This window comes from Facklamia sp. P13055, assembly GCF_050409445.1.
Lineage (GTDB): Bacteria > Bacillota > Bacilli > Lactobacillales > Aerococcaceae > Facklamia.
On the sequence record NZ_JBNUPL010000002.1, the window covers coordinates 1 to 115,343 of the forward strand.

The following is a 115,343-nucleotide window of genomic DNA, read 5'->3' on the forward strand; positions in this document are numbered from 1 at the left end:
TACAATCTTACATAAGTGAGGTCTCTTTTTCTAGGGAGTCTCGGAGCTTACACAAAAAATTTTACGCTATATATTAAGCTTGATCTATAAATCTATTTATATGTTCATAAAGCCCATAAGTTTATCTCTCAAGGCTTTACTGAAATAAGATTTTGAGTTAACCATACAAAAAAAATATACCGAGAATTCCTCGGTATATTTTAGGTCGAATCGCATTTAAGTTATTATTTTAAATTGTTTACAATTAAATCAACATTATGACGACACATATCAATAAATGTATCTCCCTCTTGACCTTCAGGTGCTAATGAATCAGAGAAAAGTTCTTGACCTTCTCCACTAACAACTTTCACTTCAAAACCTTTAGAGGCACAAGCTTCTTTTAATTTTTCCATCCGTGCTGGATCGGTTGTTGATTCAGCAAAGATTGCTTTAATTTTATTTTCAACAATAAAATCAACAGTATCATCAATATCTTTATTAGAAACCTCAGAATCGGTTGTTACCCCTTGAGGAGCACGTACTGGAATATTATAAGCTCTTGAGAAATAATTGAAAGCATCATGTGGGGTAATTAAGAAGCGACTTTCTTCTGGAATTGAAGCAATTTTTTCCTCTAATTCTTTATCTAATTCTTTCAATTGCGTAATATACTTATCGGTATGCTCCATAATTTCAGCTTCATTGTCTGGTATTAACTCGATTAGGGCTTCAGAAGCTCTTTGAGTAGCTTGTTGATAGAGATTCAAATCAAACCAGAAATGAGGATCGACAGCCATTCCCCCATCATCGTCCATTACTCCGACCTCATTCGAATCAAAATTTTCTGAAACTGCCACACCAATTGGTTCTAATTGTTCAATCATTTTTCCTTCAAAATGCAAACCATGGTATAAAACAAGATCAGCTTCTTTTAATTTTTGCAAATCTTGAGGTCTTGGCTCATACAAATGCGGATCCTCCCCTGCTGGAATAATCATTTCAATGGTTACCAGATCTCCGGCTAAGTTCTTTACCATATCTCCTAAAAATGAGGTGGTTACAGTAACCATTGGTTTTTCTTCAGCTGCAACACTCGAAGCTAAACTAACGGATGACCCCATAAACAATGCCATTGCGAACAGAAACTTAATAAACTTTTTCATACTATATCTCCTTTTTAGGTTACCCTAATTATTTTTGTAAGGTAAGTATATAATAGTAATCATTACATGTCAACAGAATTTTAGACGAATCTAAACTAATTAAAGATTTTTCCTTATTTTTTTGATAAAGGATAATTAACTTTGTAAACTTTTACCAAAGATTCCTTATTTTATTCATTTATATCTTCAATATTAAAAGAACCCACGTCCTAGTAATGGACATGGATTCTTATGCGCAAACAGATTGGCGTTAGAGGACTGAATTAAAGATTATACCTTTCTTTAAGAGATTTTACTCTTACTTGACCTTTTGAAGTTAGTTGATAAGTAGCATTCAAATTATCATGAAAAACTTCGTCATTTTTTATTAAACGGTTTGCTACTTTTTCAATTTGCTCTTGGGGCCATTGTAAATGCTCTTTTATTGATTGGAAGCCAACTTCACTCAATTCATTGACTGTATTCCTATGATTTGCCAGATGCATAATAAATAATTCTTCTTTTAAGGTCCTTTTTTGTTGAATCTTACGGACCATTTGAGTAATGAATCCATTTTTATTAAACAAGAAAGTCAATCCAAACGTGATTCCTGCAATGGTGGCTGTCATACCAGAGAGTGAAACATTTAAGCCTAAGCCGATAAAATAACCCAAAACGGAGTTAAAAATTGCATAAAGACTGGCTATCAAAAGCATATGATTTAATTTTTTTACAATGAGATAGGCTGAAGCAGCTGGTGCGATTAAGAAGGAAATAACAAGAATGGCCCCCACCGCATCAAAAGCGACAACCGTTGTGATTGAAGTTAACAACATCAAACCATAAAAGAGCATAATCTGGGTAAACCCAGCCACTTGGGCAAATTGGGCATCAAAGGTTGTGATTTTCAATTCCTTATAGAAGAGTACAATAAACAAAATATTTATGAGTAACATAACACTCATTTGAACAGCTGATTTAGCAATCGAAATACCAAAGACATCCAAACGAGTTAAGGAAGCCATTCCCACATCCCCCATTAACACAGCATCCGTATCAAGATGGACGTTCCTCCCATATTTAGTAATTAAAATAACGGATAAGGCGAAAAAGAGCGGATAGACAACACCAACCGCATCATCATTTTTTATTAAGCCGGTATTGGATAAACTCTCGACGCCCCAGACAGTAAAAACGCCTATCAAAGCGGCGCCAATTATTAATAAGGGGGATGTTAAGTCATGAGCGATAAAATAAGCTAATACGATTCCTAATAATACGGTATGAGAAATGGCATCTCCTAACATCGAAAGATTTCTCAATAAAAGGAAACAGCCAATGATTGCACAAGCGATAGCTGTCAATACCAGAATGATCAGTGATTCATAGGTAATATCAAATAATAGTAAGATATTCTCAATCATTGAATGCTCCTCCTTTTTTTGGCATGAGTGTTTTTTGAACAATTCCCTTTTTACCAAAAAGCATCGAAAGTAATGCGATAATTGATAAGGTCAAAATAATAGTTGGACCCGTACTCATACCGTTATATTTGGTAGAGATATAAGTTCCAATCACGGCAGATATACCACCAAAGATCCCCGAAAGAATTAAAACGCGCTCAAAACGATGGGTCCATTGCATCGCTGCAATGGAAGGTACAATCAAAATTGAAGCAATTAGAATGGTTCCGACAAGTTTTAAGCCTACAGCAATTAAACTCATCGTCATGACCAGAATAATACTGTAAAGAATAACAGGTTTAATACCCACTGTTTTCGCATAAACTTCATCAAAGACAAACAACTTAATTTCTTTTTTAAAGAGAATTAATATAAAAATAGAGATAAGGGCCACAATTAAAATGATTTTTAAATCATTTTCCATAATATAAGAAGCTTGACCGAAAAGGTAATTTTTTAACCCTGCTTGAGAAGCTCCTTTAAAACGCGGATTGCCAGAAATATTGCTCTTTAATACCATACCAAAACCAAAGAAAGATGATAAAATGATGGCTAGAATTGCATCTAAATTAAGTTTGGAATGTTGGTCAATGATTTGAATTAAACCGTAAGCCACTCCCCCACTAATAACGGCTCCGATCATCATGGTCATGGTATCTTTGGAGAGCGTCAACATGAAGGCTAAAACAATCCCAGGATAAGTAGCATGCCCAATTGCATCGCCAATCAGAGATTGACTTTTAAATACACTCACAGCTCCTACTGCTCCTGAAGCAGAGGCTAAAAGAAAAGTAGAAAGTGCAATTAAAATAAAGGAATAACTAGTTAAAATATCCACTTTAAATTTCGCCTCCCCAAGTCATATTCGCTTTAACTAAATGTTCATGAACAAAGACTTCTTCAGTTGGTCCCGCCGCAATTAGACGTTTATTTAAAATAATCACATGGTCAAAATATTGTTTAATAGTGTTCAAATCATGATGAACAACAATCGACGTGTGCCCCTTTTGCTGGATTCGCTTGACAAAGTCGATAAAGATTCTTTCGGTCCGCTTGTCCACTCCTGCTAAGGGTTCATCCATAAAGTAGATCTCTGCTTCTTGAGCAATGGCTCGTGCAATAAATACACGCTGTCTTTGACCACCTGACAATTGAGAAATTTGGCGGTCTTTATACTCATAAATACCAATTTCTTTTAAGGCTTGATGAGCCTTTTCATAATCAATTTTACGTGGCCGTTTAATCCATCCTAAATGAACATATCTCCCCATTAAGACTACATCTTCTACAGTGGTTGGAAAATCCCAGTTGACTTCACTGGCTTGGGGAATATAGGCGACTTTATTTTTTATGGCATCAAAATGTGTTCCCAGTATAGATACTCTTCCTGAAAGGGGCTTTTCTAATTCTAGAATCCCTTTAATTAGAGTAGACTTACCAGCACCATTAGGTCCAATAATAGCTGTTCTTGATCCTTTCATAATTTTAACGTCAATATCCCAAAGAACAGGTTGTTCTTGATAGGCCATAGTTAAATCCTCAACTTCGACGATGGCATTTTTCATAATGTTTCCTCCTATTTAATTTAATAAAAATGATACCCAAAGATTTTCAGCAAAATATCTATTTTTTAAAAGATTACTCATTATTGAAAAGTTTTAACGAACCTTTTCCATCTATTTAGTTCTTTTTCTTTTTCTGATATCCCCTCCATTTTTTATCCTTAAACTCCGATGGCCTCTTTTAATTTTATTTTAAAGTGATTAAAATGATATTAGACTATTGATAAAAATTTTTTAGTTTAGTCTAATTCGACTTAATTTAGTATAGGTATATTTATGAAAATGTCAACAATAAGACACATCTAAAAATCACTTAATAAGCATAAAATCCACTCATTTTTGATGTGAACCCCTAAACACGAGCCACAATATTTATTGTAACTATGCGGCCTGTAGCCTATAGTCAATAAGTGAAAATCCGTTTATTCTTTTCTTTTTGCGTGGGTGTATTCCGATAATCATGCGACATTTGAATTCTCCTTTATTGATGATTGGTCACTTCAATATAATATGAATTCAGTGTCGTTTTTTACTTAGACGAATGAGTGTCAAGTTCATTATAAAATCCGCCCTATATTATCATCCTTAACACCCTAAATTTTTTAAAAGCCCAAAGAGGTTTTCCCTATTACATCTGGATTTAGACAGGAGAAACGCCTCGCTTTTCTAAGGTTTTCCAACAGTAAGATCAACCCCTTCAAAACCTTCTTTTTCATCATTTCTTTCCCATTGGCAATTAGGGATGGATTTTTGATTTTAAATTGTTCTGCCGATTAAAATCAATCATCCGTCCAAGGAATGATCGTCCAAATGATTGAGGATCGAAACCTGTCGAATCCATGTATAATTGTGAGCCATTCAATTATCCTTTCCTTTCTCATTTCCTATAAACCCATAATGATTAACGCCTTTTCATAACTTTAACCAAACTCTTATTAAAATCAAAGCGGTAGGGATTGTTTACTGAATTTGAAAACGTTATACTTTTCTAAGAACAACCATGAGGAGTGAAAGCATGAAGAAATTATTATTAATTAATACCGGTGGCACGATTGCCATGTCTGAAGACCAAACCAGTGGTAAGGTATCTCCCTCATCTGAAAACCCAATTATTACCCAATCTTCTTTCTTTAACCAATTCGCTGATATCACTGTGGAAGATTTAATGAATATTCCTTCACCGCATATGAACGAAGAATTGATGCTCAATCTTAGCAATTATATTCAATCGATATCGGATCAATATGATGGCATTGTTGTCACCCACGGAACAGATACTCTGGAAGAGACAGCCTATTTCTTAGAACTAACCCTTGATATCCCCATTCCAGTCGTTTTAACGGGAGCCATGCGCTCAAGTAACGAAATTGGATCTGACGGTTTAGCCAATCTCCGCTCTTCCATCTTTGTAGCCCGTGATGAGAAGTCCCGCGGCAAAGGGGTATTAGTGGTGATGAATGAAGAAATCCATACCGCTACTTATGTGACCAAAACCCATACCACTAATGTTGCAACCTTCCAGACACCTACCTTTGGACCGATTGGATTAATTTCTAAAAACCAGGTCATTTATTTCCAAGAATCACTGCACCGTGAATATTATAAAGTTAATTCAATTAGTAAAAAAGTTGTCTTAATTAAAACTTACGCCAGCATGGGGCCCGAACTCTTTCAAACAGTCCTAGATAATAATTTTGATGGCTTAGTTATTGAAGGATTAGGCGCTGGTAATATTCCACCCGAGACACTTCCACCCATTCAACAACTGTTAGAAAAAAACATTCCTATTGTGATGGTTTCTCGAGCCTTTAACGGAGTCACTGAAGATGTCTATGACTATGTAGGCGGTGGTAAACAATTGAAACAAATGGGGATCATATTTGCGCAAGGACTTTCTGGCGTAAAAGCACGACTTAAATTATCAGCGATTTTGAACGCGGAGATAGAAGGAGAAATTGCTTCAGCCTTCCATCTATAAGCTTAATACAAAGACGACCTCCCATTGATTAACGAATCAATGGGAGGTCTTAATTTATTGGCTTAAATCCTTAAGAGTCTGCCGTCACATCCTGATATTTTTCAGGATCCTTAGCTAGCTTGTGGGTCACATAGGTGCAAGTGGAAGTAATCTTTCTTCCTTCCCTCCGGGCTTTATCGACCATTGCATTGAACAACTCGCCAGCTAGCCCCCTACCCTGGTTGGTAGGGTGAGTAAAAGTATGAGTGACCCAGATTTTATCGCCTTCGGTTAATTCATAAACCATCTGTGCCAGTGTATTTTCTTGTTCATCTACTGCAACCAACCTTCTCGAATCATCCACGATTTTCATCGAAACCCTCTTTTCTAAACCTATTTTTTAACTGAAAGTCACTTAAAACTATTATAAACAAAATGTAAGCGTTTGTAATATTAAACGACTCAATTTAACCTACTTTTAATATAGGAGAAATATAAGTATTGCTCGCTCTTAAAAGAAGCTCTAGGATGTTGGTCAATAAATAATTAAGCGGTAAAATCAAAGGAAGTTCCCATTCCTTGTGCTAAGGCCCTTTGATAGACTTCGTGAGCGACAGCTACATCCGTGGCACCGATTCCAATTGGAATACAGATGATGCGCTGATTTTTTGGATCAATCTTTTCACTCGGACTCTCAGAAAGTTCAGCCAAAGTAGCTGTGATATCTTCTTCTAAAATTTGACCTGACTGATAGAGAGGTTTTAAGATTCCACGATTAAGAGCTTGACTGACGTGGTCGACCACAATAGCATCTGCTTGATGGATCAATTCGTATTCAATTTCTTGGTAGGATCCCATTGGGAAAACGATAGTTCCTTTTTGTACCCACTCTTCTTTTATTAAAGCAACCTTAGAAGGAGTTAGGGTAAAGACCGCGTCTACTTGACAAGCCTCTTGACCGTCTTCACAGATTTTAATGGCGCCTTGGACATATTTTTGCATATCCTCTTTAAACTCTTCGGCTGTATCGTGGTGGATATTCCAAACCCTTAATTCTACTATCTCAAAAACAGTTGAAATGGCATGAGTAACCTGTCTAGCTTGTTGACCAGCGCCGAAGATACCCATTTTAACCTTAGGCTTATTAAGCATATATTTTAAAGCTACAGCTGCTTGCGCTCCGGTTCGCATATTCGAAATCCGTGTCCCATCTAATACTGAAATAAAATTACCCATTCTAGCATCGACTAGCATGATCATCGCATTAATAAAGGGTAAACCCGCTTTAGCTCGTTCTCCTGCAAAACCTCCCACAAATTTTTGACCTGCTACTTTTAGAGAGCCTAAATAAGCTGGCATGGCGTTAAGAAAGGCTTCATGAAAAGGCCAGCCTCCCGTTTCCCCCATATCCAAAGTTACCTTACCTGGATTAACCACTTGACCAGCCGCAAATTCTTTAAAAACATTGTCAATAATTTCAACGGTATCTTCCATGGTAATTAAATGCTCAATTGTGGAATCATTGATCAGTAAACTTGATTGATCCATTAAATCACCCCTTTATGATTATTGTATCATGACACTTTTCTTTTTTCGATGCTTTGAATAAATGCTTTAATGCTAGCTTGAGTTTATTTGGTTTTCGCTTGATAAGCCATAGGTTCGTCCTTTCGTAATTAATTATTTAACAATTATTATACTTTACTCATAGTACTCGACCAATTGATTGACTCTCCTTGCCTTTTAAAGCAATAGGTTCTAAAATATAAAAAAGAAGGAGGGTGGTTGAATGCGTATTTTCTATAAGAAAGTTTTTAAATTAGCACGTTTAGCTGGGAAGATTCTTTTAGAATCCAATGCCGAGGAACACCGTGTTGAAGACACGACTTTGAGAATCCTTCAAACAACTGGCCTTGACTCCCCTTCTAGCTATTCCAACACCACCGGTCTTTTTTTATCGCTAACAGATACAGACTTGGCAGAATATAGTTTTTCTGGTATTGTCCGCATAAATCAGCGACAAAACAATATCCAACACATCGCTAAAGTAAATGATATTTCTAGATCCTATGTTTCTGGCGCAATATCTGTTGATCAAGCCTATGAAGCTATGAAAAATATCAAGGATGATAAGTATGGCTTTTTAATTAAATACATTAACCTAATCCTTATGGTCCTCTTCGTCATTCTCTTTGGCGGAACTAATATCGATATGTTGGTCGCTTTTCTAATTGCTTGTCTCATACTAGCTTTAGAATATTGGCGCAAAACAACTTTTCTCACTGACTTTTTCTTTAATATCTTATCCATCGCTCTAGGATCTTTAGCCGTAAAATGGATTGATGCTAGTTTCCCTTCAACCATTCATCCAGGCATTATTTTAGGAGCTATGATCATGCCAAATTATCCAGTAACTTCAACGACCAATGCCATGCGCGATATTCTTAAAGGGAACAATCTTGCTGGTATAATCAAGGGCATTGATGCAATAATGGTCATCATTTCTCTGACTATTGGGTATACCCTAGGAATTCTTCTTAGTCAAATACTCCTGCCCTTCCTAAGCTAAAAACCGATAGCCAAAAACTGATTTTTAATTGGATTTAAAAAGCATTAATTTAATTAGATAAAGCAATAAAATATGTCCCGGATAGGCCCAATAGTGAAAGGCTTGTTGAACCCTACCACGCTTACCATTATAAAAAAGAATAAATAGACTGCTTAGAAAGACAGTGGGCATGAAATACTCAAAAGCAAAGGCTGGCAGAACGGCTAGCGCCTCTCTTAATCGTTTACCATAAGCAAAATAAAAAATTAAAGCAGCTAATAAACCAAATAAGTCATAATCTGCCATAGTTAAATATGCTAAGCCAAAGCATAAGCCGACACTCACTAAACGCATCAACCAACGATCTTTAAAATAATCCAGACTTACAAAAAGCATTAAGGCAATCAATAATTCTATGAAAACATTTTGATGGCTCCAATAAAAGACTTGATCAGCAAAGGCTAAATCAAAAGGTATTTCCGATATCACTGCTAAAAACCCCAAACGCATAAAATAACGCTTCAAATTTTTAGTATGATGATAACCTTCTAATAATAGATAAAGATAGATTGGAAAAGCTAAGCGCCCAATATTTCGCATAATTTCATAAACGCTTACCATCTGGCTTAAGAATTCATAGCTGTAATCACTCTGATGTCTAAAGATGCCCATTTCGATCAGAACAACAGCTGTATGGTCAATGATCATAAAAATTAAAGCCAACCACTTTAAATGGCCAGCTGTTAAAAAGCCTTTAAAGTTCTTCATTTTATTGTCACCCACTCATCAAATTTATTTTTAAAATTATTCTTATTATATAGAGAAAACGCTTTTAAAACAATAAAAAAATAGACAGCTAGGGGCAATGATGCTATGCCTAGCTGTCTGTTTTCATTTATTTATCCGATTCTTTTTCTAATTTAAAGCTTTCTTCATTTTCTGAATTATTGGTAAGCTTACCGTCTAACTCGTCCTTAATAATTTGTTGATTCTTATTAAAGGACTCTTCAGTAATTTGATCATAATAGATGCCGTCTAACATAAAGCCTTCACCTTCAAATTGATTAAAGGTTAGCGTTGGACGCATATCTAAGTGTGAAATTACTAGCTTACCCAAATCAAACATATTGAGATTCATCCCCACATATTTGTTAATAGCCGTCGTCATATCTATTACTTCTTTAATACCTCTGCTTTTATTTAAAGCAGATTGGGCAATACCAACTACCACTTGACGTTGACGCTTTTGACGAGCATAGTCGCCACCAGAATTGTAGCGTTCTCTAACGTAAGCAAGCGCCATCTCACCATCTAAATGTAGTTCTTGACCTTCAGTAAAACTATAACCGCTGATTTCAAAAGAAGTTGGTGGAACAACATCAATTCCTCCTACAGAATCAACTACATCAGCTAAGCCTTTCATATCAACGGTAATATAGTATGGAATTTCAATATCTAACCAGTTTTCGACTGTTTCAACTGACAATTCTGGTCCCCCAAAGGCATAAGCGTGATTGATTTTATCCATTCCTCTATCAGGAATATCAACATAGGAGTCACGAGGAATAGAGGTAATGACAATATTTTCTTCCTTAGGATTTATCGTAGCAACCATCATAACATCTGAACGCCCAACTTCTGTTCGACCTAAATCGCCCGTATCAATCCCTAAAAGTAAGACTGAGAACGGCTTATTAATATCCATAGCATGGGTAGTCACAGTAGTTGTGAATAATGATGTCATGAATAAAGCAAAGACAGTAATATATTTAATTAGTTTTTTGGACATTGTTCCATCTTCCTTTCTATAATAGCATAGTTATTATAAGTTATTTACGAGGCGATTTCTAGAAATTCACAAAAAATACTAACTTATCACTAATCACTTTAAAAACTTTGAGGCTATTTAAGAATTGACATGGCTTGAGAATATCAGATAAAAGCCGTATGATAAAATGGATTACAAACAAAGGAGATTGTCTATGAAAGTTAGAAAAGCCGTCATCCCCGCAGCAGGGCTTGGAACTAGGTTTCTTCCTGCAACAAAGGCCATGCCTAAAGAAATGCTTCCTATCATTAATAAACCGACTATTCAGTTTATTGTGGAAGAAGCCCTTCAATCAGGTATCGAGGATATCTTAATTGTGACCGGACGGTCTAAGCGGCCCATTGAAGACCATTTTGATGCCAATGAGGAGTTAGAAGCCGTCTTAGAAGCTAAAGGTAAAGAAGAATTACTAACCACTGTCAAAGATCTTAATAAGATTAACCTCTTCTTTAAACGTCAATCTTATCCAAAGGGCCTGGGCCACGCTGTTTTACAAGCCAAGAATTTTGTAGGAGATGAACCTTTTGTCGTCATGTTAGGCGATGACTTAATGACCGATACGGTTCCCTTGACCAAACAATTAATCGATAATTATAAAGATACCCATGCCTCTACTCTAGCAGTCATGTCAATCCCACCTCAAGATACCTCCAAATACGGTGTCATTGATCCGGAGCGCCAATACAAAAAAGGTGTTTATAATGTGAGACGGTTTGTCGAAAAGCCAGCACCCGAAGTCGCACCGTCCAATTTGGCTATCATCGGCCGCTACCTATTAACACCAGAAATCTTTTCACTATTAGAAACACAAACAGCTGGGGCTGGTAACGAGATTCAATTAACTGATGCCATCGATCGCTTGAATAAAATCCAACGCGTCTTCGCCCTGGAGTTTAATGGACATCGTTATGATGTAGGAAATAAATTCGGTTATATGAAGAAAGTAATAGAATATGGTCTCAGTCTTCCGGATTTACGCGATGACTTAATTAAATTTATCAAGTCCACTGTTGACGAGCGCTTATAGGAGGTTATTATGACTAAGGTTCAAGTTAAAAAAGCTGTTATTCCAGCCGCTGGTCTAGGCACGCGCTTTTTGCCAGCCACCAAGGCAATTGCTAAAGAAATCTTACCTATTATCGATAAGCCGGCCATTCAATTCATTGTTGAAGAGGCTATTGCGGCTGGGATTGAAGATATTTTAATTATTACTGGTAAAGGAAAACAAGAAATAGAAGATCATTTTGATGCCAACTTTACCCTCGAACAAAATTTAAAAGCCAAAGGGAAGGAGAAACTCCTTAAACTAGCCACTGAAACATCTAACTTAAATATTCATTATACCAGACAACACCATCCAAGAGGACTGGGTGATGCAGTTCGTCACGCCAAGGCCTTTATCGGCAATGATCCCTTCTTACTACTCTTAGGAGATGATATTATAAGGGGAGAAAATCTTTCCAAACAGATTATTGATCTCTATGCGGAAAAAAGACAAACAGTAATTGCCGGCGTTCGTGTCGATCCTGATAAGACCAAAAATTATGGTATCTTAGCTATTGAAAAAACAGCTACCCCTCACGTCTTTCAAGTCCTCGATATGATAGAAAAACCACAAGATCAACCGTCTTCAAATATGGCTGCAGCGGGGCGTTATATCCTAGAACCGACAATCTTTTCCATCCTAGACCAACTTGAAGTTGGAGCAACAGGTGAAGTGGAATTGACTGACGCCTTAATTGAATTACAAAAAACGCATCCCCTATTAGCTTACGAATATCAAGGCGAATGGTTTGAAGTAGGAGATGCTAAAGGGATGCTCAAAGCTTCTATTATATTCGCCATCGATCATCCTGAAGTTAAAGAGGAATTTATCCCTTATCTTAAAAATTTAGCTGAAAAGTTTGCGAATGAATAGTTATAAAAGCAGTGTCAATTTATGACTCTGCTTTTTATTTTAGAAATTATAAAGGCTATGGAGGTCGATAATAAATAAGAAATTTCAGAAAACACAAATAAAAATAAATTTTTTTTCTAATATTCGTGTTTTTATATTGTATAATATTGCACCACTTAAATAATAATTTATGCCGTTTTATGTAAGCGAATAAAAAACGATTGTATCCCCTATGCTATCAATAAATAACTCCATAATTATTAAAAAACTTTAACAAGTTAACTTAAAGGTTAAACTGCTATAAAAGCCAAAGCACTACGATTTCTTTTGAAAGTCATAAAAATTATGCTATAGTGGATATAAGTGCTAAAATTTTACTTTTTTTCTTAGAAAAATAGTTTAACTGTTTAATAAGTGTAAAATCAGCATTAAAACTTATGAAAGAAGGAATCTGAATGGAAGATACACCGATTGTTCGTTTTCTCGGCCTATCTTTTAACTTCAACACCTTGATAGCCACCCTGGTCGTGGTAGCCATCATCACGGTGTTGTGCTTATTAGTTAGCCGCAGATTATCAGCCAATCATCCTTCCAAATTCCAAGTTTTGATGGAAATCATCATTGAATTTGTTGAAGGCATCTGTGACTCAACCCTCGGCCAGCACCAAAGTGTTTATGTCAATCTAGGGTTGACCTTTTTCTTGTTCGTTTTTGTGTCAAACTTAATCGGACTCCCCTTTTTAATTGTGACAGAGCATGAATCATTTTGGCGAAGCCCAACGGCTGATCCTATCGTAACCATTTCCCTAGCAATTATTGCTATTTTATCAGGTCACATTTTAGGGATTAAAAAGAATGGTTTAGGAGGTCACTTTAAAAACTTTTACGCTCGCCCAAACATTTTAAAATTACCTTTACAATTGGTTGAGGAAACAATCAATACAACCACCTTGGCCTTACGTTTGTTTGGTAATATTTTTGCCGGGGAAGTTTTAGTCGGACTGATTGCTAAATTCGCTATGGTCTTCATTCCATTTACTTGGGTAATTGCCATTCCCTTACAATTTGTCTGGCAAGGCTTCTCTGTCTTTATTGGTGCTATCCAAGCTTATATTTTTACCACTTTAACTATGGTTTATTTATCACACAAAATTAATCACTAATCCAAATACAAAGGAGATTTAAATATGACTGAATTAGCTGCTGCACTTGCTGTCGGAATCGCTGCCCTAGGTGCGTCAATTGGTAACGGAATGGTTATTTCTAAAACCATCGAATCCATTTCACGTCAACCCGAATTAGACTCACAATTAAGAGCTTTAATGTTCCTAGGTGTTGGTCTGATTGAGGCTGTTCCGATTATCGCTGTTGTTATTTCCTTTATCTTAATCTTTAGCTAACCATCAACTATTTAAGGAGTGTCAATATTGGACTTTACTATTATTCTGGGCGAAGCCCTTTTAACGCTTGCATCCTTTTTGATTTTACTCTTTGTCATCCATAAATTCGCATGGAAACCCTTCAACCAAATGCTAGAAACGCGTCAGAAGAAAATTACTGACGATTGGCAAGCGGCTGAAGAAGCTAAGAATAAGAACAAGGAAGCCCTATCACAAATTGATGCACAACTAAAATCAGCTCACTTAGAAGCTGAAAAAATTATTCGTCAAGCACAAATTGATGCCAATCATCTGCGCGACAAGATGATTGAAGAAACACGTCAAGAACAAAGCAAAATGCTGCAAATGACGCAAGAAGATTTAAAACTACAAAGACAAAACTTTGCCGAAAATATGCAAGAATCATTAGTCCATATGGCAGTTGCCATGGCAGGCAAGGTCATTCGTCGTGAAATTTCAGAAGATGACCACCGTCAAATGATTCAAGAATTTATCACTCGATTGGAGGAGCTCGATGAACAACGGTAGACTTCACAAACAAGAAGACTTAGCAGAGCTCGCCCTAAAATCAGGACGACAGGTCACCTATGAAGATGACCTGCTCTTCGAACTGCTAGACATTGAAATTAATGATGAAGAAGAAGGTCAAGAAATCTTAAAAGAGTTAACTGGAGAGCGACTCTTTTTATCTTCAGCGATCCCCTTAACCAAAGCAGAAAAGCTTAAAATTGCCCGTGAATTCATGCGCATTACTGGCTTTTCTATTCGTTCTTTTACCACTATTATTAACCCAGACTTAATTATTGGTGTCCGCTTACAAAGCGAACGCTTCTACTATGAGCTTTCTGGCGGACAGATCTTGCAAACTATGCAAAATGAAATTAATATTCCGGAAAGTGAAGAGGTGATTTCTTCATGAGCACAAACGAAAAGTTTACAAAAGATGTTTTAAAACAAATCCACGACTTTGAAATTGATAAGAAGTTAGAAGAAATCGGAACCGTTTCTTATGTCGGCGACGGTATCGCCTTTTCTGAAGGATTAGACAACGCCATGTATGGTGAGATGGTTGAGTTCAATGATGGAACCATCGGCATGGTACAAAACCTTGAAAACGACCAAGTCGGAGTAATTATTTTTGGCTCCTACCATCAAATCCATGAAGGCGATATTATTCGTCGAATGAACCACACCATGGAAGTTCCCGTTGGTAAGGCCCTGCTTGGACGAGTGGTAGACGCCTTGGGACGTCCCATAGATGATAAAGGACCTATTTTAACCAACAAAACACGACCCGTCGAACAAGAAGCTCCGGGCATCATGGAAAGACAGTCGGTTAAAAAGCCTTTGGAAACAGGTATTAAGGCCATTGACTCCCTAGTTCCCATCGGAAGAGGTCAAAGGGAATTAATTATTGGAGACCGTAAAACTGGTAAAACTTCACTCGCTATCGATGCCGTCTTAAATCAAAAAGGCAAAGATGTTATTTGTATCTATGTAGCGATTGGACAAAAGGAATCAACGGTAAAAAACATTGTCAATACTCTGACCAACCGTGGTGCAATGGATTACACTATTGTAATGACTGCTTCTGCTTCCAAGCCTGCTCCTCTTTTATACATCGCTCCCTATGCGGCAACTGCTATGGCTGAGGAGTTTATGTACGAAGGAAAGCACGTCTTAATTATATATGACGATTTATCCAAACAAGCAGCAGCTTATCGTGAAATGTCCCTCTTGCTCAAACGACCACCTGGGCGTGAAGCCTATCCTGGGGATATTTTTTATCTACACTCACGTCTTTTAGAACGTTCAGCTAAATTATCGGATGAATTAGGTGGTGGTTCGATCACTTCTTTACCGATTGTTGAAACGCAAGCAGGTGATATCTCAGCTTATATCCCAACCAACGTTATTTCCATTACAGACGGACAGATCTTCTTACAAAGTGATCTCTTCTTCTCTGGCGTTCGACCAGCCATTAATGCCGGACTATCGGTTTCACGGGTTGGGGGATCTGCGCAATTAAAAGCCATGAAACAAGTATCAGGAACCTTACGTTTAGACCTAGCTTCCTATCGCGAATTAGAAGCCTTTACTTCCTTTGGATCAGACATCGATGAAATGACTGCCCGCCAATTAAGACGTGGCGAGCGCATCGTGGAAGTTTTAAAGCAAGGCCTTCACAAACCTATGCGCTCTGGCGTTCAAATCATCGTCTTCTACGCTTTAGGTAATGGTTACTTTGATAAGGTATCCGTTAATTTAATTCACCAATTAGAAGAAGTAATTGCTAATGAATTTACTACCTATCATGCCGGGCTTTTACGACAATTAGAAGATAACCAACCCCTACCAACTGAAATCGAATTAAATGGTATTTTAGACAAAGTTGTTGATAATTTTATCCTTGTTCATTCTGAAGGATCTAAAACAGGAAGTGATAAGTAATGCCGTCTTTAAACGAAATCAAACGACATATTGCTTCTACTGAAAAAACAAAAAAAATAACTAATGCTATGCAGATGGTCTCAAGAAATAAAGTCAACCATTTATTGGATATGACTCAATCTTATCAAGTCTATATTGATCATTTAAGAGAAACCATAGTGCAACTGCACTATACCTTAAAAGTCACCCCTCCTAACTTTTCCAAACCAGAAATTCGCTCTTTAATCACTCCCCGGAAAGTGAACAAAATTGGTATTTTTCTTATCTCAACTGATAAGGGCTTAGCAGGTTCCTATAATGTTAACTTAATTAAGGGGCTGGATGAGTGGATTGAAGAACAAAACTTTGATGAAGAACAAGAATTAGTTTTTTATACCCTAGGACGGACAGGTGAAAGATATTGCCGCGAACGGGGCTACAAAATTGCTCGCTCTTACTATCCGCTGTCTGACCAGCCGGGCTTTCAAGAAGCTCACTACTTCATCAGACAACTACGTTCAGCCTATGTGGAGAAAGAATGTGATGAGCTTTATTTAGCTTACAATCACTATGGAGTAGGTTCCGGTACGAATTCAAAATTTGGAGTCGATAACTTATTACCGGTAGTTTCTTTAAACCGCCGTATGGAACTTGATCCATCTTTTGATAAAAAAGAATTAATTTCGGAAGTCTTTTTAATCGAGCCCTCAATGGAAGCAGTATTAGAAGGCTTAGTTCCTCAATATATCGAATCTTTTGTCTACGGTGCCCTCTTACAGGCCAAAACAGCTGAACATTTCTCACGTATGATTGCCATGCAATCGGCCACTGAAAATGCTAAAGAAATCATTGAAGACTTGCAGTTGCGCTATAATCGCGCCCGACAAGTTAAAGTAACCAATGAAATTATCGAAATTGTTGCAGGTGCTCAAGCCCAACATAAAGAAAGAAGGAAATAAGTATGCGAATCGGACATATCAAACAAGTAATCGGACCGGTCGTGGATGTTTCCTTTCCTTTAGAATACGGAACACCAGAAATCCATCATGCCCTGGTTGTAACCGACCTTGAGGAAGTAAATGAAACATCCGACTTAAAGACGATTCTCCAACACCGAAAAGTGGTACTCGAAGTCGCTATTGATATTGGGCATGACACCGTACGTACCATTGCCATGGAAGCAACCGAAGGTTTATCACGGGGCATGGCTGTTGTCGATTTAGGTGAAGCCATTAAAGTACCCGTAGGTGAAGCTACATTGGGACGCGTATTCAATGTTTTAGGAGATACAGTCGATAATGGACCTGAACTCTTCCCAGATGTAGTCAAACATTCCATTCATGCCGATGCGCCTGAATATAGCGAACTGGCTTCAAACTTCGAAATCTTAGAAACAGGAATAAAGGTCATTGACTTATTAGCTCCCTACCTCAAGGGTGGAAAAATTGGTCTTTTTGGAGGAGCCGGTGTCGGTAAGACGGTATTAATTCAAGAATTAATTCATAACATTACCCAAGAACACGGTGGCCTTTCGGTCTTCACTGGAGTTGGTGAAAGAACGCGTGAAGGAAACGACCTCGTCCATGAAATGCGCGACTCTGGTGTTTCTAAAAATACAGCCATGGTTTTTGGCCAAATGAATGAACCCCCTGGAGCTAGAATGCGGGTAGCTTTGTCTGGTTTAACCATGGCAGAGTATTTTCGTGATGTAAAGCATCAAGATGTCTTGCTCTTTATTGATAACATCTACCGTTTTACTCAAGCAGGTTCTGAAGTTTCGGCTTTACTTGGAAGGATGCCTTCAGCAGTAGGTTATCAACCTACCTTAGCTTCTGAAATGGGAGCCATGCAAGAGAGAATCACTTCCACCAAGGCAGGATCGATTACATCCATTCAAGCAGTATATGTACCAGCCGATGACTATACAGATCCAGCGCCAGCGACTACCTTCTCTCACTTAGATGCAACCACTAACTTAGAGCGTAAATTAACCGAGCAGGGTATCTACCCAGCAGTTGATCCACTCGCCTCCTCTTCTTCAGCCTTATCTGAAGATGTTGTTGGCGAACGACACTATCGGGTAGCTCGTGGCGTTCAACAAACTTTGCAAGGCTATCAAGACCTCAAAGATATCATCGCCATCTTGGGTGTAGATGAGTTGAGTGAAGTTGAAAAACTAACCGTTAAAAGAGCCCGACGTATTCAGCTCTTCCTATCACAAAACTTCCACGTAGCAGAAGCCTTTACTGGTATTCCAGGTTCATACGTAACCGTACAAGAAACAATTGACGGCTTCGAAGGTATTCTAAATGGTGATTACGATAATCTGCCTGAAGAAGCTTTCCGTAACGTAGGAAATATCGATCAAGCCATTGAAAAAGCTAAGAAAATGGGAGTGGATTTGGATGACGCAAACGCTTAAAAATCTACAAGTTCAGATTATCTCTCCTAATGGCGTAGTCTATACCAAACGTGCCCGCAAATGTCATGTGCAAACCATTGATGGTGGTATCACCATTCTACCCAATCATATTGCCATGATGACCGTCTTAGACATCTCAACTGTTATCGTAGCACCTCTAGTCGAAGGCAAACCGGATGACTATATCGCTATTAACGGTGGACTATTGGAAATTCGGGACAACGAACTTAATATTATTGCCAACATGGCCGTTCGAGCCCTAGATATTGATGACGCCCAGACTAAAATGGAGTTGTCCATGGCTGAAGATAAGCTGAAACAAGCAGAAATCAATCAAGATATTCGCGCTTATCATTCAGCTGAAATTGAATTACGAAAAGCACTCAACCAATTGGATGCTTTCAAACATCAACATAATCAATAAAAAGAAACCTTCCGTTTTCAAATTAACGGAAGGTTTTATAATTATCTTAATTATTGCCAAAAACGTCGCGACTATAGACTTTTTCTTTTACAGCTGCTAATTGATCTGCAAGGCGATTAGCAAGAATAATATCAGCCTTTTGACAAAAGACTTCAAAATCAGCTACAACTTCTTCGCCATCAAATTGCTTTTCTTCAAGTGTCGGTTCATAGATAATTATCTCTTTGCCTTCTGCTCGCAGCTGTTTAATAATATCAAGAATAGCAGATTGACGGAAATTATCCGAATTGGATTTCATGGTCAAGCGGTAAATGCCGATTACTTGCGCTTGATGTTTTAAAACTTGTGAAGCAATATGTTCTTTACGGGTTGCATTCGAATCCACAATCGCTTGAATTAAGTTGTTTGGAACGTCTTGATAATTAGCCAGCAATTGCTTGGTATCCTTAGGCAGGCAGTAGCCACCATACCCAAATGACGGATTATTGTAGTGATCACCAATTCTAGGGTCAAGCCCTACTCCTTGGATAATGTGCTGACTGTTTAAGCCACGTACTTCAGCATAGGTGTCCAATTCATTAAAATATGAAATCCTTAAAGCCAAATAAGTATTGGAGAAGAGTTTTACTGCTTCTGCTTCAGTTGAAGGCATGGTTAAGATAGCCACTTCTTCATCCAAGCAAGCCTCAGCAAATAATTCAGCTACTGTCTGACTATGAACAGATTCATTGCCGACAATAATACGAGAAGGATGCAAGTTGTCGTAAAGCGCCTTACCTTCTCTCAAAAATTCTGGTGAGAAGATAATATCCATACCATATTGTTGACGGATTTCCTCAGTATAGCCGACAGGAATGGTTGATTTAATCACAACTACTGCCTGAGGGGCATATTCTTTAACTTTATCGAGCGCCTCTTCGACAGCTGAAGTGTCAAAGTGATTATTAGCGTCATCATAATTAGTTGGCGTAGCAATAATCACTAATTCTGCTCCACTATAAGCATAGCTAGGATCATCGGTGGCTTCTAAATTTAAAGAATGATTGGCTAGGTAATCTTCCATTTCAGCGTCCACAATAGGTGCAATTTTTTGATTGATTAAATCGACCCTTTCTTTAACAATTTCCATCGCTTTCACTTCATTATATTGAGCCAAAAGAATCGCATTTGAAAGCCCGACATAACCCATTCCTGCAACTGTTATTTTCATGACGCCACCTTATCTTTCGTTATTTTAATTCTATTATACAAAAGTTCACTCTAAGTTAAAACTAAATATCCCGTGAAGATTCAAGCAAGTGTTTCACACAAGCTTCTGCTTGCTTATAGGTCAGCTTGGTATTATTGTTACCAAATTGAGTAGAGAAAATCCAATGACCTGTTAGATATAAATGCTCCAATCGGCCAAATCTTTGACTAAGAACTTGAGTATGCGGCCAATCAACAAGAATACCACCCAATGGATTTGCTTGGATAATTCCTTCTTGATACATTTGATTAATTAAAGGATCATGTTGAGCGGCTGTCTCTAAGTTTTGATCAAAGCCGGTTGCATTGATTAAATAGCCGCTTTGATAGCGTAAGCCTTTTTGAGTGACAACGGTAAATCCTTGGGCATTCACTTCCACAGCTTTCATACCAGAAACAATCCGAATACGTCCATCTTTCAAACCTTGTAAAATAAACGCAATACTTTCAGCCGGTGTTTGACTTCTAAAATGTTCGAAAAGTCCCATAAAATCTTTAAAGAAGCGTATGCGATCTTTGGATGATAAGGCCATATTCAAGGCTGGTAGAAAGGCAGTCAACTTGCGACCATATAATTGTAAGATACTTAATCGACGGTTTTGTTGGTGGATAGCCATTAAACCTTCCCCAATGGATCCTTGACTGTATCTTTCGACTAAAGATTTCCAATCTACCCCATTGGCTTCCATATCCTCTTCAAATTGATGAAATATAGCTTCTAAAGGGATTGTTTGACCATCAGATTGGGCCAACTGCTTATCAATCCAATCTGCATTTAAGTTAAAAACCAAGTCTTCGGCATAGCGTTCAAACTTCGGTGTCGAAAAGGGCTGGTCTAAAATATAAAAAGTCACCGGATGATCAATGGTAATTGGATAGTGATCTTGTAAATAACGCATAATATCAATCCCAGTTAATCCGGATCCAATGATTCCAATTCCTTTTTGATAGTCCAAATCACTTAGAAGCTGTTCAACTGGATAAGGATGGTGAATATAGCCTTCTTGTCCCAAAAGATTATAATAATCGGCATAAGGTGGATGACCTACTGTCATTAAGACAGAATCATAAGGTCCATATTGCTTACCTTGCGCGTCATATAGATAATAAGACTTGGGGGATTTAATTTTCAGTTGATGAATACGCTGATGAACTACATGAATGATTTCGTCTTCAAAGTATGGACTAAAATAATCTTGGATATACTCACCAAAAATAGGTCTGGGTGAAAAAATATCCCTGCGGGCATATTCGGGATAATGATCTTGTAACCACCTTAGATAGTGGTCAGCGTCTTGCCATTCAAAGCCTAAATCACCGACATAGGAGTTCATTAATAATTGGTTAGAATCAGGCTCATAAGGGGAGCCTACTCCCAATTGTTTACGGTCTTCAAAAACATCCACATGATTTATCAGACCTTGGTGATTTTCTTCAAGGATTGTTTTAACGGCAGCCGCTCCAGCAACCCCTGCTCCAATAATTGCTACTTTCATAATGACCTCCATTATCTTTTTCTCAACTTCCATTATAACGAATTTGAATTCGCTTTACACTAGGAGAAAAACAAATGAAAAAAGGCCTTATTAAAAGGCCTCGTTCTCTAGCTTGCCGTTTCAATTGTTAATTGAATTTCAGGATCAATTGTTTTCAGCATATCTGTTAGCAATTTTTCAATTTGGCTTTGTGAATAATTCTGTGCTTCCTTTAATAATCCCTTAGATAAAGCTTGCTTCTCCATTTCTTTTTTTAGGTCTGATTGAAGACTCACAACATCATCCACCTTAATTGGATTAAATAGCGAACCTTCTTCATCAATGATTTCGATTGAATCATCTTCTACTTCATGCGCTAAAATTTTCGCTTGTGGGACTTTAACCACTAGGTTTTCTTCATTAGAAATGACGTCAATCTTTCCTAACTCTACCCCTGTATGAATGATACCGGAATAGGTCATCATAAACTCTGATTCAGTAAAGGGAATTTCCCAAGACTTTATCGTTTTATGCTTTTCAAATTTTCCCATATTAGTGTAGTGATATTTCATAGTGGTTAATTCCTGTGAATCTTCTAAACGATTTTTGATTAATACTAATTCTTGATCCGTTACTTGATTAGGTATGGAGTGAACAAAATGATTGAATCCGTACCAACCTATCCAAGCTACAAAAAAAAGGATGCCTACTAGTAGAAAGAAATAATTCAAGAATGTTTTAAGCGCTTGTTTCATCTATTCACCTCTTTTAAAGTTTGCCTATTTACTATCATAGCATAATCCATTCAGATAGTATCCGTCTTAAGGTGGAGAGAGGAAAAAAATGAGACTAATTCCATTAATCCGTTAGCTGAACAATTTGATAACGATAATCCCCCAAGTTGAATATTGCTTTCTTACTTGGATCGACTAAACAACTAAGCGGCAGCGCTAATTGCTGACGAAATTGCTCCATTTCTGCTCGATTATAACCGGGGCAAAGGGTATTGTTATTAACTTCCCAATGTCCTTTAACAGCAGAAGCGGGTATGTTTAAATCTTTCATGAGTTTACGCGTGAGCCAGTCTCTAGCTTTGATTTGTTGAGGCGAATAGTCTTCTTTGGCATTAGCTTCTACGGATAGATGGACACAGAAATGATTACAATTGGCTACCCCCCAAGTCATGCGTTCTAGGTCATAATTTTGGTAAATTCGTCCTTGACTATCGATATAAAAGTGATAGCCTCCACGATCCCATCCACGTTGCTTATGCCAAAAGACCTCGTGGTCTGAAATGTGACGATTTAAAGACCGTTTCACACCTGTATAGTGCCAGACAATGGTTGTGATAGCATCAAGAGTCCTGTCTTTTGCTTGTCCACCTAGAGCTTCTGACCGACGATCAATAATAAGAGGCTCATCCAATTGCTTATTTAATTCCTCCACCCTATTCACTGCTAGATTATAGCTCGTAAGATCATAGCAGTTGATAATTTCAATTAACTTATCACCATAATGGGGGTCACTGGCATAAATGCCTGTTAAAGCCCTGGCCTCTTCAAAGGAATCCTTTGCTTCGATTGCCGCTTTATAGGCCACATGCTGACGGTAAGGAGTAGAAGTGAAGAAAATAGCGTGGTCTTCAACGCCTTCTTCCAGACTCTTATAGGCGCGAAACTGTGAAACCACCATCTGGCCATTTGCTTCCAGTGAAGGATGGTCGACTACCTTACCCTGCCAGGGAGCAGATGCTTTAATACCAAAACCATTATTAGACTTTAGATAAAGTGGAGATCTCCCGCCATTTGACTCTAAGACAAATTGTGCCATCCGGGTCGCAACCGATATCGGACTTTGATATTTCTGAAAAAGTGGTGCTAAGCTAGCCATTCTTTGACTCATCCAAGCCTCTTTTATCATATTAAGGCCCCCCAACCCTTAGGCGAGTTATCATTATGATGATAGTGATAAGAGGATATTTGTAAGATAGATCCTAAAAAGATAGTTAACAAATTAATCAGCCCCACCCATTGACCTCCTTGATTCAAGTGGTACAAGTCGGCCATTCCTTGTACAAAAACAGCCAAGGCTGGTAGAAAAATTAATACGAGCCATTTGCCTAAATCATAAAAACGATTAGATAACATTCTATCACCCTTTCTATTAATTTTATATCCATTGACGACTTTCTGCCGGCCACATAAAATAATCGTTTTGATCGACCTTTTGTTTAATCGTTTGTAGCTCTTGGTTAAACGCTTCTAGTTTGGCCTGCATCCAATCAATGCGTTCAATTAGATCATGCAAGGCAGTAATCAGGCCAATTAACTTAGAAATCAAGGTAATCACTGCAATAATCGCTCCAGCATAAGAACCCAAATCAATCAAATGCATGCACAACCTCCTTTTAGTAATAAGGAGCTGAGCAAACACTCAGCCCCTCTAAAATCATGCTTAACTAAGCTTCTTCATAGGCATAAACATCGGTAACATTACGCTCAACATAGCGAGCGGCAACCGGAGTCACATACATATCTAAGCCCTGATCATCTTTGAATAAATCACAGTCAACTAGAGCCTGCATCACAGCTTCGGCAGTTTCTTTAGTAACTGAATCAGCTGGTTGATTAATCGTAATCTTACGCGTTTTACCCGCCGCATCTAAGAAAATCAATTCTAATACCATACTATCTTTCATCTTGCTTTCCCCTTTCCATCATTAAATAAAATTATAAGCATAAACAGCTTGAGCGGTATCGGTTGGATTAATGGTTAATTGATCGATTTGATCTTTAACCAACTGCACTTGATTGGGAGTAACCCCCTCAATCAAGCCTTGAATAGAGACATTAAAAGTCTTCTCCGTTGTCGGATTCATACCTTTAAGCGCTAAACGCCCTGATTTGTATTCTTTACTTTCCATTTTTCATTCCTCCTAGGTATTTATGTAAGCCGTACGATCTTACACCTTATACACACAATCAGATCATCAAAAACGGCAAGAAAAAGACAAGTTTTTAGATTTTTCTTTAAAGAGAGGACCGAGCTTAGCTGCAATACGCTTTTTATCATTGCGGAGGGTGCGCTCAGAAATGTTGCAGAGCTGGCAGATTTCACGATTGCGCCATTTTCCTTGTAAAATTAAATTGAAAATCTTACGCTCTCGTTCTTTTAGATGGTCTTTAACAGTTTGTTCCAATAAAAAGATTGATTCTTTTGAGCATTCTTCTCTCAGCTCTTCGATAAGATCTGATAAAATAACAGGATCTGTCGGGGTCACTTGATAAGTGGATTGGCGCAAACGATTGAGTAGAAACCATTTTAAACCCTTACCCGCATAAGCGATAAATTGATAGCGATGATCGATACAATTTAAGGGATCGCCTTCAAACTTTTGATAAAGCCTTATCAACTCTAACCGCATCTCTTGAAGATGGTCTTGATAATCGTTATGGTGGGTAGACAATTGGTAATGATGGAGCCAGTGATGGATGAGGGGGTCAAACATAATAATGACATTAGTTAATTCTTCAGATGATTTTTTCATTAGTCTTCCTCCTTGAATTTTGACATGAAAAAAACGGGCCGAAAGCTAAGGAATATCCTTACAATCTAGCCCGTCTAGCGGTTCTGCTTAATTCTTATTTTTATTTTTATTTTTATTTTTATTTTTCTGAGTTACCTGCGCTTCTTGAATGGTTACACTATCGGATGGAAGAAATTGAATCTTGGTTTCAATTCCTTTGCTAACAATAACAACCGTTTTCTGTTTCAAATCGAGCTCACAGACTTTCTTGTTCCTCGAATTCCTTATTTCGAGCATCCGAATCCTCCTACTATATTCAATTGAGTCCATGTGATGACTCATAGTTTCTCATCACTTTATTCAAAACACAACTTATATGATAAATGGCTTATAACAAAACAAAATAGCAAATTAAAAGACAACTAAGCGATTCTTTTTCTTATAGCTATAGGTAGCAGGCTCCCCCTTCCTCAGATTTATTGTTAAATGTTGATCAACAATTTGAATTATACATATTTTTAAAGCCTTTGCAATACTCTTAAGTTTAAAATTTTTAATAATTGAAATTTTTATTTAAAAAAGGGCCTCTTTTCCTCACTCTAAGCCGATATCATACTCTTATTAAAATAAAAACATATATTTAAGATGATATAAGCAGAAGTGTGAAGAAAAGATAGTAGCTTTGACAATCGGTTGAAAGTTGACAAAATTTTAAAAAATTATAAAAAGTTGCTGACTAGAAAATAAAAGAGCCAATAGCTCGGATCGCTATCAGCTCTGAGGGGCAAGAGTCAAGATTTAGCGTTCAGCTTTACTCGCAACCAATACCATCATTATCTCGGTCTAAGTGTGGACCATATCCAGGTTGTCCACGATAGACGGGAGCGGCTCCTGCTTGACGGGCAATGGTACAGTTCGCATAATAAACATTTTGCTCTGGGGCTGGTTCTGGCTCTGTATTAGTGTCAACAGGTTCTTTTGACACTACTGGCGCTGAAACTTCTTCCGTTTGATTAATGTATGAATTATTAGATTCTTGCGTTGGATGGGATGGGTTATTTTTGCTCGGTAATTCAAATAAAGCATTTGCTTTTTGAGTATTATCGGCTTGAGAAACAACGACTTGACCCGTTTGTGTGTTTTTAATCACTTCAGGGAATTCGGCATTGGCTAGAAACTGATTGGAGTTATCCTCCCAAACATAATAACGATTTTTGGCAGCATAGTCTTGGGATTGAACAAGAACATCTAAGTATTCATTAGCATTTTCTGCTTCTTTTGTTTGGTCGAGTTGGATCACTGAGTAGCCTTCCGTTAAGAGAATTTCTTGCACTAATATGCCATCTAACCATAAGTTCGCCGCATAATCTTCTTTTTTAACCGATTCATCTTGGAAGTCTTCTTTTTCAACTTCAAATAATTCTAATTCGACCTTGTCAGCATCTTTCATCAATTCTTCTAAGCGCTCTTGAGCTTCTTGGGCATAGACTTCATCTTTTTCTTCTTCTGGTGAGAGGATATGCAGTAAGTTAAACGTCATAAGCTTATCCTTATCACTCTTTAAGCTGGCTTTCATGGTATTGGCCGAAAGAACCTTATATTTGTCCACTTCTTCAAAGTTTGATTGGTCTTCTCTTTCAGCAAAGACCACATAGCCTAACTCTTCCTCATTGACTTCTGCACTTACCCACGTATTAAAGAAAAGACCTGAAGTCAATAAGCCGACAGTGGCTGCTAGTAACCATTTTTTCATTGTATGCTCTCCCTTATAATTGATAGTTAATGTTAATAATTATAACATAAAAAAAGAGATATTTTCTATATCAAAAGCGAAGAATTACGATAAAATACTTTAAGACAGAAATTTAAATAAAACTATAGATGAAAGCCTTCCTATAAAACAAAATTTTATAAGAAGGCTTATCTAAAGTGATTTACGATATGTTGAAGGAGTTATGTGATTGAGTTCTTTAAACTTACGATAAAATACAGTTTCTGACTGAAAACCAACCGAATGAGATATTTCGCTAATTGACATATTAGATTCTTGCAATAGATCCTTTGCCCTATTAATTCGTTGAGATGTAAGATAGTTCATTATAGTTTGATTTGTATGATTTTTAAATAAGCGACAGAGATTGCTAGCTTTCATAAAATAACGATTGGCTAAATCAGTTAAATTTAAATCAACTTGATAATAGTTTTTATTCAAATATAGTATTAAATCGTCGACAATTTCATTTCCATAAAGATTCATATTAAATACCCGATTTACAGCTGCAACAAATTTTTTCCGATCAATCGGTTTTAATAAAATGTCTTTAGCATTTAATCGCAAAGCTTCTTGAGCATATTCGAATTCATTATAAGCAGTGATTACAATGTATTGGAATTCAGGATAAGTCTCCATAACTTCTAAACCTGAATGATAGGGCATACGAATATCAACGAAAATGAGATCAAAATTTGCATCTTCTAACAATTTCAATGCATGTCTACCATCGTATATATATGCATCCACACTCATAGGTAATTTTTCCATCTCGATAATTTTACTAATAATATGATATACAGATTCTTCATCATCAATTATTGCTACAGAAAGCATTACATTACCACTTCTTTCGGAAAGCGAATAGTCATTTGAGTAAATTCTGGATTGGATTGTAACGACATAGTAAAATTTTTTTGAAAATTATTATAGAATTTCTGATATACCAAAGATAATCCATTATCAGTACCTATCGCTAAATTAGAATTAATATTTCTTACGCCGTTCATATCTAGTGTATTTCCATTATTTTGCACGATTAATTCAATTTTTTCTTTATTTATTAAATGTATAACCAAATTAATAATTTTTCGTCCATCATAATTTATAAAACCATGTGAAAAAGCATTCTCTACAATAGGTTGTAAGCAGTTTATTGGAATTCCATTTTGTAAAACAGTATCATCAACTTCAATATTAAATTCAAAATTAGGATATCTTGATTTTTGAAGCTGAATATAAGCGTTTAAATACTCAAGTTCTTGACGAATTGAAATTAACATACCGGAATTATCTGATGTGTATCGTACCATATCAGCAAAGAGAACAATCAAATCATACAAACGGACATTGTCTTCTTTGATCGCTAAGTTAGCCATGTAATTTAAGGTGTTGAACATAAAATGGTTATTAATTTTTAAAGAAGAACTTTTTTCTTTTTCAAAATTTAATTGTTGAGCCATTGTTTTAATAATATTTCTCTTATTTTCTAACTGATGTATACTATCATTTAATTTCTTTTTTACAGAATGATGGATTGCGTAGCTTTCAATACTATCTATTAAACTGTTAAAAAAATTAAAGATACTCTTTTTTGTTGAGGTTGGCATTTCATCTATCAATAAACTTTCTGAATTAAAAATTATAATCCCCAGCACTTCATCATGAAAAAAAATCGGAAAAAGAAAATACTGCTTAAAAGTTGTTGATTGACCTGGCGATAAATTTATACTGTCTATTAATTGAAAAATAGAAGTTAAATCGTCGTATTTGATGGGTTTATTACTACAATATTTGATATCCTTAACACCATTGATAATACAATAATCTAATATAACTTGATCCTTCATTTCAATAATAATACTTTCAATAGCCTCACCTAATAAATCTTTCGAAATAGATGTGGATTGTTCTTTTGTATGATTAATATAGTTATTATTCGATAAACGAGGAATCGAAACCACCAAATCAACTAAAGGTTCATCCATATTATTAGTTGTCGAATGAATTGAATTATATGGAAATAATAGATAATCACCAGCTTTTAATTGAAAAGTTTGGTCATTTACTTGATAAGCGCCTTCTCCACTTATAACATAGATAAATTGTTCGTTTTCATAATGGATATGTGGTTTTTGATATGTATGTGGGTTGATTGAAGAAATACCAATATTGATATTATGGTGTAATCCATCCAGCCATTGTACTTTCCCCCAATAGAATTCTTCAATTTCCAATAAATCACCTACCCTCAACTTCTATTATGATTAACTAACTTTTAATTCTTGGCATTTTGCCAGAGTTCTGCACCTGAATGAATACCAACTGATCGAGGATCAAATGTTGGATTTTGAATACCTCTATTCAATTGTTCTGTATAGTCATTAAGGATTTTAACACCTTTGTGACCGATAAATATTAGAGCAATAATATTGGTCCAAGCCATTAAACCATTTCCAATATCAGCTAATGCCCATATTGTATCAGATACTACTAAAGTTCCGCCAAAAACTGCTCCTAAAAAAACAACTTTTAAGATAGTATAACCTGTCTTATTATCACCTATAATATAAGATAAACTACTCTCTGCATAAAGATAGAAAGCCGTTAAAGCAACAAATGCAAAAACTAAAATAGCTAAAGCTATAAATATATTACCAAAATTAGGAATAGGAACAACTGATTGAATAGCATTAGCTACAAAAGGATTACCATATTCTAACCCTTTGACCCCTTCAAAAACTATTTCTTTCTGGTCATTAATAACATTATAACTTCCTGTCATAAGAATCATAAAAGTAGTTGTTGTACAGACAAAAAGCGTTCCAATATATACACTCATACCACCTAAAAGTCCTTGTTGAGCGGGATGAGAAACTTGTGAAGTCGCAGAAGTGATTGCGGAAGTACCGATACCAATTTCATTCGCATGAACACCCCTTCTAATTCCCCATTGAAGAGCACTACCTAACATCGCTCCAAAGACTGCATCTTGACCAAATGCTGAACTAAAGATTAGACTTAACGTTTCACCCAATTTATCAATATTCATTATTATGACAATAATTGACATGATCACATATAACAAACCAGCTACTGGAGAAATTTTTTGACTTGTTCTTCCGATACGTTTTAAGCCTCCAAAAATCACAATGCCTAAAATTAATGTAAAAATAGTGGATAATAGTATAACTGGTAAGTTCATGGCCGAATGTAAACCTTGAACAATATAATAAGATTGTACGCCTGACATCAACACAGTTAATGAGACAGTAGTTATGATTGAATAGAGAATAGCAAAAACGCGACCTACTTTTCGGTTTGAAAACCCTTCAGCCATATAATTGGCAGGACCACTTTTATACTCATTATTAATGACTTTTTTATAAGTTTGAGCTAATGTTCCTTCAATAATAGCAATACTAGATCCAAAAATTGCTAATACCCATAACCAGAAAATAGCTCCGGGACCACCAAAGTAGATACCAGCCGCCATTCCAGCAATATTACCAACGCCCACTGTACGAGCAGCAGTAAAAATAAAAGATTGAATGGGAGAAAGACCTTGTTCCGACTCTCCACGCTCTTTTAGTAATCGCAACATTTCCTTAAATTGAGTAAATTGTGGAAACTTCATAACGATTGAAAAATATAAACTAGCTAATAAAATCATGAAAATTATTGGTAAGCCCCATATCTTACCAGCAATATCATTTAATATTCCAGACATTATTCTCAACTCCTTTTAAATTTCATTGAGGTATTCAATTGTTTTAGCGAAAAGATCTTCTTGAAGAATGATATCATCGTATGTATGTCCCGCATTTTCTACGATATGAATTTTTCCATCTTTGGCAAAATGATAATACAACCATCCATTAATAGGTAAAACATCTTGATCGTGCGAACCATGGATGACACGAATAGGAATATTTAATTTTTTAACTATTTCTAAAGGATGTATCTGATCGATATTTTCAAAGAATTTCGGACTGACTTCATCTCCTTCAATAGATATATAATTACCTTGCATTCCGGCTTGAAAACGTTCTGAACCTAATAGATGTTGAAAATTCCACAGCGGATCAGATACTGGTGACCAAAGTACTAGACCATCTGGATCAATCTCATTACTGAGTAGGGTAGCAGTTGTCCCGCCCATACTGTAACCTAAGAGAATGATTTTTTCCCAGCTATATGACTCTTCTAAAATTTCAAATACTTTGAGATAATCCTTAATTTGATCTTCGATTATCATATAGTCTTCATTTCCCTCACTGTCTCCGGATCCAATGCAATCCGTTCGACAAACAGTATACCCCAACTGAGTTAATTGCTGTGTTAATTTAGGTAACATCCGGTGAGGTGTAATCTTGTGCCCCACAAAACCGTGACAAAAAAAGATTAATGTTTTATTATCAATCGATACTTCTGGAAAGTGAATGATTGACACAAGTTCTAGTCCTCTGCTTTTAATTACCTTTGCTTCTAACATATGCGACTCCTTTCAATTATTTCCCGACTATGTATTCAATCTCTTCTTTAGAATATAAAGGGAATTGATTGACTAATTCTCTTACTTGTTTTTTTAATGATTCAAAAGATTTTTCATTTATTAAACATTCAGCCGTTTTATTCATAAGTTCAGCTATGAATAACATCTCATCTTCTTTCATACCACGCTGAGTTGTTGCCATTGTTCCTATTCGAATTCCGCTTGTTTCATTTGGACCTAAAGGATCTGAAGGAATTTGATTTTTATTTACAGTAATTCCAATCTTATTTAAAGCTTCATCCATTTGCTTTCCAGTAATATTTTTTTGTCGTAAATCAACTAAGAGCAGATGCGTATCTGAACCATTTGCAACAAGACGGAAACCTTTATTCTCCAAAGCTTTAGCCAAAGTTTTAGAGTTCTTCACAACTTGTTGCATAAGGGTTTGATACTCTTGACTTTGACAATGCTTGAACAACCAACATTTTGCTGCCATGGTTGTTAAATGCATTGATCCCAAAGCAGCAGGAAATACACCATGATCAATTTTTTTAGCATGTTCTTTTTTGCATAATATGATTCCAGATCGCGGTCCTGAAAAGGTTTTAGTGGTTGAAGCGGTAATAAAATCAGCATATGGTACAGGTGAAGGAATCACCTTAGCTGCAATTAAACCAATAATATGTGCAGCATCAACCATCAAATAAGCATTTACTTTATCAGCAATAGCTCTAAATTTTTCATAATCTAATAAACGGGGATAAGCCGATCCACCAGCGATAATTAACTTTGGCTGATGCCGAACGGCTAACCTTTCAAGTTCGGAATAATCTACTTGCTCATTTTCATTATTAAGAGGATAGTGAACAAAATTATAAAATTTATTCATAAAATTAGCTTTTGATCCATGAGATAAGTGACCGCCTTGATCTAGCTTCATTGATAAAACCGTATCTCCTGGTTCAAGAACAGCCGCATAAACAGAATAGTTAGCAGTTGTTCCAGAATAAGGTTGAATATTCACATGTTCACATTTAAAGAGTTCTTTTGCACGTTCAATGGCTTCTATTTCTAGTACATCGGCACATTGCGCTCCTTGTTGATAACGTTTACCAGGATAACCTTCAAGTGTCTTATTGGTGAATATAGAACCCGATAATTCCATTATCTCAATAGGAACAGTGCTTTCTGACGCGATCATTTCAATATTTTTCTCTTGTCTTTTTAACTCATCAATAACGATTTCATAAAGTTTAGGATCTGATACTTTCGTCTTATTTAACATATAAAACCCTCCTTATTTCTTCGTAAGCGCTTACTAATTATGTTTATTTTAAGAAAAATTATTTCAAAATTCAATCAACTAAATTATCTATTTTATGCTAAAAATTATCATTTATATATTAAAATTATAATAATAAAAAATTGTTAATACAAAAAACCGGTGAAAAATCACCGGTTTTAATCATTCTATTGTAAATAATCAAGGGTTGCTAAAATAAAGGCCTTAAAGGCTAAGATGAGCTTGCTTTCATCGATATCGAATTTAGAAGAATGGTGACCATGGAACTGGCCTTCAATCTCTCTTGGGTTGGCTAAAAATAAGAAAGTTGCTGGAAGCTCTTTACCATAATAGGCAAAGTCCTCAGCCCCCATTAAGGCCTCTGCTGATGGAATAATGTAATCATCGCCTAGTCCTGCTTGTAAAGCTTTAACAGTATCTAAAGTAGAGGCTTGATCGTTTACTAAGACGGGGTATTTATACTCATAAGACAGGTCAATTTTTACATCATAAGCGACTTCCAAACCTTTGGTAATCTTATTCATTCGCTGATGAACAAATGCTCTCAAATCATCATTTAAAGTCCTTACGGTGCCTTCAATGAAGACTTGATCAGGGATAATATTTTGATTAAAGCCCCCTTCAATATGGGTCACAGAAACGACTACTGGATCACTGGCTTTAATATTCCGACTCTTAATGGTTTGAAAGGCCATTATCAATTCAGCAGCCACTGTAATCGGATCTTTGGAAGATTCAGGATAACCGGCATGAAAGCCAAAGCCTTTGATTATAATCTGAAAACGATCCATCGAGGCCATCATAGGACCAACACGATAAGAAATATGACCCGGAGCAATTGCTTTATCTAAATGACCGATATGAAAACCTAATACCCGTGTTACATCCGGATTTTTAAGGACACCTTCTTGAATCATTGGCTCTGCCCCTCCGGGGTATTCTTCACCGGGTTGGAAGATTAGTTTAACCTTACCTCCAAATAAATGACGGTGATGGGATAAAAAGTCAGCGACGGCTAGAAGCGTAGCCGTATGTCCATCATGGCCACAAGCATGCATATTACCGTTTCTCGAAGCAAAAGACAAGCCCGTTTCCTCTTGGATGGGTAACCCATCCATATCGGCTCGAAGTCCCATTACTCGATCATTTGGACTCCCTTCTTTGCTTCCTTCTATGACGACAGCCAAGCCATTTCCGTTGACATAATGGTCTTCAACCGAAAGACCCATTCCTATGAGTTGACTGCGAACATAATCCACTGTCTTCGGCAAATCTAAGCCTAACTCAGGAATCTGATGTAAATCACGTCTCCATTGAATGATTTTTTTTTCGTATTGATCATTTCTTTCAAATAGTTCTTTGCTTGGCATTAAACCACCTACTTAACCTTTACTTAAATAATTGATCAACGCTTTAGTCGTTAGGATCATTTCATCCGTATCTAGGTATTCTTCCGTCGTATGAACCAGCTCCATTCCCACACCGACAATGGCTGAGTTAAAACCTTCTTCGGCAAAAAAGTTGGCATCCGATCCTCCACCGATAATTTGAGGCTCTGCTTTGACACCGACTGTTTCGTAGGCTGCGACAATTTCTTTGACGAATTTGAGGTCATCTTGACTGGCAAGGGCTGGGTAGTCACGACGCGTTTCGATGGTATAGTCGTTTGTATACTGCTGGATAATGCCTTCGTAGGCTTGTAATAATTGGTCGACCTTTTCTTCTTGATGCGAGCGGATTTCACCGGTAAAGATACAAGAATCTGGCACCACATTATTAGGGAAATCAGAAGTAATTTGCGACACATTGGCGGTTGTTTCGTCATCAATCCTTAAGAGCGGCATTTGGCTAATGACTTTGCTCGCTACTTGGATGGCATTAATGCCCTTTTCTGGTTCGATCCCCGCATGGGCCTTACGCCCTCCAATGGTGATCTCAAAGCGGTAACAAGTCGGTGCTTGGTAGGCGACCTTATTGGCCTTGCCGGCATTGTCAGCTACAATTAAGTTTTTAGCAGGATTGATATGCTGGTAGACACTTTCCCAATTAATATTCCGCGCACCTAACATCCCCTGCTCTTCACCGGGAGTGACGATTACATAAATATCTTGGTGACTAATCTGATGCTTAACAATGTATTCCACAGCGGTTAAAATAGCGGCCAGACCGGCCTTATCGTCCCCACCTAAGGTCGTCGTCCCATCTGAGGACCAAATATTGTCCTTTTTAACGATTTTTAAGTTTTTATTGGGCTGAATCACATCGGTATGAGCATTTAGTGACACGCCCTCGCCTTCTATGTCTCCTTTAATTTTCGCAAAGATAACTGGCGAATTGCCACCGTAGGTATGCTGGCTTTCGTCAAGATGAATCTCGGCTCCAAGATTTTCAAGAAATTTAATGACATAATCTGCCATTTCTTTTTCCTCTTTAGAGGGCGAATGAATCATCAACATTTCTTCAAAAATTTCTAAATTACGTTCAGCAATCATAGTATACCTCCTATTAATTTAATTGACCTTTTTCTAATTGTTTACGCGCAAATAAAATAGTAGTAAAGATAGATGTTAAAGTAATAACAAAAGATGGATTTCCTGGAATGAACTGAACAATGTAGATCATAACGGTTGAAATCAACAGTGCAAAAAGACCGGTCTTGTATGACTTGACCATAAATTGGCCAAAGATTGCCCCATAAATGCCTGGAATGATTAGCTCAAAATACTTCGCTAAGTCGGCAGGTAAGGTAGTAATCACCGTTTGTCCTAAAATGGTCGCAAAAATCACAAAGAAAACAGCCACATAGATGGATACAGCTAAACCGATTGTCCCCATCAAAGCCCCTTCATCTGTCCCTTGCTTGTAGCCTGATGCTTCCGATGAAATGGCTGCGGCAGGAATCTTCATATTGACCCCATTACCTGATAACATGGTTAAATATAAGCCTGATGTACCAACAATTGGGAAGTAAGTTAAAGGTTCACTCAGATAGAAAGCTCCAGAAACAGACATTTGTGAAATAGCTCCGGCGATGATGGCGGCAAAACCTGGATTATAACCAAAGACAAAGGTCATGGTTAGAGGGGGTAGTAATACGGCAATCACTCCCAAGACCATGGTTAAGCGGCCAAAATTAGTTATACTTTTGGTGAATTTTTCATAGGCTCCCATTCTTTTTCCTCCTTATAGATCTAAACAAAGAACATGCCACATAAAGCACCGGCAAACATGGCAATCGTTAGTGACCAAGACTTTAACCATTCGTATTGGTCGCTTAATTTTTGGCAGATAATCATAATCACTAAAGCCGATAAAGAAGCGACAGCGTAGGATGGATTGACATTAATTTTTACGACATTATTCATGACAAAGTAGGCAAAAGACCCTAACATGGCACCGACACTGACTGCTGGTAATAAGGCCTTTCGTCCACCTGTCATAAAATCATTAATAACATTCATGCGATGGCCAAAGAAGAAGGTCACAATTAGCCAAGGGATAACCCCTAAAGCCGGCGTCCATAAGGCATTGGCATACACCGTTGGATCCATCATTGGAGAGAGTTCTCCGCCTGCTGCTTGCGCACCAAAGGTGGCGGCCATGGTTTCATAGTTGGTACCTCCAATAATTGACATCCGCAAGGCTGAAACTGGCGCACCTAATGAGACAATCAAGGATAAAATACTCCCTACAATCCCTAAAGCCGGTCCAATACTGGCCATGGCTGCGACTCGTAGGCCTTTTTTAACGCGCTGTTGATCCATATTTAATTCTTTGGTTGCCTTCATCGCTTTCTTTAGGATGTAGGTCCCTTGAATCAACACTAAAGCAATACCAATTCCACTAACCAGATACATCAAAGGATGGTTGGCAAATTTTAGATGGTCTGACATACAGATTCCTCCCTATTAAATTTTAAAAAAAGACTTCAACTATGATAAACTTATTGAGAACCGTTCTCTTTTAAAGATAGCGCTTACATCTTTAATTAAATTTTACCATCATCCTCTAGCAATTAAAAATAGATGATAACAATACCACCTATCCTCATTTACTTATAATCAAACTATTAGGAGCCTAGACCATGGACATTCATCATATTCAATACATTTTGGAAATCGCGAAGACGGGTTCAATCAGCAAAGCTTCTCAAAATCTTTTCGTTTCACAACCCTATTTGAGTTCAATATTAAAAAGATTTGAAGAATCGATTGGTTTTACTATTTTCGATCGTACTCACAAAGGGGTTCAACTAACGAATGATGGCCAGCAAGTTCTTAATGATTTGGAAAAACTCGATGCCCTTTATCAGTCAATTGAAACCAAATATCTAACACCGACTAATTACTTCTCTTCGCTTTCTATTTCTGCCAGGAGGTCTTCTTATATTGCTTTTGCAATCGCCAAAATGATCAACCGCCTGCAAGAGGAACATCATAACTTATCGATCAAATTTTCTGAAACAACCAACTTACAAGTCATCGAGGATGTTAATAGTGGCAATGCAGATATTGGTATTATTCGTTTTTATACGGAGAACAAGGAGCATTTTGAAAATCAATTAAAAGCGCGTTATATTGAGTGGAAGCAGCTTTCCTCCTTTCCTCGAGTCGTTCTGATTTCCCAGCAGCACCCACTGGCTAAAAAAGAGCATTTAGCGCTTAAAGACTTAGAACCCTTTACAGAAATTATCCACGGTGATTTTGAATGGGATGATTATACTGAGGCCTATTTATGGCAGAAAAAAATTAATTCCTCAAAGAAATTAATCCAAGTTTATGAGCGAGGTTCACTGCTTGACTTTATCGCTACCATTAAAGGCAGTTACACTTGGACCACAGCTACCTACCCAACGATTCTAGAAAAATACAACTTAATTGAAAAAAGCGTCTTACCGAGTCATTCGGAATGTTTAGATTATATTATTTATAAGGCGAAGCTTGAAAAATCAGTCATCCTTAAACTAGTCGAAGAGAAAATCGATGAAACGATCCAATTATTTAATTAATAAGTAGGGCGAAAATAAAAATCCCTAGAGCTAACTTCAACTCTAGGGGGTTAATCTATTCATCTTATTCTTCCAACTTCTCTCGCATATACTGACGGATTTCCTCAGCGAATTCGCGGTGGAGGGCGAAGTCAATGGTGGTCTTAATAAAGCCGATTTTCTCCCCGACGTCATAACGAATGCCTTTGAAGTCATAGGCATAGACCGGTTCGTCTTGGTTTAACATTTGAATGGCATCAGTCAGTTGGATCTCTCCGCCGGCGCCGACTTGTTTCTTGGCTAGAAAATCAAAGATCTTAGGCGTTAAAACGTATCTTCCCATAATGGCTTGGTTGGAAGGGGCTGTTCCTTGCTTAGGCTTTTCAACAAAGGTTTTAACCTTGTATAAGCGCCCATCTTGTTCCAAGGGATCAATAATACCATAGCGATGGGTTTGGTCTTGAGGGACCGTCTGGACACCGATAACGGAGGAGCCGGTTAAATCGTATTCGTCCATTAATTGTTGAATGGCTGGTTGATCACCCTCTTCTGATACCACAATATCATCACCCAGAAGAACGGCAAAGGGCTCATTACCAATAAAGCTTCTGGCGGTATAAATGGCATCGCCCAAACCTTTCATTTCTTTTTGGCGGATAAAGTAGACGTTCGCTAGGTTGGAGGCCTTTTGAACCGACTCTAACATAGCAATCTTCCCCTTGTTCATCAGGTCTAATTCTAACTCGGTATTCTTGTCAAAATGGTCTTCAATGGCTCGTTTAGACTTCCCTGTAATGATAATAATATCCTCAATACCTGCTGCCACTGCTTCCTCTACGATATACTGAATGGTCGGCTTATCAATAATCGGTAACATTTCTTTCGGCATGGCTTTAGTAGCTGGTAGAAAACGCGTTCCATAACCAGCTGCTGGAATAATGGCTTTACGAACTTTTTGTTTCATCAGGATACATCTCCTTTCTTATTTGAATCCGTACACACTAAAAAGCATAGCAAACACACTATGCTTAATTGTATTAGTTTTCGTTAAAGATATCGCGGGTAAATACTTTATCTAGAGCATCTTTTAATTCATCTTCTGTACGGTTGGCTAAGATGATATCGGATTGTTGCTTAAATTGTGCTAAATCATTGATCACTGGACAATTCATAATAGAATCTTGCGATAAAGTCGGTTCATAGATAATAATCTCGATCCCTTCATCTACCAATAATTTAATGATATCTTGAATGGCAGATTGTCTAAAGTTGTCCGATCCAGACTTCATTGTTAATCGGAAGACACCAACGGTCTTAGGATTTCTCTTCAAGACACTATTGGCGATATGCTGTTTACGGGTTTTGTTGGAATCGACAACGGCTGTCATCATATTCTGTGGAATGTCACCGTAATTGGCTAATAATTGCTTGGTATCTTTGGGTAAACAATAACCCCCATAGCCAAAAGAAGGATTATTATAATGGGTTCCAATCCGAGGGTCTAGGCCAACTCCTTGAATAATTTGGCCAGCATCCAGCCCTCTCACTTCAGCATAAGTATCTAATTCATTAAAGTAAGACACACGCAAAGCTAAGTAAGTATTGGCAAATAGTTTAATGGCTTCGGCTTCGGTTGAATTGGTAAAGAGTACGGGTACATCTTCACTATGGGCACCTTCTACTAAAAGATCCGCAAATTGGCGTGCTGCTTCATTATGGTCACCCACTACAATACGTGAAGGATATAAATTATCATATAAGGCCTTGCCTTCTCTTAGAAATTCAGGAGAAAAGATAATAGAGTCTACGCCATATTTCTCTTTCACAGATTCCGTATATCCCACAGGAATCGTTGATTTAATAACAATCGTAGCTTGTGGATTGATGCGCAAGACATCTTCAATCACTGCTTCTACAGCCGTCGTATCAAAAGTATGGGTCTCGTCATCATAGTTCGTTGGTGTCGCAATAATCACCATTTCAGCTTCTTTATGTGCTTCTTCGACATCAATCGTAGCTGTTAAATTCAACTCTTGATGGGCAAAAAAATCTTCTATTTCCTTGTCCTCAATCGGCGCAATACGCTTATTAATTAAATCAACCTTCTCTTGAATAATGTCTAGCGCTGTTACCTCATGATGCTGAGCCAATAAGACGGCAATCGATAAACCAACATACCCTGTACCTGCCACTGTGATTTTCATAATTTTAATCCTCTCTTAAATTTATTATATTTAATGACTTTATATATCACGTGAGTATATTTTTTAAATAATTGTTGTTATACCAGATGCACTATCTCTTGGAGATTTTGCAAATAAAACTTTATTTGGATAGGATTCATATGCAATAAATCCAATTAAGTCTTCTGACAAATCAATATCCAATAGATCTCTAAAATATTTTTCTTTTTCTATTTCAAAGTTTGCATTTAAAGAACAATTGGCAACGCCTTTATAAGTAAGGGCATAAATTAAAGACATAAAGAATATTCCTCCATCAATATATGTTTGATTTCTTTCATGAGGTCCATTCATATTTTTTCTATTACATGTAACAAGAATAAAACCTTGTAAATTTTTACCATTAGTAGTTAAACCTTCCTGAATGTGAAATATTTTACTAACTACTTCTTTGTCCTTAATTAAATATGTGTGCCAAGCTTGTCGATTACATACCGAAGGAGATTGACAAGCAAAGTTTATAGCTTTAAAAATAGTTTCATCTTTAATTTTTCTATGCCAAAATCTCTTATACTTTTTCTATAGTAAGGAAATTTTTTAAAATTTAAATCTGTGAAATCAGGTAAGTCTGTTTTCATAATAAAATCATATCCACCACAATTGTTATAACTCAAATCAAAGTATTTAAAATATTCATTAAATTTATTTAAAATTTGACTATCAATCTCATAATTTAAATCTTCATGCCTTTTAATATATGCATCTATAGTTGAGATTGCATGTTGAAACCTGCTGTCATCTTTTGGAAAATATTTTTTAAGAATAAATCCATTGCGAAAAACAATTCTTTAAAAGCATATTTTCCAAAGCCTGCTCTAAAATTTGCATTGCTCAAACCTTTTTCTATACTATGATAATGAAAAGTTATCTTAGATCGTAAATTTTCGTAAGAGTATTCTTCCTTCATATTATATGCAGAAGTAAGAAATCTAAGTTTATCAAATTTATACAAATCATTTAATTCCCTTTTTAAAATTAAATGTTTAACATATTCTTTAGTTTCATTAGGTAATATTTTTTAATAAAATTTTTAAGATTTATAACAATCTCCTCATACTATTTATTAAAGTTTTATTGAAATTTTATAAATTCAACTGCTTAAAACTACTACTTATTAGTTTTTTTTCATACGAGTTCAGACCAAATTTCCAAATTGAAATAATGAATAAAAGCGTATATACAAAAGCATAGATAAAAAAATCTAATAAGGTAATATTCTTATCATAGGATATACAACCCACACCAAATAAAATAGGGGGTACTAAAGAGGGAATTATGCTTAAGATTTCATCCCAAAATTCCTTTATGTTTAATCCAACTTTACTTGAATAATACCAGTTCATTATTATGCCATTACCGATAATATATGAAAAAGATGTGCCAATAGCTGATCCGATTCCACCAAATTTTATGGCTAGAGGAATTGAAATAATTATATTTAAAATCGATATGAAAAAATATAACAATGATCTAAAATGATGAAGATCTTTTGCTCGTTGTATCTCTATTCCAATATTTTGAATTAGAGGAATTGTTATTGGAATCATTAATAAAATTGCAATAAAATATGAATCATTATATTGTTCCCCAGCCCAAATTTTTATAAAAAACTTTCCAAATATAAAAAATCCCGAACATATTAGGGAAAGAATTATAAATTGAATTCTACCAACTTTAATAAATAAATCTGATAATCCTGAATCATTTTCCTCTATAGCTACCATCCTATGAATTCGTGGAGTAAAAACCGAAGCTATCGTTGAGGACATTTGTATATAATACATATTTATATTTGAACCGACACTATAAATAGCCACAGAAGCCGCTCCTTGATATCTTCCTAAAATCGTTTTATCTACATTATTGTTAACTTGATCTACAATAATATTTATAAAAATAAAGAGAGAGTAAATAGACATTTCTTTGAATAGTAAATTATCAAAATGTTCGAAAGAAAATCCCATTTTTAACTTTTTTAATGAAAAATGAATTATAATTATTTCACATAATAAATTAATTAAAGTCATCGCTAAAACCATTCCTAATGACCCTTTACCCAATAGTAACAAGGGCAAAGAAATAAATGGTGTTGAAATTTGTTTAAAAATTAATATACTATTGTAAAAAATAAATTTCTCATTTGCTTGCACAAAAGTATTAAATACTATTCCTACAAAAGAAATTGCTAAATTTAAAATTAAAACTAGCATTAAAATTTTCGCAGTATTGATTTCCTGAATTGATAAACTTTTGCCAAATATAAATTCAATATTAAAAGTTAAAAATGATCCTGCAATTACAACTATAATTCCTAATATAAGAAATATCATTAGAAACATACCATTTAATTTAGAAATTTCTTCCTTATCTTCTAAAGCTTTATATCTAGAATAAAATCGCATATATGCACTACCAAATCCAAAATTAAGAATACTTAAATACGATACTAATGAAGCAGATATATTATATAATCCATATTCATTTTGGCCTAATAAACGTATCATGATAGGAGTATAAAGTACTCCTATCATGATTTGAATTAACTTAGATATATACGATAAAACTACTCCAACTTTTAATTCACTAATATCTCTTTTCAACATTTACTCCTTAATAACTTATATAAAAATAGATTGAAGATTATTTATAATAGTTTAGTGCCTTTTTTAAAAAATCATCTGATTTTTCCTTTTCAATTTGAATTCTTTTATGAACTTTTGAAAAGTCTATATCAAAGATTTTTTCTAAATCAACTCTTTTGTTTGTTCTATCTTGTAAGTTAAACATGGAAAGAATGGTGTCAATTCTTGAATACATACTCGGTTCATTACTAATTCTTTCATAAACTACAAAGGGTGTTTCAAAAATTATTGAAAAAGCAACTCCATGGAATGAATCAGTAAGAAACAAACTTGCTTTTTTAACGTAGTCAAGAAATTCTGACGGTCCTGTTTCATATGTTGTTTTTTCTTCAGGAACTCCAAGATTTATAACCTTATAATTTGATGATTTACATAGTTTAGCAATAAGATCTTTCGCCTCTTTTGTAGGTCCCCCTAAAAAATAAGTTAAAATATATACAGTATTTTTGTTGTTAGGAGCAGGTTTAGAGACTTTAAGCCATTCATTTTTATCTAACATTAGTGTAGGATCAATTAAAACAGGAACTTCTTCTTGTATCAAATCTCTAATCAATTTCGAACCTGATTCTTCTCTAATAGAAATCTTGCTCATTCCATTTAAATATTGACTATATAGATCCTGTTCTTCTTTAGACAGTGAATCTCTACTAATACTGGGAGCATAAGCAATTCTCTTCGACTCGTTAGCAAAAGTTAAAAAATAAACATCTAACATATTATGGTATCTTGGATTCCAAACTTGGTCGCTACCAGTAATGAAATAATCATACGTATCTAAATACTTTAAATCAGATTTTTTTGATATGTTATAAAATTTTTCATTTAAATAATTTTCTGAAAATTCTTTAAAAATTTTATATCTTTTTAATTCACTTCTCTTTGAAGGCATATGTCTTTTTAGGCATTCGTAAAGATTTCGAGTGTAACTTCTCTCCAAACTTCTATTTTTTACTACTGTAGTATCAACTTGTATATTTAATTTTTCTAATTGTTTCAATAATGCATAGTTTTGAAGTCTATTTCCATAATTAAAATACCCATGCAAAGTTACTATTCCTACTTTCATTTCAATACCTTCTTTCTTATGCTGGTTGTTAGCTAGTTGTCTGTATAAGAGACTATTTTATTTGGTAAATAATGTTTTAAAAGTGTATCTAATATACTTATATAATGTACTAGAAATATCGAATAAAAAGAAATCTATTCGATAAAAATATAAATTTTCCCTATTTATTTTTTTTATTTCACTAATTTCATGGTAATAATAGTTTCTCTCATCTTTAGATAGCTTTAAATACTGATTTATTGCATTTGAGTATATGTGACTAAGCTTTTTCTTAATATATTTCTTTAATGTTTTTTTACAATCTTTATAATAAGAGTTATAAATTTTTTTAAATACAGTATAGTACCCTAAATAACTTTTTGAATAATTATATCCAGTCATAGTTGATCCTTCTCTTAGTCTCCTAAAAAATAAAATATCATTAATAACTCTTACATTTTTCGAATTCAAGAGTAATTCAAATGTGAACAATTCATCTTCTTGTATTATACCTGGGAAAAATTCTAAATTTGTAAAATCAAGATGCTTTTTTCGTATAAATAATAAACAAGGCGATGGACTATAATCATTATTTTTTATTAAATTTATAAACGCTTGTTCTCCTGGTAGAGGATTCAAGTATGTACTATTTTTTAAATAATTCCCTATATCATGATATGATTTTTCTTTACTTTCAATGAAAGAACTTCCACTAAACATCAAAATATCCGATGAGTATTCATTAATTTTTTTGACCATAATTTCAATGGCATCAATCTTTAAAATATCATCACTATCTAGAAAATAAATATACTTACCTTTAGAATTTTTAATACCAACATTTCTAGCTACACTTTGCCCAGAATTTTCTTGATGTATCAAATGTACTTTATGATAAAAATCTTTAGTTGTACTCTTAATTGTTTCAACTGATTTATCCGTTGATCCATCATTTACTATTATGAGCTCAATATTTCTATAAGTTTGTTTTAGAACTGACATCAAAGTTGATTCAATATAACATTCAGAGTTATACACAGGTATTATCACAGAAACTAGTTCTTGATTAAGCATTGAAATCCTCCCATCTATATATATGTGGAATAATCTGATGTGGATTTCCTTCTAATATTAACTTATAAAAATTAAAACTAAGAAGAATGAATATAAAGAAAATAATAATATCAAAAATAAATTTAATGTGCTTATTATTCAATGAGAAAAAACTTCTCCAATAGAAAATTAAATTTGGAACTAATAAAGCTATAAATTGATAGAAAAACAAATTAAATCTCGTAAACAAATATGAATATTGTGACAGAGATTGAAATAATAGTGAAACAGATGTAATTATTATCAAATTATCTAATATTCTATTACTCTCTTTTAATATAATTTTAGTAATTGCTGAAAGTAATAGAACAGAGAAAATAACTAAAGATGTTCCGCCAAATCCACTGAAATCATCTGAATAATACGTTAAAAGATCTTGTTTAAAAATTATAGTTAATAATCTTGAAAGATTTGATCCTAATATAACAATACATATTAAAATAACGGGATAAATTTTCAAATAAATCTTTCCTATATCTTTAATATTGAAGATCTGGAAAAGCAAAAAAATCAGCGCACTCTTGTGGAAAAGTGAAGCAAGTATGACGATTATATTATATTTAAATGCGTTTTTATTAAGAATATATTTAAATGAAAGCAAAATTAGTGACATAGAAATAATTTGTCTCAATCCACTGAATCCAAAATCAAACATACCAGTAATAAGATAGAGAACAAAACTAATTAACGGAAATTTTGAATACTCATAGACAGTTTTGGAAAATAGTGTAATTGTAAAGACCGATATTATAAGAAGAAAATTTTGAAAACTTAAATTCAAGTTACTAAAGACCCATACAACGCACTTAAACCCTAATTCAAATCGATGATTAATGAATTGATTTAAATCAAAGTACTTAACAATATCATAAAAAACTTCATATCTGTATAAATCTCCTCCAACTGATTTGAATCTAAATCCTTGTACAAAGATTAGATGGAAAGCAGCAAAGAGAATAAATAACTTTTTCTTGGTTTTTTCTTCAATTGGTAAAAACCTGAAAATAAACCCATATAGGCATAAGTATAAAATAATATTTAAATACACTTTCATTACAATGTTACCTCTTTAATCTTATTAAATAATTTACTTAGAATCCATATAATATTTAATAATTTATATTGGATTAGCTTAGTAACCAACCGCCTTTTAAAACTTAATTTATTAATGTTAATAATTGATATAGATTTTTGAAGGTCATAATCAAAAACTATCGTTCTAAGTTCATCTAGTTGATCTCTATAATTTTTATTTGATCTAGAAACGTTTGAAATTGCTGTCATACTATTTCTTAATAGTGCATAAGGTAACTGTTTACCTAGATTATATGGGAACTTTTGAGATATCCTTTTTAATTCATAATAATTCGATTTTAAGATTTTCCATGAATCATTAAGATAAGTATGTGTTCTTGAATCTAAATTATAGTAGTAATAATAAAATTTCTTATCAGGTAAATAATAAAATGTATCTGCTAATAAAAAACAATTAATCGTGAATATCTTGTCTTGAGACATCCTTAACTCAGGTACAAATTTTAAATTATTATTGAATATTAACTCTCTTCTAAATAGTTTTGTCCACATAGATAATGGAAGTATATCACTTAAATTATCTGTTGAAAAAAGATTTGGATATATTATTTTCTTCAAATCATCTTTATTATAAAAACCTTTTCTTAAAAAAGTTTTTTCATCAAGCATTTTGTCCTTAAACACATTTTTATAACTACATGAAATTATATCGGTCCTAAAAGTTTCGGCTTTTTTCAAAAGTAAGTTTAGCATTTCTGGATGAATTTGATCATCTGAGTCCACAAAGGAAATATAATCTCCGGTGCACTTCTCTAAGCCTAGATTTCTAGCAACAGCAGAACCTGAGTTAGAAATTCGAAAATATTTGATTCTATCGTCTTGCTTTAAAAATTTTTGTACAATTTCATTAGTATAATCCTCAGAACCATCATCGATTATAAGCAATTCAATGTTTTTATATGTTTGATTTAAAACTGATTCAACACTCTCTTTTATAGACTTTTCAGCATTGTAGGCTGGCATTATCACGCTAATTAATTTCATCACATTACCTACCAATCTTTTCGTAGATATTTTTCATTAAAGAATTAATTCTTTCTAAACTAAAATTTTGAATAAAATTTTTATTAAATTCTCCGAATTGTTTTTGAGTTTCCTTATTAGATTTTAATTCTAAAATAGCTCTTTCTAATTCTTTATAATTCTGATGGTTATATAGGTAACCACCTTTATTATTAACAATAAGATCTTCATTTCCTCTTATATTAGAGACAATTGTGGGCAAACCACATGCCATCGCTTCCATTAGAGCAACAGATAAACCTTCTCTAATAGATGGAAAAATAAATATGTCGGAACTTTTGAGAATATTTATAATATCATTCCTATAACCTAGCAAAATAATGTTTTCTCTCATTTTCGACTTCTCAATGCAATTCTTTAGATATGTATATAAATTTCCATCTCCTATAATTATATAAAAAATATCTTTGTCATTGATTTTATTTAATGTATTAATTACTTCAATATGATTTTTATTTTTATTAAGTTCTCCAACACTAACAATGATGGTAGCTTCTTCAGGAATTTCATATTTTTTTCTAAATTCTATATCATTTGGTTTTTGTTTAATTCTTTCTAAGTCAATTCCCACTCCAGGAATATAATGTACTTTAGAATTGTCCCATGTAGATGCTCTATCATAATCTTGTTTATTTATAGTTATTAATAAATCAGTATATTTCATAAGGTAACGTTCTAAAGGATAAAAAGCCCAATTCTTTAAAGGAGCTTTATCAAAAAAGTGAAAGCCATGGACAGTATAAATAACAAACTTATTTATATATTTTATATTTTTTGTAGCTATTCTAGTTACAGCAGCACCAATTGGAGAATGACAATGTATTAGTTCATATTTATTTTTTTTTATTAAAGCTCTTATTCTTCTAAATGAATTTAAATTTTGCTTATTAAATGGATATCTATTGAAATCTATTTGCTCTACTTGCATGCCTAGCCTCTTAAGTTCAGATACCAATTCTTTCGACTCTTCAGGTTTAATATTTCCGGGATCATCAAAATTTGTAGCGACAGTAACTTCAAATCCGAGATTATTTAATAAATTTATATCTGGCATGATAAATTGTTTAATCATTGAAGCAACAGAAGCAACAATAAGAGCTTTTTTCATTTTACATTCTCCGTTATTTTAATAGAATCAAAAAAATTTACTACTTGATAAGTCTCTTTACTGTAGAAACTCATATCTTTACGATAATATAAATTTCCAAATATTTTATTAAAAAATTTAAAATTTATTAGAAATCTTATTGAAGGATTAAAGGCTTTAGTCAAAAAGTTTTTTTGTGAATGAATTATTGAAATAAATTTAACTATATCACTTGTTTTTACATAATCTGAGTTCTGTGGGAAAAATATTCCCTTTTCTTTATCTTTTATAATTAGGTAAATTAAGTAAGTAAGATTATTTATAAAAAGCATTGATCTTTTATTATCATAGTCAGGAAATATAGGAGTCAATTTTGCTAATTTCACTAACTTCGGGAAATTACCTTTAGAATTTGGTCCGTATATCATAGGTGGTCTTAAAATAACAACTTTGAAGTTTTCATCTGATAAAGGCATAATCCCATTCTCAGCTTTAATTTTTGAATCCCCATATGGATCTTTTGAGTAGGGAATGGTGTCTTTTGTTATTTCACCGTTATTTAGTTTACTTGAAGAATATATAATGATTGAGCTCATAAAGATAAATTGTTTAACGCCATTTTTTTTGGCATGGTTTGCAATCTCAATGGTCAAATCCGTGTTGACTTTATAATATAAGTCACTCTGACTCTTTTTGGCATTGGCATGTGCAATCCCTGCCACATGAAAGACCACGTCATATTGACTAAAATCAGCTTGTTTCCATTTGTCGTTTCGTGTATCGACTTCATCAATGATCAAGTCATAATTATTCTCTTTACAATACTTTATAAAGGAAGTACCAATATAGGAATCTTTCCCAGTTATTAAGACCTTTTTAGTCAATTTCCTTCACTTCCTTTGCCGCTAAACTTCTTGTCCCACCTTCAACCACTCCATCACTTTTAAAAACCGAAAATATAGTGCCTATAACACAACGAATATCCATAAGTAGGCCTTGTTTTCTAACATATTCTCCATCTAACTTTGCTTTTATTGGGATTTCTAATTCATCCCTTCCATTAATTTGAGCCCAGCCAGATAAGCCAACTGGGACGTCATTTGCCCCATACTTATCGCGTTCTTCAATTAAGTCAAACTGATTCCACAAGGCTGGACGCGGCCCTATAATTGCCATATCTCCTTTTAGTATATTGATTAATTGAGGTAATTCATCCAGACTCGTTTTCCTTAAAAATTTACCCACTTTAGTAATATATTGATCGGGATTACCTAATAAATGAGTAGGAGTATCCTTGGGTGTATCAATATACATGGTTCGGAATTTCAAAATATTAAAATGACTCTTATGAATGCCTACGCGTTTTTGTTTAAATAGGATAGGCCCAGGCGAATCTATTTTTATCGCAATGATTAAAATTAAAATTAACGGGGATAAAATAATTAAGGCCATTAAGGATAGAATAAAGCCTATTATTCTTTTAAAGATTAAATACATGTCACTTCTCCTCATTATGATAATATTCACCGTTAAAAGTATAACACAAGAAATCTCATTTTGAAGGCATTCTTCGTTTTTCTTTCAAAGATTACATTTATTACATAACCTAGCTAAGCCAGCGTTTAAAAGGCTCACGGTCGACAACTTTTATTAAGAGATAAAGGCATATTAATAACCCACTTCCAACCACACTAACATAGATAAGAGGGGGCATCGATAAAGCCATTTTTTCAACCGTCCCTTCAAGTAATTTCAAGAAAAGAACATGAGAAAGATAAATTAAGAAAGAATACCGGCTAAACCATAGGAAAAGCTTCTCAAAAGGCAACCTATATAACATAAAAGTCAAGACCAAACCGATCGAATAGAAAGTAACCAAAGGTCTTGTATTGGCAATCACTGCTCCCCCACTTAGATAAGATTCTTCAATCAACAAGCCTAGCATTATTACCGTATAAATCAAGATACCATAACGATAAACTTGAAAGCTTTTAAGCTTAGCTTGAAAGTCTCGGCTTAACCAAATGCCAAAGAAGAAGCAAAAAGCATAGCTATAATAGTCTTGGACCTTATCATAAGGAATATAGCCTAGTAGGTGATCACTGACATCTTGGAAGATGAAAAGACCCACGAAGGCTATGGCTAAGTGCTTGTTATCGGCAATTTTAGATAAAAGTGGGTAAAAGATATAAAGTCCCACAATTAATGGAACAAAATACAAGTGATAGGAAGTCTTCCCTAGCAAGAGAAACTGCAAGAAGGTCAAAAGACTCAATTCTTCACCTACCAACCAGAAATTAGCCCAAGCATAGATTAAAGACCAGCACAAATAGGCCGGGATAATTTTTATGAGGCGGTCTTTTAAGAAGGCGGGGTAATCAAGTTGTGAATCCAAAGCATCGGTCCGATCCAAACCCCAACCTGAAAGCATTAAAAAGACTGCTACCGCAAAGCGTGTCGCTTGATTAAGGGCTAGGATCCATAATTTATTTTCTCCTAATAAAGGGGCTGTAAGATGAATCAAGAGGACCGCTATCGTTGCAAGCCCTCGTAATAAATCAAATGGAATAAAACGTTTTGTCATTTTTGTCTACCTTTTCTAATTCAATTATTTATTGGTCAATCCAATAATAGAGTTCTAGATAATAGCCGATGTATTTATAGACTTCAGAAGCCATTATCCTTAAGGCCTGGCGACTGTCTTGATAAAGGACTTCCTCACCCTGAGCATTCTTTAAATAAGCACTGACATAATAAAAGTGCATATCCTTTCCCCGACTCGCACGCTCAAAAGCCAATCGAGTGCGCCGGCTATGATAGTCGGTCGTAACTACTAAGGCCGTTTGCCATCCCCTTTCTTCCATGATGGCGATAGAATTGGTCGCATTGGTCCAAGTAGAAGTTGCTTCTAATTCTCCAATCACTTGGTCTTCCGATAAACCGGTGTCAATTATAAAGTCAATTAAGGGTTTGGTGCCGATAAACTCATTTAAGGGAGAAACAATCATTGAGTGTGATGTGACATAGCCTTCTTGGATTAATTCAGCTGCCTTCAAGGGACGAACTATTTCCCCACCTGGTACAATCACCACCTCAGCTTCAACCGCTTCTTGACCAATGTCTAAATGACTAGCCAACCAGACTAGATAGGTCACTAGCGCTACAAGAAGGATAAATAGAATCTTTACTTTCATGTTTGGGGCCTCCTTTTTTCATTTAATAGCTGCTAACTAGCTAAGACTAAGAAATAGACACACAGGGCATACAGAATACTGTATAAGCTTCCATTCAAATAATACTCCGCAACCTCCTTGTCTTCTTCTAAATGTTTGAAACGCGCATTGGATTTGGCCGTATAAATTAAACCAATCGCATTCACCTGGCCCATGACTAAAAAGATCAAGGAAAGAATCCGCTCCAAATGACCGATTAAAGCGCCCGTCCCTTGTAGACCTTCTTGCTGAATGGCCTGACTGTGAGGATAAGGACTGAAGGCTAGTTTAAATAAAACATTAGCCGGCTTGCCGACCAAAAGGATCGCTAATAACCCCGTCAGCATTTGACGGTTCAAAACGCAGGGAAAACAGACCCTAAGGAGTTAGTAAAAAACACTTGGCCTAACAGAATGATGAGGACAATATGTAGGATTTGATCAATTAAGAAAGTATATAAGCGATAAGAAGGCTGAAGCTTGTCAAAGCCACTCTTTATACAGTCGATCAGACTGTAACTAATCCAAAGCATCAGATAAGCATAAAAGGCCGGCCAAAAGACTTGATAGTATAAGCTCCGGATTAAGGGATAGAAGAAAAAAAGGCCATGAATCGCTAAATGAGTTGCCAAGGCTTGCCTGTTAGGCTGCTTGTCTACAGCTAATTGAGGACTTTATAATTGAAAATCACCTAAAAAGTGCAGGATTAAAATCATGATTGTCCATTGATTAAAGGGACTCATGATTCCCCTCCAAAAATTCTGCAATCGTTTCTCGACCCCTCAAGTAGATCTTAATATTACCCAGTGATAAGCGCTTGCTCAGACTGCTCTGACTGATTTGAATCGTTTGGGCAAAATGGGCCTGATCAAATTCCGCTTGGTAGATCCCTTCTTCAAGCATCAACTTGAAAGTCTCCCGTTGCAGGTCGGTCCATTGGCTTTTCAAGGTTTCACTCAAGAGAAACAGGCTATTGACCATCTGATTAATCGAGTCGTCTTGGGTCCTGAGCGCCAGATGACACTTGTTACCATAATGATTACGGTGGACAGCTTCAATCGCCTCCCGCGCTCGCCAAAAGGCTGGACCATCGGCTCCGATACTTCGTTCAGGATCGATGGCCGTCGTGATCTCACCGATACCGATTCCCAGCCGAAAAGGATGGGGCAATGTGACATATAAGTCATCTAAAAAGTTCAGCCAGTTTGAATCCAACTTCATAATCACTTGAAACTCATCGCCAACTGTTAAGGTCAATTGAGAAAGCAACTGCTTTTGATACTTCTGATTAAGGCGCTTGAATATATCTTGCACTTGCTTTTGGAATACCTTACGTTCTTTGATTTGCTTAGACTTAATAAAATCCCCGATAATAACCACATCACTAGCCATCGAACTCCTCCTTCCTGCCTACTTACTTCATTTTTTGCCATTGTTAGAAGAATCTTACGATCATAACTGGTTAGCTTCCCCTTTCCTTGAGGAAAGTAATTGATATTTCTTTCCTCATTCAAGGAAATTTATTAAATTTGCCTTGTTTAGGGAAAGTTTACCCTAAACAACCTTTAAAAGCAAGCGATTCCTTGCGAGCATTCATCTGAAAAAAAGCATCCGCTTTAGGCTTAGGTCAAAAGACCCATGCTTCTTTTGCGAATGCTTAATAAAACGATTACTGATTCATCTGTTCATCCATCGCAACCACCTGGTCGAAGCCTAAGGCCACGATATAAGTACCAATATTAGGTAGTTTAAGGTGGCTAGCTAAGGCGTCCTTGTAAAGTTTCAACTGGTAGCGATACTTGTCTTTTAACCCTTCCAATTGTTCTTGTTTGGATTGACTCAGATGCGGACGGTAGCGGTCCGTCTTGAAGTCAATCAAGACAAAACCTTGATTAGGTATCACATAATAGCTATCAATTACCCCGTGAACCAGAATCGAATCTTGCTCCATCTGCATACTTTGCTTGCTCTCAGTCAGATTGGCGAACAAGTCCTTAGCCGGTACCAGGTAAGAAAAAGCTTGTTCCCGTTTAAGTTGATCGCTGTTTTCTATCATTTGTTGGCCGATCGGACTTCGGAGGAAGTTAAGAATTGTTTCCAGGTACAGATGTGGCCGATCTTCTGCTTCCATCAAACCTCGCTCGATCATCGATTGGATCTGGTCTTGTAAGATCTGGTTATAATCGGCTGGGTCAGCTAATTTAAAGGGACCAAAGTCCACCTGCTCCATCAGATAGTGGTTCAAAGTTCCTATCCGAGCTGCATCAAGCGTTTTGGACTGCATAAAGCTTGGGGCTTCAAAGGTATCTTGCGTATAGCGAATCCCTTGAATCCCTTGATTCCCTTGATCTGTATCAATGGATGCATCTAGCTCATGCATAGATTCCTTCCGCCGGTCTGCATAAAAAGAAAGAGCTGGATGCGGTGGTTCTTCGAACAAACGTTTTAATTCTGAAACAGATTGATAGGCAGCTGTCTGACTGGCTAATTGATAAGGGTATTGGGCAGTTAGCAATTCTTCAAGCTGGTTGATCCTCTCATGCTTGTGCTTGGGTTGATCGAAAGCTTCGCCCTTTTGTAGCGCCTTCAACCAGGCCGGCGGGCTGGCTATTGGATGGCTAGCCGTCACGCTAGGTACATTGGCTTGAATTTGGTCTTCAGTATAGATACGTGTGATAAAGTCTTGAGCAGTAATTGTGGCGAGTGATTGATGGTTTCTTTGAGCGAGGGAAGTCGCCTGATGAATCCAATCCAAGAAACTATTAGCTTGTGATCTGAGTTCTAGGGCCACTTGCAAGCTGTCAGGGTCAGTCATCATTTGATAATGGTCGCCCTTTTCTTGCCATTTTTCCCTACTCTCAATCGAACCCACTATCATTAATTTCTGCTCGGTTCGCGTCAAAGCTACATAGAGTACCCTTAATTCTTCGGCTTTTGCTGCTTGATCTAGAAGCATTTGTCGCGAGGTTTTACTGATGGATTGATAATAGACAAAGTCATCCGTTTGGTAGTGGTTCATACCCACTCCATAATGCTTGGTCGCCACAATAGCTTTTTGGCTATCCATTAAATTAAAGCGGTGATTACTGTTAATTAAATAGACAATCGGGAACTCACTCCCCTTAGAAGCATGAATGGTCATAGCCCGCACCATATTTTGATCCTTGTCTAATTGTAGGGGTTCTGCCAAGTCTTTGTCTTGTTCTAAAAGAGTCTCAATATAGTGGATAAAACTTGCTAAACTGCCTCCTAAACCTTGATTAATGGTTTGAGCTTTTTGATAAAAGGCATGAAGATTAAGCTGACGTTGGCGCCCCATCTCTAAGCCCACCACATAGTCTAAGAAGGAAGTGTCTAGATAGATTTGCCAGATGACTTCATCAATAGCCTGGTGGCCAGCAAAGTCACGCCATTTTGCAAGTTGGGTAAAAAAGTTTTGCACTTTCTTTTGTATGGCTAATAATGGCTGATCCTTTTCAAATGCTTGACTCAATAAGCCTTCTACCGCTTGATAGAAGGAAGCTTGTGGATGATTAACCCGAATCAAGGCTAAGTCATTGTCACTCAAGCCTACAAAGAAAGACTTGAGAATAGCGACCAGAGGAATATCCTGCATGGGATTATCGATTAATTTTAAGAGGGCTAAAATTAACTGAATCTCTTGTCGCTGGAAATAGGTCTCAATGGCTTGTGAAGTAAAAGGTAGCTGGTAATGGCTGAAGGCTGCCTGCAAATTGGCAAAGCTGGATTTGGTAGAACTTAGCACCACAATATCCTTAAAGGTCATCAAACGATCCTTACCCAATTCTTTATCATAGATTTGATAGCCTGCGCGCAACTTGGCTTGGATATCTTGAGCAATTAGATGGGCTTGGTAATCAATTCCCTTGTCTATTAATAAATCAGGACGATCTGCTTGCATTTGATCTTCTTCGTCTGAGCGTTCCTTGCTATGTAAGAGCAATTCAATGGCATAGTGGTCTATTTCCTTTGCAACTGTGAAGTCCTGGTTGCCGGTCATCAAACGCTCATTTTTACCATAGCTCATTTCTCCAAAGGATTCATCCATCAAGCGTTCAAACAGATAATTGGTAAAGTTAAGGACTTGGTCCCTTGAGCGGTAATTCTTATCCAAGATAATCAAGTGACCTTGGTCACTGGTTTGGTAAGTACGGTATTTTTGGAGGAATAGGGATGGTTCTGCCATCCGAAAGCCATAGATAGACTGTTTGACATCTCCTACCATAAAGAGATTGCCTTTGGTCGCTTCCACCCTTTCACGTGATAAGTAGGATAAGATGGCTGCTTGGATTTCGTTAATGTCTTGATACTCATCCACTAAGACTTCTTCAAAGAGGGCTTGGAAATATTCAGCTGCCGCCGATGGCTTACGTTTTCCTAATTGAGCATTATAAGGCGCTAAAATCTGCAAGGTTAAGTGCTCAAGATCTGAATAATCAATCCACCCTTCTTGAAATTTATAGTCTTGCATGGCTTGGTAAAATAATTTACTTAGATCGCTTAATTTTCTTAAGTAGGGTTGAATCGCCGCTTCGACTTCCTGCATAGTTTGGTAAGGATAAGGAAAGTAAGACTGAATCTTAACTAAAGTATCCTTACTAGCCTGACGGTATTGCTTAATTATTTGCAGTGTTTCTAAGTCTTCTTCATGGGCTTTTCCTCTTGAACTCGGCCAGCGGCTAAAGCTTAGGTTATCTAAAAGTTGACTAAAGTGGGCCATATCGTTTTGTAAGAAAGCTTCTGTTAGTTCGACCACGCGCTGCCCTTCTGCAGATAATACTGGTTCAAACTTATCTAGCGTCGGCCTTGAACAAGAAGCTAAGAGACTCAAGCCATCTTGATAAGAACGATCAGCAAGCTTTAACTGTGCTTGAAGTTGGATTTTTAGACTTTCTTGATAGAGTTCACTCTTCCAAAAGCTTTCCAAACCATCGGTCTCAGCCACCATTTGGTCCAACCAGATTAAGGGTTCCGGATTGGCGCGGGCAAACTCATAAATATCTAAAACAATTGAACGCAAGGCTTGATCATCACGACCACTGGTTAAACGAATTAATAGGTCTTGATAATCGGCTTGTGTGACTGCCAGTTGAGAATCGGCTTGACTAATTTGATCAATAAGCTTGTCCCAGACTTCTTCCACCATGACTTGCTTTTGACTTTCATCACTTAAGAGGTTGAAGGCTGGATTAATAGCTTCCAGATAGAAGAAGTTTTGAATCACAAATAAACAAAATGAATGAAGTGTTTGGATGTGGGCACTAGGCAGCTGATTAATTTGACTAAGCAAGTATCGCTTTTCTTCCCCGTCTAGCGATTGGTTCACCGCTGATTTTAACCGTTTCTCCATTCGTTCTTTCATCTCATTGGCCGCAGACTCAGTAAAGGTCACGACTAAGACTTCTTTCAATTCGGCATAACGTGTCAGTAGATGATTCATAATCCGTTCGATTAAGACCGTGGTCTTACCTGAACCCGCTGACGCAGCGACTAAGATATTATTTCCCCTTTGATGAATAGCCTGCCATTGTTCGTTGTTAAATTTACTATTATCCGGTTTAATCGGTAGGGTTTCTATGATGATCGCCTCCTTCGCTTGCTGCATTGTTAAGTAATTTTTCCTTCATATGAGCCAAAACTTCTTTTTTATTGACTTGTTTATGGCGGTAACGGTGGAAGGATTGTGTTCCATCAAAGCCTGTAATCACTCGGTATTGAGCATTTAAGGAGAGGGTATAAGGATTTTCGTAAAAAGGAGCTAAGGCAATATCACCACTTTGAATAGCCTCAGCTGCTTGTTGGAATTGATAATGCGTATAATCTAAGAGTAAATCGACTTCTTCTTTAGTAAAGAAAGGACTTCTAGCATGATAGCCCGTCTTGGTATAAGTCACCGGATAAATGCGACTTTTACTAGCTTGGTGATCAAAGGATTCAACTATTTGTAAGTCATCCGCCTCAATGGTTACAAACCCTCTCAATGTTCGTTGACTTAAAAGCGTCTTAGTCTGTTGATCAACTTCTCCTTGGGCATAATGTTTGTCCGCTTTATAAAAACTTGGTAAAAGATGCTGGTAAAAAGCACCCAGAGGCTGGTAATCAGGATAATTTTTCAAAGCTACTGCTAAATAAGTTAATAATTGTAAGTCTAAGCCATAATAAGCATCCACTAAGTCAAAGTCTTTTTTACCTGACTTATAATCGACCACTTGTAACAGTTTCTGCTGACCTTTTTGAATACGATCTAAACGGTCGATCTTCCCTCTTATGCTTAGCAATCCTCCCGCAGCCAATGGGTATTCAAAGCCAGCCACTTGACTATTGCCCCCTGTGCCAAAGACTAATTCTGAGGCTAAGGGTTGGTAATGAGTCAAATTGTTTTGTTCTTGCATTAATTGAACAAAATAAAACAGGCGTTGATTTAATAGATGATGAATCGCCTGCATCCGCGGATGTTTGCTGAGCACTTGGTAATTAGGATCTTGGTTTAAAGCGTCAATCACTCCACCTAATAAGTCCTTAACTTCTTCTTCTGACAAGTCAGCTAAAGATTTCCCTTGGGCTTGTACCAATTGATTGAACTGGTCTAAGGCCTGGTGGAAGTAGTCACCTGAAAGCGCAGCATCCAGTTCAAAACGTTCTCTTTCCTTCAATCGTAATCCATAGCGTAAAAAGTGGGAATAAGGGTCAGCAAAAAATTGTTCAATCCGAGACACCGATAGTGATAAGTTGCGACCGAAGAGTGCTAAGGCTAAATCGCTATCAATCTTATCCGGTAGGTCATTAAAATAAAAGGTTTGAATAATTAAGTCGACGATGCCACTTGCTTTAAGGCTTGCTTTGTTTTGCCTTTCATAATCTACCATCAACTTCAATAATTCTAAGAAAGCGGGCTGAGGGCTTTTACCCTGCACAAAGTCTTGATGAATTTGATATAAAATAGGGGCCTTGTTACTGGCATACCGTCCAAAATCGGCTAGTCTTAAAGGCGTTTCTAAAGTTAGATCCCTACTATAGTCAGCTTGGTGAATCAGTTTAAGATTGGCGATGTCTGCCGCTTGTTGCAACCATGGTGAAAAGTTACGGACTTGGTCGCCTTGATGAATGGCATAGGAAATAATCAATTGATCCGTCGCTAACAGTAAGACTTGATAAGCTAATAAGTATTCCATTTGATACCCTTGATGTTCCTGATCGGATAAATATTGATGGGCTAAAAGTTCTTGATTGATAGCTTGGCGATGACTGGGGGTCAACAAACTATCCCTAGCCTGTTTAGCTGGCAAGGCTTTTTGATCCATACCAATCACAAAGGCAATTTTACAAGGTTGAACTTGAGGGGACACAATATTTGAAATCATCACTTGGTCCAAAGTAGGTGGAATGATATGATAGGTCGCTGCTGAAAGACCAGCTTCTAGGATTTCAAAGAAGGTGGCTAGGTCTAAATCTGCTTGCCCATAGATTTGGTGGTATTCATCGAGACTATTGACCAATACCTGCCAAACTTGTTCATCTTGGCGCGATTGTTCAATCTGACCCTTTTGAAGTGCTCGGTCCCTTAAATCCATAAGAGCTTGCCTGATGCCGATTGCTTCTAATTTTTGATAGAAGCTAGCGGCTAATCCATTCTGGCCTTTGCTGCTTTTTAGGGCTTTTTTATTAAATCCAAAGTGTTCAACCAGATAGGTCCTAATCCAGCTAAAGGCCTCAGCCAGTGTAAAATCATAGACCTGTCCTTCAGCTGAATGAAAAAAAACATCTTCCGTCATAAAGAGCCAGTCATAGGATAGGTTAGCAAAGCGATAACCCTCATACTGATAGGCTATTAAATAATTCTCAAAGGAATAGACCAAGCGCTCTAAGTCTTGGTCAGCTAATTCAGCAAAAGCCGAATGAAACTGCCCCAGCCTTACCAAAGGAGATTTTAAAACTTCTAAAATATCAATCAGTCGCCAGTTATAGCGGTCCAGGCGAATGAGATGTTGGATAAGGGTAAAAAGTGGATGGTCAGTCATAGCCTTAGCATGGTCAAAGAAATAAGGAATTTGATTGGCCGCTAGAATCGGAGCAATCATGGATTGATAGGCTTCTAAATCTCGGGTGTAGACTTGAATGTCTTTATAACGGTAGCCTTTTTTTGTAACCAGATAATGAATGCGGTTGGAGACATACCGTAATTCACTCTGGATGGAATCAAATTGTAAAAAGCGGTGGCTGTTAAAGTCCCTATCAGCTCTTTGGTGGGTAGCTGATGGCAGTAAGTCTTGTTGGGCTTTAAAGGCTTGCGCTAAGCTCAAAATCGAATCTTGGTAGTTAAAAGCCTGGTCTTTAATTTCCCAATCGGGTTCAATCGCTAGTCCCATCTGCTGAGCTAAACTGCGAATGCGGTAGTAGGTTGCATAAGGTAAGGCGGTAGTCATCAAGGCTTGATTAGCCCTTAATTCAGCGCTCTTGATGGGCAAGACAATCTTAACTTTACAAGCATGCTTAGCCAAACTTAAAAGTAATTGCATTTCCTGGCTATTAAAGTAATAGTAGTGGTCCATTACAAAGAGATACTTATTTAAATTTTGATGGTTGATATAGTCCATCAAGTCTTCCTGCTTGGCAAAATTATCAATCCGAAAATCACTCAGTGCCTTTAGAAAGGCTTGATAAAGCATTTGTAATTCTTTTTGCTTTTCTATTTCCAAATCCATCCAAGTAAAATCTTGCGCTGGCTCAACTTGTAAATCTTCCACTTGAATATTGCCTTCGATAAATTCTTTAAAAAGAACGACTAAGTCTTCGATAAAACCTTGATAGTGAGCCTGCTTTTGGTAAACCACTAAGTTTTTCCGGTATTGGCTTAAGACTTGCCGTACAATCATCGACAGACCTAAGTCACTAATCTCATGACTGGGCTTTTGATCTTTCATCAAGAACCAGTTTAAGCGTGAAAAAGAAGCCACCTGCAAATTAAAAATAGAGCTGGCTTGGTCCACTTGATGGTCACGGATTTCTTCTAAGACAAACTTTTCCATTTCAAATTTCAAGTGTTCTGGCACGATATAATAGACTTTTAAGTCAGGTGTTTCTTTCAATTGGTCCATGATGGCTTGAATAAGAAGGCTTTTTTTATTTTGACTCAAGTCGCCGGTAACAAATTGAATCGTCACGCTATCTCCTCCTTTAGGTAGAAGAACAGGCTGGATCCCTGCTCCAGCCTGTAATTATTATTTAACTTTTGCTTATTGGGCATTTAATTCCGCAATTTTGATAATTACTTCTGTCGCCTTAACCATGGATTCAACTGCCACGAATTCAAAGCGTCCGTGCATGTTTTCGCCACCGGCAAAGATATTTGGGGTTGGAATCCCCATGAAGGAAATCTTCGAACCGTCGGTTCCACCACGGATAGGCACAATGTTAACAGGAATATCTAAAGCTTCCATGGCTGCTTGGGCTAGGTCAACCGGTGTCATATCCTTTTCAATGATTTCAGCCATGTTGTAATATTGGTCTTTCATTTCCAATGTGATAGGTGGTTCAGCATATTCTTTGTTGATGTTAGCAACGATTTCTTCCACCTTGGCTTTACGCTTTTCAAAAAGATCACGGTTGAAGTCACGAATAATTAGCACTAATTCTGCTTCATCGACCGTCCCTTCTACACTTAAGACATGATAGAAACCTTCGCGGCCAGAAGTTTGCTCTGGTACTTCTGCTTGTGGAAGATCAGACATGAAGAGATTCATAATGGTTGTGGCATTAATCATTTTGCCTTTAGCAGTTCCTGGGTGTATATTTTTACCACGAATTTTCAATACTGCTTGAGCCGCGTTAAAGGATTCATATTCTAACTCGCCAACCGGTCCGCCATCCATGGTATAAGCAAAGTCTGTCGCAAAACCTTCTGCATCAAAGTGATCTGCTCCACGTCCAATTTCTTCATCCGGACCAAAGGCTACACGGATTTTACCGTGTTTGATTTCTGGATGTTGGATTAAGTACTCCATAGCGGTCACAATCTCAGCAATACCGGACTTATCATCAGCCCCTAACAGAGTAGTTCCATCAGTGGTAATGAGGGTTTGACCTTTATAAGGTGGTAGGTTAGGAAATTCACTGACCCTCATTACCCAATCTTCACTCAAGTGCAGATCTTTACCGTCGTAGTTTTCAAAGACTTGTGGCTGCACATTTTCAGAATTAAAGTCGGCTGTATCTACGTGAGCAATAAAACCAATGCTGGCTACTTCTTTATCAGTATTAGCCGGTAAAGTAGCTGTGACAAAGGCATTTTCAGGATTTAACACCACTTCTTCCATACCGATTGCTTTTAATTCATCGACCAAAAGATTTAAGAGGTCAAATTGAATGTCAGTCGATGGAATGGTGGTTGAATTCTCATCCGAGCGAGTATTAATCTTAGCGTAACGAATTAAACGTTCTTTAGTTTTTTCAAATAAGTCCATAATCATTCTCCTTTTTATTCATAAGTAAAGGGATCAGTGGAAACTGTGGAAGCAATCACTTCAAGATCCCAACCCTTTTGTTCGATAGCTTCTTTTATTCTGGCCACTTCGACCTCAATAAATAAATGCTCAATATAATGACTGGCATCAATAGTCATAAAGGGCTTTTCATATAGATCATGCCCTGTGTGGAAGCTGATATCTCCGGTAATAAAGACATCGGCTTGGACCTTTTCGACCTGGTCCATAAAGCTGGCTCCGGCTCCGCCTACAATAGCAACTCGTTGATAAGTGGCTTGCGGGACTTTTTCAATCACTGTTAAAGCAGGTCGTTTGAAGACTTGCTTGACATAGGCAAAGAGTTCATGGCGCGTTAGAGCTCGAGGCAAGTTGCCTATCCGGCCAATCGCTACCTGTCCTTCTTCTAGATCGATTAAGGGTTTAATATCAGTTAACTTCATAGCTTGAGCCAAAATATCATTCATGCCACCAGGGGCGGCGTCATAATTGGTGTGCATGGCAAAGACATTGATACCTGCTTGAATGGCTCTTTGATACATTTTTATCTGGGGCTTAGACTGGTCGAAACGCTCGATTGCTTTGAAGAGGGGCGGATGGTGTAAAATCAAGCTATCTACATCTTCTTCAATAGCCTCTTCAACCACTTGTGGTCGCATATCCAAAGCGACCATCACCTTTTTAATCGCTTGTTCAGGATGGCCAAAGTGTAAGCCGACCTTATCCCACTCTTCAGCATAAGCCGCAGGATATTTTTGATCGAGATAAGCCATTAACTCTTTAAAAAAGAGCTTTGTCATAGTCTACCACCTCCTCTATTTTATCTATTTCGGCTTGAATAATGTCTACCTTATTTTTGCGGTCTTGGGCCATTTGCTCATATTCTACTCCATGAAACAACTGATTAAGAATAAAATGGTGGTGGTTTAATTCATTATGCCAGTAATCTTCAAAGATTGGCCCCCTTTGAGTCAAATGTATGGGACCAAACATGATTTCTTTATCAGTGTAAATTGCTTTTTCTGCTTGCTTTTGAGCAACCATTACTTCATAAAATTGCCCCTTTTCATCAATAAAGCATTCGTTAAGAATATGGTAATAATGATCTTGTAACCAGGCTCTGACTTTGGCAACTGCTGTGTTAGCTTGTAAGACTAAGAGTTTTGGTAATTTTCCCGCATGATAACCTGCTTCTAAGATGGAGACAATCAAACCACCTCCCATACCACAGATAGCTGCTGTATTAATGGCATCACTGGCTTCAACTGCCGCAAAGCCATCGCCAAGACGGACGATGATTTTATCTTGCAATTGACTTTCATTGACTTGTTTCACAGCCGATAAATAAGGTCCTTCCACTACCTCACCTGCCACTGCAAATTCTATCTGTTTGTTTTTAAGTAAATTACATGGTAAATAAGCGTGATCACTACCGATATCTGCCAACCGAATCGGCGCTTGACCATATTGAACGATATATTGCGCAACTTTTTCCAGTCGTTGAGATAGTCTTTCGATATTCATCCGATACTCCCTTTCATAAGTCTATTATATACTAGAAAAGCATTTTTGAGACTACCTATTTTTTATCTGTAGATGATTTTGGCTAAATCATTATAGTTATCGACCACATAATTGGCCGGTAAGTGGGACTGTTTGTTTTCATTCAAATGATTAAACCAAACACAATCAAGCCCTGCGTTTAAGGCGCCTTGAATATCAGCACTCAAGGAGTCGCCAATAACGAGTGTCCTTTTAGAATTGAATTCTCTTATATTTTCAGCGACATAATCGAAAAAGCCTTTAGAAGGCTTCACATGACCAATCTCTTCTGAAATAAAAATTGCTTCAAAATAAGGATTCAACTTTGCATGTTCTAAGCGCGCCCTTTGAATAGCAGAAATACCGTTGGAAATGGCAAACAGACGCTTCCCCTCCTTAAGACAAGCTTCGAGGAAGCTTCTTGCACCTTCAATTAGCTGGGCTTGTCTGCCTATACACTTTTGATAGGCTTGAGCCAATTCTACCCCATCCCGCTGATGACCAAAGTGATCAAATAATAAGGCAAAACGACTAGAAATTAATGTTTGCCGATCAATTAACCCTAACTCTAACTTGTCCCATAAAGAATGATTGAGCAAAACATAGTAGTCAATAAAACGAGGAATATCGTGCTGGGGAACCCCTTCTTGGCTTAAGAATTCAAGTAAGGCTTGGTCTTGGGCTTGATTAAAATTAAATAAGGTGTTATCTAAATCAAATAATAATAATTGATAAGTCAATTGATCCTTCCTTCCATTCTTAAAGTCACTATTATGCGCTTATTATAAACCAATTTGTCGATAATATATAGCTTACTTAAGTAAATATTTAATAAATTTTTATTATTCAGCTAGACGCACTCAATCATAAAAAAAGCCGGAAAGCTATTAAAGCTTCCGGGTCATCTGTTTAAAGTTCCTTTTTTAAAAGTCAACTTGATCAGGGTCGCTTTGTGTTTTCACCCCCTCTAATTGATCCAACTTTTTGCGGTCTTCTGCTTCTAGCTCAAAATCAAAAATGTCTAGGTTCGATTCAATATTAGCCGGTGTTTTTGATTTGGGTAAGGGCAGAAAGCCTTTATCAAGCGACCATCTTAGGGCAACTTGCGCAACACTTTTCTTATGTTTTTTTGCTATTTCTTCGACTGGCACTTGCTCAAAAAGACTACCACTTCCTAGCGGACTATAGGCTTCTAGAACCATATCATGTTGTTGGCAAAAATTAACTAAATTCTCTTGCGTAGTTCCCGGAGCGAGTAAGACTTGGTTAACCATGGGCTTTATCTTGACAGAGGCTAGTAAAGCAGCTAAGTGATGAACCATGAAATTGGACACCCCAATGGCTTTTAGTTTTCCATCTTGATATAATTCTTCCATCAACTGCCAAACTTCTTGATTAGCTTGCATCCATGCCTTGTCCTTGCGTAAGTGAACGGGATTAGGCCAGTGAATTAACAAAAGGTCTAAATAATCTACTTGCAACTTTTGCATGGATTCTTCCACCGCTTGCTTGGCTAGACTGTAGGAATGCTTGTCATTCCAAATTTTAGTAGTTAGAAAGATCTCTTCACGTGGAATACCTGAATCTTTAATGGCTCGACCGACACTGGCTTCATTGCCATAGACTTGAGCAGTATCAATGTGACGATAGCCTACCTTTAAGGCATGAAGGACACTTTGATAGGCTTCTTCACCTTCTTTTAACTTCCAAGTACCAAAACCAATTTTAGGAATCTTGACACCGTTCTTTAATAAATAACTTTCCATTAATCTTCCCCCTTTTGCCTACCTTAAGTATAAAACGATTAAAGCGCTTTCGCAAGTAAAGGCTTAAACACGAAAAACTCCTTCCGCTCATTTAAGCGTATGAAGGAGTTTTTCTTGTCTTATTCTATTCGATAAAGTCTTTTAATTGTTTAGACCGACTAGGATGGCGTAATTTTCTCAAAGCTTTAGCTTCGATTTGACGAATACGCTCACGCGTTACACCAAAAACCTTACCGACTTGTTCAAGGGTGCGAATATTGCCATCATCCAAGCCGAAGCGTAAGCGTAGAACATTTTCTTCACGGTCAGTTAAGGTATCCAACACATCCTCTAACTGTTCCCTTAAGAGGGCTGAAGCCGTATGATCTTCTGGACTTAAGGCGCCTTCGTCTTCAATAAAATCACCTAAGTGCGAATCGTCCTCTTCACCAATGGGGGTTTCCAAGGAGACCGGTTCTTGAGCAATTTTTAAGATATCACGTACTTTTTCAGTCGGTAAATCCATTTCTGCTCCGATTTCTTCAGGCGTCGGTTCTCTACCCAGGTCTTGTAACAATTGTCTTTGGACTCTTACTAATTTGTTGATGGTTTCCACCATATGAACCGGGATACGAATGGTTCGCGCCTGGTCGGCAATGGCTCGTGTGATGGCTTGACGAATCCACCAAGTAGCGTAAGTTGAGAATTTGAACCCTTTAGTATGGTCAAACTTTTCAACCGCCTTCATCAAGCCCATATTCCCTTCTTGAATGAGGTCTAAGAAGGACATACCACGACCCACATAACGCTTAGCAATCGATACTACTAAACGAAGGTTGGCTTCAGCCAATTCTTGCTTAGCTAATTCATCGCCTTCTAAGATACGCTTGGCCAATTCGACCTCTTCATCTGCATTTAATAGATCGACACGACCAATTTCTTTTAAATACATACGAACAGGATCTGCTACCTTTATTTTTGAAGCGGCTGCTTTTTGGGCGGCTGTTAGGACTTCTTCTGGTTTAACGTCTTCTGCTCTAACCATTTGTTGCTTGGTTGGTCCACCATCATCACCTACTACCGCAATCCCTTGGTCTTCCACCTTTTGAATGAGCTTATCAATACCATTGGCATCTAATTTATATGGAATGGCTAATTGATTGCTCAAGTCATCATAGTGAACTTGACCGAGAATTTTCTTTTCTTTTATCAGCTTTTCAGTGGCCTGGTCTAAAGTCAGCTTTAATTCATTTTTACTTGCTTTATTGTCTTTCTTTTCTTTTGCCATAAAGTAAGCCCCCTATTCTTTTGTCTTTAATTTTCTTTGCAACACCATTAAGCGATTAATCACCTCAGTTGCCTTATTGGCTTCTTGCTGTTGGTGATATTGTTTAAATTGGGTCTTTAATTCTTCTATTTCTTGTTCTAAAAAGGCGATTTGGATAGTATTTAAACAGTCGGTCATCGCTTGATCTTGATAACCAATCGGTTCAAAATCCCACATTACATTCGTTAAAAGACTATTGACTTGAACCTCTTCAATATTACCAACTATTCCTGTTAAAGGCAATTTGTTGCCTTGATAATAGTAATCCGTCAAGGCTAGAAAGGCCTTTTGTGAAAAGTCATGGTAGAGAAATGGCAGCTCATTTAATTTTTCTAAATAATTCCAAGCCTCTTGATAGTACATTAAAAAGCCTAACCATAATTTTTCACTTTGAAAGGCTTTAAAAGAATCTACTTTTAAGGCCTGCTGATCACTTTGTAATTGCGGAGGTGGTTGATGATGGTTGATAGCTGGTTGCTTTTTACCAGTCTTTCTTTGACCTCCACTCAAGCGCAACATTCGCTCTTGCAAGAAGCTTTCTGCTATTTGAAATTCTTCAGCAAGTTCCACCAGATACAATTGTTTCTCGACGGGTGATTGGATTTTGTTTAAATCAACTAATAAACGGTCGATATATTCCGCCACAGCAGCTTTATCATCCATTTGAAAGAATTGCTTGTGATAATTTTTGAAAAAATTAAAGGAAGTTTGTGCTTGGTTTAAAAGTGTTTGGAAGGATTCTTTTCCCCTGGCTTTCAACCACTCATCAGGGTCCATCCCTCTAGGTAAAAGGATTGATTTAAATTGGGCTTTGGGAAAATCTTTTCCCAATTCAAAGGCTTTAGCTGTAGCTTTTTGCCCTGCTTCATCGCCATCAAATACAAAGAGAATTTCATTGGCTAATTTGGTCAAATAAGACAAGTGATCATGGGTCAAGCTAGTCCCCATGGTAGCTACCGCCTGTTCGAATCCTGCTTCGTAAAGTGCAATCACATCCATAAAACCTTCACAAACTATAATTTGTTTTAACTTGCGAATGGCTGGTCGTGCCAAATCAAGATTATAAACCAGCTGACTCTTATGAAAAATAGTGGTTTCAGGCGAGTTAACATACTTACTCTTGCGAGAGTCCCCTGCTTGATAGAGGCGTCCAGAAAAGGCTAAAACCTTTCCTTGATTCGATCTCAAAGGGAAGATAATCCGTCCACGAAAGCGGTCGATAATGGCTAGACTATTTTCAGCTTGGTAAAAAATACCCGAAGTCAGTAATTCTTCTTCAGTGAAAGACTGATCCTTTAAATAAGTCCATAAGAGCTCAGAATTATCAGGCGCTAACCCTAAAGCAAAGGCGTCAATCGTTTCCTTCTTTAAGCCACGATCGCTTAAATAAGCATAAGCTTGATTACCATTTTCTGTAGCAGTTAAAAAGTAATGATAGAATTGACTAGCTTTTTCATAGATCGCATACAATTGTTTATCTTGATGAGGAATTGGACTATAATCATCTTCAGCTAATAAACTTGAATCCAAAGGGTAGTCTGCAAACTCTGCCACCTTAATAACCGCTTGTTTAAAGGGTAGCGATTCAATTTCCTGGATAAAACCAAAGACATTGCCCGCTCTACCACAAGAGAAGCATTTGAAGATTTGCTTTTCGGTATGAATGGAAAAGGATGGGTTATTGTCTTCATGAAAAGGGCAAGAGGCAGAGTAGCCTGGACCCCTTTTAGTCAGTTGCACATATTGACTGACAACGTCTTCGATTTTAACCGACTGCCTGATAGCATCAATCACCTCATTCGGTATATAGGCCATGGCCTGCCTCCTCTAATAAAATTTCAAGCTTGTTTTAAACAGCTTTAGTAATTGGCTTTTTAGCTTTCCACAGTAGGAAGGCACCCATCATAAATTGAATCACAATTACAAACAAGCCTTTGAGCGAATCGCCCGTTAGTTGGGTAATAATTCCCAGAATGGTGGTACCTAAAACTGATGAAAATTTACCGAAAATATTATAAATACCAAAAAGCTGGTTATTTTTCTCCAGTGGAATAATAGAACCAAAATAAGAACGACTAAGAGATTGAATCCCACCTTGAGCTGAACCTACTAAGATAGCGATGATCATAAAATCCACAAAAGAGGATAAGGATAGGGCCATTAAACAAATTAGAATGTAGGTCCCAATACCTGTAAAAAGCATAGTGCGCCTTCCCCAGCGTTTGGCTAAGATGCCATAAATAATCGAGCACGGAAAGGCAACGATTTGAACCACTAACAACATCAATATTAACTGAGTAGCTGTTAAGCCCTGGTCACTTCCGATGGAGGTAGCCATTTTGATAATCGTTCCTACCCCGTCTATGTAGAAGAAATAGCCGATTAAGAAATAAACAATCACCTTGTCTTTGGTTAGTTCCGTTAGAGTTTCTTTGAGAGAAGCTAAAGTTGAAGCGATAATATGGGGCTGCTTTGGTTGGTCCATATAGACCTGGTCGACATTTTTCCAATAAGGAATGGTAAAAACAAACCACCAAACAGCCGTTAAAAGAAAACCGATATTAACCACTACACCCTCTTTTAACCCACCTGAAAATTGTAAAAGCATAAAAATTAAGAAAGGAATCACACTTCCGATATAACCAAAACCAAAACCGGCTGAGGACACTAAGTCCAAACGGTCGCGACTGGTGACATCCATCAAGGAAGCATCATAAAAAATATTAGCAGTCGAAAAACCGACAGCTGAAAAGCCATAAAGTACCAATAGCCACTGCCAAGAAACTTGACCAATCAAAATCATCGATAGCACTGAGAAAACACCTAAGAGCGTAGCAGTGGTAAATAATTTTTTACGGTAACCAGGAAAATCTGCTAAAGTCCCTAAAAAAGGAGCCATCATAGCGACAGCGATCGTCCCGATAGCATTGGTATAACCAAGATAGGCTGTTGAATTAGCATCAGAGACCCCCGCATTGGTGGCAATACTCTTATAAAATATAGGGAATAAAGCGGTGGTGATCATTAAAGAATAGGCAGAATTGGCCCAGTCTTGTAGAATCCAAGAAAATTCCTTCTTGGTATAAGTAGAACATAGCTTTTTCACTTTATTGACTCCTATTCATCCATTAATAAACTTTCAAACAAGTCTAAAATATCTTCGCGACCTTCTCCGGTTACCGATGAAAAAGTGAAAAGCGCATCGGTTGTTGGTAAATTTAAACTTTTCTTATAGAGGGATAAATGTTTATTCCATTGGCTTTTTTTGATTTTGTCCGCCTTGGTCAAACAAATGGCAAAAGGAATGTCTAATTCTTCGGCAAATTGATACATTGCTTTGTCTAATTGAGTGGGCTCGTGACGAATATCCATCAAGAGGATTAATAAACGAAGATTTCTTCTTTGCCGTAGAAAATTCAAATTCATCTTGGCCCAATTTTTACGATTTAGCTTGGAGACCCGAGCGTATCCATAACCGGGCACATCCACGACACGAAAAGCAGCGTCGTTTACCGAATAAAAGTTTAAAGTTTGGGTCTTACCAGGCTGTCCAGAGGTCCGGGCCAACTTATTACGTTGGAGGACCTTGTTAATAAAACTGGATTTGCCAACATTTGACCGCCCGGCAAGGGCAATCTCAGGCACTTCATCTTGTGGCGCTTGGGACTCTTGAACAGCTGAAATTACAAATTTTGCTTCTTTAATGTGCATTCGTCTACCCCATTTTTTATTTGCTTATCTTGCGATTACTCTTATTATAATAAGTGGCGCGACTTTTGCCCAATACCGTGTCTTTTGTGACCTTGATGCGTGAAACATCTTCTCTTTGTGGTACTTCAAACATAATATCTAACATAGTGTTTTCTAAGATTGACCTTAAACCACGCGCTCCAGTGTCGCGAATAATAGCCTGGTGAGCAATTTCTTCCAGGGCCGCTTCTTCAAACTCTAGTTTGACATCTTCCATTTCTAAAAGACGTTGGTATTGTTTAACCAAAGCGTTCTTAGGTTGGGTTAAGATACTGACTAAATCTTCTTGTGATAATTGATCCAAGACCGTTAAGATGGGCAATCGTCCAATGAATTCGGGAATTAAGCCGAATTTAAGCAAGTCTTCTGAACTGGCTAATTGCATGATATTCTCATCACTATGTTGTCGGTGAGTATCCGTACCAAAACCAATTACTTTAGAGCCTAAACGTTCTTTAATCGTAGTTTCAATGCCAGCAAAGGCTCCACCTACAATAAAGAGAATTTGCGAGGTGTCGATTTGAATATAATCTTGGTTAGGGTGCTTACGCCCTCCCTTAGGTGGGATATTGGCTACCGTTCCTTCTAAAATTTTAAGTAGAGCTTGTTGGACACCTTCACCTGAAACATCACGGGTAATCGAGGTGTTTTCAGATTTTCGTGCAATCTTATCGATTTCATCCACATAAATAATCCCTTTTTGAGCACGTTCAATATCATAATCAGCAGCTTGTACTAATTTCAGTAAGATATTTTCAACGTCTTCCCCCACATAGCCTGCTTCGGTTAGGGTGGTAGCGTCCGCTATGGCAAAAGGAACATTTATAATGCGAGCCAAGCTCTGGGCTAAGTAGGTTTTACCCGAACCGGTCGGACCGATAATACAGATATTAGACTTTTGCAATTCGACATCATCGTCATCAACGGCTTTAAAGTTGATGCGCTTATAATGATTATAAACTGCCACGGCTAAAGATTTCTTAGCTTGATCTTGGCCAATCACATATTGGTTTAGTTGATCAACAATCTCTTGCGGTTTTAACACTTTAACTGGTTCTTGCTCTTTTTCAAAGCGCATCTCTTCTTGAATGATTGATTGGCATAAATCAACACATTCGTTACAGATGAAAACATCTGGTCCAGCAATAATCTTATCGACTTCATCTTGTGATTTACCACAAAACGAGCAGTAATAATCATTGATATTTGTAGTCTTTCCCATGTTTCCTCCTTTTTGGTCTTACTTACTTAAATAAGACTAAAAAGGGATGCAAAAGTCACTTTAAAATCAGACTGTTGCGATCCCTCTTTTGTTATTTCTTCTATTTTAGTATCCTATTTTTCTTCAACAGAGTCAACAATTAAGCTCATGGCTTTCTTCAAGCGAATATCAGACTTCAACATATCTTCAGTCACATATTGTTTCACTTGATCAGTTGGCATTCCGTATTGACTGGCTAATAATTCAATTTCCTTATTAACTTCTTCTTCATTGACATCAATCTTTTCTTTTGCAACGATTGCTTCTAAGACTAAGTTCGTTTTAGTTCTTAGGTCTGCTTCTTCTGCAAACTGTTCATGGAGATCTTCACGAGTGCTACCAGAAATTTGGTAATAGAGATCTTCGTTAATTCCTTGACGCTTCAAGTTGTTTAAGAAGTGATCCATTTGACGGTGGATTTCTTCGTGAACCATTGCTTCAGGCATTTCGACGATTTCAGCATTTTCAACCGCTTGACGTAATGCTAAATCTTCAATGACCTCTTTAGCTTGCTTTTCTTTTTCTTCTTCTAATTGAACACGTACTTTATTACGCAATTCGTCCAAGCTTTCTACTTCGTCATCTGCATCTTTAGCAAATTCATCATCGAATTCTGGTAATTCTTTTGCTTTTACTTCGTGAACACGCACTTTGAACATAGCGTCTTGACCAGCCAGTTCCTCCGCATGGTATTCTTCAGGAAAAGTAACTTTAACTTCTACATCATCACCAGGTTTAGCACCTACTAGTTGATCTTCAAAGCCAGGAATGAATGAATTGGAACCTAATTCTAAGGAATGGTTTTCACCTTTACCCCCTTCGAATGGTTCCCCGTCGCGGAAACCTTCATAGTCGATTACGACAGTATCGCCTTCAACCGCTGCATCTTCTTTAACAACTAATTCTGCTAATTGTTGACGCTTTTCTTCTAAGTGCTTTTCTACATCTTCATCGCTTACCTGGCGGTCTTGTTTTTCTACTGTTAAGCCCTTGTATTCACCTAATTTAACTTCTGGTTTTAAGGTAACTTTGGCAGTAATAACCCATGGCTTCCCTTTTTCCATTGATTCAATATCAATTTCAGGTTGAGTAACCGCTTCAATCTCTGCTTCTTCCACAGCTTGTTGATAGGCGCCTGGGATTAATTGGTTTAATACTTCTTCATATAATGAAGCTTCACCATAAACATTGTTGAAGATTTGACGTGGTACTTTCCCTTTACGAAATCCAGGTACAGAGATATTTTTACGTACTTTATTGTAAGCTTTATCTAAGCCTTTGTTGATATCTTCTACTGGAATTTCAAATGTTAAAACTCCTTCATTGATAGAGCTTTTTTCAAATTTAGTTGTCATAATTATTCTTCCTCCAAGACTAGTATATAATTTACATACCCATACATTTTAACGAAATTCCCTGCTTTTGTAAACACCAAATCAATATTACCAATAAAGTCTAATAAAATTCATTTTTTGTTGTTAGACTAGGTCTTAGAATAAGTCTGAATTGAAACTAGGTATCTGACTAAAAATTCGCTATAATAAGACTTATTGAGGAGTGAGTCCATGTTTAATTATCCTGCAGGACAAGGTCCGCGTTTTAAATTTAAAAGGAAAGAAATAACATCAAAACAAAAAACACAATACGGTAGTCGAGGGATGTCCTTTGAAGAAATGATCAATCAGAGTAATGCTTATTATTTAAACCGGCAACTGGCGGTCATTCATAAAAAGCCAACACCAGTGCAGATTGTCAAAGTCGATTACCCCAAACGATCAGCCGCCCGTATTACTGAAGCCTATTTTCGTCAGGCCTCTACCACTGACTATAATGGTGTCTATCTGGGCAGGTATATTGACTTTGAGACTAAGGAAACGCGTAACAAGACCTCTTTCCCTTTATCCAATTTACATGACCATCAAATCGAACATATGAAGCTTTGCTTCCAGCAAGGAGGCATCGTCTTTTTGTTGATCTACTTTAGGGTACACGATGCAATCTATCTGATTCCCTATCCCCTGCTAGAAAATTTCTTGCAAAAAAACCAAAAGCAAAGCATCCCTTATAGTTTTATTCAAGCCCATGCTTATGCTTGTCCCCAAGGCAAATTTCCTATTTCAGTCGATTATTTAAGTGCCTTGGATGCCTACTTAGAAGAAGTCAAATAAAAAGTCTCTAATAGAAACGAGGAATAAATATGGTGACAGGAAGTCGCGTAGAAAGAAAAAAATATCATCAACAACATCCCCCTAAGAGATCAAAAACAAATTTCATGACCTGGTTCAAGCGCATTGTCATAATAGGCCTGTCTTTAGGTCTACTTACTTTAATAGCTGGTGCTGGTCTCTTTACTTATTATGCCATGTCAGCCCCTGAGATTGACCAAGACGATTTAACTGGTCAAGTCTCTTCTAAAGTCTTTGATAATAGAGGTAATTTGGTCAAAACCCTAGGTGGTAAGAACCGCGATCTAATGACAGCCGATCAAGTCCCTGAAGTCTTAAAACAAGCGGTCTTAGCCATTGAAGATGCGCGCTTTATGGAACACAAAGGAGTTGACCCTATCCGAATTGTAGGGGCGGCCATAGCCAACCTTAGAGCGGGTGACATTCGCCAAGGTGGTTCTACCATTACTCAACAGTTGGTCAAATTATCGGTTTTTTCCACTAAATTTGAAGATCAAACCTTAGAAAGAAAGGCCCAAGAAGCTTGGTTGTCCTTGAAGTTGGAGCAAGAATATTCCAAAGAAGAAATCCTCTCTCTCTATCTCAATAAATTGTTTTATTCTAACAATGTTTATGGGGCTAAAACAGCTGCTCGGTCTTTCTTTGATAAAGACTTAAAAGATCTGACTCTAGCAGAAGCTGCTCTTTTGGCTGGATTACCGCAAGCCCCTACGCAGTATGATCCCTATCTTTATCCTGAAGTCGCCCAAGAGCGTCGGGATACCGTCTTACAGGTCATGCTCAAACGTCAAATGATTAGTCAAGCTCAATATGATGAAGCTGTGGCTATTCCAGTGGCTTCCATGCTGTCTCCTTTAAATGATGACACCCTTAGTGAAATGGACTTAATAGTCGATGCCTATATCGATGTCGTCGCTCAAGAAGTTCAAGATAAAATGAACTTAAATGTCTATACGGATGGTCTAGAAATTTACACCAATCTCGATATAGACGCTCAAAAATATCTCTATCAAACGGTTCAAGATGCTAATGGCAATCTCTTCCCTAATGATGAAATGCAAACAGCTGTTTCTATCATCAATGTCGATAATGGACAGCTCACCGCCCTATCCGGTGGACGTAACCAAGAAGTAGCTATGGGACTTAACCGCACAGCCACCCTTAACCGCAGTATCGGTTCCACTATGAAACCGTTAGCCGATTATGGACCAGCGATTGAATACCTCAATTATTCAACTGGCCAAACGGTCGTTGATGAACCTTACACTTATACCTCGGGGGATGAAATTTATAATTATGATAGAGACTACAAGGGAAAACAAACACTTAGAGAAGCCTTAGTAGGTTCACGTAATATCCCGGCCTTGAAACTCTTACAAGAAGTGGGCTTAGACAAGTCTTATTCCTTCCTACAAAAGATGGATATAAATATTAAGAACAATAACCAACGCGAATTAGTCGAATCCAATGCCATTGGGGGTGAAATGACGCCCATTCAATTATCGGCTGCCTATGCGACTATTGCTAATTATGGTCACTATCATAAACCCTATACCGTTAACAAAGTCGTTACTCAAGCAGGAACCATTCAAGAATTTCAAGCGGAAAGTCGTCAAGCTATGAAAGACTCTACTGCTTATATGTTAGTGGATATCTTAAAGGGTGTTCCTGGAACCTTTGCTGAAAAAGCAGGCGTCAATGGTCTCTACCATGCTGGTAAGACCGGAACAACCAACTATTCCGACCAACAAAGAACGGAAATTGGTATTGATCCACAAAGTTTTGCTGCACCCGATGCTTGGTATGCTGGTTTTACACCGCAATATGCCATTGCCACTTGGGTGGGCTATGATGATCCTTATAAGGCTGGTAATCAATTGAGCTATCAGGATTCACTTATCCCACAGCTGATTTACAGCCAGATGATTCAATATCTGATGCAAGAAGTCCCGATAGCTGATTGGCAAAAACCAGACTCGGTCGAAGTAGCTGAAATTGAAAAATATACCCAGCCACTGCAAAAACCAAGTCCCCAAACACCTGCCAATATGCGGTCAAATGAACTCTTTGTAAAAGGTAGTCAACCGACCCAGATTTCACCTGTTTATAAAGTATTAGCTTCACCAAGTGGTTTCGATGCGGAGTACAATGAAGAGACTGAAGAAATTGAAGCCAAGTGGGAACCATTAACCATTCAAGCTAGCTTTGAGTTAAGACTGAATGGTGAAATCGTCTATTCAGGAACAGATACTGAATTTAAAGTTCCAGCACCTGCTCCTGGCTATTATGAATTGGGCTTACGCATTGTCGATGGCCATTCTGCCTCTGATCAATTAATTATTACCTTTGATTTATCTGTCGAAGAAACGACTACTAGTGAAGAAACTACCTTAGAAATTAGCGAAACGACTCTGGCTCCAGATCCTAATCCATCTGATCCAGAAGACAAACTGAATACTGTCGAAAGTATTGGCGGACCTTAGAAATTTAGGCTCCTATTCAAAAGCTTCATCCTCCCTATATAGGAAGATGAAGCTTTTATTTGTACAAAATAAAGCCTAGCTGTTCGATAAATCTCACCGATCAGCTAGGCAGGTTCTTTAGTCCTTGTTATGCCATTTTAAAATGGGTATTTTAAATTTGGATGTTTGATTGGGTTTTTCTGATTGAATACTTTGATTACGGTGGTTGTATTGCTTGCTTGCCACTATAGCCTCATCTACAGTATGAATGTTTTGTTCTTGCCAATTCAGCAGTATGCGGTCAATATACTTTAGATTAAAGACTTGACGAATAGACGCTTCTTTAAGTGCTTGATAGACTAGATCTGGCTGATAACCATCCTTTTGAATCCATTGGTAGAGCGTTTCTAATTCTACACTTGAAAGTGAACGGCCGAATGCTTCTTCAAAGACTTGAATCAATTGTCCGGCCTTAACTTTCTGGTCAGCTTGAACTTGTTTATTGGACAGAGCTTCTGTCTGACTTGTTTTTTGGTCAGCCACTAATTGATCTAACTTATCAAACAAGGGACGCAAGGTATAATGGTCCGTTTGTTTACCCTCTTCATCTGGTACTAATTCAATATTAAGATAGTTCTTATCTAACAAGGAATTGAGTGTTTCGTAGAGAAGGTCACTCTCCCAAGCAAATTGATTGGATAAGTTTATAATAGTATCTGCAGATTGGGACTGATTAATTTGCTTCAAGAGATAAGTAATAAATAAAAATTCATTTGAATTAAGGCCTAGTTGACCAAAGTGATCAATCAAAAGATTCGGTACCATGGTGTAACCCGTTTTCATCCAATCATAAACTGAGTTTGCCATTGGTCCAACTCCTTACTTTTTATGGGTAGAGACGGTTTAACAAACGTGGGAATGGCGATGTTTCACGGATATGTTCAATACCAGAAATCCAAGCAACAGCTCTTTCAAGACCTAAACCAAAACCAGAACAGGGTACATTACCATATTTTCTTAGATCGAGATACCAGGCATAAACGGCTGGATCTAAATTAAAGGCCTTAATATTCTCTGCTAAAGTCTCATAATCGTCGATCCTTTGTGAACCACCAATAATCTCGCCATAACCTTCTGGCGCTATCATATCGGCACATAAAACGGTTTCTGGGTTGTCAGGGTTGACTTTCATATAGAAAGGTTTGATAGAGCGTGGCCAGTTGACAATGAAGACTGGTTGTTCATGTTGGTTAGCAATAAAAGTCTCGTGTGGTGAACCGAAATCATCGCCCCACTCAATATCATCAAAACCATTATCTTTTAATAATTGAACGGCCTCAGTGTATTCAATACGTGGATAAGGAACTTGAGTATACTTTTCAAGCACATCAATATCACGCCCTAGTGTTTCCAAGGCCATGCTGCAGTTGTCAATCGTATTACGTACCAAGTAAGCCACATATTCTTCTTGGACTTTTAAGCTTTGTTCGTGGTCGGTAAAGGCCATTTCAGGCTCCATCATCCAGAACTCAATCAGGTGACGGCGAGTTTTAGATTTTTCCGCTCTAAAAGTTGGTCCGAATGAGAAGACTTTACCAAAGGACATAGCGGCTGCTTCCATATATAATTGACCAGATTGAGAAAGATAAGCATCTTCTTCAAAATACTTAGTGTGGAACAGTTCAGTGGTTCCTTCCGGTGCTGACCCAGTTAGAACGGGTGGGTCAATCTTAATGAAGCCACGGTCATTATAGAATTCATAAGTTGCACGGATAATTTCGTTACGAATTTGCATAATGGCATGCTGGCGACTAGAACGCAACCATAAATGACGGTGATCCATTAAAAAGTCTGTCCCGTGTTCTTTAGGTGTAATTGGATAGTCATGACTTTCGCCGATCACTTCCACTGAATGAACTAAAAGTTCATAGCCTAAAGCAGAACGGTCGTCAGCTTGAACAGTTCCGATTAGTTTTAGACTTGATTCCTGCCCCAAGCTCTTAACAGTATCGAATACTTCATCTCCCACTTCAGCTTTTAAGACGATTCCTTGGAAGTAAGTCTTGCCGTCACGTAGTTGTAAAAAGGCAATTTTACCGGAAGAGCGTTTGTTTGTTAACCAAGCGTTAATTTGTACTTTTTGGTTTAAGTGTGATGCCGCTTGGTTCATTGTGATAGTTTCCATTTATTTTCCTCCTACTTATATGTTTGATATGGTTTGAATCCACTTGCCGGTCTTGGCAGAGAGTAGAAAATAAGTGATGGTGTTGTTGTCATTCTTTAAAGTCATTTCCCAGACAGGTTCCGATTGATAAAGACCTAAGCGAGCTTGCATAATCTTTGGCTCTTCAATTTGGCTAGCTGTCACGGATTTTGCTTCTTCTTCAGTAAATAATTCGTTCACTGAATAGTAATGAATGTCTCCACCTTCTCGTTCAATAATAGCATAGTGTTGCTGATTATTCTCGTCAAAAAAATCAAGAGCAAAGGTTGCTTGATCAATGGTGGTCCAATAAAAATTATTAACCTTTTCTACCGCATAATCATATGTCACTAAAGCGATTGCTTCTTCTTGAGCCAAGTTGTAAGCTGTCTGACTTTTCATAAAAACAGCTAATAAGGCTATCATGATTGACAAGGTGATGAATGTCAAGATTGAAACTGTCCGTTTACTCATAAGTTTCTATGCTTCCCCTCTAAAATATTCTATTCCTTATTGTAAATTAAATTCTACCAGATGTTCAAGCTTCTGTCTGATTTCTTTAGAATAATATTTGGTAAAGACACGATCGTCTAACAAACAGAAATTTTGACAGTTAAAGTGGCGGTCTAAATAGTCGAAAGCAATGGCAAAATCGACTAGCATTCGATCGATTAATAAGTGATCAAAGATTAGTTCGAACGGCAGATTCAAGTGGTCTGCTAATGCTAAAATATAAGCATCTTCTAACGATCTAAAAGGTAAGCGTAGCCAGAATATATGGCAAGGTCGCTTATCTAACAGCCAGTTTTCATTTAAGAGCGACTGCCATTGAATGACTAAAATGGTATCACAATCATCCATAGCCAACCGTCTGATTTTATTTAAGGATCCAGATACATGTTGACCCAACAATCGAACTTGTTCTTGATCTTTTAACTTGCCTTTTATTTGGCGATAAACATCAATAGCTTGCTGGCGATTGTTTACAATAATCAGACTTAAGGGTGGCAGCTGATCAACTTCAATGCTTTCAAGCAAGTTTTCACCGATTAAGCGACCTTGCTCTTGATTTCTTTGAGAATCTTGACTTTTTTTAGCAATCCAATCGAATGGTACGTCAATGACTAACTTTTCCATTGGTTGTGGTAATTGCAAGTAGTTGTATAGATCGAGTCCTAACTGATAATAACTCCCGCTATTTAAGCGAAAATGCAGATCCCCTGGACTAAAGAGTAAGACTTGTTGAAAGCTTTCAAAGGCATGTTGATATTCTTGAACTAAACGAATGGGTTTCCATGTCAGTTGGAATTGATAATAACGATCTTCTATTTGGCTGACACGAATAGTTAAATAACCTTCGGACTGACTAATTTTAGCTTGAAAGTTATCTAAATTATTTAAAAAGGCCTGTAGGTGCAGCATTTTTATCTTAAGATGATGTGGCTTGCTTGCTAAAAGATCTTTTAATGCTTGTTCTTGAAGCAGTGTTTTTAAAGCCTTATGCATTTGCTGTTGAATGCTTAAGATAGCTCGAGTAGTTGACAAGGACACCTTGACTTCTCTGCTGGACTCCCGCTCAACCGCTCGGAAGTGGTGATTTTGAATTTCACTTTCTAAAAGATTCAATACTTGCCGGATTAGATTAATTAAATGATCCATTCTTAAGATTGAAGCTTGAATAGCAGCATGCGTTCGATCCTGATGATATAAGATATCCAAGACTTGTTGGCACAAAATTAAGAGTTGACTATAAGCCAACTGTATTTGGTGGAAAAAGGACAATTGTCTGCTTAATAGACTGAGATTATCACACACTAGGAGCTGCTGTTTACTAAAACTGCCCTCTTGACTCGCTTCTTCCATCAAATAGCTGGTTTGAGTCAGTACTACTGCTTGTTTATCATGATTGGATAAAGCTTTTTGGTAAAAATAGGAGGCTCGATAATTCGGATAAAGCCCATGATTAAAGCGATTAATTTGATCGCTAATCTTCAATTCTTGGTTCATTTCCATCAGTAAGCCTGTTTGGGTCTCTTCTAGCCAGACTAAGGTTGAAGCAATCACTAAAATTTCTTGCTGATTTAATTGAGAAATCACCACTTGATCAAGGTAGCGTTTAAAATGATCTAAATGTAAATATTGACTCGGTCTCAATAAGTAAGAAAAAGGGATTTCTTCTTGCTTGAAGAAAGTAGCCCATTCTTCGAGAGCCGATTGACTAGAAACAGCTAATACCAGCGAAGACTTATTTTTAGCTAAAACTTCAAGCAACCAATATTTTACCACTAGTGGATCAATTGGCCGCCATTGTCCTTCTACTACTAATCGATTGGTAGTCTGCATTTTTTCTAACAACCAATTAATTTGAGCTTTTGCTTTCGTACTTAGAAGATTTTCTTGATCAAATGGTGGTTTTTTATCTAATTGAGTGTCTGCTGCTTGATTGAGTATGAATTGCTGCGGTTGTTGAAAGAAAATAATTTCCTGCTTATCTAAAGCCTGAGCTAAATCCAATAAGAGGGTTTGTGTTTTACTAGGCAGTTGCATCCACTTGCTAGCCATCGCATTTAATATTTTTGCGGTTATTTTGGCATCTGCTAAAGCTTGATGCGCCTGGTTAAAGGGAATGTCTAAATAGAAGCTTAAATCTGTTAAATTGAATCCTGTGGCCTGAGGGAAGATAATTTTAGCTAACTTGACGGAATCGATGGCCAAAGGGTTAAAATCATAGCCACACGCTTGGAAATGGTGTTGCATAAAGGTCAAGTCATGGTTGAGATTATGCGCTACAAAAAGACAACCTTCTAAACGCTTGAACCATAAGTTTGCAACTGATTCAAAAAGAGGTGCTTGATCAACCTCTTCTTGTGAGATACCGGTTAATTGTTGGATGTTTTGTGGGACCTCACGTTCAGGATTAATCAGCATTTCATATTGACCAATGATTTGACCTTGATCAATAAGAACCGCCCCAATTTGAATAATTCGGTCTCCACTGTCTAGACGTGGTCCGGTTGATTCGAGGTCGACGATGGCATATTTCATGAAGTCCCTCCTCTCTTTTAATATATTTATTGGTCTTTGAGCCAGTCAATAATGGCAGCTGTTTGATTAGTTAATTCTCCTCTAATAACCTTTGCTTCGATTTGATCGAGCAATTGTCCAATCACCGGCCCACCTTTTGCCATTTTAAGTGCTTGCATAATTTGCTTACCATTAATGGCTAGTTCTTGCCGCTTTCTAATAGGTAAATTACTTATTAAAGCTTCTATTTCTTTTTTGGTAGCCATTTGATCAGTGATTTCTAAATAAGTATTCATTTGATCAATCACTTCTTGAGCATAGCCATAGACGGTTTCGATGGTGAAGGTCTGCTGGCTAATTTCATGGTCAAGCTTTAAAAAAGCGACTACTTGATCCATTAAACGATTAGATAAGGTCCACTGCTTCATCAAGTGTCTTTGAGTCTTTTCATCATTAATTTCCATTCCCTTTAATAGCAAGGACCAAGTGATAAGTGGACTAAGCCCTGCTTGTCCTGTTGTTTGATTTACCAAGTAAGTCAAACCTTCTACATAATCAAATTGATTGGCTTGAGGGAAAGCTTGGTCTAGCTTAGCCTTTTTAAAGGATGAAATGGTTTGTGTTAAATAAGACCCTGCCATCATCTTTTCTAATTCAATGCGGATGCGTTCAATGGAAATTTTAGACAGATTGCTAGCTAATTGGCACATGGCTTGGAAAGTTTTTTCTTCTAATTGAAAGCCTAACTGAGAGGCAAAACGAATGCCACGCATGATTCTTAAGGCATCTTCTTGAAAACGTTCCAATGGCTCGCCGACAGCCCTCAGCAACTTATCTTTCAAATCTTGATAGCCCCCATGAAAATCATATAAATTGCCCTTGGCGTCTACTGCCATGGCGTTGATCGTGAAATCTCGTCTCAGAGTATCTAACTCAAGATTTCTGACAAATTCTACATGGTCGGGCCTTCGATAATCCGAATAAGTCGATTCGGTACGGAAAGTAGTTATTTCATAAGAGTTTCCTTGATATAAAACCACAATGGTGCCATGTTGGATGCCTACATCAAAGTGTTTGGGAAAGATGGTTTGAATTTCTTGAGGAAAGGCGGAAGTCGCAATGTCAATATCCCCTATTGATTTTTCTAATAGCACATCGCGAATGGCCCCTCCAACAAAATAAGCCTCATAGCCATGAGACTCAATTTTTTTTAATACAGGAATAGACGCTTGAAAAAGCGAATCCTCTAAAGATATTTGCATGCTATCACTCCAAACCGGATTGAAATTGATCAAGCCATTGCTCAATTTGATCGTAATTATTTGTTTCTAAAGCACCGTCAATCTTTTCCATGATCATTTGTTTATAAGCTTGGCGACTAATTTGATGTAAGCTTTGATTGACTTGATCTAAAGCCTTCATTTGGATGGGGACAAATGGATTTTCTTTTAAAAGACCTCTTTGCATCGCCTCTAGTTGATAATCGGCTAAATCAAACTCTATGTAAAAGCTTTGACCCTTTTTAAGTGAGTTCAACCGGAAATCGTGAAAGGCTTGATCAATCTGATGGTAGATATAATCTTCTTTATAATAGACCAAGGGGGGCTCTTGCAAGGGGGGATAGGATATCTTTATTCCTCTTGGAGCATAGATGACATCATGCGAAAACTCAACCCATTGCAGCTCACTAGGCCTCATTTGTAAATAGGCTAAAAAAATCATTATCTCGCGATTGGGATGAGGATGGTTGAGAATCATCCAATTTAAAAATAAGTGTTTATCTTGAATATTTTCCATGGTCTTACCTCCCTCATGAGTTTTTAAGATTGACTAGAGATTGGACAATTGCTGGATCATGTCAGGTAAATCTTTAGCAAGAACTTGTTGATCCCATGCTAGATCTAAATAAGCCTTAGCTTGCTCTTTTTGTCCTTGATGAAATAAGATTTTGCCTTTTAAATAGGCCAAGAGTGACTCGTCAATGGCTTGTAAATCAAATTTTTCCATAAACAAGTTTGCCTGTTGATAGTCTTTTTGATCAAGATAATAAGCCACATAGGCCGAGAGAACTAAGAATTGATCCTCAGCATTATCCAATAAAGGGTAGTAATCCTCCAATAATTGAATGAGCTTGGCTGTAAAGACTCCCATTCGATCAGCCAAACGCAGGCAATCCATAACCACTCCATCATATGGAGGTAGGCTTTTTAATAGTTGATCTAACTGATTGGCAAATCGGCTAGTTTCTTGTAGATAGGTTAAATTTTCTAATTGTAAGAGTCTTAATTCAAAATGGTCGGGATCGATTTGAAGGCCTAACTCGCAGAAATGATTTGATCGATTGAAATCATTAATTTGGGCATAAAAATGCGCCAATAAATAACATTCATCAGCTGTTTCAATCGTCAAATCTTCATTATCTTGATCAAATAATGCACTGATTTTTTCAGTGTCGATTCTCTCACTACTTAAATAAAGGGCTAAGAGATCTGTTCGCCATTGGCGCCTTAAAGAATCATCCTCTGAGATAAAATATTCCATTAAGGTCTCAAGATAGTAGATTGCTTTTTCATTAATAGCCTGCATGCGATAGAATTCACTCATTTGATGATAAGCTCGATAATCTCTTGGATGGTCGTTAATGATAGCTTGTAATTCTTTGCGCGCTTCATTTAAATGTCCTAGCTTAAGATTGACATCCGCTAGCAATAAGCGACCTTCTAGGTCCAAGTCTTGCTTATCGACTTTATCCAACCATTGATAAGCCCTGTCATATTGACTAACTGCGGAATAACTATACCCTAAAAGAAAAGCTAACACTGAGGACGGAAATTTTTGATAAAGAGCTTCATAAGCTTGAATCTGCAGATGTCGGTAGCCTGATTGACCCCAAAAAGCCATTCGGTCTAATATTTGCGCTAAAAAAGCTTCATCCATTCCATCCATTCTTTTTAAATGGCGTTTAAAGAGCTTATATTGCTCCTCAATCTGATTAGTAGACTCCATTAAGCTGAAAAAATTATCCATTTTGGTTCCCTCCATGTCTAGCCTATTATACCATGCTAGACAAAGACAACCAAATAGATCATCCCTTTGAATCTATTTTCATATTACTATTAGAGGATAAAGACTGATAAATAAAAAAGTGATGAAAGCCAGAAACTTTCATCACCAATCTAATGCTTAATTATTTAACTGCCTCTTTTAAAGCTTTACCAGCTTTGAAGCCAGGAACTTTAGTGGCTGCAATCTCAATTTCTTCACCAGTTTGTGGGTTGCGTCCTTTACGAGCTGCACGATCGCGAACTTCGAAAGTTCCGAAACCAATAATCTGAACTTTTTCACCTTCAGATAAAAATTCTTGAACTGATTCGAATAATGCTTCAACAGTGGCTGTTACATCTTTCTTTGTTAAGTTAGTTTTTCCAGCTACACGTTCTACTAATTCTGCTTTATTTGCCATTAATAAATCTCCTCCTTTATTTCTATAGATTGGAAAATAATCATCTGTTGATTATTTCTTGTATAGAATAACATAACATCAAGGTTAAGACAACGAATTGACCTTGATTTTACAACAAAATCTTCCTATCTCTTAATTTCGATTACGAATAATTAGATTGAGCGGTGTACCGTCAAAATAAAAGGAATCACGCATCCTGTTCTCTAAGAATCTTACATAAGAGAAGTGCATTAATTCTGTATCATTAACAAAGACGACAAAGGTTGGTGGATTGACAGCCACTTGAGTCATATAATAAATCTTAAGCCGACGTCCCTTATCAGTGGGTGTAGGGTTCATGGCAATCGCATCCATCAAAACGTCATTCAAGACCGAAGATTGAATGCGACGATAGCGGTTTTCATAGATTTCTTCCAAAATAGCCGGTAGTTTCTCTAAGCGTTGGCCCGTCTTGGCAGAAACGAAAAGAATGGGCGCAAAAGGTAAGTATTGGAATTCGTTACGGATATCATCGGTAAATTTCTCAAATAATTTGTCGGTCTTATCGACTGCATCCCATTTATTGACTAAAATAACCATGCCCTTATTGGCTTCAAAAGCGTATCCTGCTACCCTCTTATCCTGTTCACGAATGCCAGTCTCTGCATCGATTACTAGACAGACAATGTCTGAACGGTCAATGGCTGATAAGGCTCGCATGACAGAATATTTTTCGGTATTTTCATAAACCTTGCCTCGCTTACGAATACCTGCTGTGTCGATTGCTGTAAAATGGCGTCCAGATTGACTAACAAAATCGGTATCGACTGCTTCACGAGTGGTTCCCTCAATATTGGATACAATCACACGTTCTTCTTGTAATAAGGCATTAACCAGGCTAGACTTGCCGACATTTGGCCGTCCAATAAAAGAAAAACGAATGCGTTCGCGATCATCTGCATCCGGACTATCGGCTGGAAAGTGAGATACTAATTGATCTAATAAATCCCCTGTTCCGGTTCCGTGCGAAGACGATATGGGATAGGGATCGCCATGACCTAAAGCATAAAATTCATAGACTTGCTGCCTTTGTTCTGGATTGTCCGCCTTATTGACTGCTAAAACCACCGGTTTATTGGTGCGGTGTAAATAGTGAGCAATAGCTTCGTCAGCATCGGTGACGCCTTCACGACTTGAGGTCATAAAAATAATAACGTCAGCTTCTTCCATTGCAATTTCAGCTTGGTATTTGATTTTATGCATGAGGGGTTCATCACTCATATCAATACCCCCGGTATCAATCAGACGAAACTCACGGCCTAACCACGATCCGGTAGCATAGATTCGGTCACGTGTCACCCCTTCATAATCGGCTACAATCGAAAGACGATCGCCAATTAAGCGATTAAATAAAGTGGATTTACCAACATTTGGTCGGCCCACAATAGCCACTACAGGTATTTCCATGCTTTCACCTCCATAAATTAAAAACCAATTGTTTCTTCCATTAAGCTAATCAGCAAAATGGAAGAAACAATTGGAGTAAGTAATGTTATTAGAATCGATTACTCAGCATCGTCTTGTAAAGACTTGAATGCATCGCCTAACATGTCACCCAATGTGAAGCTTCCTTCATTGGCTGCATCATTAATTGAGTTAGTGTTTTGACGGGCTTGGTTAGAACGGTTAGCTGTTTGATTATTTGTATTACGGTTTCTTCTTGGACGACGTGGACGATCTGAATCATTTGATTCTTGACGTTCGCGACGAACTGGCTCTTCGTAACCTTCAGGCTTGTCTAATAAAGCTTTAATGGAAAGGGATAATCTTTGAGCTTCTGCATCTGTTGAAAGAACTTTCACTTCAACTTCTTGGCCTTCAGTTAAACGATCTTGAGGAGTTTCAATATGCTCATGAGCAATTTGAGAAATATGTACTAAACCTTCAACACCAGGGAATACTTCCACAAAGGCACCAAAGTTAGTTAAACGTTTAACAGTTCCTGTATGTACAGAACCTTCTGGTGCTTTTTCTTCAATATTTTCCCAAGGTCCTTCTAAGGTATCCTTGATTGAAAGTGAAATACGTCCTTCTTCCTTGTCGATTGACAAGATTTTAACTTCAATTGTTTCACCAACAGTTAATTTATCACTTGGATGTTTAACGTGTTCGTGAGCGATACGGCTGATGTGAACCAATCCGTCAACGCCACCTAAATCGATGAAAGCACCGAAGTTAGTTAGACGAGCTACTTTACCTTCTACAATTGTATTTTCTTCTAATTCTTCCATGCGTTGAGCACGTTCAGCTTCACGTTTTTCACGTGCAATTTCTTTATGAGATAAGATTAAACGGTTGTCGTTTTCATCAATTTCAATAATCTTGAACTCTAATGTTTGACCTTTATAAGGTGAAAAGTCATCCACAAAGAAATCTTCTACCATTGAAGCCGGTACAAATCCTCTAACGCCAGCGTCAACCACTAAGCCACCCTTAACAACATCTTTAACAGGTGCTTCAATTGTTTCGCCATTTTCTGATTTTTCTTTTAATTCTGCCCACACTTTTTTAGCATCGACACGTTTTTTAGATAATAAGAAGTTACCATTTTCTTTATCTTGGATTGGCTTGATAACTACTAATTCGATTTCATCACCAATTGCTACAACTTCAGTAGGATCTTCAACGCGTGTTGCAGCTAGTTCGTTAGCTGGGATAACCCCTTCTAATCCACCACTGTTTTTAATTGCTACACGTACTTGATTATTTTCATCAAAAGCTAAAACATCACCGTAAACGGTATCGCCACTTTTAATATCTAAGACACTATCTAAAGCATCTTCCATTGTTTCAATAGTTTCTGAACCATTGCTTTCTTCTACTTGAGTAGTCTCAACCTCTTCCGTTGCTTCTACTTCTTCATTTACTTCATTATTCTCAACAAACTCTGACATTCTACCCGTTCCTCCTAAGCGTTACCTATAAAAATTGTTACTTACATAGAGTCTACTAATAGACACTATGCAAGCACTCTAAGAAACATTATAACAAAAGAAAGGGATATCGTCTAGCGAATATTGCGAATAAGGCCGATATTATCAATAATTTTATTATTGCTGACTTTTATTCATTTAAACGAGATCTGATTATCTAGTTTCATCAAAATAAAAAAAGGCTCATCAGCCTCCTTTTTAAAATTATTTTATAGAATCGATATAGTCACTTAATTTTTCAACCACTTGATCAATGGATAAGTCTGAAGTATCCATTTCAATAGCATCTTCTGCTTTTTGCAAAGGACTGTGTTGACGATTGCTATCGTAGTGGTCGCGTTTAATAATCTCAGCTTCAATCTCTTCTAGGGATTGGGTCTCCATGCCCTTAGTTAGATTTTCTTCATAGCGTCTTTGAGCTCTTACTAGACTGGAAGCTACAAGATAAAACTTAAGACTGGCATCTGGTAGAACTACCGTGCCAATATCTCGTCCGTCCATCACCACTGCTTCTTCACTAGCTATAGCTTGTTGCTGCTTGACTAAGGCTTGTCTGACCCTTAGATTAGCAGAAACCTTGGAAACATTTTGTGTCACTTCCACCGAACGAATTTCTTGACTGACATCATGCCCATTGATTAAAACTTTTTGTTGGTCACCATCCATTTCAAAAGAAATTTTGACTGCTTGTAAAATTTCTCCTAAACGATGGGGATCATTAATATTTATTTTATTTAGCAAACAAGCTAGAGTGATTGCGCGATACATAGCGCCAGTATCGATATATGTCAGTTGGTATTTTTTTGCGATAAGTTTAGCGACGGTTGACTTACCAGAAGCCGCTGGGCCATCGATTGCAATTGAAAACATTGGTTAATTCCTTTCTCATAAAAAGGCTGAGAATTAACTCAGCCTTAACCTTCTTATTCTTTTATGGAATGACGATTTGTGAGCCTGGCATCAAAGTACCGTCAATTGTAGTTCCGTTGGCAGCAGCTAAGTCATAAACATCAACACCATAAACTTGAGAGATTGACCACCATGATTCACCCGCACTTACGGTATGGTAAGTTGACGCTGCTTGTGGTTGAGCAGAAGTCTCAACTGGTGGTTGAGTCGGTACAGGCGCTTGAGTCGTAGTTGTTGCTTCGATTTCACGCGTAACAGCTTCAGTAGTTGTTGTCTTCTCTTCTTTGGTTGTCGTTGCTTCTTCAGTTGTGCTCTTACTTAGAACAACCTGTTCAGCCGTTTTACTTTCTAAAGGCTTATCACTCTTTTGTGAGTCGATATAAGCATACAATGCAAACGGGAAAATCAAAGTGAAAATTAAGAAGAATAGCAAAGCGTTTGATAAAACGGTTGCTTCCTGCTTCGGTTGATTTCTAGCCGAGCGTGAAAATTGACGATTCTTGAAATTTTCATCCTCACCAAACTTATTGTTCCATGGGGCAGTAATTTTTTTGGTTTTTGCTTTTTCATTTAAACCTTGATCCTTATCTTCAGGTTGATCAAAGCGTTCGTTATCCTTTGCCATCAAGCTTCCTCCTACACTAATCGATATTAAGATATCTATTCATAGCAACAAACCTAAAAAGGCTAGGTTAGCATATGAGTCCAATTTCTTATATTATAGCAAACTCTAAACTTGATGCAAACACAATTGACCTAAAAAAGTAAATTACTTATTGCTGTTGTAATATTCTAGTAGCAGAACGGTAACCTTTTCCTATGTAACCATCATAGAAGTTAATGCGGCGACCAAATATGGTCTTCATTGATTTAATGACAAAAATTTGACCGACAACCATGATTAAGCCCTTGATTAAATTGAATGGCACAATGACAGATAGGATATAAGTCATATAATCATCAATGGGAAAGTTCATGACTTTGACATAAATAGGTAAAGCCAGATAGTAATTAAAGCAAGCCATGGAGAGAGTTAAACTAAAGACAAGACTAAGAGAGATTAAAGAAAATTTAATAGCTTGCCCTTTTTCTTTTAAATACTTCAAAATGAAGTGGCTTGGTAAAAACATGGCTAAGGTCGCTGTCATACTCATTAACATCCCAATCGGAATACCAGCTTCCCCTCCCTTAAGGATATAATTAACCAAATCACGAATGAAGGCCACGGCAACTAGGCCTTGTGGTCCGTAAATTAACATACCAATTAAGGCCATAAGATCCGAAAAATCAACCTTAAGAAAAGGTGCAAATGGCAAGATTGGGAAGTCAAAAAAACGTAGAACGACTGCCCAAGCTCCTAAAATGGCTAAAAGTGTGACTTTCTGAACTTTTCGATTCTTCATAACGATTCTCCTTTTTTTACGTCTTTAGGAGGGTCCATTGATAAAAAAACCATCCACTCAAACTGAGTGGATGGTAGCCTAAATAAGCATAAACTTATCAATATCTTATCTTCTACCATCCAGACTTTACTGTCGGTACTGGAATTACACCAGTTCAACCTAGCCACAGCTAAGTTCGCGGACTCTACCGCCGGTCGGGAATTTCACCCTGCCCCGAAGACGTTATTTAATTTAAATGAATTATAGCATTTATCTCGGATTTAAGCAAGCTCTTATTCACTATCTAAAGCCATCTTACTTAATTTATCCACTTCAAAGGCAGTTAGCTCTCGCCACATACCCGGTTTCAAATTATCTAAGCCAAGAAAAGCGAAAGATTCGCGCTTCAATTTGAAGACGGGATAACCAATGGCTTCAAACATTTTCTTAACTTGATGGTTCCAGCCTTCATGGATGGTTAATTGGGCAACGGCTGTACGATTATCTTGATTGCTAGAAATGAGACGAGCTCTAGCTCTGGAGGTCTTTTGACCATCAATCATTACGCCCTTTTCTAATTGTCTTAATTCCTTAGCTGTAGGAATGCCACCCAATTTCGCAATATATGTCTTATCAATCTGATGCTTAGGATGCATCATCTGATTGGCAAAGTCACCATCATTGGTTAATAAGAGTAAGCCTGTCGTATCAAAGTCTAATCTGCCAATCGGATAGATACGTTCTTCAATACCATGGATTAAATCGGTAACCACCGGACGGCCCTTGTCATCAGCCACAGCTGAAATATAGTTTTTTGGCTTGTAAAGCAAGATATAGCGCGGTTCTTCCTTATAAATAGGCACCTCGTCTACTTCAATACGGTCATTGCTGGTGACTTTGGTTCCTAATTCACGAACCACTTGTCCATTTACTTTGACGCGACCTTCTTTAATCATGTCTTCACATTTGCGTCGACTGGCAACCCCTGCGTGAGCCATAACTTTTTGTAGTCTTTCCATAGTTCCTCCTTATTCTTCTTGATCAAATAAATTAATTTCCCATCTTTTTAATGAAAAAAGTTCTTCTGAAGCGGTTTGACTGTTGAGGGCTAAATCTTCAATAGGTGGTAGATCCTCTAAGGAAGATAGCGCAAAGTAATTGAGAAAGTAATCGGTGACTCCATAAAGTATGGGTCTACCAGGCGCTTCTAACTTACCTACCTCCTTAATGAGGTCTCGGCTGACTAATTTTTGTAGCATGGCTTGGGAAGAAACGCCCCGAATTTCATCAATGGTCATGCGTGTAATCGGTTGACGGTAAGCTACGATAGCCAAGGTCTCAATAGCCGGTCGACTTAACTTTTGTTGCAGTGGCGATTGAGCAAAATTTTCAATCAAGGGGTCTAAGTCTGCTTGGGTTACATACAAGAAGCGTTCGCCAAATTGGACCAAATCAATTGGCGATAGTGGATGGTCTTTTAAAGTTTGCTGGACTTCTTCAATCATAGGCTTAATTTCTGTTGGTGAGAGATTTAAAAGAGCGGCTAACTCATTCAAGGTCACGCCTTCTTCCCCGGCAACAAAAATAATGCCTGCTATTTTTCTAAGCATAGCCTTCCTCCCTCAAACGCAGTTCAATGCTATCTAGATAACTTTCTTGTTGAAAAACCAGAACTTGCTTACGGACCATTTCTAAAACAGCAATAAATGTGGCAATAATTTCTGGTCGAGAGCCATTCGATAAAAGAGACGAAAAAGCAATGGATTGATTAGGCTTAATGGATTGAAATTGTTGCCGAATGAATTGCATTTTGTCCGTCACTGAAACTTGATCATGATGAATTTCTTTTTCTTTAGGTTGTCTTTGTTCTTGCGCTTGCAAGACGCTCTTCAAACTGGTTTGTAATTGCTCTAGCGAAAGCTCACCTTCTTCTAAGGGAATAAAAGCTATAAAGTTTGAAAGATCTGCCGCTGGTCTTGAATAGTGCTTAATACGATCCACTTGCATATCTTCTAAGGTGTCCGCTACTAGCTGAAATTGTTGATAAATGAGCAGTTGCTGAACCAGACCACTCCGCGGATCTTGGTCTTCTAAATCACCATCCAATTCATCCGGTTCAATGGGAATTAAGAGACGACTCTTGATCTCTAATAGAGTGGCCGCCATCACTAAATATTCTCCGACCTTATCGAGGTCTAATTCCTGCATCTGGTCAATATAAGCCAAATATTGGTCAGTAATTTCCGTCATGGGTATATCGTTAATATCGACTTCTAACTCTTTAATTAGGTGTAAAAGCAAATCAAACGGCCCTTGAAAGGCCGTTAATTTAAGGGTTAAGTCTTGATTGGTTCGATCCTCTTGCATTAATTGGCTTCCCCTTCACTATTTGCTTTTATCTGCTGACGATATTTCTCAGCAAACTGGGCAATCATATCTTGGGTTTCTGATTGAATGGAACCTGAGATTTGAATTTGTGGAAACATATCTTTAAGTTCTTTGAACAATTGATAATCCACGGACTCTCCTTCAAAGGAAGGAATAACCGATATAAGGTGAACGATTATTGTCGAAAGATTTTCTTGGGGATCCGTTTCAACTTTACGCTGCTCAATACCGATTAAACCAACGAAGTTGCTTGTTTCAGGATCTTTATATAAGTAAAGGTCGAAACCTTCTTGGTCGCGATATTTAGTTAAAATTTCGCCTGCTTGAGCCATTTGATCTTCACCTTCGCAAGTTAAACTTAAGAGTCCTAAGACAACTTTTTCATTCTTATGCGTTGAATGAACTAGCATTTTTTGCGACCTCCTATCTCTAATTAGATTTCCTTGAGATATTACCATGCAAAGACTGAAATTTCAACTTAAAGCTTTACAAAGTCCTATATTTGTTCAATCACTTGATAAATTAATTGCTTAAATCGTGGTTTCACTTCTCTAGAAACAGCCATCACTTCTTGGTGGTTAAGTGTCTCCTGCATACCGGCTGCATAGTTGGTAATACAAGACACTCCCAAGACTTCCAGCCCAGCATGTCTTGCTACAATAGCTTCGGGAACAGTAGACATTCCCACTGCATCGCCCCCCATCAAACGAATGGCTCTAATTTCAGCTGGGGTCTCATAAGAAGGACCGGTCATCCATGCATAAACTCCCTCTTGTAAACTAAAACCTAAACTTTTAGCTGTTTGATGTAGCAATTGAATGCCTCTTTTACTATAAGTTTGACTCATATCAACAAAGCGCGGACCTTGTGGATTGTTTTTACCAATCAAAGGATTTTCGCCTGTAAAATTAAGTTGATCCTTGATGACCATTAGATCTCCAGGTTTAAAACTATTATTAACCCCACCGGCTGCATTTGTAAGAATCAAACTTTCGACCCCTAATTCTTTAAAAATCCGAATCGGAAAGGTGATTGTTTCAAGGTCATAGCCTTCGTAATAGTGAAAACGTCCTTGTAATGCTATTACTTTTTGTCCAGCTAGGCTGCCATAGACCAATTGACCAGCATGACCTTCAACAGTTGATACTGGAAAACTTGGGATAGCTTCATAAGGGATTTTAACCGGATTTTTAATTTCATCTGCCAAATCTCCTAAACCAGAGCCTAGAATTAAACCAATTCGAGGGGCTACCATACCGTGGTCTTTTAAATATTCTAAGGTTTTTTGATACATAATCTTCTCCTATTTTAATTGTGCTAAAAACGACTGTCCTTGATCTGTCTGTTTAACACCAAAGTTATCAGAAATAGTGGCCGCGATATCAGCAAAGTGCTGCGCTTGTAGTTCACTTGCCGCTTTAAACTTTTTAGAATAGGCCAATAAAGGCACATATTCACGGGTATGATCGGTTCCCTTATAAGTCGGATCATTACCATGGTCGGCTGTGATTAATAACAAGTCCTCTTCATTCATGGCTTGAATTAGTTCAGGAATGCGGGCGTCGAAGTCTTCTAAGGCTTGACCATAGCCTTGAGGGTCACGACGGTGACCATATTTGGCATCGAAGTCCACTAAGTTAGTGAAAGATAGGCCTTCAAAATCTTCCCCCATGACCTTGAGTAATTGATCGACACCGTCCATATTGGACTTAGTGCGAATCGCTTGAGTAATACCCGCTCCATTAAAGATGTCATTAATTTTGCCCACTGCAATGACCGATTTGCCGTCATCTTTTAAGAAATCAAGGGTCGTTTTGCCAAAGGGATCCAAGGCATAGTCATGACGATTGCTGGTTCTTTCGAAATTACCTATTTGACCGACATAAGGTCGGGCAATAATCCGACCAATCATGTAAGGATCTTCCAGAGTAATCTCACGGGCATATTCACAGACCTTGTAAAGTTCTTCTAAAGGAATGACTTCTTCGTGGGCAGCAATCTGTAAAACAGAATCGGCTGATGTATATACAATTAATGCCCCCGTTTCTAATTGCTCGGGTCCTAATTCTTTAATAATTTCGGTTCCAGAAGCCACCTTATTCCCAATTACCTTACGCTTAGCAAATTTTTCTAATTTTTCAATCAACTCTTGTGGGAAACCAGCTGGAAAGACTCTAAAGGGCTGGTCGATATAAAGACCCATCATTTCCCAGTGGCCAGTCATGGTGTCTTTACCAGCTGAACGTTCTTGTAATTTAGTCCAGTAGGCGGAAGTTTGATCGACGGCTTCTACCCCTTTGATGGTGTCAATTTTACCCAGACCCATTTGAGCCATATTTTTTAAGTTTAAATCAAAGTTTTCGGCAATGTGGCCTAAGGTGTGAACGTTAGAGTCTCCAAATTCTTCTGCATCGGGTGCTTGTCCAATTCCGACAGAGTCCATAACGATTAAGTGTATTCTTTTAAACATTTTATTTCCTCCTTTAATCGCATCAAGCGCGTGGAAAGTTCTTACGGTAAACTTCCTGTAAGCGGTGATGTGAAATATGTGTATATATTTGAGTGGTCGATATGTCTGCATGACCCAACAGTTCTTGAACCATGCGTAAATCGGCACCATTTTCTAACAAATGAGTGGCAAAAGAGTGCCTCAACATGTGTGGTGAAACTCTTTGATTGACTCCTGCTTGTTGAACATATTTATTAAGATTTTTCCAGATGCCTTGACGGGTGAAGGCCTTTCCTCTTTCTGTTAAGAAGAGAATCTGGCCTGCTTGAGCAGTCTTTTTACTAGCAAAAACACCTCGGGCATCTTGTAAGTATTGATCAACCCAATAGATGGCTTCATCCCCTAAGGGAATGATTCTTTCCTTATTGCCCTTACCTAAAGTTTGAACAAAACCCAAGTCTAAGTGTAAGTCAGCTAACTGAAGCTGAGTTAATTCACTCACACGTAGGCCACAAGCATAAAGGACTTCTAAGATGGCTCGGTCTCTTAAACCGGTTAAAGTGGCTATATTCGGTGCTTGAATAAGGGCTTCCACTTCTTCCATTGATAGAACTTTAGGTAGGCTTTTGGCTTGCTTGGGTCCTTGAACTAATTGCAAGGGGTTTTGCTGGATAACCCCTTCTTTTAACAAATAATGAAAAAACTGTTTCATAGCTGATAAAAGCCGTGAAGTAGAAGATGTGGCATAATTTTGCTGGTGTAAATGGGCTAAAAACCCTTGCATGTAGCTATAATCGATTTGGTCTAAGCTTTGTGTAGCATGGTCTTGATGGTAGTCTATAAATTTTTTTAAATCTCTTACATAGGCTTGGATTGTATTTTTTGATTTGACTTGATCAATTTGTAAATAGCGCTTAAAATCCGCTAAATAATTTTGTAACTGTTGATTGACCGCCTTATTCATTTTCTGACGTCACCAAGTAAATCCCCTGATTAGCCTCTTGACGAATTTGCTTATTCTTCATTAAGGAACCGACCGCGCGCTTAAATTGTCCCTTAGAAATACCAAATTCTCGCTTAATAGCTTCAGGATCAGACTTGTCGTGATAAGGTAAGAAATGATTGGGCGTCTTTTCTAATAGACGTATTAACATAGTCGCATCATCGCTAATGGCTTCATGGGCTCTTGGTTTTAAGGACAAGTTTAAAGACCCATCACTTTGTACCTTGACTACCCGTCCCTTGATTTTTTGACCCAAACGCGGGGGTAACATCCATTCGCTCTCATGTATAAAGCTGCGGAAGTTCTCTTTAGAAATTGCCAAAGCTCCTACTAATTTCAATTGAAAAATGGTTACTTCTAAATCTTGATTTATCAAACGGTCAGCTGCCTTGATAAATAATTCTTCCATCTGGTCAAATCTTGCTAATTCGCCCCAAAAACGGTTCTTATTATCCACAGTCATTGTCAAGTAGAGCTGGTCCCCTTTTTGAGGCCATTGACTTTTATCATCTGGTAAATTATCCAAAGAAACTACTAGGTCCTTTTGATAAAGACCAATATCCACAAACACACCCAAGTCTTTACGCACTTGAGTTACTGTGCCCCAATCATAGTGACCACTAGCTGCCTTAGGGATGTCTAATTGAATACGGGCCTCACGATTCATATCCTCATAAATAAGCCCTTTAATTTGGTCGCCTAAGTGATAACTTTGACCTTGGATTTGATCCTTGTCTAAGCGAAAGGTTGTCCCTTCCACTTGCGCAAAATAACTGTTTTCATTCTCGTCACTTATCTTACATTCGGTAATTCTTCCTAATTTCATCTTTCATTCTCCTATCTGATCAAACTCTCTTCAAGCTGATTGAGCTATCCTAAAGTAAAGACCGACTCTATCCTAAGCAAAAGACAATTAATTCTAGTCGCTTAGTCTTCTATTAACAATTTTAACACATTCTGTAAGCAAAGAGAAAAGATGGCAAGCAAAAAGACATTTCTTCAGCCCATCAATAAATAAGCCAAGAAATGTCTTAAAATAAGTGTCTTAGATAGAACTCTTCTATACTAGATGGATACCGTTGCTCCGCGATAGATAATTCCACGACGAGCATCCACAGTAATCAGTTCATTTTGTTTAATAGCTTCCATAGCACCTTCTACTGCTACTACTACCGGTATGCCTCTTTCTAAGCCAAGAATAGCGGCATGGGAAGTGATACCTCCACTTTCACAGATAATAGCGCCCACCCTTTCTAAGGCTGGAGTGTAATCACGGTCGGTCTGGCTAGTGACTAATACAGTATCTTCTTTGACATAAGCATTAGCCTCTTCAGCGGTATGAGCAATCACTGCCTTACCAATGAAGTTACCACTGCCAACACCTTGTCCTTCAGCTAACTTGGTTCCAATTAATTGAATTTTCATAATGTTGGTCGTGCCTTTTTCACCAACCGGAACGCCCGCAGTAATGATAATCAAGTCGCCTTCTTTAGCAAAACCTTGCCTTACTGCCATGGCTGAAGCAGAATCTAACATCTCATCGGTTGAATCAGGCTTACCAATAACGAAAGGTTGAACCCCCCACACCAGTGTGAGTGAACGTTGTGCTTCTTCCTCAAAGGTAGCTGCTAAGATATTAGAAGACGGCCGGTATTTAGCAATCATGCGTGCCGTATAGCCAGAAGAGGTTGCTGCCACGATGGTTTGAATCCCCAGATTACGAGCAGTATGTCCCACCGCTTGACCAATAGCTTCAGTCAAGTCTGACTGATTGAATTTCTTCAAGGTAAAGGCATCCTGACCTAATAATTGTGATTCAGTCCGTTCACATATCTTAGCCATCATTTTCACAGCTTCTAAAGGATAATCCCCTGCCGCTGTTTCTCCAGAAAGCATGACAGCATCCGTTCCGTCAAAAATAGCATTGGCCACGTCTCCTGCTTCGGCTCGTGTAGGTCTAGGGTTTCTTTGCATAGAATCTAACATTTGTGTAGCTGTCACGACTGGAATACCTGCTCGATTACATTTCTTAATAATCATTTTTTGAATAAGGGGCACGTCTTCTGTTGGCACTTCGACCCCTAAATCTCCGCGGGCAACCATAATCCCATCCGATACTTCTATAATTTCATCAATATTATCGACACCCTGCCGGTTTTCAATTTTAGAGATAATCTTAATATTGGTCTTGTTTTCTTCTTCTAGAATAGCACGTATTTCCATCACATCATTTTGACGGCGCACAAAGGAGGCCGCTATAAAGTCAACATCTTGACGCGCGCCAAAACGAATATCTTGCTTGTCTTTTTCAGTGATACCCGCAATATTTAAAGAAATACCTGGTACATTAATACCCTTTTGTGATTTTAAGACACCTGAATTGACTACCACACAAGCAATTTCCTTGGCTTGATCATCAATGGCTTCGACTTCCAATTCAATTAAACCGTCATCGATTAGAATAAGCGAACCGATAGTCACATCATCAATTAAGCCTTCATAGGTGATAGAAAACTTATCAGCACTACCTAAAACCTCAGTCATCGCTATCCGGATTTTATGACCTTTTTCTAATAGAATGCCATTATTTTCCATCTTATGCGTTCTTATTTCAGGTCCCTTGGTATCTAATAAGATACCAGCTATAACACCGGCTTCTTGACGGGCCTCTTTAAATAAGTTGATATGGTTTAATTGCGATGCTTGATCACCGTGAGAAAAATTAAAACGGGCTACATTCATTCCTGCGTGAAGCAGATCGACCATTACTTTCTTTGATTGAGTTGCCGGCCCCATTGTGCCAACGATCTTTGTTTTCTTCATATTAACTCCTTTTCATGCTCAATAGCGATCCGTTAAGCTACGATTAATTTCGTACAAATCATCTCTTACTTTGTGCTTGGATTTGGTTAAGGTTTCAACGATGTCACAAACGGATAATTCTTCATTGGTAATGCCGACGAAAATACCCGATTGTCCGTGAAGAATTAAATCCACTGCCTTAGCACCCATTAATGTAGCAAAAACACGATCACGACCTGTTGGATTACCCCCTCTTTGAATGTGGGAGAGGTTAACCCCACGAACACTTTGATCAGGGGCTTCTTTTTTGTATTCTTTGATAAATTCTTCCACACCCATGACACCTTCGGCTAATACGATTAAAGCATGGTCTTTCCCATGACTAAGAGCCGTATTGACTCTGCGAGCAATGTCACCGATAAAGAAATCTTCTTCAGGAATAACAATGGCATCGGCTCCCACAGCCACTCCGGCCCATATAGCAATATCCCCCGCGTTACGTCCCATCACTTCGACTACAAAGGTACGGTTATGTGAGGCCGCTGTGTCAGAAATTTTATCGATGGCTTCAATCGCTGCCGACATGGCAGAGTCAAACCCTATCGTATATTCGGTCCCTGGAATATCATTATCAATGGTTCCTGGAATACCAATAGCTGGAAAACCTAATTTAGTAAGAGCTAGAGCTCCTTGGAAGGAGCCATCTCCTCCAATAACAATTAAGCCTTCAATTCCTAGGGACTCCATTTGTTGAATGGCTTTTTTTTGTACTTCTAACTGTTTAAATTCAGGGTACCTGGCTGAATAAAGGATGGTTCCTCCTCTACGAATGGCGTGAGTGAGGTCGTTGATCCCTATTTTCCTATATTCACCTTCCACTAAACCTTTAAAACCGTGTTGAACACCTACTACCTCAATTTGATGATGGAGGCCCTGTTCAACAACAGCTCGAATAGCGGCGTTCATTCCGGGAGCGTCACCTCCACTTGTTAGCACTGCTAAACGTCTCATAAGTCACCTCTTCTTATTCATTAACTCTCTTAATAATATTTTAACATGAATTAAAAAGCCTGTCCGTTGATATGATTATCAGTCAGATTCATTATTTAAAATAGACATTATTTTCTCCAAAAAGAGCTTTTAACTCATCCACCACCCGATCTGCCATAGAAATATTATATAGAGCCTCTAATTTCCAAGCATTGCGGTTGGCATCGACCATGATTATTTCTAAAGGACCTGGGTTTTCTACCGCTAAAGCTTTTAATTTTTCCACTAATTGCTGACTAGAAGCCCCGGCTAGTAATTTAATAAATACTTGACGAATCGGTGATGAATGGGATTGCTTTTCATCTTCTGGTAAGGGCAGTAATTTATCCAAAACAATTTGTGGCTGACCTTGTCGATCTAAGCTTAGTTGGCCTTGCAAAGCCACCACTTGACCCTCTTTGAGCTGGTGGCCAAATCGTTGATAACTTTCAGGAAAACTAACCAGAGAAATATTTTGACTGCCATCATTGAGACGGTAAAAAGCCATCTGGTCTTTTTTCTTAGTTTCAATGACTTTCATGTGCTCGATATAGGCTAGAACTTTTACTTTTTTACCTTTAGGCATTTTTAAGGATTTTAAAGCTCCAATAGATAGAAAGCTTTGATCTCCTTCAATCAGTTTTAAAAACTCATCAATAGGATGGCCAGCTAATTGCAAGCCTAGTACTTCACGCTGACGCTTGAGTAAATGGGCTTTAGGCCACTCTCTGACCAAATTAATTTTAGGTTCAATCTCTTTTAATAAGTTAATATGATTGCCTGAAATCTTGCGAAATTGAATAAAATGTTCTAAGTTCTCGGTCAAGGTCGCTCGTGTGTAGCCAAAGGTGTCGAGTGCACCGGCATCTATTAGCGCTTGAATTAAATTGGTCTTTAGAAATTTAAGGGGCATCCGTGATAGAAAGTTTTGGAAATCGGTAAAAGGCCCAGCTAAATTGCGCTCATCTAAAATGACTTGACAAAAATCATGTCTGAGTCCATTGATAGCCATTAAACCAATTCGAATAGCCCCTTTTTCAATTTTAAAATTAGTATGTGAGCGATTGATATCCACCATTAAAAAGGGTCCTACCGTACGTTTGGCATCTAATAGGTATTCATCCAAACTTTGATGAATTGATCGCCCATGGTTTAAGAGGGCTGTAAAGAACTCTAATGGATAGTGAACCTTTAAATAAGCTAGTTGGTAGGCCAAAGTCGAATAAACAGCAGCGTGCGCCCGGTTAAAACCATAATTGGCAAATTGATAAATATAATGGAAAACTTGCTGACTGGTTTGACTATCCAGTCCACGCTCTTGACAACCCTTTAGAAAAGCAACTTGTTGGTCTTTCATTAGGTCCATCTCTTTTTTACCCATGGCTCTTCTCAAGAGGTCGGCTTGCCCTAAACTAAAACCAGCCAACTTTTGGCAGATTTGCATAACTTGCTCTTGATAAACGATAATTCCGTAGGTTTTTTGTAAAATTCCTTCTAAAAGTGGATGGATATAATCAATTTTTTCCTTACCATGCTTGCGGTTGATAAAATGAGAAATTTGTTGCATAGGCCCCGGTCGGTATAAAGCATTGACTGCGATAATATCTTCAAAACTTTCCGGTTTTAATCTTCTTAAAACTTGGCGAATTCCTTCAGATTCAAACTGGAAGACTCCTTGGGTGTTAGCTTCTTGGAAAAGTCTTAAAGTGGCTGAATCCTCACGATCAATGGCATCGATGTCAATGGCTAAGCCTTGATTTTGCTTAATTAAATTCAAAATAGTATCTAGGATTTGTAAGTTTTTCAAGCCCAGAAAGTCCATTTTTAACAAACCTACTCGTTCGACATCTTCCATATCAAATTGCGTAAGCTGTATTTGGCCTTCTCTTGTTGTAACGGGCACCCAGCGACTCAAATCTTGATCGGCAATCACAACTCCTGAAGCATGGGTAGAAGTATGTCGTGGCAAGCCCTCAATGGTGAGAGCAGTTTTAAAAATTTGTTCATTTAAAGAATCTTCAGCAATTAACTGTCTTAAAGCGCTAGACTTTTGATAAGCATCCTGCAAGCGGATGGACACTTCAGTTGGTATGGTCTTGGACCAGCGATCTTGCACCATTTTAGGATAGGACAAGACTCTGAGGGTGTCGCGTAGTGATTGCTTGGCCCCAAAACTACCGAAAGTCACCAATTGAGCTACCTGCTGGCTGCCATATTTTTGGGCGACATAACGAAGCACTTGGTCTCTTTTATCATCTGGAATATCGATATCAATATCGGGCATATTGTAGCGTTCAGGATTTAAGAAGCGTTCAAAGAGTAAATCATATTCTATCGGGTCTATCTTAGTAATTCCTAATAGATAGGCTACTAAAGAGCCAGCAGCAGACCCTCGCCCTGGACCCGTTCGGATATTATATTCATAACAAAAGGCCATAATTTCCCAAACAATTAAGAAATAATCATTGAAACCCATTTGATCGATGGTAGTTAATTCATGGTCTAAGCGTTCTTGATAAATGGGCACTTGATCAACTTTTAACTCTGCTAGCTTGTTTTGACATAGGTGTTTTAAATAGTCTTTAGCAGCTATATTATTTGGTGTTTTAAATTTAGGTAGGAGCGACTGATTAATGGGCAGCTGCACTTGCATACGTTCTTCCAAAGCATGACTATTGGTGACTACCTGCTCCAGTCCCTTTTGTAAATACAAGTCTTCTAATTCATTACGGCCGTATAAATAATGAGACGTCCGATAGGTCATAATTGAAGGATCCAAGCTTTCACCGCGATCAATCGCTTGTAAAATCCTTATAGCAAAACCTTCTTCACTGGTGAGACTTTCGACTGCTTGGTTACAAACCATCTTTAATTGGTGGCTACGAGCAAATTGAGATAGCCATGAAACTTCTAATTCATTGAAGGGATAAATCGAAAGTCCTAGATAAAAATTGTCTTGCGGAAAAATATGAAGCCAAGACTGAAGAATCGCTTGTCCTGCTTCAAAATTCTCATGTAGAAGGGCTTGTTCTAATTCTCCCTTCTTGCCGGCAGTAATGATAACCAATGATTGGCTAGCTTCTTTCATCAGATGATCGATTTGCTGATAATCTGGATGGCTTTGGTTGATTAATTTAGAAAGTTGAATCAAAGCTAAATAGCCCTGGTAATTCAGGGCATAAAGAATTATAGGATAGCTTTGACTTTGGTCCAGGCGTCCCGGCAAGTTCAAGCTAAGCCCTATCATGGCATGAAGGTCTGCTTTTTGGCAGGCTAGGTAAAACTTAAGACTAGCATGTAAGACTCCTTGATCGGCTAAGCCAAGATGCGTGTAGCCTAGGGACTTAGCTTTAACTACATATTGATTTAAATCAAGGGTGGATTGCAATAAAGAATAAGAGCTACGAACATTGAATAGCATTTGCTTTTCTCACCTTCCACTGTGTTTATTTAGAGAATGAACATCGCATCTCCAAAACTAAAGAAACGATATTTATGATCCACTGCGTGTTGATAGGCTTGTAAAATTTTATCGCGATCATAAAAGGCTGAAACCAACATAACTAAGGTTGATTGCGGTAAGTGGAAATTAGTAATTAAATGGTCAACTGCTTGAAATTTAAAACCTGGCGTGATAAAAATATCCGTCCAACCAGAAGCTGGCACAATTTGCCCTTGATGGTCACGTGCAATTGTTTCCAAGGTGCGCACAGAGGTTGTACCGACTGCTGTGATCTTGCCACCTCTTTTACGAATGTTTTGAATTTTTTCAGCCGATTCTGGGCTGATTTGATAATATTCAGCGTGCATTTGGTGTTGGTCAATCTTTTCTACAAAAACAGGTCGGAAGGTTCCCAAGCCAACATGCAGCACAATCGGAATAATCTCAATGCCTTTATTTATTGCCTCTTGCATTAGTTCTTGAGTAAAGTGCAAGCCAGCTGTTGGAGCAGCGGCCGAACCATTTTGCTTGGCATAGACCGTTTGATAGCGATCTGGATCATCCAATTTTTCCTTTATATAAGGAGGTAAAGGCATTTGACCTAGGGATTCTAACACTTCTAGGAAAACACCTTGATAAGAAAACTCAATAACTCTTCCTCCGTCTTCCTTATGTTCGATAATTGTTCCCACTAATTGGGCTTGGTCGCCAAAATGTAAGACGGTCCCTAAACGAGCTCTTTTACCTGGTTTAACTAGACATTCCCATTGGTCACCTTGGGTGTTTTTTAATAAAAGGACCTCAATATGTCCCCCGGTATCCGGTTTAACACCAAATAAACGCGCGGGAATAACTCTGGTTTCATTAATTACTAAGCCATCCCCAGGCTTTAAATAATCAAGCATATGTTTAAAGTCTGTATCGATTGTTTGCTGACTTTGACGGTCTAAGACCAACATACGCGATGATGAGCGGTCCTTTAAGGGAGTTTGAGCAATCAATTCTTCTGGTAAATGATAATCAAAATCTTTAGTTGTATAAGTCATCGTTTTCTTCTTTCTATTTTTCTTTCAGGGGATAATTTAAATGGCGATATGTTAATTCGGTAACCATCCGTCCTCGAGGCGTACGTTTAATAAAGCCTTGTTGGACAAGATAAGGTTCATACATATCTTCCAGGGTCACGATATCTTCTCCAATGTTGGCAGCAAGGGTGGCAATTCCAACCGGTCCTCCACCATAAAATTCAATCATCGTCTTTAAAAGTTTACGATCAAGCGGGTCTAAGCCTAAAGCATCAATTTGTAAGACTTTTAAAGCTTCTTTGGTATCCTTGATATGAATATTGCCATCGCCATGAACTTGTGCAAAATCGCGCACCCGTCTTAACATACGGTTAACTATTCTTGGCGTGCCACGACTTCTTACGGCCAATTCTTTACTGGCTTGATCATCGATGTCGATTTGAAAAACTCTGGCAGACCGTTTAACGATTTTTTCTAAATCTTTGACCTCATAGTACTGCATGTGGGCCATAATGCCAAAGCGATCACGCAGGGGTTGGGTAAGCATCCCCGCCCGTGTGGTTGCTCCTATTAAAGTAAAGGGTGGCAATTCAAAATGAATGGGCTGGGAACTAGCTCCTTGTCCAATAACAATATCGACATAATAATCTTCCATGGCTGAGTAAAGTACTTCTTCAACAATGCGAGGTAAGCGGTGAATTTCATCAATAAAAAGAATATCGCCAGCATCCAGTTCATTAAGAATGGCTAATAAATCACCCGGTCGCTCAATAGCTGGACCTGAAGTTGTTTGAATTTTAACGTCTAACTCATTGGCAATCACCATGGCAAGAGTGGTTTTACCTAAGCCAGGAGGCCCATAGAGTAAGACATGATCGAGCGCTTCTGATCGCTTCAAGGCTGCTTGAATATAGACATTCAATTCGTTTTTAACCTTCGATTGACCGATATAATCTTTTAATAATTGGGGTCTCAAAGTGGTAAGCTGTTGATCATCTTCACTCAAGCTTTCACTTGATACAAATCTTTCTTGATCCATATTGATTCCTTTCTCTTGCTTATTTTATTAAGAGCTTAAAGGCTAAACTCAAACCTTCTTGGGTTGATTGGATGGCTTCTTTTTCTATTTTTGGCATGATGCGCTCAATCTCACGCTTAGAATAGCCTAAACCATCTAAGGCTTGTTTTACTTCTTCTAAATAACTATTTTTAGCTGTTGGTAAGTCTTCACTTTCTTTCATTTGACTCAAATCAAGCTTACCTTGTAAGTCTAAAATCATTTGCTGGGCTGTTTTTTTACCCACCCCTGGGAACTTCATTAAATACTTGGCATCAGCCGATTCAATAGCTTGCACCAAGCCCACTTGATCATCTAACGCTAGAATGGATAGAGCCGACTTGGGGCCAATACCGGAAACCTTATTCAATTGTAAAAAGAGGTTCTTTTCAGCCTCGTCCATAAAACCATATAGGAGCATTGCATCTTCTCTGACTACTAATTCGATAAAGAGTGTGATGCTTTCTTGCATCTTTTCTTGCCAACGGAAAGGATTAGCACACCAGATTTGGTAACCTATACCATTAGCTTCTAGAACTAAGTAAGTGGGTTGAATCTGCTTAACTTGTCCTTGAATGTATTGATACATTAACTATTCCACCCATTTCTTATAATCGCTATAACCTGCTTGGTCCATCTCCTCATAAGGAATAAAGCGTAAAGCGGCTGAGTTAATACAGTATCTCAAGCCTCCTTTATCCTTTGGCCCATCATTAAAGACATGGCCCAAATGAGAATCCGCTTGCTTGGAGCGAACTTCTGTTCGAGGTCTGGATAATTTATGGTCTTCTAATTCTTGCAATTCAGTTCCCTTAACTGGTTGAGTAAAGGATGGCCAGCCACAGCCAGCATCAAACTTATCCTTACTCGAAAATAAGGGCTCTCCTGACACAATATCAACGTAAATGCCTTTTTGGTCAAACTGGTCATATTTACCGCTAAAAGGCCTTTCAGTACCTGCTTCTTGTGTCACATGGTATTGAATGGGGTCTAAATTTTTAATTTTATCTTGATAATCTTTTTTAGTCATTTTCTCTTCCTCCTAAATGATGATCTTGAATACGTTTAAACAGTTTTTCAATAGTGGTCGGATCGAATTCGATAAATACTGGACGACCATGGGGACAATGCAATGGATCTTGCAAATCGTTCATTTCAGCAAGTAGATGAATGGCCTCACTGTCTGCTAGGCGATGGTTGGCCTTAATAGCACCACGACAAGACTGCATGATAATGCTCGCTTCTTTCAATTGATTAACTGAAAGATCTTCTTGCCGGCTCAAACGGTCTAATAAGTCTGGCACTATCTGGTCCAATTCATCGGCTTCTAACCAGGTGGGGTGACTTTGCATTTGATAGGATTTAGGACCAAAAGCTTGTAAGTGAATCCCTATTTCGGCCAAACGGTCGCTGTATTCTTCTGCCATTTGCGCCGTTTTTAAATCAAAACTAAATAACTTGGGCATCAAAAAATCCTGCTGCTGGTCAACATCCACTTGGTCAGCCATTAATTTTTCATAACGGACTCTCTCTTGGGCAGCGTGTTGATCAATTAAGTAGAAAGAAGAAGGACCTTCAGCAATTAAATAGGTGCCATGAATCTGACCTACATAGCGTAGCTGACTAAAATCAATCATCTTTGGTTTTTCTTGTTGATTCAATGCCTCTTTTTCTACTGCTTGAGAGCTTAATGCTTCCATCATCCCTTGAGTCTTTTCAGTTGGGAAGTCACTGACTTTTGTGTACTCATCCATTTTTATCTGGTTAGAATCAGGACGAGACAGCTCTATAGCTTGCTTATCTTCTGCTAGATGGGATGTTTGGCTGATCCAGTCTAATTGCCCCTTATTTTGTTGGTAGAAACGAGTAGGTCTAAATAGGCTGTCTCCTGCTTCAGGAATGGCGCGGTTTTGTAATAAGCTTGCTTGAACGGCTTGAGTTAATAGTTTAGCCAGTTCCGCTTCCTTACTTAAGCGAATAGTCTGTTTGGTAGGATGCACATTGACATCTACCAAGCGAGGATCCGTTGTTATTTGAATAAAACTCAAAGGAAAACGACCGATCATTAACTGCTTGCCATAAGCCTTGATCAACACATTATTAAGAAAAGGACTCTTGACTGTTCGACCATTGACCATCCAGTGAATATAATTGCGACTAGTTCGAGTCAAGGTGGGTGGTGAGATCAATCCTTCTAGGCCAAACTCTATGTCCGATTGCTTGAAGGCTAGCATTTCTCTTGCTTGCTGGGGTGAGTACAGTTGAGCAATGGTTTGCTTCAAATCCCCCTTACCGACCGTTTGTAGCAAACGATCTCCATCTGAAATTAAAGTAAAAGAAATACTTGGATAGGCTATAGCTAAATTCTGGATTACCTTAAGAATATGGCGCATTTCAGTTTGCAGACTGGCTAAATGCTTGAGTCGGGCTGGTGTATTATAAAAAATTGAATCCACTTGCACGGTAGTCCCATTACGGGGCGGGCAAGAACCTTGATTGATTATTTTTGAATTTTCAACTTCAATAAAATGACCACTTTGACTGGCTTGGTTTGCTTCATTCCAAGTCGACTCAATCCTGATTTTGGCTACTGAAGCTATAGAAGCTAGGGCCTCTCCTCTAAATCCTAAAGAAGTAATCTGAAAAAGGTCTGGTAGGGAATATATTTTACTGGTCGCATGAGCTAAAACGGATTGGTGAAGATCTTCTTCCACCATTCCTTGACCATTATCAATCACTATAATTTGTTGAATACCCGCTTCTTTTACTTCCACTTGAATCTGATCTGCTTTGGCATCAATGGCGTTTTCACACAATTCTTTAACGACTGAAGCCGGTCTTTCAACCACTTCTCCGGCTGCAATCTGATTGGCTAGAGCGATATCCATTTGTTTAATAATTCCCATTGTGGCCTCCTTTCTTTATTTCAATTCTTGTTTTAATTGGGCTAAGAAATTTAAAGCATCTAGGGGGGTCATTTGATTAACATCTACTGCTTCAAGAGCCATTTCAATCTTCGAAGAGCTTTCTTTAGTTTGCTCTTCTTCAGGGATTGGCAAGAGATCTATTGGATCAACTTGATGGTTGCGTAAATGCTTGGCATTAGCTTCTAACTCATCCAACACCACTTGACTTTGTCGCAAGACTGATTCCGGCAGGCCTGCTAAGCGTCCTACATGAATGCCGTAGGACTTATCCGCTGGTCCAGCTAAGATCTTATAGAGAAAAACTAAATGACCGGCTTCTTCCACTGCTCCAACATGAATGTTTTTTATTTGAGAAAGTGTTTGGTCAAGATCCGTTAATTCATGATAATGGGTAGAGAAGATGGTAGCAGCCCCCACTTTTTGAGCAATATGGTAAAGAATCGCTTCCGCTAGGGCAATACCGTCGAAGGTGGCGGTTCCTCTACCAATCTCATCAAAGAGGATAAGACTGCGGTCTGTGGCGTTTTGTAAGGCATAATTGGTCTCTATCATTTCTACCATAAAGGTGGATTGCCCACTGGTTAAATCATCAGAAGATCCAATCCGAGTAAAGATTTGATCGACTAAGGGCAGTCTCGCCTCTTTAGCAGGGACAAAACAACCGATTTGATTAAGAATCACACTGTAGGCGATTTGACGCATATAAGTCGACTTGCCCGACATATTAGGTCCGGTTAATAGTAGAACAAATTGATCTTGGTCTAAGTCAAAGTCATTGGCGATAAACTTAGCGCGTCCGATTAACTTCTCCAAAACGGGATGACGACTTTCTTTTATTTCAAAATCTTTTCTTTGATCAGACAGATGAGCTTGGGTGAAGTTTTCTTCCTCACTTAATTCAGCAAAAGAACATAAAACATCTAGAGTGGCTACCGCTTGTGCCAATTCTTGCAGTTGGCTAGAATAGGTATTTAAACGATTGCGTAATTCAATAAAGAGATGGTACTCCAACTTTTCAGCCTTTTCCTGGGCCCCCAGAATGGTACTTTCTATTTGTTTAAGTTCGTCTGTAATATAGCGTTCATTGTTAGCTAATGTTTGCTTGCGGACATAAGTCGGATCGTCAAAGTCTTGTGCTTGCAGACGGCTCATCTCTAGGTAATAGCCAAAGACTTTATTATAGCCTACTTTCAGGGTTTTTAGGCCGGTTCTTTGACGTTCACGCTCTTGATAATCAATTAGCCAACTTTCACCATTATCTAAAGCATCACGATAACCATCCAACTGCTTATGATAGCGGTCTTTAATGATTCTACCTTCTGTTAATGAAATCGGTGGTTTATCGACCAAAGCTTCATTAATAATAGCCAAAAGCTCATTAAATTCAGGCAAGGCTTGAAATTGATCCACTGAATCCATGCTTTCGTTCAATTGTTGGAGATACTGATTAAGAAGAGGTATTTGTTTTAAAGACTGGCGCAATTGGTCAACTTCTCTAGCATTGGCAGTCTGTAAAGATAGTTTTGTTACCAAGCGTTCAAGGTCATAGATATTTTTTAAAATATTGATTAATTCAAGGCGAAGAAAGTAATGATTAATTAAACCGGCTACCTTTTGATGGCGGCTAATTAAAGCTTGTTTTTGTAATAAGGGTTTATCCAACCACTGATGTAATAGTCTTCCTCCCATGGCCGTTTGCGTGCGGTCTATCAGCCACAATAAAGACCCCTTACGCTTTTGCGTTCTTAAAGATTCGGTTAATTCTAATTGCACCTTAGTGTATTGATTCATCTGTAAATAGGCAGATAGGGTGTATTCTTCTACCTCTTTTAAATAATCAAAAGCATGGGGTTGTATCGATTGGAGATAAGCTGATAAGTATTTTAAAAGTTCTGTTTGAACAGGGCTTGCCTCTTTTAGCTTAAAGAAATTTTCTGTTAAAGCGGCAGGTGTAAAGGTTGATTTAAAAGCCGTAATCCTTTCTTGCAGTAGGCTCAGTTCTTCTTGGCTAAAACCTGATCTTCCTTCCTCATCGATAATCCACTCACTGGGTTTAACCGTTTGAATTTCACTGACAAATTGATTCCAATCTTCTGTTTGAGTCATCCGGCTTTGACCCGTTGAAATATCAACATAAACCAAATGGTAAGTGTTTTTTGCTTTTAAAAAAGCGGCTAGGTAATTATTTTCTTTGTGTTTGAGTGCTTGGTCGACCAAAATGGTTCCTGGTGTAATGATTTGAACAACATCTCTTTTGACCATCCCTTTGGTGAGTCGTGGATCTTCTAATTGTTCACAAATAGCCACTTTATAGCCTTCTTGGATTAAACGACGGATATATTCGGTGGCTGAATGATAAGGAACCCCACACATGGGCACTGGATCTTGGGCTTTTTTATTACGGGAAGTCAGCGTGATTTCTAATACTCTTGCAGCAGTAATAGCATCTTCATAAAACATTTCATAAAAATCGCCTAAACGAAAAAACAAGATGGAATCTTGATGCTTGGCTTTAATGGATAGATATTGTTGCATCATAGGGGTTTCTTTACTTGACATGGCTACTCATCCTCTAGTTCATTTAATCGTTGATTGGTTTTGAATTGATATCATAATAATGACATAAGCCAAATAAGCTTTCTTTCTACTTGCTTGTTAATAATTAATTAATAACAATTTGAGATTTAAGCAAAGGTTCTCTTAGAAGTAAAGGTTTTGACTAGCTCTATTTTAGCAAAAGCTCTCATCATTATCATGATATAAAAAGCACAACTCCAAAAGGGGTTGTGCCTTGTCTTTATTTCGCATACTCTACGGCTCGTATTTCGCGTATCACCGTTACTTTAATATTTCCTGGATATTTCATTTCATTTTCAATGCGTTGTTTCACACTTCTTGCTAAAGCAGCCGCTTTAGCATCATTGATCTTGTCTGGAGCGACAATCACACGTACTTCTCGACCTGCTTGGATAGCATAGGATTGAGTAACGCCTTCATTTTCATTGGCGATTTCTTCCAATTGTTTCAAGCGACGAATGTAGTTTTCTAAGGATTCACTTCGTGCACCTGGTCTTGCAGCAGATAAGGCATCAGCCGCTGCGACTAGTTCTGAAATAACAGAAGTTGCTTTAGTATCGCCATGGTGAGAAGCAATTGCATTAATAACTACCTCATTTTCTTTATAACGATTAGCAATTTCTGCACCAATTTCAACGTGAGAACCTTCAATTTCTTGGTCTAATGCTTTACCAATATCATGAAGTAAGCCCGCTCTTTTGGCTAAGACTACATCTTCATTCAATTCACCGGCCATTACCCCTGCTAACTTTGCAACTTCAACAGAGTGTTTTAAGACATTTTGACCATAGGAAGTCCGGTAAGCTAAACGACCGATAATTTTAATTAGATCAGGATGAATAGCGTGAATACCAACATCAAAGACAGCTTCTTCACCGACTTCGCGGATGCGCTCATCCATTTCCTTACGTGCCCGCTCAACCATTTCTTCAATCCTAGCAGGATGAATTCGGCCATCTTGAATTAAATGTTCAAGAGCGAGCTTAGCAATTTCTCGACGAATTGGATCAAAGCCACTTAAAACGACTGTTTCAGGTGTGTCATCTACAATTAAATCGATACCTGTTAGACTTTCTAAGGTACGAATATTCCGTCCTTCTCGACCAATAATCCGACCCTTCATATCATCATTTGGCAAGTGCACAACCGATACAGAATTATCTGTGACTAGGTCTGTTGCCGAACGTTGAATAGCTTGAAGAATGATTTCTTTCGCATTACGGTCCGCTTCTTCTTTAGCTTTTTGATCAGCATCACGTATCATGACAGCCATTTCGTTAGAAAGTGTCTCTTCTGTCTCTTTAAGAATGATTTCTTTTGCATCATCTCTTGACATCATAGCAATTCTTTCTAATTCTTCTTGGCCTTTTAAGATAAGTTGTTCAATTTCACTTTCCTTTTCAACCAATTCATCTTTACGTTTTAAATAATCTGCTTCTTTATTTTCTAATAGAGATTCACGATTATCTAAAGTATTGCTTTTCTTATCCAGGTTTTCTTCTTTTTGAATTAAACGATTTTCAAATTTTGTCGCTTCTTGGCGACGATCTTTCAGCTCGTTTTCAATCTCATTACGGTATTTGATATTTTCTTCCTTCGCTTCAAAAAGCGCTTCGCGTTTTAAAGTTTGGGCTTGATTTATCGCATCATCAATAATTGCTTCGGCATTTGCTTTTGCACCCGCAATATTTTTTTCATCTGATTTTTGTTTAACGATATAACCAATAACAAAACCAGCAATTAAAGCAACGATAGCGAAGGCGAGTGGAATCAAATTTTCCATAAGAGTCACCTCCGTATCTATTTAGTTTTTTCATTAATTAATATGGTGTAAAAATTAATCGTGGCTTTCCACAACTTTTATAATACTTTTAATCGCAGCCATAGTCAAATAATTCAAAGGATCATTATGACTATTTAGCCTCATATTTTCTGACGCTTTTTTATAAAAAAGAAGACCCTCATTGGATTGAGGGGCCTTTTTAAGCTTTATAATTTGCGTTTTGCTAGTTTTAAAAAAATATCTCAAAAAATTATTTTTTAATTTCTTTAATTTTTTCTAGTGCTTCTTCATCGGCTTCTTCAGAAGTTACTGCCGAATGTCCACCAATTTGATAATGCTGTCTAACTTGTTGATCAATCTCTTCAAAGATGTGTGGGTTATCTTCTAAGAATTGTTTAGCACTTTCGCGTCCTTGACCAATTCTTTCTTCTTTATATGAATACCAAGAACCTGCCTTGTTAATAATATCCAAATCAGATGCCATGTCTACAAGCTCTCCAATTTGCGAAATACCGTAACCATAAACAATGTCGACCATGGCTTCTTTAAACGGTGGTGCCAGTTTATTTTTAACGACTTTAATCCGTGTCCGGTTACCATACACATCACCGCCTTGCTTAAGGCTTTCAGTTCTTCTGACTTCAAGACGAATAGAAGAATAAAACTTCAAGGCACGACCACCAGGGGTTACTTCTGGGTTACCAAACATTACACCCACCTTTTCACGAATCTGGTTAATAAAGAAAGCAATCGTATTGGTTTTATTAATTGAGCCGGACAATTTACGCATGGCTTGCGACATCAAACGCGCTTGCAAACCAATGTGCGAATCTCCCATCTCTCCTTCAATCTCAGCTCGTGGTACTAAGGCTGCTACAGAGTCAACCACTACAATATCGACTGCTCCTGATGAGACCAAGGCATCTGCTATTTCTAAAGCTTGTTCTCCTGTATCTGGTTGAGAGAGTAATAATTCGTTAATATCAACTCCTAATTTCTCAGCGTAAACAGGATCTAAAGCATGCTCAGCATCGATAAAGGCAGCCAAGCCCCCCTTCTTTTGGACAGATGCAATGGCATGTAGGGCAACAGTAGTCTTACCAGAAGATTCCGGTCCATAACATTCAATGACCCGTCCTCGTGGATAACCACCAATTCCAAGGGCCACATCTAGGGCGAGGGAGCCTGAAGGAACTGTATCAATTTCAACGCTTGTTCGATCACCCAAACGCATGATTGCACCTTTTCCATAACTTTTTTCTATATTCTTTAGCGCTTGATCTAAGGCTTTTTGTCTGTTGGCATCTACCATATTATTTCCTCCGTTCATCAAGGTAATCTTATCTTAACAATTTCTTAGTCCAAACTCAAGTTTTTTGCGAACTTTTGTTCGACTACTCTCTTAATTAATTCATAACCATAATTAGTGGCCAAGTCCCGTACATAGTCACGCCCTCGATTGGGAAGCATGAGTTTCTGCCATTCGGTCGGACGATTTTTACTTGCACAAGCCAGATAGACTTCTCCAGCTGGATGTCCTTGATCAGAGCCCGGACCTGCTACTCCGCTTAAAGCCAGAGCGAGGTCACTGCCACTTAATTTTAAGCATTGTTCGGCCATAGCACAAGCGCATTGCTCACTATAGACTGAATATTCTTCAATTATCATAGGATCAACCGATAACAAATCTACCTTGGTTTGCGCTTGATAGACCACAAAGCCACCCTTTATGACTGTTGAAGCACCTGGAATCTGAGTGAGGCGACTGAGCATTTTACCTCCTGTTAAACTCTCAGCACCAGAAAGAGTGAGATTCAGCTGCTTCAATCGATCAATCAAATAAGCTTCTATAGTATGTTCTCTTCCTTCACCTATGTAATAGTCTTTTAATTTAGCGATTATTTGCTGGGCTGTTTTATCTAATAATTGGTTATTGTCAGCTGTTTTTTCTTGCTTTTGATTCAAGACTAGGCGAATATGTCTAGGCTTAGCATAAATCGCGATTTCCAGCTCTTTTGTTTTTTTAATAATTGGATCTAATATATGGGCCACTTGCGACTCGCCAATCCCATAAAAATTTAAATAGATGGATTTAATTGCTATGGTCTGGTCAATTTTTTCTTTAAAATAAGGTAAAACTTCTTTTTCAAGCATGGCCTTTAACTCACTAGGTGGGCCTGGTAAACATAGGTAATATTGATTAGCATCAGCAGCAAAATATAAGCTGCCACAGGCTAAGCCATCTTCTGTATGAAAACAATACCCCTCTTTAAAGGTTAAAGCTTGTTTATACTCTAAGGGTGAAAGTTGACGATTTTGTTTTTTAAAATAATCTTGAATGTATTGCCATTGTTGAAAATCAACAATTAATTCTTGACCAAGAAAGTGGGCTAAACTTTCTTTGGTTAAATCATCATGGGTCGGCCCTATCCCACCAGCTAAAACAATTAGTTCTGCTCTAGTCGCAGCGATTCTAATTGCTTCTTCAAGTCGCGTTGGATTGTCGTCTACCACTTGTTGGTTGAAAGACAAAATACCTATTGAAGCAAATGCTTGAGCTAGTAGTGCTGCGTTGGTATTAATGGTCTGTCCTTGAACCAATTCGGTCCCCACTGTGATAATTTCTAACTTCATTGCAGGCCCTCCATTTTATATATACCTATTAAAATTAAAAAAGGTGTTTTCTTTAAAAAAAAGCCATCAAAACGATGACTTTTAATGAAAATAATCTACTTAATATCGGTAAAAAGATGTCTCGCTTTATAAAAATATTCTACACCTGAATATACAGTAAAGAATAAAGCAACTCCCATTAAA

At 37.6% G+C, this 115,343-nt stretch carries 106 protein-coding genes, 2 pseudogenes and 1 riboswitch (1 of these 109 running past the window's edge); of the genes and pseudogenes, 15 read left to right on the forward strand and 93 right to left on the reverse strand.

Annotated elements, in window-relative coordinates; all coding sequences use genetic code 11:
• Positions 1–224 precede the first annotated feature (224 nt).
• The 4 genes from ACQV2O_RS01075 to ACQV2O_RS01090 all read right to left on the reverse strand — a co-directional run bounded on the left by ACQV2O_RS01075 (position 225) and on the right by ACQV2O_RS01090 (position 4,152).
• Positions 225–1,145 (reverse strand): metal ABC transporter solute-binding protein, Zn/Mn family, encoded by a 921-nt coding sequence (locus tag ACQV2O_RS01075; protein ID WP_428874741.1) that lies wholly within the window; start codon positions 1,143–1,145, stop codon positions 225–227.
• Between the two features lie 263 nt (positions 1,146–1,408).
• Positions 1,409–2,548, reverse strand: coding sequence for a metal ABC transporter permease (locus ACQV2O_RS01080; protein WP_428873696.1), 1,140 nt, complete (start codon positions 2,546–2,548; stop codon positions 1,409–1,411).
• On the reverse strand, positions 2,541–3,425 hold the full coding sequence (locus ACQV2O_RS01085) for a metal ABC transporter permease (protein WP_428874742.1): 885 nt from the start codon (positions 3,423–3,425) through the stop codon (positions 2,541–2,543). Before ACQV2O_RS01085 ends, ACQV2O_RS01080 begins: the two co-directional genes overlap by 8 nt.
• A gap of 1 nt (position 3,426) precedes the next feature.
• Entirely contained in the window at positions 3,427–4,152 is a 726-nt protein-coding gene (locus tag ACQV2O_RS01090; RefSeq protein WP_428874743.1) for a metal ABC transporter ATP-binding protein, read from the reverse strand.
• Between the two features lie 1,012 nt (positions 4,153–5,164).
• Here ACQV2O_RS01090 and ACQV2O_RS01095 point away from each other — a divergent pair.
• On the forward strand, positions 5,165–6,127 hold the full coding sequence (locus ACQV2O_RS01095; protein WP_428873692.1) for an asparaginase: 963 nt from the start codon (positions 5,165–5,167) through the stop codon (positions 6,125–6,127).
• 70 nt (positions 6,128–6,197) lie between these two features.
• On the opposite strand, the gene ACQV2O_RS01100 is transcribed toward ACQV2O_RS01095, so the two are convergent.
• The gene (locus tag ACQV2O_RS01100; RefSeq protein ID WP_428873691.1) at positions 6,198–6,479 is read right to left on the reverse strand and encodes a GNAT family N-acetyltransferase; all 282 of its coding nucleotides are present in this window, start codon (positions 6,477–6,479) and stop codon (positions 6,198–6,200) included.
• A gap of 173 nt (positions 6,480–6,652) precedes the next feature.
• Positions 6,653–7,654 carry an ornithine cyclodeaminase family protein gene (locus tag ACQV2O_RS01105; RefSeq protein ID WP_428874744.1) on the reverse strand — a complete coding sequence of 334 codons (1,002 nt, stop codon included), beginning with the start codon at positions 7,652–7,654 and terminating at the stop codon, positions 6,653–6,655.
• A gap of 241 nt (positions 7,655–7,895) precedes the next feature.
• On the opposite strand from ACQV2O_RS01105, the gene ACQV2O_RS01110 reads away from it, so the two are divergent.
• Positions 7,896–8,675, forward strand: a complete 780-nt coding sequence (locus ACQV2O_RS01110) for a threonine/serine ThrE exporter family protein (RefSeq protein ID WP_428873689.1) — start codon at positions 7,896–7,898, stop codon at positions 8,673–8,675.
• Positions 8,676–8,699: 24 nt separating this feature from the next.
• Here the strand turns inward: ACQV2O_RS01110 and ACQV2O_RS01115 are convergent, their stop codons facing one another.
• Together ACQV2O_RS01115 and ACQV2O_RS01120 are read right to left on the reverse strand one after the other, a co-directional pair.
• Positions 8,700–9,422, reverse strand: a complete 723-nt coding sequence (locus ACQV2O_RS01115; protein ID WP_428874745.1) for a TraX family protein — start codon at positions 9,420–9,422, stop codon at positions 8,700–8,702.
• 127 nt (positions 9,423–9,549) lie between these two features.
• Positions 9,550–10,443, reverse strand: a complete 894-nt coding sequence (locus tag ACQV2O_RS01120; protein WP_428873687.1) for an LCP family protein — start codon at positions 10,441–10,443, stop codon at positions 9,550–9,552.
• A 193-nt stretch (positions 10,444–10,636) separates the two neighbouring features.
• Here ACQV2O_RS01120 and galU (ACQV2O_RS01125) point away from each other — a divergent pair, with 193 nt between their 5' ends.
• The 10 genes from galU (ACQV2O_RS01125) to atpC all read left to right on the forward strand — a co-directional run bounded on the left by galU (ACQV2O_RS01125) (position 10,637) and on the right by atpC (position 19,055).
• A complete protein-coding gene (gene galU, locus ACQV2O_RS01125; RefSeq protein ID WP_428874746.1) occupies positions 10,637–11,509 on the forward strand; it encodes a UTP--glucose-1-phosphate uridylyltransferase GalU in 873 nt (290 codons plus the stop codon).
• A 9-nt stretch (positions 11,510–11,518) separates the two neighbouring features.
• Positions 11,519–12,400, forward strand: coding sequence for a UTP--glucose-1-phosphate uridylyltransferase (locus ACQV2O_RS01130; protein WP_428873685.1), 882 nt, complete (start codon positions 11,519–11,521; stop codon positions 12,398–12,400).
• 434 nt (positions 12,401–12,834) lie between these two features.
• Positions 12,835–13,542, forward strand: a complete 708-nt coding sequence (gene atpB, locus ACQV2O_RS01135) for a F0F1 ATP synthase subunit A (RefSeq protein WP_428873684.1) — start codon at positions 12,835–12,837, stop codon at positions 13,540–13,542.
• Between the two features lie 24 nt (positions 13,543–13,566).
• A complete protein-coding gene (gene atpE, locus ACQV2O_RS01140) occupies positions 13,567–13,779 on the forward strand; it encodes a F0F1 ATP synthase subunit C (RefSeq protein WP_258435918.1) in 213 nt (70 codons plus the stop codon).
• A 27-nt stretch (positions 13,780–13,806) separates the two neighbouring features.
• A complete protein-coding gene (gene atpF / locus ACQV2O_RS01145; RefSeq protein WP_428874747.1) occupies positions 13,807–14,307 on the forward strand; it encodes a F0F1 ATP synthase subunit B in 501 nt (166 codons plus the stop codon).
• Positions 14,294–14,698 (forward strand): hypothetical protein, encoded by a 405-nt coding sequence (locus tag ACQV2O_RS01150; RefSeq protein ID WP_258435920.1) that lies wholly within the window; start codon positions 14,294–14,296, stop codon positions 14,696–14,698. Before atpF ends, ACQV2O_RS01150 begins: the two co-directional genes overlap by 14 nt.
• The gene (atpA, locus tag ACQV2O_RS01155; protein ID WP_428873682.1) at positions 14,695–16,230 is read left to right on the forward strand and encodes a F0F1 ATP synthase subunit alpha; all 1,536 of its coding nucleotides are present in this window, start codon (positions 14,695–14,697) and stop codon (positions 16,228–16,230) included. The genes ACQV2O_RS01150 and atpA overlap by 4 nt, the downstream gene beginning before the upstream one ends.
• Complete coding sequence (gene atpG, locus ACQV2O_RS01160) at positions 16,230–17,168, forward strand: ATP synthase F1 subunit gamma (protein WP_428873681.1); 939 nt, start codon at positions 16,230–16,232, stop codon at positions 17,166–17,168. Before atpA ends, atpG begins: the two co-directional genes overlap by 1 nt.
• 2 nt (positions 17,169–17,170) lie before the next feature.
• Positions 17,171–18,631 (forward strand): F0F1 ATP synthase subunit beta, encoded by a 1,461-nt coding sequence (atpD, locus tag ACQV2O_RS01165; protein ID WP_428873680.1) that lies wholly within the window; start codon positions 17,171–17,173, stop codon positions 18,629–18,631.
• A complete protein-coding gene (atpC, locus tag ACQV2O_RS01170) occupies positions 18,615–19,055 on the forward strand; it encodes an ATP synthase F1 subunit epsilon (protein WP_428873679.1) in 441 nt (146 codons plus the stop codon). The genes atpD and atpC overlap by 17 nt, the downstream gene beginning before the upstream one ends.
• 46 nt (positions 19,056–19,101) lie before the next feature.
• Here the strand turns inward: atpC and ACQV2O_RS01175 are convergent, their stop codons facing one another.
• The 20 genes from ACQV2O_RS01175 to ACQV2O_RS01270 all read right to left on the reverse strand — a co-directional run bounded on the left by ACQV2O_RS01175 (position 19,102) and on the right by ACQV2O_RS01270 (position 36,766).
• Positions 19,102–20,265, reverse strand: a complete 1,164-nt coding sequence (locus tag ACQV2O_RS01175) for a nucleotide sugar dehydrogenase (RefSeq protein ID WP_428874748.1) — start codon at positions 20,263–20,265, stop codon at positions 19,102–19,104.
• Between the two features lie 61 nt (positions 20,266–20,326).
• Positions 20,327–21,799, reverse strand: a complete 1,473-nt coding sequence (locus ACQV2O_RS01180) for an FAD/NAD(P)-binding protein (protein ID WP_428874749.1) — start codon at positions 21,797–21,799, stop codon at positions 20,327–20,329.
• A gap of 107 nt (positions 21,800–21,906) precedes the next feature.
• Positions 21,907–22,533 carry a DUF4230 domain-containing protein gene (locus ACQV2O_RS01185; RefSeq protein ID WP_428873676.1) on the reverse strand — a complete coding sequence of 209 codons (627 nt, stop codon included), beginning with the start codon at positions 22,531–22,533 and terminating at the stop codon, positions 21,907–21,909.
• A 103-nt stretch (positions 22,534–22,636) separates the two neighbouring features.
• Positions 22,637–23,698, reverse strand: a complete 1,062-nt coding sequence (locus ACQV2O_RS01190) for a glucosaminidase domain-containing protein (RefSeq protein ID WP_428874750.1) — start codon at positions 23,696–23,698, stop codon at positions 22,637–22,639.
• Positions 23,695–23,925, reverse strand: coding sequence for a phage holin (locus ACQV2O_RS01195; protein ID WP_428873674.1), 231 nt, complete (start codon positions 23,923–23,925; stop codon positions 23,695–23,697). Before ACQV2O_RS01195 ends, ACQV2O_RS01190 begins: the two co-directional genes overlap by 4 nt.
• 22 nt (positions 23,926–23,947) lie before the next feature.
• On the reverse strand, positions 23,948–24,172 hold the full coding sequence (locus ACQV2O_RS01200; protein WP_428873673.1) for a hypothetical protein: 225 nt from the start codon (positions 24,170–24,172) through the stop codon (positions 23,948–23,950).
• 64 nt (positions 24,173–24,236) lie between these two features.
• The gene (locus tag ACQV2O_RS01205; RefSeq protein WP_428873672.1) at positions 24,237–24,476 is read right to left on the reverse strand and encodes a DUF2922 domain-containing protein; all 240 of its coding nucleotides are present in this window, start codon (positions 24,474–24,476) and stop codon (positions 24,237–24,239) included.
• A 21-nt stretch (positions 24,477–24,497) separates the two neighbouring features.
• Positions 24,498–24,701, reverse strand: a complete 204-nt coding sequence (locus ACQV2O_RS01210) for a hypothetical protein (protein ID WP_428873671.1) — start codon at positions 24,699–24,701, stop codon at positions 24,498–24,500.
• 66 nt (positions 24,702–24,767) lie between these two features.
• Complete coding sequence (locus tag ACQV2O_RS01215) at positions 24,768–25,325, reverse strand: sigma-70 family RNA polymerase sigma factor (RefSeq protein ID WP_428873670.1); 558 nt, start codon at positions 25,323–25,325, stop codon at positions 24,768–24,770.
• A gap of 87 nt (positions 25,326–25,412) precedes the next feature.
• Positions 25,413–25,601: a hypothetical protein gene (locus tag ACQV2O_RS01220; RefSeq protein WP_428873669.1), complete on the reverse strand. Its 189-nt coding sequence runs from the start codon at positions 25,599–25,601 to the stop codon at positions 25,413–25,415.
• Positions 25,602–26,115: 514 nt separating this feature from the next.
• On the reverse strand, positions 26,116–27,057 hold the full coding sequence (locus tag ACQV2O_RS01225; protein WP_428874751.1) for an excalibur calcium-binding domain-containing protein: 942 nt from the start codon (positions 27,055–27,057) through the stop codon (positions 26,116–26,118).
• A gap of 171 nt (positions 27,058–27,228) precedes the next feature.
• Positions 27,229–27,912, reverse strand: coding sequence for a response regulator transcription factor (locus ACQV2O_RS01230; RefSeq protein WP_428873667.1), 684 nt, complete (start codon positions 27,910–27,912; stop codon positions 27,229–27,231).
• Positions 27,912–29,312 (reverse strand): sensor histidine kinase, encoded by a 1,401-nt coding sequence (locus ACQV2O_RS01235; RefSeq protein WP_428874752.1) that lies wholly within the window; start codon positions 29,310–29,312, stop codon positions 27,912–27,914. The genes ACQV2O_RS01230 and ACQV2O_RS01235 overlap by 1 nt, the downstream gene beginning before the upstream one ends.
• Positions 29,313–29,353: 41 nt before the next feature.
• Positions 29,354–30,805 carry an alanine/glycine:cation symporter family protein gene (locus ACQV2O_RS01240; protein ID WP_428873665.1) on the reverse strand — a complete coding sequence of 484 codons (1,452 nt, stop codon included), beginning with the start codon at positions 30,803–30,805 and terminating at the stop codon, positions 29,354–29,356.
• Positions 30,806–30,820: 15 nt separating this feature from the next.
• Positions 30,821–31,570 carry an alpha/beta hydrolase gene (locus ACQV2O_RS01245; protein WP_428873664.1) on the reverse strand — a complete coding sequence of 250 codons (750 nt, stop codon included), beginning with the start codon at positions 31,568–31,570 and terminating at the stop codon, positions 30,821–30,823.
• A 16-nt stretch (positions 31,571–31,586) separates the two neighbouring features.
• Positions 31,587–32,855 carry a serine hydroxymethyltransferase gene (gene glyA / locus ACQV2O_RS01250; RefSeq protein WP_428873663.1) on the reverse strand — a complete coding sequence of 423 codons (1,269 nt, stop codon included), beginning with the start codon at positions 32,853–32,855 and terminating at the stop codon, positions 31,587–31,589.
• A 185-nt stretch (positions 32,856–33,040) separates the two neighbouring features.
• Positions 33,041–34,243 (reverse strand): M20 metallopeptidase family protein, encoded by a 1,203-nt coding sequence (locus ACQV2O_RS01255; protein WP_428873662.1) that lies wholly within the window; start codon positions 34,241–34,243, stop codon positions 33,041–33,043.
• Positions 34,244–34,255: 12 nt separating this feature from the next.
• Complete coding sequence (locus ACQV2O_RS01260) at positions 34,256–35,365, reverse strand: M20/M25/M40 family metallo-hydrolase (protein ID WP_428874753.1); 1,110 nt, start codon at positions 35,363–35,365, stop codon at positions 34,256–34,258.
• 13 nt (positions 35,366–35,378) lie between these two features.
• Entirely contained in the window at positions 35,379–36,044 is a 666-nt protein-coding gene (locus ACQV2O_RS01265) for a hypothetical protein (RefSeq protein WP_428874754.1), read from the reverse strand.
• A 20-nt stretch (positions 36,045–36,064) separates the two neighbouring features.
• Positions 36,065–36,766 (reverse strand): DUF5058 family protein, encoded by a 702-nt coding sequence (locus tag ACQV2O_RS01270; RefSeq protein ID WP_428874755.1) that lies wholly within the window; start codon positions 36,764–36,766, stop codon positions 36,065–36,067.
• A gap of 191 nt (positions 36,767–36,957) precedes the next feature.
• Here ACQV2O_RS01270 and ACQV2O_RS01275 point away from each other — a divergent pair, with 191 nt between their 5' ends.
• Entirely contained in the window at positions 36,958–37,881 is a 924-nt protein-coding gene (locus tag ACQV2O_RS01275; RefSeq protein ID WP_428874756.1) for a LysR family transcriptional regulator, read from the forward strand.
• 64 nt (positions 37,882–37,945) lie between these two features.
• Here the strand turns inward: ACQV2O_RS01275 and galU (ACQV2O_RS01280) are convergent, their stop codons facing one another.
• The 31 genes and pseudogenes from galU (ACQV2O_RS01280) to tig all read right to left on the reverse strand — a co-directional run bounded on the left by galU (ACQV2O_RS01280) (position 37,946) and on the right by tig (position 72,798).
• Positions 37,946–38,824, reverse strand: a complete 879-nt coding sequence (gene galU, locus ACQV2O_RS01280) for a UTP--glucose-1-phosphate uridylyltransferase GalU (RefSeq protein ID WP_428874757.1) — start codon at positions 38,822–38,824, stop codon at positions 37,946–37,948.
• Between the two features lie 73 nt (positions 38,825–38,897).
• Positions 38,898–40,064 carry a nucleotide sugar dehydrogenase gene (locus ACQV2O_RS01285; protein ID WP_428874758.1) on the reverse strand — a complete coding sequence of 389 codons (1,167 nt, stop codon included), beginning with the start codon at positions 40,062–40,064 and terminating at the stop codon, positions 38,898–38,900.
• Between the two features lie 63 nt (positions 40,065–40,127).
• On the reverse strand, positions 40,128–40,343 hold the full coding sequence (locus ACQV2O_RS01290; RefSeq protein WP_428874759.1) for a hypothetical protein: 216 nt from the start codon (positions 40,341–40,343) through the stop codon (positions 40,128–40,130).
• Between the two features lie 141 nt (positions 40,344–40,484).
• Positions 40,485–40,598: pseudogene (locus ACQV2O_RS01295) on the reverse strand (nitroreductase family protein); the annotation flags it as partial.
• A gap of 208 nt (positions 40,599–40,806) precedes the next feature.
• The gene (locus ACQV2O_RS01300; protein ID WP_428874760.1) at positions 40,807–41,055 is read right to left on the reverse strand and encodes a hypothetical protein; all 249 of its coding nucleotides are present in this window, start codon (positions 41,053–41,055) and stop codon (positions 40,807–40,809) included.
• Positions 41,056–41,185: 130 nt separating this feature from the next.
• On the reverse strand, positions 41,186–42,703 hold the full coding sequence (locus ACQV2O_RS01305; RefSeq protein ID WP_428874761.1) for a lipopolysaccharide biosynthesis protein: 1,518 nt from the start codon (positions 42,701–42,703) through the stop codon (positions 41,186–41,188).
• A gap of 40 nt (positions 42,704–42,743) precedes the next feature.
• The gene (locus ACQV2O_RS01310) at positions 42,744–43,811 is read right to left on the reverse strand and encodes a polysaccharide pyruvyl transferase family protein (RefSeq protein WP_428874762.1); all 1,068 of its coding nucleotides are present in this window, start codon (positions 43,809–43,811) and stop codon (positions 42,744–42,746) included.
• A gap of 57 nt (positions 43,812–43,868) precedes the next feature.
• Entirely contained in the window at positions 43,869–44,864 is a 996-nt protein-coding gene (locus ACQV2O_RS01315; protein WP_428874763.1) for a glycosyltransferase family 2 protein, read from the reverse strand.
• Positions 44,857–45,957: an EpsG family protein gene (locus ACQV2O_RS01320; protein ID WP_428874764.1), complete on the reverse strand. Its 1,101-nt coding sequence runs from the start codon at positions 45,955–45,957 to the stop codon at positions 44,857–44,859. The genes ACQV2O_RS01315 and ACQV2O_RS01320 overlap by 8 nt, the downstream gene beginning before the upstream one ends.
• Positions 45,957–46,982: a glycosyltransferase family 2 protein gene (locus tag ACQV2O_RS01325; RefSeq protein ID WP_428874765.1), complete on the reverse strand. Its 1,026-nt coding sequence runs from the start codon at positions 46,980–46,982 to the stop codon at positions 45,957–45,959. The genes ACQV2O_RS01320 and ACQV2O_RS01325 overlap by 1 nt, the downstream gene beginning before the upstream one ends.
• A gap of 4 nt (positions 46,983–46,986) precedes the next feature.
• A complete protein-coding gene (locus tag ACQV2O_RS01330) occupies positions 46,987–48,129 on the reverse strand; it encodes a glycosyltransferase family 4 protein (RefSeq protein ID WP_428874767.1) in 1,143 nt (380 codons plus the stop codon).
• Entirely contained in the window at positions 48,126–48,992 is an 867-nt protein-coding gene (locus tag ACQV2O_RS01335; RefSeq protein WP_428874768.1) for an NAD-dependent epimerase/dehydratase family protein, read from the reverse strand. The genes ACQV2O_RS01330 and ACQV2O_RS01335 overlap by 4 nt, the downstream gene beginning before the upstream one ends.
• A complete protein-coding gene (locus ACQV2O_RS01340) occupies positions 48,985–49,605 on the reverse strand; it encodes a sugar transferase (protein WP_428874769.1) in 621 nt (206 codons plus the stop codon). The genes ACQV2O_RS01335 and ACQV2O_RS01340 overlap by 8 nt, the downstream gene beginning before the upstream one ends.
• A gap of 109 nt (positions 49,606–49,714) precedes the next feature.
• Entirely contained in the window at positions 49,715–50,692 is a 978-nt protein-coding gene (locus ACQV2O_RS01345; RefSeq protein ID WP_428874770.1) for an acyltransferase, read from the reverse strand.
• A gap of 28 nt (positions 50,693–50,720) precedes the next feature.
• Positions 50,721–51,302 (reverse strand): YdcF family protein, encoded by a 582-nt coding sequence (locus tag ACQV2O_RS01350; RefSeq protein WP_428874771.1) that lies wholly within the window; start codon positions 51,300–51,302, stop codon positions 50,721–50,723.
• Between the two features lie 32 nt (positions 51,303–51,334).
• Positions 51,335–51,667 (reverse strand): hypothetical protein, encoded by a 333-nt coding sequence (locus ACQV2O_RS01355; protein ID WP_428874772.1) that lies wholly within the window; start codon positions 51,665–51,667, stop codon positions 51,335–51,337.
• Positions 51,668–51,675: 8 nt separating this feature from the next.
• Positions 51,676–51,975 (reverse strand): annotated as a pseudogene (locus tag ACQV2O_RS01360) (DUF3307 domain-containing protein); the annotation flags it as partial.
• Between the two features lie 73 nt (positions 51,976–52,048).
• Positions 52,049–52,699, reverse strand: coding sequence for a SatD family protein (locus ACQV2O_RS01365; RefSeq protein ID WP_428874773.1), 651 nt, complete (start codon positions 52,697–52,699; stop codon positions 52,049–52,051).
• Positions 52,700–52,988: 289 nt separating this feature from the next.
• Entirely contained in the window at positions 52,989–56,945 is a 3,957-nt protein-coding gene (gene addA, locus ACQV2O_RS01370; protein ID WP_428874774.1) for a helicase-exonuclease AddAB subunit AddA, read from the reverse strand.
• On the reverse strand, positions 56,899–60,501 hold the full coding sequence (locus ACQV2O_RS01375) for a PD-(D/E)XK nuclease family protein (RefSeq protein WP_428874775.1): 3,603 nt from the start codon (positions 60,499–60,501) through the stop codon (positions 56,899–56,901). Before ACQV2O_RS01375 ends, addA begins: the two co-directional genes overlap by 47 nt.
• 72 nt (positions 60,502–60,573) lie before the next feature.
• Complete coding sequence (pepT, locus tag ACQV2O_RS01380) at positions 60,574–61,800, reverse strand: peptidase T (protein WP_428873639.1); 1,227 nt, start codon at positions 61,798–61,800, stop codon at positions 60,574–60,576.
• A gap of 14 nt (positions 61,801–61,814) precedes the next feature.
• Positions 61,815–62,618 (reverse strand): Nif3-like dinuclear metal center hexameric protein, encoded by an 804-nt coding sequence (locus ACQV2O_RS01385; RefSeq protein WP_428873638.1) that lies wholly within the window; start codon positions 62,616–62,618, stop codon positions 61,815–61,817.
• Positions 62,599–63,342 (reverse strand): tRNA (adenine(22)-N(1))-methyltransferase, encoded by a 744-nt coding sequence (locus tag ACQV2O_RS01390; protein WP_428873637.1) that lies wholly within the window; start codon positions 63,340–63,342, stop codon positions 62,599–62,601. The genes ACQV2O_RS01385 and ACQV2O_RS01390 overlap by 20 nt, the downstream gene beginning before the upstream one ends.
• Positions 63,343–63,404: 62 nt before the next feature.
• A complete protein-coding gene (locus ACQV2O_RS01395; RefSeq protein ID WP_428874776.1) occupies positions 63,405–64,100 on the reverse strand; it encodes a YjjG family noncanonical pyrimidine nucleotidase in 696 nt (231 codons plus the stop codon).
• A gap of 183 nt (positions 64,101–64,283) precedes the next feature.
• Positions 64,284–65,126, reverse strand: coding sequence for an aldo/keto reductase (locus ACQV2O_RS01400; RefSeq protein WP_428874777.1), 843 nt, complete (start codon positions 65,124–65,126; stop codon positions 64,284–64,286).
• Positions 65,127–65,250: 124 nt separating this feature from the next.
• Positions 65,251–66,393, reverse strand: a complete 1,143-nt coding sequence (gene rpoD / locus ACQV2O_RS01405) for an RNA polymerase sigma factor RpoD (protein ID WP_428873634.1) — start codon at positions 66,391–66,393, stop codon at positions 65,251–65,253.
• Between the two features lie 12 nt (positions 66,394–66,405).
• Positions 66,406–68,247: a DNA primase gene (gene dnaG, locus ACQV2O_RS01410; protein ID WP_428874778.1), complete on the reverse strand. Its 1,842-nt coding sequence runs from the start codon at positions 68,245–68,247 to the stop codon at positions 66,406–66,408.
• 34 nt (positions 68,248–68,281) lie between these two features.
• A complete protein-coding gene (locus tag ACQV2O_RS01415) occupies positions 68,282–69,538 on the reverse strand; it encodes an MFS transporter (RefSeq protein ID WP_428873632.1) in 1,257 nt (418 codons plus the stop codon).
• An 11-nt stretch (positions 69,539–69,549) separates the two neighbouring features.
• Positions 69,550–70,143 carry a ribosome biogenesis GTP-binding protein YihA/YsxC gene (yihA, locus tag ACQV2O_RS01420; RefSeq protein WP_428873631.1) on the reverse strand — a complete coding sequence of 198 codons (594 nt, stop codon included), beginning with the start codon at positions 70,141–70,143 and terminating at the stop codon, positions 69,550–69,552.
• Between the two features lie 16 nt (positions 70,144–70,159).
• Positions 70,160–71,404: an ATP-dependent Clp protease ATP-binding subunit ClpX gene (clpX, locus tag ACQV2O_RS01425; protein ID WP_428874779.1), complete on the reverse strand. Its 1,245-nt coding sequence runs from the start codon at positions 71,402–71,404 to the stop codon at positions 70,160–70,162.
• Positions 71,405–71,517: 113 nt separating this feature from the next.
• Complete coding sequence (tig, locus tag ACQV2O_RS01430) at positions 71,518–72,798, reverse strand: trigger factor (RefSeq protein WP_428874781.1); 1,281 nt, start codon at positions 72,796–72,798, stop codon at positions 71,518–71,520.
• A 210-nt stretch (positions 72,799–73,008) separates the two neighbouring features.
• Here tig and recU point away from each other — a divergent pair, with 210 nt between their 5' ends.
• Together recU and ACQV2O_RS01440 are read left to right on the forward strand one after the other, a co-directional pair.
• Positions 73,009–73,611, forward strand: a complete 603-nt coding sequence (recU, locus tag ACQV2O_RS01435; RefSeq protein ID WP_428873701.1) for a Holliday junction resolvase RecU — start codon at positions 73,009–73,011, stop codon at positions 73,609–73,611.
• A gap of 29 nt (positions 73,612–73,640) precedes the next feature.
• Positions 73,641–76,112, forward strand: coding sequence for a transglycosylase domain-containing protein (locus tag ACQV2O_RS01440; protein ID WP_428874783.1), 2,472 nt, complete (start codon positions 73,641–73,643; stop codon positions 76,110–76,112).
• A gap of 117 nt (positions 76,113–76,229) precedes the next feature.
• Here ACQV2O_RS01440 and ACQV2O_RS01445 read toward each other — a convergent pair whose 3' ends face one another.
• From ACQV2O_RS01445 to pgsA, 34 genes are all read right to left on the reverse strand, one after another.
• A complete protein-coding gene (locus ACQV2O_RS01445; protein WP_428873703.1) occupies positions 76,230–76,958 on the reverse strand; it encodes a DnaD domain-containing protein in 729 nt (242 codons plus the stop codon).
• A 19-nt stretch (positions 76,959–76,977) separates the two neighbouring features.
• Positions 76,978–78,276, reverse strand: a complete 1,299-nt coding sequence (gene asnS, locus ACQV2O_RS01450) for an asparagine--tRNA ligase (RefSeq protein WP_428874784.1) — start codon at positions 78,274–78,276, stop codon at positions 76,978–76,980.
• 15 nt (positions 78,277–78,291) lie between these two features.
• A complete protein-coding gene (locus ACQV2O_RS01455) occupies positions 78,292–78,768 on the reverse strand; it encodes a hypothetical protein (protein ID WP_428873705.1) in 477 nt (158 codons plus the stop codon).
• Positions 78,769–78,804: 36 nt separating this feature from the next.
• On the reverse strand, positions 78,805–81,339 hold the full coding sequence (locus ACQV2O_RS01460; RefSeq protein WP_428874785.1) for a 3'-5' exonuclease: 2,535 nt from the start codon (positions 81,337–81,339) through the stop codon (positions 78,805–78,807).
• 26 nt (positions 81,340–81,365) lie between these two features.
• A complete protein-coding gene (locus tag ACQV2O_RS01465; RefSeq protein WP_428874786.1) occupies positions 81,366–82,580 on the reverse strand; it encodes a CCA tRNA nucleotidyltransferase in 1,215 nt (404 codons plus the stop codon).
• Positions 82,581–82,584: 4 nt separating this feature from the next.
• Entirely contained in the window at positions 82,585–83,115 is a 531-nt protein-coding gene (locus tag ACQV2O_RS01470) for a YpiB family protein (protein WP_428873708.1), read from the reverse strand.
• A gap of 33 nt (positions 83,116–83,148) precedes the next feature.
• Entirely contained in the window at positions 83,149–84,345 is a 1,197-nt protein-coding gene (locus ACQV2O_RS01475; RefSeq protein WP_428873709.1) for a tetratricopeptide repeat protein, read from the reverse strand.
• Positions 84,346–84,505: 160 nt separating this feature from the next.
• Entirely contained in the window at positions 84,506–84,781 is a 276-nt protein-coding gene (locus tag ACQV2O_RS01480) for an HU family DNA-binding protein (RefSeq protein WP_428873710.1), read from the reverse strand.
• 132 nt (positions 84,782–84,913) lie between these two features.
• On the reverse strand, positions 84,914–86,227 hold the full coding sequence (der, locus tag ACQV2O_RS01485; RefSeq protein WP_428874788.1) for a ribosome biogenesis GTPase Der: 1,314 nt from the start codon (positions 86,225–86,227) through the stop codon (positions 84,914–84,916).
• A gap of 98 nt (positions 86,228–86,325) precedes the next feature.
• The gene (gene rpsA, locus ACQV2O_RS01490) at positions 86,326–87,606 is read right to left on the reverse strand and encodes a 30S ribosomal protein S1 (RefSeq protein WP_428874828.1); all 1,281 of its coding nucleotides are present in this window, start codon (positions 87,604–87,606) and stop codon (positions 86,326–86,328) included.
• 351 nt (positions 87,607–87,957) lie between these two features.
• Positions 87,958–88,623 (reverse strand): (d)CMP kinase, encoded by a 666-nt coding sequence (cmk, locus tag ACQV2O_RS01495; protein WP_428873712.1) that lies wholly within the window; start codon positions 88,621–88,623, stop codon positions 87,958–87,960.
• Between the two features lie 61 nt (positions 88,624–88,684).
• Positions 88,685–89,287 (reverse strand): LysM peptidoglycan-binding domain-containing protein, encoded by a 603-nt coding sequence (locus tag ACQV2O_RS01500; RefSeq protein ID WP_428874789.1) that lies wholly within the window; start codon positions 89,285–89,287, stop codon positions 88,685–88,687.
• A gap of 148 nt (positions 89,288–89,435) precedes the next feature.
• Positions 89,436–90,065 (reverse strand): ECF transporter S component, encoded by a 630-nt coding sequence (locus ACQV2O_RS01505; protein ID WP_428874790.1) that lies wholly within the window; start codon positions 90,063–90,065, stop codon positions 89,436–89,438.
• 103 nt (positions 90,066–90,168) lie between these two features.
• Positions 90,169–90,290: riboswitch (FMN riboswitch) on the reverse strand.
• A gap of 47 nt (positions 90,291–90,337) precedes the next feature.
• Positions 90,338–91,063: a pseudouridine synthase gene (locus tag ACQV2O_RS01510; RefSeq protein WP_428874791.1), complete on the reverse strand. Its 726-nt coding sequence runs from the start codon at positions 91,061–91,063 to the stop codon at positions 90,338–90,340.
• A 9-nt stretch (positions 91,064–91,072) separates the two neighbouring features.
• Complete coding sequence (scpB, locus tag ACQV2O_RS01515) at positions 91,073–91,654, reverse strand: SMC-Scp complex subunit ScpB (protein WP_428873717.1); 582 nt, start codon at positions 91,652–91,654, stop codon at positions 91,073–91,075.
• Entirely contained in the window at positions 91,647–92,411 is a 765-nt protein-coding gene (locus tag ACQV2O_RS01520; RefSeq protein ID WP_428874792.1) for a segregation and condensation protein A, read from the reverse strand. The genes scpB and ACQV2O_RS01520 overlap by 8 nt, the downstream gene beginning before the upstream one ends.
• Positions 92,411–92,842, reverse strand: a complete 432-nt coding sequence (locus ACQV2O_RS01525) for a hypothetical protein (protein ID WP_428873719.1) — start codon at positions 92,840–92,842, stop codon at positions 92,411–92,413. Before ACQV2O_RS01525 ends, ACQV2O_RS01520 begins: the two co-directional genes overlap by 1 nt.
• Positions 92,843–92,928: 86 nt before the next feature.
• Positions 92,929–93,726, reverse strand: a complete 798-nt coding sequence (locus ACQV2O_RS01530) for a purine-nucleoside phosphorylase (protein ID WP_428874794.1) — start codon at positions 93,724–93,726, stop codon at positions 92,929–92,931.
• Positions 93,727–93,735: 9 nt separating this feature from the next.
• On the reverse strand, positions 93,736–94,902 hold the full coding sequence (gene deoB, locus ACQV2O_RS01535) for a phosphopentomutase (protein ID WP_428873721.1): 1,167 nt from the start codon (positions 94,900–94,902) through the stop codon (positions 93,736–93,738).
• A 22-nt stretch (positions 94,903–94,924) separates the two neighbouring features.
• On the reverse strand, positions 94,925–95,845 hold the full coding sequence (gene xerD / locus ACQV2O_RS01540) for a site-specific tyrosine recombinase XerD (protein ID WP_428874795.1): 921 nt from the start codon (positions 95,843–95,845) through the stop codon (positions 94,925–94,927).
• Positions 95,838–96,710 carry a CvfB family protein gene (locus ACQV2O_RS01545; RefSeq protein ID WP_428874797.1) on the reverse strand — a complete coding sequence of 291 codons (873 nt, stop codon included), beginning with the start codon at positions 96,708–96,710 and terminating at the stop codon, positions 95,838–95,840. Before ACQV2O_RS01545 ends, xerD begins: the two co-directional genes overlap by 8 nt.
• A 239-nt stretch (positions 96,711–96,949) precedes the next feature.
• Positions 96,950–98,707, reverse strand: a complete 1,758-nt coding sequence (gene pyk, locus ACQV2O_RS01550) for a pyruvate kinase (protein WP_428873725.1) — start codon at positions 98,705–98,707, stop codon at positions 96,950–96,952.
• Between the two features lie 18 nt (positions 98,708–98,725).
• Entirely contained in the window at positions 98,726–99,697 is a 972-nt protein-coding gene (locus ACQV2O_RS01555) for an ATP-dependent 6-phosphofructokinase (RefSeq protein WP_428873726.1), read from the reverse strand.
• A gap of 91 nt (positions 99,698–99,788) precedes the next feature.
• Positions 99,789–103,136, reverse strand: coding sequence for a DNA polymerase III subunit alpha (gene dnaE / locus ACQV2O_RS01560; protein WP_428874798.1), 3,348 nt, complete (start codon positions 103,134–103,136; stop codon positions 99,789–99,791).
• A gap of 29 nt (positions 103,137–103,165) precedes the next feature.
• Positions 103,166–104,203 (reverse strand): tRNA preQ1(34) S-adenosylmethionine ribosyltransferase-isomerase QueA, encoded by a 1,038-nt coding sequence (gene queA / locus ACQV2O_RS01565; protein WP_428873728.1) that lies wholly within the window; start codon positions 104,201–104,203, stop codon positions 103,166–103,168.
• A gap of 13 nt (positions 104,204–104,216) precedes the next feature.
• Positions 104,217–105,221, reverse strand: coding sequence for a Holliday junction branch migration DNA helicase RuvB (gene ruvB, locus ACQV2O_RS01570; RefSeq protein WP_428873729.1), 1,005 nt, complete (start codon positions 105,219–105,221; stop codon positions 104,217–104,219).
• Between the two features lie 19 nt (positions 105,222–105,240).
• The gene (gene ruvA, locus ACQV2O_RS01575) at positions 105,241–105,828 is read right to left on the reverse strand and encodes a Holliday junction branch migration protein RuvA (protein WP_428873730.1); all 588 of its coding nucleotides are present in this window, start codon (positions 105,826–105,828) and stop codon (positions 105,241–105,243) included.
• A gap of 3 nt (positions 105,829–105,831) precedes the next feature.
• The gene (gene msrB / locus ACQV2O_RS01580) at positions 105,832–106,269 is read right to left on the reverse strand and encodes a peptide-methionine (R)-S-oxide reductase MsrB (RefSeq protein WP_428873731.1); all 438 of its coding nucleotides are present in this window, start codon (positions 106,267–106,269) and stop codon (positions 105,832–105,834) included.
• Positions 106,262–108,145, reverse strand: coding sequence for a DNA mismatch repair endonuclease MutL (mutL, locus tag ACQV2O_RS01585; RefSeq protein ID WP_428874799.1), 1,884 nt, complete (start codon positions 108,143–108,145; stop codon positions 106,262–106,264). Before mutL ends, msrB begins: the two co-directional genes overlap by 8 nt.
• Before the next feature lie 15 nt (positions 108,146–108,160).
• Positions 108,161–110,725 (reverse strand): DNA mismatch repair protein MutS, encoded by a 2,565-nt coding sequence (mutS, locus tag ACQV2O_RS01590; protein ID WP_428874801.1) that lies wholly within the window; start codon positions 110,723–110,725, stop codon positions 108,161–108,163.
• A gap of 238 nt (positions 110,726–110,963) precedes the next feature.
• Positions 110,964–112,526, reverse strand: a complete 1,563-nt coding sequence (gene rny / locus ACQV2O_RS01595; RefSeq protein ID WP_428874802.1) for a ribonuclease Y — start codon at positions 112,524–112,526, stop codon at positions 110,964–110,966.
• 250 nt (positions 112,527–112,776) lie between these two features.
• Positions 112,777–113,838 carry a recombinase RecA gene (gene recA, locus ACQV2O_RS01600; protein WP_428874803.1) on the reverse strand — a complete coding sequence of 354 codons (1,062 nt, stop codon included), beginning with the start codon at positions 113,836–113,838 and terminating at the stop codon, positions 112,777–112,779.
• A gap of 44 nt (positions 113,839–113,882) precedes the next feature.
• The gene (locus tag ACQV2O_RS01605) at positions 113,883–115,160 is read right to left on the reverse strand and encodes a competence/damage-inducible protein A (RefSeq protein WP_428874805.1); all 1,278 of its coding nucleotides are present in this window, start codon (positions 115,158–115,160) and stop codon (positions 113,883–113,885) included.
• Between the two features lie 95 nt (positions 115,161–115,255).
• Positions 115,256–115,343 carry the final stretch of a CDP-diacylglycerol--glycerol-3-phosphate 3-phosphatidyltransferase gene (gene pgsA, locus ACQV2O_RS01610; RefSeq protein ID WP_428873737.1) on the reverse strand. Its footprint extends 494 nt past the window's final position, so the window shows 88 of its 582 coding nt (coding positions 495–582); its start codon lies off the right edge, out of view — the gene reads right to left on this strand; the stop codon is at positions 115,256–115,258.

What these genes read in the sequence shown, in the direction of transcription:
- der (WP_428874788.1), bottom strand. Translation starts at nt 86,227, where the DNA reads ATGGAAATACCTGTAGTGGCTATTGTGGGCCGACCAAATGTTGGTAAA.
- atpD (WP_428873680.1), top strand. Translation starts at nt 17,171, where the DNA reads ATGCGAATCGGACATATCAAACAAGTAATCGGACCGGTCGTGGATGTT.
- ruvB (WP_428873729.1), bottom strand. Translation starts at nt 105,221, where the DNA reads ATGGATCAAGAAAGATTTGTATCAAGTGAAAGCTTGAGTGAAGATGAT.
- dnaG (WP_428874778.1), bottom strand. Translation starts at nt 68,247, where the DNA reads ATGGCCTATATACCGAATGAGGTGATTGATGCTATCAGGCAGTCGGTT.
- msrB (WP_428873731.1), bottom strand. Translation starts at nt 106,269, where the DNA reads ATGACTAAAAAAGATTATCAAGATAAAATTAAAAATTTAGACCCCATT.
- ACQV2O_RS01205 (WP_428873672.1), bottom strand. Translation starts at nt 24,476, where the DNA reads ATGAAAGATAGTATGGTATTAGAATTGATTTTCTTAGATGCGGCGGGT.
- ACQV2O_RS01530 (WP_428874794.1), bottom strand. Translation starts at nt 93,726, where the DNA reads ATGTATCAAAAAACCTTAGAATATTTAAAAGACCACGGTATGGTAGCC.
- ACQV2O_RS01100 (WP_428873691.1), bottom strand. Translation starts at nt 6,479, where the DNA reads ATGAAAATCGTGGATGATTCGAGAAGGTTGGTTGCAGTAGATGAACAA.
- pepT (WP_428873639.1), bottom strand. Translation starts at nt 61,800, where the DNA reads ATGGACTTATTTGAAAAAACTAAAGAACGTTTAATTCGTTACGCTAAG.
- ACQV2O_RS01260 (WP_428874753.1), bottom strand. Translation starts at nt 35,365, where the DNA reads ATGATTGCTGAACGTAATTTAGAAATTTTTGAAGAAATGTTGATGATT.
- ACQV2O_RS01310 (WP_428874762.1), bottom strand. Translation starts at nt 43,811, where the DNA reads ATGAAAGTAGGAATAGTAACTTTGCATGGGTATTTTAATTATGGAAAT.
- ACQV2O_RS01445 (WP_428873703.1), bottom strand. Translation starts at nt 76,958, where the DNA reads ATGGCAAACTCAGTTTATGATTGGATGAAAACGGGTTACACCATGGTA.
- cmk (WP_428873712.1), bottom strand. Translation starts at nt 88,623, where the DNA reads ATGTTTTCAATTGCAATCGATGGCCCAGCGGCTTCTGGTAAGTCAACC.
- ACQV2O_RS01200 (WP_428873673.1), bottom strand. Translation starts at nt 24,172, where the DNA reads ATGCATTTGATTGATTTGGGTTCTTATGCTGGAGCGATTATTGCAGTG.
- ACQV2O_RS01110 (WP_428873689.1), top strand. Translation starts at nt 7,896, where the DNA reads ATGCGTATTTTCTATAAGAAAGTTTTTAAATTAGCACGTTTAGCTGGG.
- ACQV2O_RS01345 (WP_428874770.1), bottom strand. Translation starts at nt 50,692, where the DNA reads ATGACAAAACGTTTTATTCCATTTGATTTATTACGAGGGCTTGCAACG.
- clpX (WP_428874779.1), bottom strand. Translation starts at nt 71,404, where the DNA reads ATGGGAAAGACTACAAATATCAATGATTATTACTGCTCGTTTTGTGGT.
- ACQV2O_RS01195 (WP_428873674.1), bottom strand. Translation starts at nt 23,925, where the DNA reads ATGTTATCTAATCGTTTTTATGATTTAGGCAAATGGCTCGTATTAATT.
- ACQV2O_RS01400 (WP_428874777.1), bottom strand. Translation starts at nt 65,126, where the DNA reads ATGGAAAGTTATTTATTAAAGAACGGTGTCAAGATTCCTAAAATTGGT.
- ACQV2O_RS01455 (WP_428873705.1), bottom strand. Translation starts at nt 78,768, where the DNA reads ATGAGTAAACGGACAGTTTCAATCTTGACATTCATCACCTTGTCAATC.
- ACQV2O_RS01230 (WP_428873667.1), bottom strand. Translation starts at nt 27,912, where the DNA reads ATGCTTTCTGTAGCAATAATTGATGATGAAGAATCTGTATATCATATT.
- galU (WP_428874746.1), top strand. Translation starts at nt 10,637, where the DNA reads ATGAAAGTTAGAAAAGCCGTCATCCCCGCAGCAGGGCTTGGAACTAGG.
- xerD (WP_428874795.1), bottom strand. Translation starts at nt 95,845, where the DNA reads ATGAATAAGGCGGTCAATCAACAGTTACAAAATTATTTAGCGGATTTT.
- ACQV2O_RS01115 (WP_428874745.1), bottom strand. Translation starts at nt 9,422, where the DNA reads ATGAAGAACTTTAAAGGCTTTTTAACAGCTGGCCATTTAAAGTGGTTG.
- ACQV2O_RS01285 (WP_428874758.1), bottom strand. Translation starts at nt 40,064, where the DNA reads ATGAAAATCACAGTGGCAGGTACAGGGTATGTTGGTTTATCGATTGCC.
- ACQV2O_RS01175 (WP_428874748.1), bottom strand. Translation starts at nt 20,265, where the DNA reads ATGAAAATAACAGTTGCAGGAATGGGTTATGTCGGGCTTTCAAATGCG.
- ACQV2O_RS01440 (WP_428874783.1), top strand. Translation starts at nt 73,641, where the DNA reads ATGGTGACAGGAAGTCGCGTAGAAAGAAAAAAATATCATCAACAACAT.
- tig (WP_428874781.1), bottom strand. Translation starts at nt 72,798, where the DNA reads ATGACAACTAAATTTGAAAAAAGCTCTATCAATGAAGGAGTTTTAACA.
- ACQV2O_RS01500 (WP_428874789.1), bottom strand. Translation starts at nt 89,287, where the DNA reads ATGGCAAAGGATAACGAACGCTTTGATCAACCTGAAGATAAGGATCAA.
- ACQV2O_RS01080 (WP_428873696.1), bottom strand. Translation starts at nt 2,548, where the DNA reads ATGATTGAGAATATCTTACTATTATTTGATATTACCTATGAATCACTG.
- ACQV2O_RS01185 (WP_428873676.1), bottom strand. Translation starts at nt 22,533, where the DNA reads ATGAAACAAGCGCTTAAAACATTCTTGAATTATTTCTTTCTACTAGTA.
- atpB (WP_428873684.1), top strand. Translation starts at nt 12,835, where the DNA reads ATGGAAGATACACCGATTGTTCGTTTTCTCGGCCTATCTTTTAACTTC.
- ACQV2O_RS01605 (WP_428874805.1), bottom strand. Translation starts at nt 115,160, where the DNA reads ATGAAGTTAGAAATTATCACAGTGGGGACCGAATTGGTTCAAGGACAG.
- asnS (WP_428874784.1), bottom strand. Translation starts at nt 78,276, where the DNA reads ATGGAAACTATCACAATGAACCAAGCGGCATCACACTTAAACCAAAAA.
- ACQV2O_RS01510 (WP_428874791.1), bottom strand. Translation starts at nt 91,063, where the DNA reads ATGGAAAGACTACAAAAAGTTATGGCTCACGCAGGGGTTGCCAGTCGA.
- ACQV2O_RS01470 (WP_428873708.1), bottom strand. Translation starts at nt 83,115, where the DNA reads ATGGAAAATATTCAAGATAAACACTTATTTTTAAATTGGATGATTCTC.
- ACQV2O_RS01315 (WP_428874763.1), bottom strand. Translation starts at nt 44,864, where the DNA reads ATGCTTAATCAAGAACTAGTTTCTGTGATAATACCTGTGTATAACTCT.
- ACQV2O_RS01220 (WP_428873669.1), bottom strand. Translation starts at nt 25,601, where the DNA reads ATGCTCGAAATAAGGAATTCGAGGAACAAGAAAGTCTGTGAGCTCGAT.
- ACQV2O_RS01525 (WP_428873719.1), bottom strand. Translation starts at nt 92,842, where the DNA reads ATGCTAGTTCATTCAACGCATAAGAATGAAAAAGTTGTCTTAGGACTC.
- ACQV2O_RS01270 (WP_428874755.1), bottom strand. Translation starts at nt 36,766, where the DNA reads ATGTCAGACCATCTAAAATTTGCCAACCATCCTTTGATGTATCTGGTT.
- ACQV2O_RS01555 (WP_428873726.1), bottom strand. Translation starts at nt 99,697, where the DNA reads ATGAGACGTTTAGCAGTGCTAACAAGTGGAGGTGACGCTCCCGGAATG.
- ACQV2O_RS01265 (WP_428874754.1), bottom strand. Translation starts at nt 36,044, where the DNA reads ATGGGAGCCTATGAAAAATTCACCAAAAGTATAACTAATTTTGGCCGC.
- ACQV2O_RS01325 (WP_428874765.1), bottom strand. Translation starts at nt 46,982, where the DNA reads ATGAAATTAATTAGCGTGATAATGCCAGCCTACAATGCTGAAAAGTCT.
- atpA (WP_428873682.1), top strand. Translation starts at nt 14,695, where the DNA reads ATGAGCACAAACGAAAAGTTTACAAAAGATGTTTTAAAACAAATCCAC.
- ACQV2O_RS01255 (WP_428873662.1), bottom strand. Translation starts at nt 34,243, where the DNA reads ATGCCAAGCAAAGAACTATTTGAAAGAAATGATCAATACGAAAAAAAA.
- ACQV2O_RS01320 (WP_428874764.1), bottom strand. Translation starts at nt 45,957, where the DNA reads ATGAAAGTGTATTTAAATATTATTTTATACTTATGCCTATATGGGTTT.
- ACQV2O_RS01245 (WP_428873664.1), bottom strand. Translation starts at nt 31,570, where the DNA reads ATGTTAGAAGCAAAGGTAATTAAAAGCAGAGGACTAGAACTTGTGTCA.
- ACQV2O_RS01545 (WP_428874797.1), bottom strand. Translation starts at nt 96,710, where the DNA reads ATGAAATTAGGAAGAATTACCGAATGTAAGATAAGTGACGAGAATGAA.
- ACQV2O_RS01090 (WP_428874743.1), bottom strand. Translation starts at nt 4,152, where the DNA reads ATGAAAAATGCCATCGTCGAAGTTGAGGATTTAACTATGGCCTATCAA.
- ACQV2O_RS01210 (WP_428873671.1), bottom strand. Translation starts at nt 24,701, where the DNA reads ATGGAAAGTAAAGAATACAAATCAGGGCGTTTAGCGCTTAAAGGTATG.
- queA (WP_428873728.1), bottom strand. Translation starts at nt 104,203, where the DNA reads ATGACTTATACAACTAAAGATTTTGATTATCATTTACCAGAAGAATTG.
- ruvA (WP_428873730.1), bottom strand. Translation starts at nt 105,828, where the DNA reads ATGTATCAATACATTCAAGGACAAGTTAAGCAGATTCAACCCACTTAC.
- ACQV2O_RS01520 (WP_428874792.1), bottom strand. Translation starts at nt 92,411, where the DNA reads ATGCAAGAGGATCGAACCAATCAAGACTTAACCCTTAAATTAACGGCC.
- deoB (WP_428873721.1), bottom strand. Translation starts at nt 94,902, where the DNA reads ATGTTTAAAAGAATACACTTAATCGTTATGGACTCTGTCGGAATTGGA.
- ACQV2O_RS01120 (WP_428873687.1), bottom strand. Translation starts at nt 10,443, where the DNA reads ATGTCCAAAAAACTAATTAAATATATTACTGTCTTTGCTTTATTCATG.
- ACQV2O_RS01460 (WP_428874785.1), bottom strand. Translation starts at nt 81,339, where the DNA reads ATGAAATATGCCATCGTCGACCTCGAATCAACCGGACCACGTCTAGAC.
- pyk (WP_428873725.1), bottom strand. Translation starts at nt 98,707, where the DNA reads ATGAAGAAAACAAAGATCGTTGGCACAATGGGGCCGGCAACTCAATCA.
- recA (WP_428874803.1), bottom strand. Translation starts at nt 113,838, where the DNA reads ATGGTAGATGCCAACAGACAAAAAGCCTTAGATCAAGCGCTAAAGAAT.
- ACQV2O_RS01225 (WP_428874751.1), bottom strand. Translation starts at nt 27,057, where the DNA reads ATGAAAAAATGGTTACTAGCAGCCACTGTCGGCTTATTGACTTCAGGT.
- ACQV2O_RS01190 (WP_428874750.1), bottom strand. Translation starts at nt 23,698, where the DNA reads ATGATAAAAGAGGCTTGGATGAGTCAAAGAATGGCTAGCTTAGCACCA.
- ACQV2O_RS01505 (WP_428874790.1), bottom strand. Translation starts at nt 90,065, where the DNA reads ATGAAGAATCGAAAAGTTCAGAAAGTCACACTTTTAGCCATTTTAGGA.
- mutL (WP_428874799.1), bottom strand. Translation starts at nt 108,145, where the DNA reads ATGGGAATTATTAAACAAATGGATATCGCTCTAGCCAATCAGATTGCA.
- addA (WP_428874774.1), bottom strand. Translation starts at nt 56,945, where the DNA reads ATGCAGCAAGCGAAGGAGGCGATCATCATAGAAACCCTACCGATTAAA.
- dnaE (WP_428874798.1), bottom strand. Translation starts at nt 103,136, where the DNA reads ATGCTATTCAATGTTCGTAGCTCTTATTCTTTATTGCAATCCACCCTT.
- ACQV2O_RS01475 (WP_428873709.1), bottom strand. Translation starts at nt 84,345, where the DNA reads ATGGATAATTTTTTCAGCTTAATGGAGTCTACTAATCAGATTGAGGAG.
- mutS (WP_428874801.1), bottom strand. Translation starts at nt 110,725, where the DNA reads ATGTCAAGTAAAGAAACCCCTATGATGCAACAATATCTATCCATTAAA.
- ACQV2O_RS01130 (WP_428873685.1), top strand. Translation starts at nt 11,519, where the DNA reads ATGACTAAGGTTCAAGTTAAAAAAGCTGTTATTCCAGCCGCTGGTCTA.
- ACQV2O_RS01215 (WP_428873670.1), bottom strand. Translation starts at nt 25,325, where the DNA reads ATGAAAAAATCATCTGAAGAATTAACTAATGTCATTATTATGTTTGAC.
- recU (WP_428873701.1), top strand. Translation starts at nt 73,009, where the DNA reads ATGTTTAATTATCCTGCAGGACAAGGTCCGCGTTTTAAATTTAAAAGG.
- ACQV2O_RS01075 (WP_428874741.1), bottom strand. Translation starts at nt 1,145, where the DNA reads ATGAAAAAGTTTATTAAGTTTCTGTTCGCAATGGCATTGTTTATGGGG.
- ACQV2O_RS01355 (WP_428874772.1), bottom strand. Translation starts at nt 51,667, where the DNA reads ATGCTGACGGGGTTATTAGCGATCCTTTTGGTCGGCAAGCCGGCTAAT.
- ACQV2O_RS01105 (WP_428874744.1), bottom strand. Translation starts at nt 7,654, where the DNA reads ATGGATCAATCAAGTTTACTGATCAATGATTCCACAATTGAGCATTTA.
- ACQV2O_RS01330 (WP_428874767.1), bottom strand. Translation starts at nt 48,129, where the DNA reads ATGAAAAAAGCTCTTATTGTTGCTTCTGTTGCTTCAATGATTAAACAA.
- ACQV2O_RS01465 (WP_428874786.1), bottom strand. Translation starts at nt 82,580, where the DNA reads ATGCAAATATCTTTAGAGGATTCGCTTTTTCAAGCGTCTATTCCTGTA.
- rpoD (WP_428873634.1), bottom strand. Translation starts at nt 66,393, where the DNA reads ATGGCAAAAGAAAAGAAAGACAATAAAGCAAGTAAAAATGAATTAAAG.
- ACQV2O_RS01095 (WP_428873692.1), top strand. Translation starts at nt 5,165, where the DNA reads ATGAAGAAATTATTATTAATTAATACCGGTGGCACGATTGCCATGTCT.
- glyA (WP_428873663.1), bottom strand. Translation starts at nt 32,855, where the DNA reads ATGTTAAATAAGACGAAAGTATCAGATCCTAAACTTTATGAAATCGTT.
- ACQV2O_RS01385 (WP_428873638.1), bottom strand. Translation starts at nt 62,618, where the DNA reads ATGACAAAGCTCTTTTTTAAAGAGTTAATGGCTTATCTCGATCAAAAA.
- atpE (WP_258435918.1), top strand. Translation starts at nt 13,567, where the DNA reads ATGACTGAATTAGCTGCTGCACTTGCTGTCGGAATCGCTGCCCTAGGT.
- atpC (WP_428873679.1), top strand. Translation starts at nt 18,615, where the DNA reads ATGACGCAAACGCTTAAAAATCTACAAGTTCAGATTATCTCTCCTAAT.
- ACQV2O_RS01290 (WP_428874759.1), bottom strand. Translation starts at nt 40,343, where the DNA reads ATGTCTTTAATTTATGCCCTTACTTATAAAGGCGTTGCCAATTGTTCT.
- yihA (WP_428873631.1), bottom strand. Translation starts at nt 70,143, where the DNA reads ATGCACATTAAAGAAGCAAAATTTGTAATTTCAGCTGTTCAAGAGTCC.
- ACQV2O_RS01340 (WP_428874769.1), bottom strand. Translation starts at nt 49,605, where the DNA reads ATGTATTTAATCTTTAAAAGAATAATAGGCTTTATTCTATCCTTAATG.
- ACQV2O_RS01275 (WP_428874756.1), top strand. Translation starts at nt 36,958, where the DNA reads ATGGACATTCATCATATTCAATACATTTTGGAAATCGCGAAGACGGGT.
- ACQV2O_RS01350 (WP_428874771.1), bottom strand. Translation starts at nt 51,302, where the DNA reads ATGAAAGTAAAGATTCTATTTATCCTTCTTGTAGCGCTAGTGACCTAT.
- scpB (WP_428873717.1), bottom strand. Translation starts at nt 91,654, where the DNA reads ATGCTTAGAAAAATAGCAGGCATTATTTTTGTTGCCGGGGAAGAAGGC.
- ACQV2O_RS01240 (WP_428873665.1), bottom strand. Translation starts at nt 30,805, where the DNA reads ATGTCTGGAATATTAAATGATATTGCTGGTAAGATATGGGGCTTACCA.
- ACQV2O_RS01180 (WP_428874749.1), bottom strand. Translation starts at nt 21,799, where the DNA reads ATGAAAGTAGCAATTATTGGAGCAGGGGTTGCTGGAGCGGCTGCCGTT.
- ACQV2O_RS01390 (WP_428873637.1), bottom strand. Translation starts at nt 63,342, where the DNA reads ATGAATATCGAAAGACTATCTCAACGACTGGAAAAAGTTGCGCAATAT.
- galU (WP_428874757.1), bottom strand. Translation starts at nt 38,824, where the DNA reads ATGAAACAAAAAGTTCGTAAAGCCATTATTCCAGCAGCTGGTTATGGA.
- atpG (WP_428873681.1), top strand. Translation starts at nt 16,230, where the DNA reads ATGCCGTCTTTAAACGAAATCAAACGACATATTGCTTCTACTGAAAAA.
- rny (WP_428874802.1), bottom strand. Translation starts at nt 112,526, where the DNA reads ATGGAAAATTTGATTCCACTCGCCTTCGCTATCGTTGCTTTAATTGCT.
- ACQV2O_RS01480 (WP_428873710.1), bottom strand. Translation starts at nt 84,781, where the DNA reads ATGGCAAATAAAGCAGAATTAGTAGAACGTGTAGCTGGAAAAACTAAC.
- ACQV2O_RS01150 (WP_258435920.1), top strand. Translation starts at nt 14,294, where the DNA reads ATGAACAACGGTAGACTTCACAAACAAGAAGACTTAGCAGAGCTCGCC.
- rpsA (WP_428874828.1), bottom strand. Translation starts at nt 87,606, where the DNA reads ATGGAAGATGCTTTAGATAGTGTCTTAGATATTAAAAGTGGCGATACC.